Below are 113,924 nucleotides of genomic sequence, written 5' to 3'. Positions count from 1 at the left end.
TGGTGGGAGTGAGTGAGCGCTCTCATCGATGCGCTCTCGAGTCTGCCCGAGATTCTCGCTTCGCTCGGCGGCGGCGCGTTCGGAGCGGCGTTCGGGCCGCTGCCGGCATTCGTCTTCACGGGCTTCATGGTGATCGCCGGCGAAGCGTCCGTTCTCGCCGGCGGTGACGGCTTCATAACCAGCCAGGTCGCATTCGGACCGGCGTTCTCACCAGCGGTCAGTTTCGCCGGCGGTGTCGCTGCGACGGCCTACGCCGCGAAGAAGGGGTACATGGAGGGGTTCGAGTCCGATTATCATCAGGCGAAGAACATCGCGCAGGCGCTCGGAACGAAACCCGACGTGCTCGTGGTCGGTGCCGTCTTCGGTTTGATCGGCTGGTGGATGCAAGTCGCGTTCGATACACTCGCGTTGCCGTACGACCCTATCGCGATGGGTGTCGTGCTATCAGCGATCTTCCATCGCCTCATTTTGGGCTACAGCATCATCGGTAAAGTCCGCGGAAGCAACGTCCTCGACATGAGTCCGTTCGAGCGCGAGGAGCGCCGCACCTCGGCGGACGGCGGGGAGAAGATGGTCGATCCGGTGGCATCGGAGACGCCCGAAGGCGGCGACGCGATCACGTCCGAACAGGAGGCCGGCGCGGCCGCCACCGGTCGGTTGGCCGTCGAACCGTGGCTCCCCCACCAGTACGAGTGGGGCCACGTCGCCACGCTGGGTGCGTTCGCCGGGATCCTCGGTGGCTGGATCGCCATCGCGACCGGGAGTCCGTTCCTCGCGTTCGGGATCAGCGCGGCGTCGCTGCTGTTCCTCAACCTCGGCATCGAAAAGGTGCCGGTAACCCACCACATCACGCTGCCCGCCGGGACGGCCGCACTCGCCGTGATGGCCGGCGGAGACGCCGTCATCGCGGGGGTCGGCCAATCCGGCGCGCTGCTCGTCGCGATCGTCTTCGGCGTGATCTGTGCGCTGTTCGGCGAACTGTTCCAGCGCGTCTTCTACGCCCACGGCGACACCCACGTCGACCCGCCGGCGGCCGCGATCGTCTTCGGGACGTTCCTCGTCGCGCTCATGTACTTCGCGGGAATCTTCCCCGACGCGTCGTGGGTCCCGACGCTCTGAACAGCTAGTCGATCTCGATACGATTTTTTAGAGTCGCTCGCTGACTCGAGCGGCGACACCATCGGGCGGACTACCGTCCCGATTTTCCTGCGTAACCACGGGGGCCGTAGTTACGCAGCTACTGGCTTCCAGGAGACCGTGTCAGCCGCGGCTCGCTTTGTGTTGCTCAGTACGTCTCACCAATCGCCTATCGCCGATCCTCCATCGCGTCTCGAGCATCGCGCTTCGTTCGTCACCGCTATCCGTCCGCTTTAGGCGACGGCACCCCCATCTCCGGTCATGACCGACGATCCGCCGCTCGTGCTCGACATCGACGGCACGCTCACTCGCCCCGAGGGGTGGGGCATCGATCCGCGCGTCTTCGAGCCCATTCGCGACTGGGATGCCCCGGTCGTAATCGCCACCGGGAAGGCGTTCCCCTACCCCGTTGCCCTCTGTCACTTCATCGGGGTTCCGGAACTCGTCGTCGCCGAGAACGGCGGCGTCGTCTACACCGGCGACGACGTCTTCTTCACCGCCGATCGGGCGGCCGCACAGGCCGTCCTCGAGGAGTACCGCGCCGCCGGATACGACACCGGCTGGGGCCCGGAAAACACCGTCAACCGCTGGCGAGAGACCGAGATCGCGGTCAATTTAGAGCAGCCCGTCGGCCCGCTACGGGAGATCGCCGCGAAACACGGCCTCGAGGTGATCGACACCGGCTACGCCTACCACGTCAAGGACACCGATCCGAACAAGGGCGACGGGATCGAGACGATCGCGGCACGCGTCGGCGTCGACCTCGCCGATGCCGTCGCCGTCGGCGACTCGGTCAACGACGTCTCGACGTTCGAGGTCGCCGGGCGGAGTTTCGCCGTTCGGAACGCCGACGACGCCGCGAAGACGGCCGCCGACGAGGTGCTCGAGGACGCACACGCCGACGGGACGCTGGCGGTGCTCGAGCGGGTTCGCGGGTCGGTGTAGTCGCGACTCTCGAGGCGGACTCGAGGCGCGACGGGATGGTTTGTCCGGGGGAACGGTCTCGACTGCATCCGATACTCAGAACGCTTTTGTTTCGGCCGACGAACCGTAACGTATGGTCGTCGACATCCTCGTTGCCCTCTTCGGAGTGGTGGGCACGGCTGCGCTGTTCGCCGGCGCTCGCTGGGACGCGAGACGCAACGAGTTCTCGCGGCCGCTACTGTGGGCCGCGATCGTCGCGGTCCCCTTCGCGGTCGGGATCGGACTCTATCTGTTCGTGCCCACTGCGCCGATGACCGGCGTCATCATGACCGCTAACACCGGGCTGGTCCTGTACGGCTTCGAGCGCGAAGTGTCGACCGAGGACGACGAACCGGCCGAGCCGGGAACGCTTCCGGACCGGTGATCAGCCGGACTCCGTCCCGAAGAGGGCGCTCGCCGACGTTCTTTCGACGGACGTGACATCGGAACGACTATTCTTTCGGACTCGGTACGCAGTCTCGTATGCCCTCCATTCGTCGCCGAGCGTTCCTGAGCATCGCCGCGGTCAGCGGCGTCGCGGGCTGTACGGATCTGCTCCGTCGGAGTAGCACCGACGAGGACACGTCACCGGCGAACCGACGCGTCTCCGCCTCCTTCGGTCCGGAAAGTGGCGAGTGGATTCGTTCGACCCGGTCGTTCGACAACGACATCGTCTCACCGACGGCGCGGCCGCCGCAGGACGAACCGAACGAACGGTGGAGCGCCCGAGATCGAGGCTCCGTCAGTGACATCGCCGTCGCCGATGGCGTCGTCTTCGCCGGCGGTCACCGCGGGATCGAAGCCCGACGACTCGAGGACGGCGACCGTCGCTGGGACGACGACGACGAGAACGTCGTTTTCGTCGCCGCGATCGACGGTCGGTGTTACGTCGCCAACAGGGAGGCGCTCGTGGCCCGGGACGCCGAGACGGGTGACGTGGTGTGGCGACACGAGCTGGCCGACAACAGCCGGCTCCGGTCGTTTCTCGAGGTCGACGGAACCGTCTACTACACCGCGGACGGAGCCCTCCACGGCGTCCACGCCGATACCGGCGACCGCCGCTGGACCGTCGACGGTGAGGCTCGGGAGGGGACGCTCGCACTCGCCGACGGCACGCTCCACTGGACGACCGTGCAGACACACCGACTGTTCGAACCGAAGGGAGCCTCTCGGCCGGCGGAACGGTCTGCGATTCCTCTCGACGGATACGATTCGCGCATCCGTCCCTCGGAGCCGGCGGTCGTCGACGGAACGATCGCTCTGGGCGGATTCGACGAAGACTTCCGGCACGGGGCACCCGTCAGATGCCTCTCCTCGCGGGGAACGATCTGGAGCCGTCCGTTCGAACCGTACGTTCCGACTCCGGCGACGGTCGGGAATCGGCTGCTCGCCACCGGCTACGACAACCGTTCGGGCGGGCTCGACGAAAGCACCGTCGCGTCGTTCGATCTCGAGACCGGCGATCTCCACTGGGAGACGACCGTTCCCGAACCGGCCGGCCCGCCCGCGGTCGCCGACGGAGTGATCTACACGGGCGGCGGCCATCCCGGCGAATCGGCGAGCGAGGCTGGGAGCCTGTTCGCCCTCGAGGTCGAAACCGGCGACGTCCGCTGGGAACTGGAGACTGACGGCGCTCGCGCCGGCCACGCCCTCGCGCTCGTCGACGACGTCATCGTTCTCGGAACCAGAGGGGGCGTGGTCGTCCTCGAGTAGTCGGCGCGTCGCCGTCGAGACACACCACACGCCTTTTGTCCGCCCCTGCCTAATCGAGGGCAACATGAGCGACTCCGCCGATTCCGGCGTCGAACCCGGCACCGACGCCGGAACCGATGCCGACCGGGAGGGCGAGGATGGTGACGGCGGACCGATGCAGGTCTCGAGTCCGGACTACCACAGCGAGAACCACACGGCCGCCCAGACCTGTGGCTGGACGGCGAACGCGCTCCGCGGCGAGGGGAAATGCTACAAGAACATTTACTACGGGATCGAGTCCCATCGCTGTATCCAGATGACGCCCGTGGTCCGCTGCAACGAGCGCTGTGTCTTCTGCTGGCGCGACCATCAGGGCCACTCCTACGAGATGGACGACGTCGAGTGGGACGACCCCGAGGCCGTCGTCGACGCCTCGATCCGACTCCAGAAACGGCTCCTCTCTGGCTTCGGCGGCAACGACGAGGTTCCGCGCGAGGTGTTCGAGCAGTCGATGGAGCCCCGTCACGTCGCCATCTCGCTCGATGGCGAGCCGTCGCTGTACCCGTATCTGCCCGAACTCATCGACGCGTTCCACGACCGCGATATCACGACCTTCCTCGTCTCCAACGGCACCCGGCCCGAGATGCTCCGGGAGTGCGATCCGACGCAACTGTACGTCAGCGTCGACGCCCCCGAGCGTCACACCTTCGACGAGGTCGTCGGCGCGATGGAAGACGACGCCTGGGAGAAACTCCTCGAGACGATGGACGTCCTCGCGGAAAAGGACGAGACTCGTACCGTCCTGCGGACGACGCTCGTCAAGGGCGAAAACATGCACCACCCCGACTGGTACGCCGGCTTCTACCAGCAGGCCGACCCGGACTTCATCGAGATGAAGGCGTACATGCACGTCGGCCACTCGCAGGGACGGCTCGACCGCTCGGCGATGCCCGACCACGAGGAGGTCGTCGAGTTTACCGAACGGATCGGGGAATACATGCCCGAGTTTACGGAACTCAAGGAGGTTCCGGCCTCCCGGGTCGCGCTGCTCTCGAAGACCGAAGACACCTGGGTGCCGAAGCTGAAGAAAGACAGCGAGTTCTGGGCCCGCGATCCGATGACTGGGGACTGATACGGGCTGCCGTACCGAGGAACCGGTTGTGGCGAGAACGCTTAAGATCCGTTCTCCCGAATTTTCGCCCGTGACGCTCCGACCGTTCATCGACGAGACCGACACACCTGAGCGGTCGATCGCCGTCGTTGGCGACGCACCCGGTCCGCTCGAGACGATGCTCGAGGAGACGTTCGAAACGCAGTCGATCGACGTGCGGTCGGATGCGGACACGGCGATTGCCGCAGAGCTGACCGATACGCTCGAGAGCGACGACGATACGGCCGTGTTGCTCGAGGACGGTACACCCGTCGCTACTTCGCCGATGGCCGAACTGTACGAGACGATACTGGCGATCAACTCCGACCTGTTCGTGACGGGTGCCAGAGGGCTCGGTGAGATCGAGCTTCCGGACGTACTCGCAGGGCTCGAAGACTCGCGTCTACAGCTTCGCGGGTATCCCCTCGCTCACAAGGAGAAACTGCTGTTGATTCTGCTCTCTCGACGCATCGAGCAGTTGGCGTGGAACAACGGCGGCGGGACGTTGCGAAGTTCGTTTCAGCGCCTCTCGCGGATCGACGACGAAGTGGGAACTCGAGCGGTGTACGACGAACTCACGGCGACCGATGTCGACGTCCACGTCTACGGCGTCGACGACGGCGCGACCCCCATCGATCTCGACGTGACCGTCCACAGCGGGACGACTCCCACGTATCGAAACGCCTGGTTCGTCGTCCACCGACCCAAGGACCCCGACTCGACTCGCGGGTCCGCACTGGTCTGTCTCGAGACCGAACCGCGCGTCTGGGACGGCTTCTGGACGGACGACCTCGAGCGCGTGGCGGCCATCGACGACGCGATCGATCGCGACCTTTGAGAACCGGTTCTATCGCCGTGGCGGGGGACATCTACCTCGATTTGTCCCTTGCAAATCACGAGCGTTACGCCACGCGGAGACCTCCCGTGGTATTGGAACGACAGCAGAGCGATCACGGAGCGACTCGCACACGTGGTTTTATTTTGATAACTGTGGAGGAAACGCGTGCGGATACGAAATGGAACATCCGAGATTCACGCGACGACGCGCTCTCGCGGGAGCCGGGAGTCTGCTCACGGCAGGGGCGGCCGGCTGCGTCGGCGGCGAATCGGGCGACGAGATCGCGTTCGAGCACCCCCGAAAAGTCCGTCCCGACGAGCCGTTCGACCTGACAGTCGACGGGCTTCCCGCGGAGACGGAACTCGAGGTGACCCTCGAGTGGCCGGAGAACGGTTCCGGGGCGATTGCGACTCTCGAGACCGACGGCGACGGCCGGCTCGATCCGTCGAGCGCGAGTGTCGTCGGCGGCCACGTGCCGGCGGATCTCGACGTCCCGATAGGGGTCGCGCTGATCCAGTGCAGCTACGAGTCGTTCTGGGAGTATCGTCCCTCGGGCGAGGAACGACTGACTTACAGCGTCGGGACCGAGGACGAGCGGCTCGGCTCGACCGAACTGCGCCGACGGCATCCGGACCCCGAAGCGTCTGCGGAGCCCGACCGCGACGAGTTAGTCGGCGACGTGTTCGAGCCGCCCGACGGCGACGGTGGCCCTGGCGTCCTCGTGCTGCACGGCTCCGACGGTCGGCCGCTGGTCGATCACGCAGTACAGCTCGCTCAGCGAGGGTACACGGCGTTCGCACTGCAGTACTTCGGAAGCGGGGAGCTTTCGGACGATCTCGTCGAGGTTCCCCTCGAGTACGTCGAAACGGCGGCCGAGTGGCTCCTCGATCGCGAGGGGGTAACCGGCGATCAGGTCGGCGTGATCGGGCTGTCGAAGGGGGGCGAACTCGCGCTGCTCGCCGGCAGTCAGTTCGACGCGATCGGTCCGGTCGTCTCGATCGTCGGCAGCGGGCTGGTCTGGGAGGGTGGGGCCACCGTAACCGATCCGCCCGAAACGTCGTCGTGGTCGCTGGACGGGGAGCCGGTACCGTACGTTCCGTACGTCAATGGCACGACCGAGGAGGGGCTGTCGGGACGGGAGTTTTTCCTCGAATCGATCGAGTCCGTGAGCGCGGCGACGATCGACGACGCCACGATTCCCGTCGAACGGATCGACGGCGACGTCGTCCTGGTCTCGGGCGGCGACGACGAACTGTGGCCGACCGCACAACTTCACGAGTTCGCGACCGAGCGATTCGAATCCCATGACCATCGCTCGTTCGAGCATCTCGTCTACGAGACGGCCGGCCACGGGATCTATCCACCGTACAGGCCGGTCCGGGGAACAACGGGGGAAGGATACGGCGGATCGCTAGCCGGGAACGCCCAGGCGGCCCACGAACACTGGCCGCATGTGCTGGAGGCGTTTTCGACCCTCGGGTGATACTGTTGGACAGCAGTCAATACGAAGCCGATCGTGAATTCGGGGTCGTTTCCCACGGTGGCGACCCCAGCAAAACGATCGGCTTCACGTCGTTCTGTCCAACAGTATGAGTCCCACCCCGACGTTCGACTGACGATATTCCTCGGTGGGAGTCACCGATGGCTTTTTGCCCCGACTCCCCAACGGTCCGGTACCGCGGATAAACGCTCGACAACACCATCACAGTTTTGTTACGCATTCCACATTCGGTATGCTTTTACGGAGGTACCCCATAGCCTCGGGTATGTCAGTGTCAGCTGAGTCCGCCGTCGGGCACGACGAACTCGCCGTGCTCAAACTGCTCGCATTCGAGGGTGGACTCGAGGGCGACGTCAAGATCTCCTGTTCTCACCTCGCGGATCGTCTCAACGCGTCGAATCAGACCGCCTCGCGACGGCTGCAACGGCTCGAGAGCGCCGGCTTGCTCGAGCGCGATACGGTCAGTGACGGCCAGTGGGTGGCGATCACCGACGACGGCGAACACACGCTTCACGCCGAGTACGAGGATTACCGTCGCATCTTCGAGACGGCGTCCGAAATCGAACTCGACGGCACCGTCACCAGCGGCATGGGTGAAGGTCGCCACTACATTTCGCTGCCGGGTTACAAACGCCAGTTCGAGGACCGACTCGGCTACGAGCCCTTCCCCGGGACCCTGAACGTCGATCTCCGGGACGACAGCGTGCGCCGCCGAAGCGCCATCGGTTCGCTCGAGCCGGTGCCGATCGACGGCTGGGAGGACGAGGACCGTACCTACGGCCCGGCAGTCTGTCATCGGGCGGCGGTCGAAACCGCCGACGGCGACCGCTACGAGAACGCCCACATTATCGCGCCCGAACGAACGCACCACGACGAGGACCAGCTCGAGGTCATCGCGCCGGACAAACTCCGCGAGGAACTGGCCCTCGAGGACGACGATCACGTCACGGTCTACGTGGGTGATCGGCAATGACGGGCCATCACGCGGGCACGCGATCGAACGCGAGCGCGGACGCAGACGGCGAGCGGAACGCGCCGACAACGGCAAACACCGTCGACGACGCGCTCGAGGCGCTGCGAGCCGGCGATCCGGTGCTCGTCCACGACGCGGCCGACCGCGAGGGCGAGACCGATCTGATCTACCACGCCGATAGCGTGACGCCCGATGCCGTCTCCCGACTGCGAAACGACGCCGGCGGTCTCGTCTGCGTCGCGTTCGATCACGAGACCGCCGAGGCGTTCGACCTTCCCTTCTACACCGACGAGGTCGACCACCCCGCGACCGCCGATCACGAACTCGGGTACGACGAACGCTCTTCGTTCTCGTTGACGGTCAACCACCGGGATACCTACACCGGTATTACGGACAAGGACCGCTCGACGACGATTCAGGCGCTGGGCGCGGCCGCCGCCACACCGGATAACACGGCGTTCGCTGACGAGTTTCGCGTCCCCGGCCACGTTCACCTGTTGAAAGCCGCACCCGACCTTCTCGCACAGCGCGAGGGCCACACCGAACTCGGCGTCGCACTCGCCGAGGCGGCGGATCTCTCCCCCGCCATCGTCGTCTGTGAGATGCTGGATGACGAAACGGGCGAGGCCCTGTCGCCGGTCGACGCCCGTTCGTACGCCGATCGCCACGAGTTCTGCTACCTCGAGGGGAGCGACGTCCTCGAGCGATTAGCGTAGACGGTCAGCCGCCGTCGGTTCCCGGCGAGACGTGGTCCGAATCCGTGTCGGTTTTCGTGTCGGCTTTCGTTTCGGAGCCAGTCTCTGACTCGGGTTTCGTCACGGTTTCGCCCATCGGGCCGCTCCGATAGACCGCGTACAGAATCAAAACGGCGATGGTGAAGTCGACGCTGTGCTCGACGAGGTGATGGATCGTCATCGGCACGAGTCCGAAGACGGTACCGAGTCCGACGAGCGAACGCGACACGAGCAGTCCGAGGACGACCGTGATGAGCAGGTATCGACTCGACCGTCGCCGGGAGTACGCCACGAGTCCACAACAGAAGAGAATCGCCGTCCCGATGACGGCGAGGATGATCACGGCGAGGAGGACCGGGGCCAGTTGCGGGTCCAGCCAGGGGATATCCAAGGGGTTCGTGTGATCCATCGGCGCTATACTCTCCATCGGTCGGAGAGTCACGTATGTGCTTCGGTCACCGCTATCGTCGCTACTGACCGTCATCGCACAGCCGACCGCAGGACGGCGTTTCGCTCAGCGTATAAAAACGGTGCAAATGACCCGTTCTCACCGACCGGGAACGATCGGAAGCCGTTATCAGCCTACTAGCGCTAGGTTCACCTAACAGCTGATGCCCGGTCGACGGGATACAAACCACGAACGGCACCTAACTCGATTCCAATGAGCGACACTCGAAACCAGATCAGAGCGCACATCCACTCGAACGCCGGCATCCACTTCAACGAACTCGTCAGGCTGTCCGAGTTTGCGCCGGGACAGGTTCAGTACCACGTTCGTCGACTGATCGATACCGGCGACCTCGTCCGCGAGGAAATCCACGGACAGACACACTACTACCCGCCCCAGTACGACGACTGGGAGCGCGGCGCACTGGCGCTGTTCCGCCGCGAAACCAGCCGCGAGATCGTCGTGTTCCTGATCGAGCACGAACCCAGCCGTCCAGCGACGGTCGCGGATGAACTCGAGATCGCCCGGAGCACGCTCGAGTACCATCTCGACCACCTGACCGAACGCGACATCGTCGAAAAAACGTACGACGAACGAAACCACGTCTCGCTCTCGCTTGCGAATCCCGATCGCACTGCACCGCTGCTCTCGGAGATCGCGCCGACGGTTCCCGATCGGTTGGTCGACCGGTTCACTCGCCTCGTCGACGGCTTGCTCGAGGGGACCTCGACGTCGGGGTCGACGTAGCCGTAGCGGTAGTCGTAGTCGTCAGCGCCGACGATTCAGCCCGCTCGTTCCCGGTGGCCCCCCGTGTTCGAACGGCAATCCTCGAGTGAGGTGTGCGGAGCGCCGCCGTTTCAGTCGTTCTTGCTCCGCCGATGGAGCCCTTCGACGGCGACCGCAAGCGAACCGACAATCACGGTCGCGACGGCACCGAACTCGAGGAGCGTTTGAAACGGCGACGTCTCGTCGGCGGGTTCGTGGTCGCGGTCGTGATCGTGCTCTTCTTCGCCGTGATCGTGGTTCGGCCCGTCGTCGTGTTCGGCGTGTTCTGCTGCGGGAAGCGCAGTCGCGTCGATCCACTCGCTGACGTACGATCCGTCCGGTGCACCGGTGACGCGAAGCTCCCACTCGCCCGCGTCGGGAAGCGGCTGTACCGTCGCGTAGGTGCCGTCGTCGGTCTCCTCGAGTTCGACTTCGATCTCCGTGCCGTCCCCGCCGCTCGCCAGCAACCGGACTGGCTGTTCGGATTCGACCGTTGAGCCGTTCTCGAGGAAACCGACCTCGAAAACGATCGGCTCGTCCGTTCGGAGCTCGAAAGAGTCGTCGATCGACTCGTTGGCAGCCGGGAACGCCGTTACTTCGACGAGTACGTCGTCGTACTCGTACTCGATCGTCGCTTCGATCGGTGCGTCGCCGTCCGTGCCTGTACCCGCGACCGCGGCCGTCGGCGCGGAGGTGAGAACTCCCGAGAGTACCAGGACGACGACCAGAAGCGTGACCTCGAGTCGGACGGCTCGAGCGATCCGGGAGACCGTTAGCTGCCTGCTGGGCCCGTCGCTCCCGCCGTCCGTGCTCGCCGGGCGCGACCCGTCGAGCGTCTCCTTCGTCGCGTCCGACTCGAGTCGGCCCAGGAGGACGTATCGAGTGAGGCCGCCGAGCGCGAGCGCGGCGGCGACGAGGAGCAGTTTCGCGGCCAGGACGAGACCGTAGAAGGTGTCCGTGAGGCCGCTGGCGGTCGGGACGTGCCACGACGCCAGGACGAATCCCGTCGCGACGACGAACGTGACGCCGACGAGCGCGAGGATCGAGAACCGGCGGATCACGTTCGCGAGCAAGACGGGACGGTCGTCGGGATGTGCGTTTCGAACCGTCGGCACGACGACGAACGCGAGGACGGCCAGTCCGCCGACCCAGAGGCCGGCGCCGATGATATGGACGAAGTCGACGATTGTTCCGTTCAGTCGGTCGATCGCGGTCGCGGAGTGGCTCGTCCACGCGATCGTTCCCGCGACGGCCAGCGCGCCGAGGAACGTTCCGACGAGCGATCCGCGTCGCGGGAGGTGGCCCCGAACCAGTGCGGCGACGAGTCCGGTGACGCCGACGGCGAGGGCGACCTGTACGAGCCAGGCCTGTCCGAGCGGCGTCTCCGCGAACTGGACGATCGTTTCCGCCGAGAGTGGCCCGAGTGCCGTGGCCCGAGCGAGTCCGAGCGCGATCGCGCCCAGAGCCGCGAGTCCGGAAGCGCCGGCGAGGAGCGTCCCGATGCGTCCGCCGATCCGTTCTCGGTGTGACGCATCCGCTCGAGCGAACACCGGACCGACGGCGGCGGTCGCGACCGCCGGAATCCCGATCAGGCCGGCGACGCCGACGAGCAACAGCGCCTTCGCCGCCGCCTCGAACGGCGGGATCGACTCGTCTTCCTCGCCCTCGCCGCCGTCTTCGTAGGCCTCGAGAACGGCGGCGCGATCAAGCGGCTCGTCGCCGACGGCGAAGAAGAACGAGCCGGCAGTGGTATGGCCGTCCTCGGCGAGTACCTCCCAGTCGACGGTGTACATCCCCTCTTCGGCGTCGGCGTCGTCGATCGGGACGCGGACGATCTGGCTGTCTTCGTCGTCGATCTCGGGTTCGCTCGAGACCGGGTCACCGTCCGGGCCCTCGACGACGACGTCGGCGTTGACGACGCCGTCACCCGAAAAGTAGAGCGTGACCTCTTCGGGCACGTCGTCGACCTGCTCGCCGTTTCCGGGATCGGAGTCGCTCAGGTAGGCGTGGGCCGCGACCGGGGTCGCGACGAGTCCGATCGCGAGTGCCATCACGACGAGTGCGACGAGCAGTATCGGGAGTAGCGATTTTCGGGAGGGCGAGCCCGCGCTACTGGCCGACCGTTTCGATCCCATCGGTTAGCGGAGGGTACCGGAGTATCCGCCGCCGGAATCGCCGACGAACTGGACCGTGTCGACGCCCTCTTCGACCTCGACGTGGTCGACGACCTCCTGGGCTTCCATGTCGACGATAGCGACGATTCCGTCCGCGTCAGCGGGGGTGATGAAGTAGCCCCCGCCGGCCACGCCGCTGCGGTGGAGGTGGTGGGCGTCCTCGGGGCGCTCGATGTCGCCGATGTCGACCGTCTCGACGATTTCGAGGTCTTCGACGTCGATGATCGACGCCTGATCGGTCTGCGTGTGGGCGGTGAAGGCGTAGAGTGTCCCGTCTTCGGCCTCATGGTAGCGGAGCGCGTCCGGCCCCTCGTCGACGTCGACGACGCCGTGTTCCTCGCTCTCTTCGCTCGTCGCGTCGAGGAACCGGATGCTGTTTCCGTCGAGGACGCCGAGTACTGCCTCGTCGGGCGAGAGGTACATGCCGCCCGCGAAGTCGAGCCTATCCACTATCTCGTAGCTTTCGGAGTCGACGACGACGGTTTCGTCTCCGAACTCGAAGTACGCGAGTTCAGTTTCGGGGCTGTAGGCCTTGTAGTGGGTGCCTTGATCGTCGACGTCGGCAAATTCGATGAATTCGCTTCGCTCGTAGTTTTCGAGGTCGATCACCGGCACGCCGGGGTCGTTGACGTTCGTCGCGTACCCAGTCGAGCCGAGGTCTTCGTGGTACAGTAGTTTGCCGTGCCCCTCGTTCTCGAGGCCGGACTCCACGATTTCCGTGACGTCGTGGGAGTCGGTGTCGATGACGTAGAACGTCCCTTCGCCGTCACTGTGGGCCCACATCTCGTCGTCGTTCGGGTGGTACATGTGCGTCGGATCCGGCCCGATGTCGACTTCGTCGACGATCTCGCGGCGTTCGGTGTCGATGACGAGCACTTGCGAGGGCGACTCTCGGGTGACGTAGATCTCGCCGTAGTCGGCCGTGATCCGCGGGTCGCCCCATCCCTCGTCGTCGAGTCCGTCGGCGATCTCGTCGACGATTTCTCCGTCCGCCGGGTCGATGATCGCGATCGTATTCGGTGCGAACGCGTAGATGAATCCCTCGCTTCCCTCGCCGCTCGATTCGTCGCCGTTCGGGTCGTCCCCGTCGCCGTTCGGGTCGTCGCCGGTACCGTCGTCGGCATCGTCGTCTCCGCCGACGCATCCGGCGAGAGCGATCGTCGAACTTCCAGCGACTACCTGTACGAAGCGTCGTCGAGCGATCGAAGCGTCCATGTTCAACCGAAAAACACCCTCGATATAACCCGTTCTGGTACAACAACCGAAACCCGGAGACGGAGCCGCGTGATCGGTCGGTGCTCGCTCCGTTCCCATCGACGAGCGCATTCGACGACGGACACCGGCCACGATAACGGGTGGACCGATCAGTTCGATCCCGCCGATTAATTCGAGTCGCAAATCGCGAACACTTAGTACGGTGGCTCGTAACACTCTCGATCATGGGATTCGACGAGATGGATGTCGACACGATCTGGATGGACGGCGAGTTCGTCGACTGGGACGACGCACAAATTCACGTGCTCACGCACGGACTCCACTACGGTAGCGGCATCTTCGAGGGCGCACGCTGTTACGAGACCGAAGAAGGCCCCGCGATATTCCGCTGGGAGGAACACCTGGAGCGGCTGTTCCAGTCCGCGAAACCGTACGAGATGGATATCGGCTACACGAAGGAGGAACTCACCGACGCGACGGTCGAACTCATTCAGCGCCAGGACCTCCAGTCGTGTTACATCCGCCCGATCTCGTTCTACGGCTACAACTCACTCGGCGTCAGTCCGAAAGACTGTCCGACGAAGACGGCAATCGCCGCCTGGCCGTGGGGAACGTATCTCGGCGAAGAGGCACTCGAGGAAGGGATCGACGTGATGATCTCCACGTGGCGCAAGCACGCCTCGAGTCAGATACCGACGAACGCGAAGACGACCGGCCTGTACGTCAACAGCATGCTCGCGGGCGAGGAAGCCCGCCGGAACGGCTATGCCGAGGCGATCGTCCTGAACAAGGAAGGAAACGTCGCGGAAGGACCCGGCGAGAACATCTTCCTCGTGCGCGACGACGAGATTTACACGCCCGGGCTGTCGGAGTCGATCCTCGACGGCATCACGCGGGATACCGTGATCACGCTCGCCGAGGACCTCGGCTACACCGTCCACGACAACGTCTCGATCTCCCGCGGCGAGTTGAACACTGCGGACGAACTGTTCTTCACCGGCTCCGCGGCCGAAGTGACGCCCATCCGGAAGGTCGACAACGTCGTCATCGGCGACGGCTCCCGCGGTCCCGTCACGGAGGAGATTCAGTCGCGGTTCTTCGACGTCGTCGAGCGCAAGACCGACGAGTACGACGAGTGGTTCGACTACGTCTGAACTGACCGCCCGCTCGAGTTGCATCGACTGCGTTCGTTTCCGCTGCCGCGCCTCGACGTTGCGATCAAGAGCCGAACGCTCTTGTGATCGGCCCACCAGTGCCGGACCATGGGCTCGGAACTGGTCCGGTTCGAGTCGGTCTGTACCCGGGATATCGACACGCTCGTTCTCGAGGAGCTGTCGGTCTCGCCGGCGTTTCGGTCGTGGCTGCTCGAGCCGCTTTCGCTCTCGGTCGAATCGGCAACGATGAGCGGCGCGTGGTACTCGGCCGTCGACGGCGAACCGGCCAACCGCGAGCGCACGCGTCGACGAACCGACGTCGAACTCGGTCTCGAAATCGGGGGCGAGCAGGTCCTCGTCGTCCTCGCGAGTACGATCGGTAGCCCCGACTCGCCGTTCCTCTCGGACGGCTCGCTCGAGCGCTACCGAACCCGTCGCGAACGGGCGCTCGCGAACGAGTGGGACGACTGTCGAACGATTTTGATCGCGCCGGCGGAAACGATCGCTGCCGATACAGACGTCGAGACGCCCGCGTTCGACGCGACGGTCTCGCTCGAGTCGATCCGGGAGTGGTTCGACGGTCGGGAGACAGATCGCGGCGACTACCGCGCGACGCTGGTGGCGGCCGCGATCGACCATAGCGGACCGGAAACCGACTCCCGAGGTGCGGTCGGCGAACGAGTACCCACGATCGTTCGACAGTATCGGGCGGCCGTATCGGATCGCGATCCGACCCTCGAACTCACCGCCGATCCCGACCTCGCGGGCTCGAGCGACGAGACGGGAGCCGAGACCCGCTACGCGGTTGCCGTCGACGCACCGTCGCTCGCGTCCGACCATCGGCTCGTCCACGAGTTGAAACGCGGCGCCGTCGATCTCCGCATTCCGGGTGCAGCCGACCACCTCGAGTCCTTCGCGGCCCGGTACGCTGCGGTGCTTTCTCCGGCGACGAAACTGCTGACGGCCGGCGACGCGCTCGTGCTTCGCCGATCGGTTCCGGCGATCGAACCCGACTCCCCCGACGCGGGCGCCGGTGGAAGCGAGTCGGGAGCCGACGCGGCGACGAGCGCGGGTGAAACGGGATCGCGCTCCGAATCGACGAGCGCGGATGGCCGCGAGGCGGGGATCACGAACGGCGATTTTCGGGCCCAGAACGCCGAGACGGTCGAGGCCGCGCTCGAGGCGGTCCGGGATCTGCTCGAGATTTCCGAGCGTATTCAAGATTGATCAGCTTGACGGATGGTCCGACGGGTTCGACCACGGTCTCGAATCGCGAGCGACTGGTCAAACAGTCGGCGTTGACGGGGCCAAACGTGTCAGTTGCCCGGCCACGTGTTCGGGACCAGTCGTTTCGTAGCGTTTTTGCCGGTTGTCGGGAAAGGGTCGCGGTATGACTACCTGCCCCTGGGACGATTGGAACCACGTTCTCAAGATCGATCCCGACAAGGAGCTTCCCGAGGGCGTCACGTACGGCGATCTCTGCGCGACCGGCACCGACGCGATCGAGGTCGGCGGCACCATGGGCATCACCGAGGAGAACATGGAAGCGGTCGTCGACGCCTGTGCCGAACACGACGTCCCGCTCTATCAGGAACCCTCGAGTCCCGATGTCGTCATCGACAACCGAGCGCTCGAAGGCTATCTCATCCCGACCGTTTTCAACGCCGGCTCGCCGTTCTGGATCACGGGAGCCCACAAGGAGTGGGTGCGACTGGACGGCGACATGGACTGGGATCGGACGTGGACGGAAGCGTACATCGTGATGAACCCCGAGGCGGACGTTGCGACGTACACCGAAGCCGACTGTGACCTCGACGCTGAGGACGTCGCCGCCTACGCCGAAGTCGCCGAGCGGATGTTCGGCCAGGAGATCGTCTACGTCGAGTACTCCGGCACCTTCGGCGACGAAGAGATCGTCGCGGCTGCGGGCGACGCCACTGAGGAGACGACGCTGTTCTACGGCGGCGGCATCCACGACTACGATTCGGCCGCGACGATGGCCCAGCACGCGGACGTGATCGTCGTCGGCGACCTCGCTCACGACGAGGGCGTCGAAGCGGTTCGCGAGACCGTCGAGGCGGCGCGCGAGGCCTGATCGGCGGGACCGAGCCTCGAGTCTTGGGATCGTCTCCTCGAGCGTTCGACTGCGTGTCGCGAGCACTTTTGCGGCTCCAGCCGCCGAGGGAAAGCGGGCGAGAGCGTAACCGGGAATGGGAGAGTGCCGGGAAAAGAGCGTGAAAACGAGAAAACACACAGACGGTATCGGTACGTGACTGTTCAGCGATCTTGACGCTCCCACGGGGACTCATTCGTCGGGCGCTCGTAGTACGGGGCATGGACCTCGATCCGACCGACCGCGCCATCCTGTACTTGCTGCAAGAGGAGAATCAGACGCACCTCACCCACGACGAAATCGGCGACCGGATCGACGTGTCGTCGAGTACCGTGAGCAATCGGCTCCGAGAACTCAAAGACGAAGGGGTATTGCGGGACTATCGTCCGGAGATCGATTACGAGGCCGCGGAGATTCCACACCACCTCCTGTTCATCTGTACGACCCCGATCGCCGACCGAGAGACCATCTGTCAGCGGACGGTCGACGTCCCGGGCGTCGTCAACGTCCGCGAACTGCTGACCGGCTCCAGAAACCTCCACGTCGAGATCGTCGCGATGAACACGCCGGAGATCGAGGCCGTCACCGAGGAACTGGACGATCTGGGACTCGAGATCCACCAGTCGGAAATCGTGCGAGGGGATTACTACCAGCCCTTCGATCAGTTCGGAAAGGTCGAACTCGAGTCCGAGTCCGAGTCGGGGTCGGAAACGGAGTCGAACTAAGGTCGCCGAACCGATTTCGATGCATGGATACTGGCCAGAATATATCTTTTCTGCTGCTATCTCAAAACGATACTGTCCGTCATTCTTATACACTGCAGCGGCCTTACACTGATGATGGCAACACAGTCTCCCTCCCACCCCTCCAGTGGCGAATCGCTGTCGATCAGAGTCGTCCGCGAAGTCGCGGCTCACGACGGTGTCGATCCGGCGGAGCTCTCGCCGCCGCTGTTCCACAGTCTCGATCCGACTGCGTTAGACTCGCTCTTCGAATCGACCACCAACGGCGGTCCCCGAACCGGTCGCGTGACGTTTACGTACGACGAGAAACGGATCTCCGTCGATAGCGACGGCACGGTCGAAATCGAGTCGGATCAGCAACCGGATCACCAGCCGACACAATGAAGTACTGCCACAACTGCGACTGGTTCGTCGGTCGCGAGAACACGACCGAAGGGGAACGCTCGAAAGCGGCCCTCGAACACTTCGTCGAAACCGGCCACTCGATCGACTCGAGCGACTCCGTCGGCCGGCCGATGCCGCCCGCGATCTGCGAGGCGTTTCTCGCCCACGACCTCGTGGGTTCGATCGAACGACCGGTCTAAGGCGGCCGATTCGCGAACGCTCTGCATTTTCCTTCCCTCTTGCCGACACCCGAATCCGCTTTCCGGACCCCTTTGTGGTCTCGCCGCTATTTCGCCTCGACGAGTTCTCGAAGCCGCGGCAAGACCGTCGTCACGTCTTCGCGCCGGACTACATCGGCGACGCTATCGACCGGCGTCGACTCGAGGTTGACGATGCCGACGGTCGCGCCCGAAGACGCCGCGAGACGGGGAAGCGACGCGGCGGGTTCGACCACAAGCGAGGAGCCGATGGCCAGGAAGACGTCGCTCTCGCGGGCGAGGGACTTGGCGCGCTGGATGACCGCGCGGGGGAGTTGCTCGCCGAAGAGGACGACGTCGGGTTTGTAGACGCCGCCGCAGTCACAGGTCGGCGGGAGTTCGCCGTCCCCGGCGCGCTCGAAGATCGGGTCCCCCTCTCTCCGTTTCCCGCAGTCGGTACACCGCACCCGCTGGGAGTTGCCGTGGAGTTCGAGGATCGTCGTCTCCGCTGTGTCGTCACTGACTCCGGCGGTGGCCGCCTCGGCGGCCTTCCCGTGTAACCCGTCCGTATTCTGCGTGAGAACCGCCTCGAGGTGGTCGTCACGCCCCATCGTAGCCAGCGCCTTGTGGGCCGCGTTGGGTTCGTACTCCTCGTCGAACAGCTCCCGCTGGAGGTCGATGCGGTCCCCCCAGAACGCCGCCGGGTCGCTCCGGAATCGCCCGTACGTGAACTGTCCTTCGTCGAACCTCTCCCAGACGCCGTCGTCGCCGCGGAACGTCGGGACGCCCGAGGGTGCGGAGATTCCCGCACCGGTGAAGGCGACGGCCGTGTCTGCGCTCCGAAGTTCGTCGGCGAGTCGCTCGAGGTCGTCCATATCGGTTGGTCGGGGTCGAACGCTAAAAACGCTCATCCGGAACGCGCGCCGATTTCCTGGCGCGACCCGAGACGGCGACGGCGCACCGATACTGACTACAGCGGACCCTGTCAGTCCGCATCAGTCCGCCGCCTCGAGTTCGTCGACGAGGGTGCAGATGCTCGAGGCGGCCGCCTCGACCAGCAACTTGCCTTTCTCTGCGGTCGCAACGGTTGGGTCGCCGATGTTTCCGGTCGGCGTGAGCTCCGTCATATCCTCGGCGCTGAGTGCCCAGCCGACCTGATTCTCTCCGAGCGCGTCGTAGTCGGTCAGCGGGAGCGATTCTTCAGGGGGCTCGACAGCTTCGGCGCGATCCATGTGGACGAGTTCGGGGAACAGCTCGAGCATGATGCTCGTCTCGAACTCCGAGGCGTGGAAGGAGACGTCGGCGGTGCGAATCTCCTCGGCGACGTCGGCAAAGACGTTCACGAGCGGGACGTGGAAGGCGCCCATGCCGGTCTCCTCGCGGAGTTCGCGGACGACGATCTCGAGTTCGGGATCCTGCGCGAGGTAGTGGCCGTTGAGCAGGAGGACGTTCTCGATGCCCCACTCGCCGGCAGACGCGCAGACGTCGAAGACGTATCGCTGGAACGTCTCGGTCGAAATCGTGAACGTGCCGGGTTTGAACGTGTGGTGGGGGCTGACGCCGTACCAGATCGGCGGCGCGAGCAGCGCGGGACCGGACTCGGCGACGCGCTCGCCGATCGCCTCGGGCATGTAGACGTCGACGCCGAGTGGCATGTGATGGCCGTGTTGTTCGGTGCTTCCGACGGGGAGCAACAGCGTCTCGGTCCGCTCGAGGGCCGTTTCGATCTCCCGCCAGGTCATCTCCGCGACGCGGTATGGCGTGTCGCTGGTCTCGGTCTCAGTGTCAGTCTCAGTCACGGTCGCTGTTCGCCTCGCCGCAACAAAACGAACGCGGACGGACACGCCGGCGACTCGGAGACCCGCCCGGACGTCCGACGGACGCGAACGATTGCGCTTAAGTCCCGCCTGCGTGAATCGGGGTGTATGCAGGACAGAATCCATACTGCCGACGCCGAGCCGGGCGACGACGCGACCGTCGCCGGCTGGGTTCACGAAACGCGTGACCTCGGCGGCATCGCCTTCCTGATTCTCCGAGATAGCTCGGGCAAGATCCAGATCAAGTTCGAGAAAGACGAGATGGACGACGATCTGGTCGAAACCGGCCTCAACGTCGCTCGAGAGAGCGTCATCAAGGTTTCCGGTGCGGTCGAGGAGGAGCCGCGCGCGCCGACGGGCGTCGAGATCACGCCCGAGAGCGTCGAGGTCGTCGCACCCGCCGACCCTGAACTGCCGCTTGACCCCTCCGGAAAGGTCGATGCCGACCTCTCGACGCGCCTCGACAACCGTACGCTCGACCTCCGCAAGGACGAGGTTCAGGCCATCTTCGAGATCCGCGCGGAGATCCTGCGCGCCGTTCGCGAGCAGTTCCGAGCGTTCGACTGTACGGAGATCAACACGCCGAAGATCGTCGCGACGGGGACCGAAGGCGGTACCGAACTCTTCCCGATCACGTACTTCGGCGAGGAGGCCTTCATGAACCAGTCGCCCCAGCTGTTCAAGCAGCTCATCGCCGGCTCGAACGTCGAACGCGTCTTCGAGATCGGGCCGATCTTCCGCGCCGAAGAGCACAACACGCCGCGCCACCTGAACGAGGCCACCTCGATCGACTTCGAGGGCGCGTTCTGCGACCAGAACGACGCCATGGACGTCGTCGAAGGCGTCGTCACGGCCGCCTACGAAGCGGTACAGGAGAACTGTGAGGACGAACTCGAGACGCTCGGTCTCGAGGACGAGTTCGGACTCGAAGACGACTCCTTCCCGCGCATCAGCTACGAGGACGCCATCGAGCGCATCAACGCGACGGGCGAACTCGACGAGCAACTCGTCTGGGGCGACGACCTCTCGACGGAAGCGGAGAAGGCGCTCGGCGACGACGTCGGCGGCCACTACTTCATCACCGACTGGCCGAGCGAGATCAAGCCGTTCTACATCAAGGATCACGACGACGACGAACAGCTCTCGACCGGCTTCGACCTGATGCACCCGCGGATGGAACTGGTTTCGGGCGGCCAGCGCGAACACCGCCACGAGAAGCTCATCGAAGGCTTCGAACAGCAGGGGCTCGATCCCGACCAGTTCGAGTACTACACGAAGATGTTCAAGTACGGCATGCCGCCCCACGCCGGGTTCGGCCTCGGCGGCGAGCGCCTGGTCATGACGATTCTCGGCCTGGACAACATCCGAGAGGCTGTGTTGTTCCCGCGAGATCGGCAGCGTCTGTCGCCGTAGGGGACAAACCTGGGGCCAGCGCGGCGCGTCTTGGAGGCCAGCAGCGGAACTCTAGCAGGTGGCCGATCACAGCGGCACCGAATCTTCACTGTTATATCGCCCCAGTCGAAATACCGTCCAATGCGCGAGGAGGCGACGGCGTTCGTTCCGGGGCACATTACGGGTTTTTTCAGCGCTCACCCAGACGACGATCCGACCAAGGCGGGCTCCCGCGGTGCGGGACTGACGCTCACCGACGGCGTCGAGGTAACCGTCGAACCCGCAGCCGACGGCGAATCGACGGTCGTCCTCGACGGGGACGAACTCGAGATCGATCCCGTGGAGACGGTTCTCGAGACGCTCGAGGCACCGGCTCGAGTCGAGGCCGAGTCGGAACTCCCGCTCGGCTCCGGCTTCGGCGTCTCGGGGGCGATGGCGCTCGGAACCGCGCTCGCGGCGAATCACGTGTTCGAACGCAAGCTCTCGGCGAACGAACTCGTCACCATCGCCCACGGCGCGGAGGTACAGGCGGGGACGGGATTAGGCGACGTGGTTGCCCAGGCCCACGGCGGCGCTCCGATCCGTCTGGAACCGGGCGGACCCCTGGAGAACAAACTCGATGCGATTCCCCAGCGAGCGCGCGTGGAGTACGTGTCGTTCGGCGAACTGTCGACGGCCGACGTGCTCTCAGGGGAGACCGACCGGCTGTCGGCCGCCGGAAAGCAGGCGCTCTCTCGAGTCGTCGAGGAGCCGACGCTGCTCTCGTTTATGTACGCGTCTCGAATGTTCGCCCGCGAAGCGGAACTGGTGACCGAGCAGGTCGCGCGGACGATCGGCGACGTCACCGACGTCGAGGGACAGGCGTCGATGGCCATGCTCGGCGAGACCGTCTTCGCGCTCGGGACAGGACTTTCGGACGCCGGCTACGAGCCGACCGTCTGTGCGACACATCCGGCGGGCGCAATGCTGAAGTGAGGTTTTCCTCTCCTGTTCACACTCTCACGTCCGTACTCTCATACGGTTTACTGGAAGTCATTTCCGGCGCAACCGCGACCCGGACGGCGGTTGCACCGGTACATCGTTACAGCAATCCGTATCAGTCTCTCGCCCCTCGAGCTTTGTCACCCTGTTACTGTCACATAGCGAAAATATCGCCGCTGAAACGTCGGACTGCGACGGAGGAGAGTACGTCCACTCATCGACGTCACTCCGAATTTCCGCCGCGAACCCGATCGCTCCCTCGTGGGGAGTAGCTGAAAACCAGCCGTTCAACCGAAGTAGCGGGTAGTTCTGTTAAGATCGTTCGCCGATCAACTCGGTACTCGGCGCGCGTTTTCGTCTCGAAGTGGCCACTTTTGGCAAACCAAAAGAATGTCAAATAACAGAATGGTGGCCGGAGCTTTATTATGGTGGGTTCCAGTTATCCGGTCAAGTTTCCGAATGTCTTCGACAACTGAAATTCACCACAAACTGTTTCGGCTTTACGAACACTACGTCGGTGAACCCGACTCGAGCAAGGACGTGTACGGCTACTGGCTGTTCATCTTCGGTTATATCCTCGGCGCTGCCGGAGTGTTTACGTTCGTCGTCGGCTACGCCGGTAGCGGGGGGAGTACGGACTTTTACACCCTGACCAGAGTATCGGGGATCGCGGCGGCGACGGGACTCGCGTTCTGTCTGTTCGGCATCGTCCTCATGCTCCCGGTACGGAGAATCGGAATCTACGCGAGTGTACTCGGCCTTCTCGTCGCACTGGGCGGGGTCATGTTCTTCGGCTGGGCGTACCCCTACAACTGGCGAGAGCTCGGCACCGACTACAGCGTTCAGGTTATCACGGTGTACACCCTGGGCGTCGGGCTGATCGCCGGAGTTACGGCGCTCGTACCGGTCCTGACGGGCCAGAAAGGGATGTTCGTCGAGGAGGAGGGGGCGAGCGACGATCCGGCGATCCTGACCGGCGATACGATGGAAAGCGCACAGTTCGCCGTCTTCCGCGACGAGAACGGCGACTGGAACTGGAACGTCCTCCACCTCGAGGCGCTCGCGACGAGCAACGAGAGCGCCGTCACGCGGCCGGACGCCACGGAGAACATCGAGCGCGTTCAGTCACAGATCAGCTCCGCAGGGCTGATGGAGTTGACCACCTCGGCGTTCCGGCTCTACGAGGACCGCGACGGAACCTGGCAGTGGACGCTCGCACGCGACGACGGCAGCGTCGTCGGCTCCTCGACCGGAGATTTCGGCGAACGCGACGAGGCCGAGAACTCCGTGAGTTTCCTGAAAGACCGCGGCCCCGACGCGGACGTCATCGAAATCGAGGGTGCCGCGTTCACCTACGCCGAGAAACGCGATCAGTGGTACTGGCAACTGGTCGACGACGATCGAAATCCGCTGGCCTCGAGCGACGCGGGCTACCGATCGCAGGAGCGAGCCGAGGAGGCCGCCCAGACGTTCGCCGAACGGTTCGACCGCGCGCGCCTGCTCGATATCGAACACGTTGGCGTCGAACTCGTCGAACAGCCCGACGGCTGGACGTGGCGGATCGTCGACGACGGTGACGACGCCGTCGCGAACTGTTCGGACACGTTCGATACCCGGCGCGACGCCGAGGCGGCCGCCGAAGCGCTGCTTCCCGAACTCGAATCGGCGTCGGTGACCGTCGCCGGCGAGCCGACGTACGAACTGTACGAATCCGGCGAGCAGTGGCGCTGGCGGCTCGTCGACGAGACCGAGCACGTCGTCGCGCAGAGTCCGGACGCCTCGACGGACCACGACGCCATCGAAGACGGTGCCGAGCGGTTCGGCGACTACGCACTCGAGGCGGATGTCGTCGAAATCGACGAGGCCGAGTACGAGGTCTATCCGACCGACGAAATCGACGCGACGGCGGAGGCCGGGGGCGACGACCTCCCGGCGACGGTCGACGAGCCCGCGGTGAAACCGGACGGTGGCACCGCACTCGAGTATACCGATCAGACCGGCCCCGACTGGAACTGGCGGCTCGTGACCGACGATCGCGAGATCGTCGCCGCGAGCACCGAGCCCCACCCCGACGCGGAGACCGCGACGGAAGCGATCCAGCGGGTTCGCGACCAGGCCAGCGAGGCCGACCTCATCGAGTTCGAGCACGCGGCGTTCCAGGTCTATGAGGCCGACTCCGGCGAGTGGCGCTGGCGGCTCATCGACGAGGACGGAAACGTGCTCGCCGACAGCGGCGAAGAACACACCTCGCGCGGGGAAGCCGCCGAGGCGATGATGACGCTGAAAGAGCAGGCTCCCGAGGCCGAACTGCTGGAGATCGAGACCGCGGCGTTCGAACTGTTCGTCAACGAGGACGACGAGTGGGGCTGGCGACTCATCGACGAGGCCGGCAAACTCGTTGCCGAAGACCCCGCGACGCACCCGACCCGCGGCGCCGCGCGACAGGCGATGAACCGGCTGCTCGAGCATCTGGACTCCGACGTCCGAACGATGGAGCGGGCGGTGTTCCAGAGATACGCGGCCGAGGACTGGCACTGGCGGTTCGTCCTGCCGTCGGGTGAAACCGTCGCCGAAGACGGGAAAGCCCATACGACCCGGGACGAACTCGTCGATAGCCTCGACGACGTTCGCGAGGCGGCCGCGGCCGCTCGCCAACACACGATCGGCGACGTCGCCGTACAGCTGTACGACAGCGGCGGCTGGCACTGGCGACTGCTCGACCGCGACCGCGATGAGATCGCGGATTCGGTCGTCTCCTACGCCGACCGCGACGGGGCGATGGCCGGTGCGGACGACCTCAAGGCTCACGCGAGCGACGCGCCGATCTTCGCGATCGAAGACGCGGCGATCCGCCTCGACGGCGACGACGGCTGGACCTGGGAACTCGTCGACCGCGACCGCGAGGTGATCGCGGGTGCGGTCGGCGCGGTCTCGTCCAAGGCGGCCGTCATGGGCGACGTCGAGGACGTTCGCCAACTCGCACCGATGGCCGGCCGCGTCGACTTCGACGTCGCCTCCTTCGAACTGGTCGCTGACGAGGACGACCGCTGGCGCTGGCGGCTTATCGACGAGGACGGCCGCACCATCGCCAGCGGTGCCGAAACGCATCCCTCGACCGAGGCCGCACGCGAGGCCCTCGAGGACGTCCGCTCCCTGATCGAGGACGCGAGTATCCTCGAGATTGACAGCGTTTCCTTCGAACTCCACACCGCAGAGGATGGCTGGGTCTGGCGGCTGGTCGACGAGTACGGGTCGACGATGGCCGAGAGCACGCAGACCTACGAGAGCCGAACGGACGCCCGCCAGGCGATGAACGACGTGAAGGCCCACGCCCCGGAAGGCTGGATCACCTTCACGGAGTAAGCGTCGCCCGCCTGAACGAGCGTCGGCTATCGGCTGCCGCCTGTTTTCGCCGCGTTTCCCCGATTTGATACGAGAACGATACCGGGAGTCGGCGACCGCCGCCCCAGTCGCGAACGCGACCGCTGGTTGCGCCGAGGAGCGGCCCGCGGCGGGATCGACGGAGAGCGGAGTTTCGGACCGTGTCCTCGATTTCGCCGACGATGCCGTCGGACTGTTCCCGAATTCTATCGGGGTTTTATCCCTATCGAGCGACACCCTCGCGTCATGAAATCGATGCGTATCGAACTGCAGTACGACCGGGGTGCGGTTCCGCCGCTGCATCGGGGCATCTGCGAGTCGCCGGATCTCGACCGGGAGATCATCGTCGGCGGACAGGCAGTCGACGGCGTCGAGACGATTACGTCGTTCGTCTACGGCGACCCCGAGGCCTACGAGTCGTTCCTTGACGACCTCGAGACCGTCCTCGAGTACGATATCACGTCTTCCGAGGACGGCTTCTTCCTCTATCTTCGCCGAGACCTCGGGCCGGAAGGGATGTCCCTGGTGAACGCGCTCGCACAGGAGACCGTCGTGGTCGTCCCGCCTATCGAGATCCGATCGGACAGAACGGTTCGACTGACCGTCGTCGGCCATCCGTCGGCGCTGACCGCCGTCGTGGAAGACGTTCCTGACGGGATGAAACTGGACGTCCGCTGGGTCAGCCAGGAGATCGCGGTCGCCGACGCGTCGGTTTCCGATCGACAGGCGGCCGCACTGCGAGCCGCCCAGGAGGTCGGATTCTACGAAATCCCGCGCGAGGGCGGCATCGAGGCAGTTGCGGAGGAACTCGACTGTGCCGTCTCGACAGCGTCGGAACTCGTCCGTCGCGGCGAGGCGAACGCGGTCGGAGGGGTGCTCGATAGCGGCCCGTAGAGCGGTTCGGTAGTTCTGAAAAACCGGTTCCTCAGAAGTGTTTTAGCGTGACAAATGTGCTCACTACACGTGCTTGTTGAACAGCAGCATCGAAAGTAGATTGCTGAAACCAAAGTTACGTGTTTGCCAATCAGAATGTACTTACTTAGCCAGTCTTACTGGATCTATAATGGCTGGAGCAGCATTACAACGGTTTGGTATCCTCGCCGTGTTGTTCGGGGGCTTCTCCGCGTATATTAGTCCGTCTGGAATGGGGACAGCAGCGACGATCATGCTGATCGGATTCATTATTGGGATTTTTGGTTTCGGGATCGAGTTGCTGTCAGCCATGGATAAATAGACTTCCCAAATGGGTTCTGATACTGGCTACTGTATACCCTGTTCCTACCACAGCAGTAAGCAACAAATCGTACTCCGTGAATTATAATGGAGTCGGGACGGTCAGTCCGCGTCGCGTTTCTCGCAAACGACGGTGTACGTGGCGCCCTGCATGTAGGTGTCGGCGACCTCGCTCGCATCGAAGACGGTATCAAGCGACGCCACGACGTCCCCCTCCGGGTTCCAGTTCGCGTACCAGCGCAGGAAGCGCCAGACGAACGGGTTCAGGACCCGAGCGGGCCCGTCGGGAAAGGGCCTGACGTCGAAGACGACGAACGTCGAGTCGGGAACCAACGACCGGTAGGCGGTCTCGACCGCTCGGTGAATATCGGGCATCACGCTCAAGGATAGCGTCGCGAGCGCCGCGTCGAACGGCTCCTCGAACTCGACCGTCGTCGCGTCGGCGCGTCGAACGTGGACGTTCTCCCATCCGTGGGCGTCGATCCGCGCTCGCGCCTTCTCGATCATCGCCGGGCTGTAGTCGACGGCGACGAGTTCCCCGGACGTGCCGATGTCGTCGCGGATCCGCTCGAAGTTGACCCCCGGACCGCAGCCGATCTCCAGAACTCGGTCGCCCGACTCGAGTGCCAGGTGGTCGATTGCGGCCTCGCGCATCGGTTCGAAGTCGTTCTCGCTCATGCCGTACCAATCACTCCACCGGTCCCAGACGGTGCGACTGCGCTCGAGGTGTGCGGCGTGTCCGTTGCCCGTGCTCGAGCCGTCGTTCGTCGGCGTCGCGTCTCGATCCCGAGAGTCCGTGGCCATAGTCGGAGATGGGGCTAGCCGGAGGAGTAATTTAACCCGAAATCTATCGTGCCTTTATTAGAACCGCCCTCGATCCGCCGATTCACCCTCCTCCTGGCTCGTTCGAGTCGACGATTCCGCGACCGCATCCGTTCGACGGATCGGTCTGTTTTTTATCGGCCGAATCCAGTGATCGATCGTGACCGAGTACGACACCGTTTCCGCCGACGTCGAGCACGAAGAGGAGATCCCCGAGGATCACCCCAGATATCAGGACCTGCTCACGCGCCACCGGATCGAAAAAGGTGTCGAGAAGGGGATCACGCACCTCCAGGGGATGCACGCCGAAGGTCGCGGCAGCGCTTTCGATTACCTGCTCGGCGAAGCGACCATTCCGAGCGCAGCCGCGGCCGAACGCGCCGCCGCTGCGCACTTGCTTTGCGCCGACCACCCCGTCCTCTCGATCAACGGCAACGTCGCCGCGCTGGTCCCTGGCGAGATGACCGCACTCGCCGAGGCTACCGGTGCCGACCTCGAGGTCAACCTCTTCAACCGCACTCCGGAGCGGATCGAGGCCATCGCGGACCACCTTCGCGAGCACGGTGCCGAGGACGTCAAAGGGCTCGAGGCCGACGCCCGGATCCCGAATCTGGATCACCAGCGCGCGAAGGTCGACGCCGACGGGATCTACGAAGCCGACGTCGTGCTCGTGCCCCTCGAGGACGGCGACCGGGCGGAGGCGCTGAACGAGATGGGGAAGACCGAGATCGTGATCGACCTCAATCCGCTCTCGCGGTCGCCCCAGGTCGCGGAGATCCCGATCGTCGACAACATCATCCGCGCGGTGCCGAACATGACCGAGCACGCACAGGAGTTGGCCGACGCCGACGAGGAGCAACTGCGGGCGATCATCGACGACTTCGATCGGGACGCAGCGCTCGAGGATGCGGAAGACCGGATTCGAAGCGGAGTGTAACTGCGGTATAGTCGTCGCTGAAACGGATCTCACATTGCTCGCGGCGCTATCGTTTGATCAGGTGTCACGACTTTCAACAGCGACGATAGGGCCTGGGTGGCCGCGGCTCGTAGCGACTGTCACGGCGAGTCGACCCGTCGATACCGTCTGTACAGGTAGACACTCACGGCGATCCAGAGCGCGCCCGCGAAGCCGTACACCGCATCACCGGACGGGTTTTCGGAGTGAAACTGCACCGTCGCCGCGACGTAGGTGAGAGCGGCGATCCCCGCCGGACCGCCGAGGTAGGTGACCCAACTCGGTTGCCACGAGGTACTCGTCGTCGCGACGACTCTCATATCACGGACGAGCACGCCCGGCGTAAGGACTGAACTAAGGACGAGCGCCAGAACGAGCCCGAAGCCGACGAAAAACATGGGGCTATCTTCCGCACCGGGCTCGAGTATTAGCCAAGCCAGATACGTACCAGCCAGCGGCGTGACGACGAGATGGGCAGCCAGGAGCTTCCACCAGCCGACGTCACTGCGGACCCTCGAGGCGAGCCAGCCGACGACATCTGGAGCGAGCGGGTACCTCCACGCGGTCCCGAAGATCGCTTTCCCCATCGCAACCAGTCCGAAGACGACGTTTACCAGAACGACGAGCGTGGATCCAAAGAGCCCCATCGCGGCGACGAGCACAAACGCCATTCCGAGGTACCGGAGGAGCGAACTCTCGGAAGCCAGCGAATCGATGGCGAATCCGGCTGCGAGCAGCCCGAAGAGCGCGGCGAAGACGCCGGTAACGATCACCTGCCAGTTGAACGCGTTCCGGGCGTTTCGGCGCGTAAACTCGCGCTCGGCGACCAGATACACGAGCGCGGGGAGGATGAATCCGGTCCCCACTCCGAGGAGGTGAACGAAGATTCCCGAGAGCGTTCGCTCCTCGAGTACGTTCGGGCCTGGTTGCGTCGTCGATGCCGTCGTCGTGTTGTCGTGTTCAGTGGGCATGAGGTCTATATTGGTGATCGTGCGGGGTCAGTTCGTGACTCGTCTCTGTGGCGGCCCCAGCGACCGACTCAGTTCGATCGCGTCCGGCCGGGAAGCACCCCGGCGCTGGTTACGCCGTCATTTCGAAGCTTGCGGACGATCCGCTCGGCGAGCAACAGAACGAAACAGACGACGAAGAGATTGCCAGCCGCCTCCCAGTACGCGTTCGAACTCCGGACGATCGGATCGCTCGCGAGCAACGAGGCGACGATTCCGACCGCAAAGAGGACCAGACTCAACTGAAATCCGGCGAGGACCAGCGTCCTGAGCCCGGCCGGATTCCGGAGTCGGACGAAATCGCCGACCGAGAGGGTGTCGAGCGGGGTCTCGTACGAGAGCGCGTCTTTCCCTTCGGGAGTCAGCGGCCACTGCGATTCCGGGTGGTTGACGTAGTACAGGGTGATCGATTCCGGATACGTATCCGCGGCGATGACGTCGATCTCGAGGAGTTCGTTCAACCGGAGCCGGACGGTCTCTTTGCTCACGTCCGGGCGCACCCGAGCGCGGATCTGCTCGGCCGAAAAGTACGGCCGGTCGGCTGCGAGCATCGTTTCGACGACGTGTCGCTGGGTCAGCTTCCTGTTCAGGTCGTCGTCGATCCGGGTGTCGATCCAGGGCGGGAGGGAAGCCATCTCTCTCTGTTCCAACACATGCTGCTTAGGGGTGTTAAATCCACATTCGGATTTGGCGGCCGCCAAACGGCGATACACAGTTCATTGCGGTTCTCAACGGGGATTGCGGAACTCGTGTCGTCTCTCAGTTTCTTTTCCCTTCTCCCGCCCACTCACCGGTCGACGATCCGAGGCGACACGCCGTCCCGTTCGCCATCCCGGTCGATCTCGAGCGAGCCGTCGCCCTGAACGTACGGCAGTCGAGATCTGACGCTTGCGACTGCTTCTTCGACCTGATAGTACGACATCGAGAAGTACTCGCTCGCCGTCCGCGTTATCGAGTCGTCGATCTCGCAGTCGATACCGTCGGTGCCCTCGAGTTCGTCGCCCTCGTAGCTAGTGAGCCAGCGGCGGGCCAGTTCGACGCCTTTCTCGGCGTCGTAGCCGCGTGCGACGTAGTGTTTGTAGGGGTGACGAATCCAGGAACACTCCCAGTGGGCGTAGACGTCGATCCCCTCCTCGTTCTCGAGTTCGTGCAGGACGACGTGGAGTTGCATATCGGCCAGCGGCGACGGTCGCCAGACCCACGACCCTTCCGAGGTGTTGCCGTCGGTTCGAACCTTCAGCGACGCGATGGGGTTGCGGGAAAAGCCCAGTTGATCGAGGATTTCCTCGATCGTTGCCTCGTCGCAGTGGGCCGTAAGCGCGTACTCGTCGGCCGTCGTGTGGCTGATCGCGTAGCCGTCGAAGCTCCCCTGAAGCAGGTAGTGCATCTGGGGGATGAAGCTCCGACGCACGGCGTTGACGAAGTCTTCGGTGTAGCCCATACAGACGGATCCTTACGGGCACAGCGGAGTTGAGCGTTCGGCAGGCATACGCACGCCGAGGACCGAAACGATTGTGTCGGGTCTACGGTCGACTGCACCGCTGCCCGCATAGGCCGGTACAACGGTTACGGTCGTAGCAGTTCACTGATCTGTATCGATGGACGACCCGACGGATCCGTTCGATACGGACGATACCGGCGTTACTGGCGATACTGATACTACTGGCGACGCTAACGATGCTGGAACCGTCCTCACAAGACGGGAGTTAGATACCGGCCGAGACGTGCCCGAAACCCAGCTCGTCGAAGTCGTCGCCGAACTCGAGGAGAGCGGCATGACGGAGCTGTCGCCGATCTACGGCTGTATCGACGACATGATCGCCGATCTTTTCTCGTCGCCCCCGCCCGCGGAGGCCGAGGCGCAACTCGAGTTCACGTATCAGGGCTACCGGATCCACGTCCGGCAGAACGGCGTCGCGACGTTCAGGCGGGCATCGGAGTAGCCGGGACGACCGCTCGGACGGTCTGCTGTACCGACGTCGCGGTGTATCCCGGGCCGCGGGGACGACGAAACCGACTACAGCAGCCGAATCACACATTACGCGGATCGTCCTCGCCTCGCCAATCGGTGGCGAAAACTAACCGTTATCCGTCAGCGGATCGAACTATCGATCGATGTCACGACTCGAGCCACCGTGTCTGCGATCGGAACACGCCTCGAAGGGTGCGACCAAGGGAGCGAAAGCCGGCGGGAAGGTCGGCGGTCTCGCCGGACCGGCGGGCGGCGCGGTCGGTGCCGGTGTCGGCGCGGCGACCGGCTACCTCGCCGGGACGGCTCGAGACCGGCTGAGCCCGTTTTGAGGCCGCGGTCACCGTTCGCGGACTGACGGAGCGCACACCCGCCGTCGAAACGAGCATTCATCGGGTATAAATTCCTCCTCCGGTTTCAGTCCATACATGGACACCTACGACCTGATTATGCGAAACGCCGAGGAGGTCGTCACCGACGAGGAGGTTCGCGAACTCGCCGACGATCCGTCGGGTAAGCGCGCCTACGTCGGCTACGAACCCTCGGGCGTGCTTCACCTCGGCCACCTGCTCACCGCGAACAAACTCATCGACCTGCAGGAGGCCGGTATGGAGGTCGTCGTCCTGCTGGCCGACGTCCACGCCTACCTCAACGGCAAGGGCACCTTCGAGGAGATCCGCGACACCGCCGAGCAGATGAAAGCCCAGTTCATCGCCTACGGCCTCGAGGAGGACCGGACGGAGTTCGTCTACGGGTCGTCGTTCCAGCTCGACGAGGACTACACGCTCGACCTCCACGAACTCGAGCTCGCGACGACGCTCAACCGCGCCCAGCGCGCGATGGCCGAGATTCAGGGCGGCGAGACCGCGAAGGTAAGCCACGTCGTCTACCCGCTGATGCAGTGTCTGGACATCGAGTATCTCGACCTCGATCTGGCCGTCGGCGGCTTAGACCAGCGCAAGGTCCACATGCTCGCCCGCGAGGAGCTCCCAGAACTGGGCTACGACGTGCGGCCGGCCCTGCACACGCCGATCGTCGCCGACCTCACCAGCGGCGAGGGGAAGATGTCCTCGAGCGAGGGGGTCACTATCTCGATGGAGGACTCGACGGAGCAGCTCGAGGAGAAGGTCAACTCGGCCTTCTGTCCGCCGACGCGGGATCCCGAGGGCGACCTCGAGAACCCGGTCCTCGAACTGTTCGAGTACCACGTCTTCCCGCGGTTCGAGGAAATCGTCGTCGAGCGACCCGACAAGTACGGCGGCGATCTGACCTACGAGGACTACGAGACCCTGGCCACCGACCTCGAGTCCGGCGAACTCCATCCCGCCGACGCGAAGGGGACGCTCGCGAGCTACCTCGACGAACTGATCGCGCCGGGACGTGAGAAGTTGCGCGAGATTCGGGACTGACCGTCGGCCGAAAAAACGCCGTCAGAACTCGACCGCACCGATCGCCGTCTCCTCCCCGCAGTCACGACACTCGAAGGTCGTCCGGTATTCGGTACACGGTTCGTGGACGTCGCGACCGCACGTCTCGCAGCGCTCGATTTCCCGCTCGTCGATTCGCCGTTTACAGGTCGTACAGCGTCGTCCGAGTTCCATGGTTATTGTTACCGTACCACACCCACATTCGAACCACCGGGAACGACTCGTAAAAGCCTATGGATCGATCACGGGACCGAACGATCGGACCGTAAGGTGGGCGATGGCCAGGGGATCTCTTCCCGTCCTCGAGTACCGGAGGTATGCGGAGATTCCGGTCGCAGAGCGGCATCCGAGGTGATCGACCGCGATACCCGCCAAGGCCCGGTGTCGAACCCGCCGATTCAAGTGCGAGCGCCCCCCTCTCGGCTGCATGAACGAGACGCGACGATCGATCCTCGAGTCGCTGTCGGACGGTGCGGTATCGGGGCCGAAACTGGCCGAGTCGCTGGACGTTTCGCGGGCGGCCGTCTGGAAGCACATCGACGCGCTTCGCGATGCCGGCTTCGAGATCGAAAGCGGCCCGAACGGGTACGAACTGGCCGCGGTCACGGCGTACACCGGCCCCGCCGTCGAGTACGAACTCGAGGCTCCGTTTTCGGTCGAGTACCACGACTCGGTGGGAAGTACGAACGACCGAGCGCGCGAACTGGCGACGGAAGGGGCCGCGGACGCGGCCGTCCTCGCGGACGAACAGGTCGGCGGACGTGGCCGTCTCGAGCGCGAGTGGGCGGCCCCCTCGGGCGGGGTCTGGCTGAGCGTCGTCTCTCGACCCGCGATCGCGCCCGCGAAGGCGCCGCTATACACGCTCGCGGCGTCCGTCGCCACGGCGCGAGCGGCCCGCGAAGCCGGGGTCGACGCCCGGATCAAGTGGCCGAACGACGTGGTCGTCCCGGTCGGCGACGACGGCGACTACCGGAAACTGGCGGGTATCCTGACCGAGATGGAAGGCGAGACGGACCGCGTCGAATGGCTCGTCGTCGGGATCGGCGTCAACGCGAACATCGAGGCCGACGCCCTCCCGGACGGCGCAACGAGCGTTCGAGAGCAAGCAGGTGACGTCGACCGGCGTCGGTTCGTCCAGCGGTTACTGGAGGAGTTCGATCGCTATCGGTCCGATCTCGAGGGCGTCGTGCCGGCATGGCGAGAGCTGGCGCTGACGCTGGGTCAGCAAGTCAGGGTCGATCGCCGAGCGGGCGAAATCGTCGGCGAGGCGGTCGACGTCACCGAGTCGGGCGCGCTCGTGGTCGAAACTGATGACGGACGAGTAACGGTGGCTGCGGGCGACTGTGAGCACTTGCGGCCCGTCTGATCTCCCGATCGTCTTATTTGTCCGAGCGAAAACGCCGCTCACTCGACGGCCATCTGTTTCTCTCGTTGGTCCTCCGTCTCCGTCTGGTCGACCTGTACCGTCAGCACCGGGACCGGCGCGCGGCGGACGACGCGTTCCGTCACGCTCCCGAGCAGGAGTCGGTCGATCCCGCCGCGGCCGTGTGTGCCCATCACGACGAGTTCACACCGGTCGGGCTGGGCGTGCTCGACGATGACGCGACTGGGCTCGCCCTCGAGAACCGCCGTTTCGACCGCGATATCGTCCGGCGCGAGTTCTTCGACCCGGCGGACGGCCGCCTCCCCTTCCTCGCGGAGCGCGCCGCTGATCCCCTCCCAGGCCGTTTCCATCGGCAACCCACCGTAACTGGCGGCGTTGACGACGTAAATCGCCCGAACCCGCGCATCGTGGGCGCGGGCCAGATCGAACGCGTACTCGAGGGCGCGTTCGACCTCCGGCGATCCGTCGGTCGGGACGAGGATGCATTCGTACATGCTATGTGGTAACATACAATCTTCTCCTATAATAGTGTTGCCGGAGCGCGGGCAGATCATCGCGAAGATAATGGACACGTGTCCGAAACCAGGCGTTACGGCGAGTGAAGATCAGAATCAGTATCAGTGCCGTAGATCACCTCACGGACGTCGTCGACGCCGGCCCGACGAACCACGGCCCGGACGGGATCTCGAGCGCCGACGAGGTTGTTCGACGCTCCGTCGAGTACCAGCAAGCGAGCTTCCCGTCCCGGTTCGACGAGTCCGTACTCGAGGCCGGCGATATCGGCGCCGTTGCAGGTCGCCATCCGGAGGATTTCGTCGGCGGGCAGTTCGGAGAGTTTGGCGAGGAACTCCATCTCCCGGAACATCGACGGCGAGTTGAGCATCACGTTGTCCGTTCCGAGCGCGAGCGCCGTTCGCTCGCTCAGTTCGGTGTACGGCGAGAGGCCGACGTCCGTCACGAGATTCGACCGCGGGCAGACGACGACCGGCACGTCCTGGTCGGCGACGCGCTCGAGATGGTCGGGTTCGGAATGGACCATGTGGACCAGAAAATCGGGCTCGAGGTCCAGGGCGGGATGAATGTCGCTCGAGTCGACTTCGCCGGCGTGGATGCCGAAGGGTTTGTCCGCCTCGCGGGTTGCGTCCCGCTCGCGGTCGAACGTGGAGTCGTTGGCCCCGCTCGCACCGAACCCGTCGCCGGCGCGCATCGCGTCGATCGAACCGCGGGCGAACGAGAGCGCATCGATGTCGCGGCCGCCGCCGGCCGCCTCGAGCATCTCGACGCCGTCGACGCCGCCTTCGCGGAAATCGAGGCAGGCCGCGGTGCCGGCCCGTTCCATAAACCGTAGCGACTGGCCCATCGCAGCGACGAGTTCGTCGCGCGAGGCAGCACGGAGCAGACGATGTTTCAGCCCGTCCGGCGGTGCGACCAGTTCCTCGAGCGAGCGGTCGTCACCACCTGCTTCCTTCGCGATCGAGTCGCCGATGTGGGTGTGGGCGTTGACGAACGCCGGGAGGATGATGTCGTCGCTCTCGACCGATTCCGCCTCGATCGACTCGATCCGCCCGTCGTCGCCGATTACGACTCGCCCCTCGATGGGTTCAAACTCGCGGCCCCGAAGAATCGTCCCGGTTCGTTCCATACTCCTGTGTTCGTGGTGTGTCCCTTCAACGGTTCGGGGTCGAGCGACTATCTCCGTCCACAATCGCTACGCTTTGCCTTCCACACGCAGCCACCGTCGATCGCAACGTTCGGATCGCTGTCCCGCGGCCTCCGCTCTCGACGTCCCGAAAGCGACGGCAACGCATTGGCACTGGCTCGAGCAAGCGGTTCAGTAATAAAGGCTACTGTCGAGGAGCGCGCCGAGGGTCGAGTCGACGCGACGGGTAACCCTCAGAGCAGTCCGGAAATCGATTCGAGCGACTCGATCTCGTAGGTCGGCTCCCGCGGGAGCCCCACGCCTTCGACGTGATCGCGGCGGAGGAACGCCGCGTCGATCCCGGCGGTGTCGGCCGCTTCGATATCCACCCAGCTATCGCCGACGAACAATGCGTCCTCGGTGTCCAGTGCCTCGAGCGCCAACTCGAGATAGTACGGCGTCGGCTTCTTCCGATCGATCCCCTTGAGGGTCGGTTCGCGGCCGTACCAGGCGTCGATCCAGTCGAGTTCGTACTGCTCGAGGATGTTGCCGATCGTCTCGTGTTGGTTGTTGCTGACGATCGCCGTCGCCGTCTTGAGGGTCGCGACCGAGGCCACGTCGTCGTACAGTCGCTTGCGACCGGCCTCGATCTCCTCGAGTTGCGCCTCGATGGCGGCGTGTTCGCGGGCCGTCCAGAGCTCCTGCGGATCGACGTCGTACGTCTCCGCGAGGATGCACAGCGAGTCGACGCTCGGTCCCATCAATGTCCGGACGTGATCGTCCGACGGATTGGTCACGCCGACCGTCTCGAAAGCGGTGTGTATCGCCTCGACCAGTACCTCCCGATCTGTCGGTGTCGTCAGTACGCCGTCGTTGTCGAAGACGACCGCGTCGTATTCGGCGTCCATTCGGGTTCGGGCCCGTCTACGAGACGCAGGAATTTCGGCGTTATGCTGGCTGTTACCCGGCCGATTTGAAATCGCCCGAGGGCCGTAGACCCGTGGCATATGCATGCCCGCTGCTAATCGGCAGCGGTTCCCGAAAACGACGTATGGGACTTCTCGACCGACTCAAGGAGACGTTGCCGATCGATGCCGAAGGCATCGAATACCAGTGCCCGACGTGTGGGACCGTCCTCGAGACGGCACACGAACGCTGTCCGGAGTGTGGCGAGATCGACATTCGCGAACGAGGAAGTTTCGAGTTCAGGCCCGAGTGACGTCCAGCGACGGGGATCTTCGACGGTTCTGTTTCGTTTGAGGAGGAAGGGTAACGATCCGGAGGTTCAAGTACGGACGGGCGACCAGCACCGTCGATGGAGTCTCGGATTCGTCTCCCGCGTCGAACGCAGATCGCACACAGTTACGAACCGTCCTCGTGCCGGAGGGACGATGGGGCATAGAGCGCTCGTCGCCTACCGTCGCCCGGATCGACTCTACGACCTGCGGTACAGCCACTGGGGCGGCGAAGAGATCAATCTCGGCGACCGGATCAGCGCCGAGACGCCGCTGGCCGACGGCGAAATCGACGCCGACCTGCTCGCGGACTCGATCGCTCGCGAGCGTATCCTCACGAACTACCTCGACCCCTGCGTCCACGAGGCGCTGTATCTCGTCACCCCCGGCGACGACTACGACGTCGCTCCCTTCCGCGTTTGCTGGCTCGAGTGGGGCGACGGTCGGAACGGCGGACGCGGCGCGATCGTCGGCATCGACGGCGACGTCGCCGACCGCCGAGTCCGGACGTGGTTTCGAGCGATCAAGACCACGCTCGTGGATATCATCGAAATGGGCGCGCTCTCGCGGCGGGCGGCCCAGGCGTACCTCGAGGCGCGAGTCTGCGAAGACGAGAACGGAACCGTCTACACCTACGGCGACGACGAGGACGAACCGGCTCGAGACGACGGCTCGTATACGCCGACGCCGGACAGGTGGCGCGAAGACGGCGTCGGACGGGGACGGGGACGAGACGGAGGCGAACTGGGAGACGAAGAGGACGGCGACCCGCGGTGATCAGTCGCCCTCGCCCTCGCTCCAGCGGGCGTCGGCCAGCGTCCGCTGGACGATGTCGTTGCCGACCGCCTCTGCGAGCGTCTCGAACCCCGCGCGTTCGCCCCGCCCGTCGGCGTTCGCGACGAGTCGCGAGACGATGAATTCCGGCGTCGATCGGCCGACGGTGTCGAAGCGGGGCTGGTAGTCGACCAGTAACTCGAGGTCGGGGTTTAGCCCCTCCGCGAAGATGCCATCGACGCGCGCTTCCGGTGGCAGCGGCTCGAGATCGTCCGCGAGGTGCGTGACGAACACCCCCAGTGCATCCCGCTGGACCGAGAGCGTCACGAGCCCGTGAAGCAGATCCGCCGCACTCCCGGGTTCGGTGATCGCCTCGAACTCGTCGACGAGCATCAGGGTCCGCCCCTCGTCCGACAGCGGCGGCACGACCGAGCGCAGCGTCGACTCGAGGACCCCGGCGTTGAAACTCGCGTGCCGCCGGTGGAAGACCAGCGAATCGACGGGCGTCACTTCGGCCCGGTCGGCGGGGACGGGCAGCCCCATCATCGCCAGCAGGACGATCTGACACAGCGTCTCGAGCAGCGTCGTCTTCCCGCCGCTGTTGGCCCCGGTAAGCACGGAGATCCGCTCCTCGCCGGGAACGGCGTTGACGCTCGCCGGAACGTCGTCGACCCCGTGGTCGCCGAGCGCGTAGGTCACGTCCTGTACGGCCTCGTCGTCGCGAGCCGCGAGCGTGAGATTGCGCGCGTTGACGACCGAGACGGCGGCGTCCTGTCCAGCGGTGAACGCCGGACGCGTACAGTCATAAGCCAGCGCAAAGCGGGCGAGCGAGAGATGCAGTGCAATGTCGTCGACGGCCCCGACCGCCCGATCGACGGCGTCGCGATTCTCCGCGAGCGTCCCCTTGAGATCGCTCGCGACCAGCACCTCGCGTTCGTCGATCGCGCCGGTGAGGTCGCTCCGAAGGGTCCGCAACGTCGCGCCGACGAAGTCCGTCGCATCGGTCGCGTCGGCCGGCATCGCGCTCCGAACCTGGTCGATCGTCACGTCGGTCTCGGCGAGCAGCCGATCCTCGAAGGCGTCCCGGAACTGGGCGACGTCGCGGACGCCGTCGTCCCGCAACTCCTCGATCAACTCGAGGGCGTTCGCGTCCATGTCTTCGACCGTGCCCAGCGCCGACCGCAGACGATCGAGTTCCTCGTCCGCACCCTCGAGCACGCGGCCTCCGTCGAGTGCTGCAAGCGCTTCGGCCGCCTCCTCGAGTCGCTCGGGTTCGAGGTCGGCGATCGCCGCGAACGGCCCCGAATCGACGCCGGCCTCGAGCAAGGCGAGCGCGGCCTCGACGGCCGCGTGTTCGCTTCCGTCGCGCTCGTCGTATCGTTCGTAGGCGTCGAGGACCGCGTTCCGATCACTCTCCTCGAGCGTCGCCCACGCGTCGCGGGCCGCGATCACGTCGACCAGTCGATCCGTCATGGCTTCGCGGGTCGTCAACGGCGTCAACACTCGGATCCGGTCGGCCGCGCGCTGGGTAACGGCGTGTTCGACCGCCAGATCGAGCAGTTCCTTGTACGCCGACCGCGCGTCGCCCGTCGCCAGGACGTCCATTCCGGCTCCACCCGTCGCTCGCCGCAGGATACGCGTCGCTCGGCCGCGAGCGAGTCCGGCGTCCGAGAGCGTCCGTACGTCGCCCGATTCGATCGCCCGGATCGCCCGTTCGTTCCCCAACTCCTCGACCAGCGTTTCCCGCGTCTTCGGGCCGACTCCCCAGTACTCCTCGAGTCGCATACTCATGGGGTTCGAGGGAACCGTCTTGAACACTGTGCATCGGAGGGGGGCCGGTGTCGGTCGGTCTCTCGACGGCGCTCCGCGTGTCGTTCCGGTCGCCGTTCTGGGTTGTCTCGTGAGGACCGGCGATCTTCGGTAGTTCTAGATCATATTCAAGAACGTGTATAACACTAAGTCACGACGGCCAGCGGGGAAGCACAAACACGAGGATTTTTATCGACTCGGCCGCCTACTCTCGTCCATGACTGATGGGCGGGGCGAAACTCCCCGGCGAACAGGAATGACCGAAAAGTGCGGCGTCGTCGGCGTCTCACTGGACGGTCGAGACGCGGCACGACCGTTGTATTACGCGCTCTATGCACTCCAGCATCGCGGCCAGGAATCGGCCGGGATCGTCACGCACGACGGTTTCCAACAGCACAGCCACGTCGAGATGGGACTCGTCGGCGACGCCTTCGGAGAGGGCGACCTCGACGCGCTCAACGGGCCGGCAGGGATCGGTCACGTGCGGTATCCGACGGCCGGCTCCGTCGACACATCCTGTGCACAGCCGTTCTCCGTCTCCTTTAAGAGCGGCTCGCTTGGCTTAAGCCACAACGGCAACCTCGTCAACGCCGACGAGATCCGCGACGAACTCGCGGCCGTGGGCCACGCCTTCACCAGCGACGGCGACACCGAGGTCATCGCCCACGACCTCGCTCGCAACCTGCTCGAGGAGGATCTCGTGCGCGCGGTCAAGCGGACGATGGGGCGAATCCACGGCTCCTATGCGCTGGCGATCAGCCACGACGATACGATCCTCGGCGTTCGCGACCCGCAGGGCAATCGGCCGCTCTGTATCGGGGAACTCGAGGACGGCTACATGCTGGCCTCCGAATCCGCGGCGATCGACACCTTAGACGGCGAACTCGTCCGCGACGTTCGGCCCGGCGAGCTCGTCGTCCTTCAGGAGGATGGACAGGGTTTTGACTCCTACCAGCTCGTCGAGAACGAGAATACGGCCCACTGCTTCTTCGAGCACGTCTACTTCGCCCGACCGGACAGCGTTATCGACGGGACGCTGGTCTACGAGGCCCGTCGCAACCTCGGTCGCGAACTCTGGGCCGAAAGCGGCGTCGAGACCGACGTCGTGATGCCGGTCCCCGACTCCGGACGTGCGTTCGCCTCGGGCTACGCCGACGCGGCCAGCGAGACGACGGCCGACGGCGAGCCCCGCGACGAAGACGACGACGGCGTCGAATTCGCCGAGGGCCTGATGAAAAACCGGTACGTCGGCCGGACGTTCATCATGCCGACCCAGGACGAACGCGAGCGCGCCGTTCGCCTGAAACTGAACCCGATCAAGTCCACCATCGAGGGCAAGACCGTCACGGTCATCGACGACAGTATCGTCCGCGGCACGACCTCCACGCAATTGGTCCAGCTCTTGAAAGACTGCGGTGCCGAGGAAGTCCACGTCCGCATCGGCGCGCCGGAGATCGTCGCCCCGTGTTACATGGGGATCAACATGGCGACCCGCGAGGAGCTCATCGCCTCGGACAAGACGACCGACGAGATCCGCGACACCATCGACGCCGACAGTCTCGCGTATCTCTCCACCGACGCCGTCGCCGAGGTCCTCGGGAACGACCGGCTCGATCTCTGTCTCGGCTGCGTGACCGGCGAGTACCCCTACGATATCGAGGGCGAGGAGACCGACCGCGACGTCACCCGCCCCGACGTTGGCGGACAGCCCCTGCACGCCGACGACTGATACTGTCTGCTCTCAGCCATTTCCGACGGGGCCGCAAGACGGCTTGCGGTCCCACCGGTAAACGTTACAGCAAACCGTATGAGTTCGTCCCGTTCGCCGCGTTCGAGGATTCCTTTTCCTGTGGTTTCGACTGGCTTGCTCGCCGTTCACGACGCCGACGGTAACCACGGCGCTCGAGGACGGTAGGCGAGTTCAAATACCGGAGTGGACACGGTACCGGTTCTGGGGGCCTCGAGAGCGGACAACGATCCGCCCGCCGGTATCCCCTGACGGGGGCGGCCGAAGCGCCGGCGTTGCTCGAACCGCGCCGACCGGAGAAGGGTGTCCTCGCCCCGTCGGTGGACTGATCGTCCTATCGTTCGAGTCGGTCAATATCGGTCAGTACGTGACGTGCAACAGGACGTAAACGACGATCCCCAGCGAGAACGAGATCAACCAGAGGCTTGCGGCGATCCGACCGAAGCGAGCGTGGTTAGTCTGGTACAGTTCCTCGACTGGATAGGCGAACGCGAGCAGCAGGGCGTAGTAGACCAGCGGCACGCAGACGACCGCGAGGAAGATGTGGATCGCGAGGACCGGGAGGTAGACGAACTGGTAGATCGCGTCGGGCCCGGGAAACGGCTGCGGGCCGCCGGTCGCGACCAGCCGGTAAAGATAGAGCGTGAGGAAGGCCGCGAACAGCCCGAAGGAGGCAAGCATCGCGACGCGGTGTCTGTCGACCTGTCCGCGGCGGATCGCTCGCCAGCCCAGCGTAATCGTCCCGATCGCCGTCGCGCTGATGAGGACGTTGACGTGTGGGATCAGACCGAGAAACCACTCCGGGGCTGCCGGGACCGTCGAGGGCGGAATCCGGCCGCCCGCAGCCGCGAAGACGACCGCCAGCGAGACGACGCTCAATACCGCGGTGAGATGAGGAACGCGCTCTCGAGGGACGTACTCCATATGACCGGGTTTGACCGTGAGGGGAAATCGGTTACTGTCCGCGACTGTCGACCCTCGGCCGCGTATCGATAGACGCAAACGACGGGAGCAGGCGCGAAATCTCGAGTCCTGCAGAAGGCGCGAACGCTTTTCCGGATCGATGATATTCACGGGATCGTGAACAGACGACAGGTAGTACTGGGAACCGCTGGAAGCGTCGCAACGCTCGTCGCCGGCTGTGCCGACGAGACCGCCAAAACCGGGGAACAGCCAGCCGAAACGGACGGCGACGCCGAGGACAGCGAGGAGACGGACGACGGGACGTCCCCCGACGAACCCGCGGTCGAGCAGCCGGAAATCCAGATCTTGAGCGGTTCCGGCAATTCCCTCGAGAGCGTCGACCTCGAGGGCGGCGTCGCCGTCGTCGAGGGCGCCCACGGCGGCGACTCGTCGTTTCGGGTCACACTCCGAGGTGAGGACGAAGCAGTCGTTTTCGACACGGACGGCGAGTACGAGGGAAAAGCCGCCCGCTCGCTCGCCTCGGGACCGTACACCGTCGAATTCGAGGCCGACGGCCCGTGGCGTCTCGAAGTGAACCAGCCCCGAGCGACCGAGGGCTACGCTCTCCCGCGGGAGTTTGCAGCCGACGTCCCGTCCGTCGTCGGCCCAGTCGATTTCGACGGTGGGGACCGACATACCGCAGTGGTCTCCCACGACGGCGACGACGCGTTCCGAGCCCGCGTGTACTCGATGGCGGTCGCGTCCGACGAACGGATCGTCGAAACGACCGACGACGAGGCCGAATCGACGTTCAACTACGACGGGTTCGGCTGGATCGACGTCGACGCAGACGGCTCGTGGACGCTCGCACTCGAGTGACACGGCAGCTCGGCCAGATCGACACCCCAGCGGCGTTCAGTCGCGCGAACTCGAGTGCTCATCGGCGGACCCCTACGGGACAGCGTCGGAAATATCGTGCCGTAGATACCTATCGCTCGTCAGTATTACTTGCCTCAGAAGTTATGCGTGGGTGATGTCCTCGGAGGAGATCACCTGCATCGTTAGTGGCGGGAAACCCGCCCATGCGATGCGTGGGACCGGATTCGAACCGGCGGACCCCTACGGGACAGCGCCCTCAACGCTGCGCCGTTGGCCTGGCTTGGCTACCCACGCTCGCTGTCTTTGTCTTACTGCACTCAATCGTATCCAGTGTGATTATAAAAGCCCTTTCCTTTGCCCCGGCGTCTGCGGCGAGGTCACACGCAACTGACCGGCGTTGAGGCGGTGATTTGAAATGCGACAGTTGCCAAAGGATACCATGGCTAAGTATTCGACTGGTTCGTCGTCCGGTGGCGGCGGAACCAACTGCGAACTCTGCGGTGCCGAGAGCGACAAGCTCCGGCTCGCGTCCGTCGCCGGCGCCGAACTCGAGGTCTGTCCCGACTGTGCGCCCCACGACGACAACCAGAAGCAGTCCCGAACCCAGCGACGCAGTTCACAGGACGACAGGGGCGACTCGAGCGACGAGCCGAGCCGCAAGCAGAAGGCGGCCCAGAACGTCGCCAAGGCGAACCCGGTCTGGGACGGCGACTCCGAGCACTGGGAGAAAGAGGGCACGAACTACAACGACGATCCGTTGCCGTACCTCGTCTCCGACTACGGCGAGGCGCTGGTCGAAGCCCGACAGGAAGCGGGCCTGCAACGCGATGAACTCGCCGACGAGCTCGGAGCACGCGAAAAAGACGTGCTCGCGGTCGAACAGGGCCGTGCGACCCAGGCCGGCGTCGGCGGCGGGTTGATCGAAGCGCTCGAGGAGCGATTGGACGTAACTCTGGCCGAGTAGCCGGATTCGGCAACTGCAGACCGATTCCCGAGATCGACCGCGGCGATTGCGAGCGATGCTCGGCGAGCAGACTTTTGGTGGCGGACGATAGAGTCCAACCGATGACCGGGCAACGGGCGGCAGCGGAGCCGTACACCACGCGGTTCGAATCCGAGGTGACGTCTATCGACGGCCGAGAGGTCTGGCTCGAGCGGAGCTACTTCTACGGCGAAAGCGGCGGTCAGCCGGCTGATCGCGGAACCATCGGCGGCGTCGAAGTTGCCGACGTCCAGTACGTCGACGGCGAACACGTCCACGTTCTCGCCGAGGAGCCGTCGTTCCGGGTGGGCAAACGCGTGCTGTGTTCGATCGACTGGTCGTTTCGCATGTACTGTATGCGGGCCCATACCGCCAGTCACCTGCTCTACGGCGCGGGCAGACGACTTCTCGAGGATCTGGGGTACGGCGGGTTCGATATCAGCGAGGAAAGGGTCCGGGTTGATCTCAAGACGAGTACGGAGATCGACGACGAACTGCTGCTCGAACTCGACACGCTGGTCAATCGGGCGGTCTGGGAGTCCCGGCCCGTAACCTGGGAGGACGAACCGGTCGCGGACGCACGCGAACGCGACGACATCGCGTTCAACGAGGCGACCGAAGAGGGAGCCTTCCGGAAGGGACGAGTTCGAGTCGTTACGATCGGGAGCGAGGACGACAACGGAAATACCACGGGACTCGTGCGCAGGGACGGTGGCGCTCGAGACCTGTGGGACGTCGCGGCCTGTGGCGGCACCCACGTTCGAAACACGCGGGAAGTCGGCCCGGTAACCGTTCTCGGACGGTCGAATCCCGGCGAGGGACTGACGCGGATCGAACTGGCGGTCGGCCCGCGCGCGATCGACCGCCGCGAAGCGGAGAAACGCGTCGCGTTCGCGTCGCGACGAACGCTCGACGCGCCCCTCGAGTCGGTCGAGGACGAACTCGCGCGGGTGGACGCCGAACGCGAGGAACTGACCGAGCAGGTTCGAACGCTCAGACGGCAACTCGTCGAGACGCGACTCGAGGAGGCCGAGCCGTTCGAGCGGGACGGACTCGAGTGGGTGGCGACGACGGTCGAGGACGTCGATTCGAACGAGGCGGGCGAGATCACGAGCGATGCCGCGGGCGACGTCGCCGACGTCGTCGTGCTCGCCGGCGACGCCGGCTCTCAGTACGCGGTCGTGGCCACGAACGGGTCCGTCTCGGCCGAGGCCGTGGTCGCCGACCTGACGGACGAGTTCGGCGGCGGTGGCGGCGGATCGACGTCCCTCGCGCAGGCGGGTGGATTCGATGCGACGCCCGAGGACATCGTCACGGCCCTGAAGGCGTAGTGGAGTATCCGCTGAAAGTCACTGCACAGCTGTCGTGCGATCGGTGTGGAAATGGCCTCGGTTGTTACTATCGATAATCGTCCTCGGACCGCTTTCACTCGAGTTCTCGAGGCCGATAGTGCGGCGGCGGACGGTCTAATCGGGTACTCGGCCGGTTTTCGCGGTCCGGTTTTCGAACGGTCGCGAACCGTATCCTGATACTGTCGGACAGAAGTCACTGAAGAACATTCGCCGAACGGGAGCGGCGAGTGCTCACAATAGTTCTGTCCGACAGTATGACAACGCTGCCCCGTGTTATTACTGGCCCGCGAGCGACCGTTCCCTATGGGAATCGATTACTCACAGTTGCGCGACCCGAACGCCGAGTACACGATGCGGGACCTCTCGGCCGAGACGATGGGCGTCACGCGCGAGCGCGGGCAGGGCCGCGACGTGGAGATCACGGACATCCAGACGACGATGGTCGACGGCAACTTCCCGTGGACGCTGGTGCGGATCTACACGGACGCGGGCATCGTCGGTACCGGCGAGGCCTACTGGGGTGCCGGCGCGCCCGAACTGATCGAACGAATGAAACCGTTCCTCCGGGGCGAGAACCCCCTCGACATCGACCGACTGACGGAACACCTCTTTCAGAAGATGTCCGGCGAGGGATCGGTCGGCGGCGTCACTGTCACCGCCATCGCGGGCGTTGAGGTCGCGTTGCACGATCTGGCGGGGAAAATCCTCGAAACGCCGGCCTACCAGCTGATGGGCGGGAAGTACCGCGACGAGGTACGGGTGTACTGCGACTGTCACACCGAGGAGGAGGCGGATCCGATCGCCTGCGCCGAGGAAGCCGAGCGGGTCGTCGAGGAGTTAGGGTACGACGCACTGAAGTTCGATCTGGACGTCCCCTCGGGTCACGAGAAGGATCGCGCGAACCGCCACCTTCGCGAGCCCGAAATCGCTCACAAGGTAAGCATCGTCGAGGCCGTTACCGAGGCCGTCGGTCATCGCGCCGACGTCGCCTTCGACTGCCACTGGACGTTCTCGGGCGGGAGCGCTAAACGGCTCGCGAGCGCGCTCGAGCCCTACGACGTCTGGTGGCTCGAGGACCCAGTGCCGCCGGAGAACCACGACGTCCAGCGGGAGATCACGCAGTCGACGACGACACCGATCGCGGCCGGGGAGAACGTGTACCGCAAGCACGGCCAGCGGCGTCTGATCGAAGAACAGGCGGTGGATATCATCGCGCCCGACATGCCCAAGGTCGGCGGGATGCGCGAGACGGCGAAGATCGCGGACAAGGCGGACATGTACTACATGCCGGTGGCGATGCACAACGTTTCCTCGCCGGTCGCGACGATGGCCAGCGCCCACGTCGGCGCGGCGATTTCGAACTCGCTGGCCGTCGAGTACCACTCCTACGAACTCGGCTGGTGGGAGGATCTGGTCGAGGAGGACGTCATCGAGGACGGCTACATCCAGATTCCGGAGCAACCCGGACTCGGCCTGACGCTGGATATGGACGCCGTCGCCGAGCACATGGTCGACGGCGAGGAACTCTTCGACGAAGCCTGACCGGGACCACAGTGAGCCCGACCGCGGGTGCGAGCGACAAGATCAGTTCGGCGTCGTCCCGCCCGACCCGATAGATCGGCGCAGCCCTTCGAGTGATGTATTATTACACCACATATTTACTACGCTACCGTCGATAGTCGATCCGTGAACCGGAGCAACGAATTCGACCCGACCAGCGGACGAACGGCCACCGACGGCGGCACCCCCGAAGCCGATCGCGGGTTCGAGAGCGGCGATGGCTCGCACCATCCCGGCCCGCCGCGGTTCGTCACCGTCGACGACGGAATCGTCAACCCGAACGGGCGAGAGATGGAGACGCGAGACGATCTCGCGCCGCGGAATCCGGAGGCTGGCGCAGCGTACGACTGGCGAATCCTCGAGTCGCCGGCCGGATCGACCGCGGAACCGACCGACGACCCCGTCGCGGAATTCGAACCGGACGTGCCCGGCGTCTACACGCTCGCGCTCGAGGCACCCGACGGAATCCATCAACTGACGGTGCGCGCGTTTCCGGCCGAAGACGAGAGCGATCCTCGGCCACGGGTCTCGCTGGATGCGGCGATCGGCGACGATCGAATCGAACTTTCGGTGACCGCGACGGTCGCGGGGTCAGATCGGGCGGACGACGACCTCGAAATCGAGTACTACGTCGACGATCGCGACGACGCCGAGATCGGTCCCGACGGAACGATTCCGATCGAGAACGTGACCGATCGGGTCCGCGTCTACGCGGTCGCCGTCGGCGATCGTCACTCGGTGCCGGACGCGATCGAACTGGTGCCGGCGAGCGGTGCGGAGGGTGTGGATGACACCGACACGGGGACCACCGAACCGGTACGCATCGAACGTCCCTTCGAACCGCCGGACTGGGTCACGGACGCGCCCGTCTACGAGATTTTCACGCGGCGGTTTCCCGACCAGGACGAGCCCACGTTCGAGTCCATCGCGGACCGACTCGACCACCTCGAGACGCTCGGGATCGACGTCCTCTGGCTGACGCCGTTTCTCGAGGCCGAGAGCGGGTTCGGGACGCCGATGGACCACGGCGGGCCCCACGGTTACAACACGCGGGACTACTTCGCGGTGGATCCGGACCTCGGGACGATGGCCGATTTCGAGGCGCTGGTCGACGCCTGCCATGACCGCGATATTCGGGTCGTCTTCGATCTCGTAATCAACCACACGGCGGATACACACCCGTTCTACGAGGCTGCCGTCGACGAGTCGCACCCGGATCACGAACGCTACCGAGACTGGTACCGCTGGGAGGAGTTCGAGGCGCGCGATCCGGACACGTACTTCGGCTGGGACGGCATTCCGAACCTCGATCACGGCAATCCCGCCGTCAGAGCGTACCTGCTCTCCGTCGTCGACTTCTGGGCCGAGACGGTCGACGGCATCCGAGCCGACGTCGCGTGGGGCGTCCCGCTGAGTTTCTGGACGGAAATCCACGACCGCGTGACGAGCGCGGACAGCGAGTTCTTCCTGTTAGACGAGACGCTTCCCTCCGACGTCGAGATGGGCGGCGGCCGGTTCCACATGCACCACGACGACGTTCTTCGCGACACGCTCGAGTCGATCGGCGCGTCGGTTGGGACGACGGACGAAACGGGACGCGATAGCGCAAACGCCGACGACCGCGAGAGCGAAGGTTCCGACGACTCCGAAGCGGACGCCGTGGCGGACGAGTTCACCGATTCCGGCGTCGACGCCGATGGCGCGACGGCGATTCTCGAGGCCATCGCGGAGCGCGACCGCCGCGGTGCCCACCCCGATTCGGAGTGGCTGCTCTACGTCGAGAACCACGATACGGATCGATACCTGACCCAGTACGGTCGGGACGCCCAGCGGGCCGCCGGCGCCGCCACGTTCACGCTTCCCGGATCGCCGATGCTCTACTACGGGCAAGAAACCGGGGCGACCGGCCGACGGGAGCCGATGAACTGGGACGCGTTCGACGACGACCTGCTCGCGTTCTACCGGCGGCTGATCGACCTCCGGCGCTCCCACCCCGCATTGGCGAGTGACGCGCGACTCGAGCGACTCGAGTTCGAGGCCGACACCGACGCGGCGGTCGCGTTCGCGCGGGCGGATCCGGCGAGCGGACGACAGGTCGTCGTCCTGTTACACTTCGGCGAAGGAACGGCGACGGTCGAAATCGACGACCCGATCGAGACAACCGATCTTTGCAGCGGCGATCCGGTTTCCGAGGGTGACTCTACGGAGGGGTGGAATCACGCGATTGCCGTCGATAGCGTCGTCGTGCTCGAGTCTGTTGCTTGACGAGATCAGTCCGACGAGTTACGGCGAGACCTGTACCGTCCTGATTCCTAACGATTTGCAGGCTTCGTGTACGAGCGGATCGATATCGGCACCGATCAGTATCCGTTCGTCGACCTCCCAGTTCCAGTCGTCGGTAAGGAGCGCTTCGTAGGCCACGAGTTGACCGACCCCTTTCAAGGAAAGGGGCCCGGTTTTGCACTCGACGAGCGCCACCGACTCCTCCTGAAAGTGGTGACTGCTGTTCATGCGCCGAAACAGCTCCGTCTTGCTCACGCTTGAGCCGTGACCGTCCGGATTCACGTACTCGACCATCCCCGTTCGCTCCGGGTACACTTCCGGGAGATCGAACTCTTGAGAGGTGAGACAGACGGCATCGATATGCTTCACGGCAGTTGTTCCGTCTACGCTTAGTCCAACGGGAACCTCGACCCACCACTTTCCCGTCGGGGAGAGATCTGATTTGATGAAACTTTCGACTAGGTTATCGTGACCAGCACCCATGGAAACCGATCGAATCGCCGTAGAAATAAACCATCTGATCGATCAGCCCACATTCAAAAGAGGCGATACCAACTAATAGAAGAGGTGGTGAAAATCGGCGTTTGAGGGCCTCAGCCTTCCATCCCGCCGAAGGAGAGGCCGCTCTCGACGTAGCTCTGGGCGAAGAAGTAGATGAGCGCGACCGGCGTCGCGAAGAGGATCGCGAACGCGGCGAACTCGGTCCACGGCGTCGAGTACCGACCGGACGTCGCGAGGGAGTAGAGTTCCACCGAGAGCGTGTAGTTTTCGGACTGGAGCAGCGTCTGGGCGATGATGAACTCGTTCCAGCCGGCGAGGAAGGTGAAGACGAGGACGACGGCGATTCCCGGCTTCGAGAGCGGCAGGATGACCTCACGGATGACCTGCCACTGGCTGGCGCCGTCGACCATCGCGGCCTCCTCGTAGGAGACCGGGATGTTGTCCATGAACGTCTTCAGCAGCCACGTGTTGAACGGGATGGCCGTGCCCGCGTAGAACAGTCCCAACACGAGCAGGCTGTTGTCGAGCCCGAAGTTGACGAACAGCGCGTACAAGGCGATGAGCGTCGCGATCGATAGCCCCGCACCGACCTGCGTGAACAACACGTAGCCGTAGAGGATCTTCGTCCGCCCGGCGAACCTGCGCCGCGAAAGGGCGTAGGCACCGGGGATGATGACGGACAGCGAGACGCTGACCGTCACGAAGACGACCACGAGGCTGTTGAGCAGCGCCTCTCTGAAGGTCGAGTCTTCGATGAGGACGTACCGGTAGGCGTCGAGATTGTACGTGCTCGGATCGGCGAAGATCCCGTCGGAGCTCATCAGCCCGACCCCCTGTGAGAGCGAGGCCGTGAGCATCCAGTAGACGGGGAACAACAGGACGACGAGCAACCCGACCGCGCTGCCGGTCGCGATCAGGCTCTTTGCGAGTTCCTGCGGCCGTTTGTGACCGGACCGTACCGCCCGAATATCGTCGATGAGTTTCATTCCGATCCCACCCCCTCGGCGAGACCGCCTTTCTTGACGGCCAGCCACATGAACACGCCGATGAAGGCGATTGCGGTGACCATGATCGCGGAGGCGAACGCGTACTCGTGGTTGACGATGGCTTCACGGTAGCCGTAGACGAGAATCAGTTCGTTCTGTCTCGCCGGCCCGCCGCGGTTGAAGATCCACGGAATGAGGAACTGCTGGAACGACGTCGCGGCGGTGAGAATCGACGCAAACATGACCGGGCCCTTGATCGCGGGCAACGTAACGTGGATGAAACGGTACAGATAGCCCGCGCCGTCGACCTTGGCCGCGTCGTGAAGTTCCGCGGGCACGTCCTGAAGCGCGCTCACGATGATGATCACCATAAACGGGTACGCGAGCCAGACTTCGGTCGTTACGTACGCGAAGAACGTGCTCCAGCGACCGCTGAGCCAGGCGACTGGCATATCTACGAGCAGGAACTCGGGCGCACTGACCGCCATGAAAAAGACGGCGCTATCGACGACGCCGGCGATCCAGGTAACGGCACCGTTGTACATGGCTAACATCTCATTTAACGGCCCGAAACGGGCGCTACTGAACATTCCTCGCCAGATCGTAATCGTGAAAATCGGCGGGAATCCCATCGGGATGATGATCATCGCTCGCATGTACCGCTTCCCGATCACGTGAGAGTGCGTGAACAGCATCGCGATCCCGATCCCGACGATGACCTTGATGACGAGGCTCACTGCGAGGAACAGCCAGGTGATTCCGATCGAGTTCCAGAACAGTCGATCGGTAAACAGCTCGACGTAGTTTTGTAGTCCGACCAGCGATGCATCTCCGCCGATGACGGTTCCCGCGTGTGTCGCGTCTGTCAGCGACAGGTAGATCAGGAACGCGATCGGGTAGAGCATGAACGCCGAGAACAGGATCAGCCCCGGCAACACGAGAAACAGCCCGATGTCTCGTGAGCCGAAGGGAAGATCACGCAGCCGCTCGGCGGACAGCGGTAATCGGTTGCGGGGTAGCGAAACCATAGATCAATCGTAGTAGCCGTCGGTTAGTCCCAGGCGTCGCGAACCTGCTCTGCAGCCTCTTCGAACGCTTCACGCGGCTCTTCGTCGCCGATGAACACGCGCTCGAGCGCGTCTTCGACGGGATCCCAAACCTGATTCATTCGCGGATCGGTCGGCAGCGGGATCCCCGAGTCGATCGTCTGGGCGAACATCTCGACGTCCTCGCCGAGTTCGTCGCTTTCGACGTAGTCCTGATGAACCGGGACCATCCCGTAGTCCTGTGCGTTGGTGAGGATGGCGTCCTCGTTGGTCGTGTGGTACTCCGTCCAGTCGACGACCGCGTCGGAGACGTCGTCCTCCGCCTCCCCGAGTCTCGACGTGAAGTACCACATCTGCACGCCCGTGTACGGACGCGGCTCGCCGCCGTCGACGGTCGGGAGCGGTGCCAGCGTCACGTCGAAGTCGCCGTCGCGGAAGCCGCCGACCTGCCACGGGCCGTTGATCGCAAACGGCGCGTTGCCGTCGTTGAACACGGCCACCTGGGATTCGTAATCCGGGTCCTCCGGAACGTACGGGTAGAACGAATCCGCGAGCAGTTCGACCCCTTCGATCGTCTCGTCGTTCTCGAGACCGAGTTCGCCCGACTCCTCGTCGTAGTAGTAGCCGCCGTAGGCGTGTACCCAGGCGCTGACGAAGTACGGGTCGACCGACGGGTACGAGAGACCGTACTGGCCGTTTTCCGGATCGTGGTGGTCTTCCATGATCGACTCCATCTCGGAGACCGTCTCCGGCGGGGAGTCGACCAGATCCTCGTTGTACATCAACGTTACCGTCTCCGCACCGTACGGCAGGCCGTACACCGCGCCCTCGTACTGCACGGCTTCCGCGGCGACCTCGGTGTACGTCGACTCGAGGTCGACCTCGAGGTCGTCGCCGGCGTCGGTAACGAACTCCTGGTCGTGGTAGCGACCGATCCAGTCGTGGGCCCACGCGAACGACTGGGGACCGCGGTCGGCAGCGAGCGCGGTCTCGAGCTGTTCTTCCAGTTCGGAGACGCCGTCCGCCGTCAGCGCCTGGTCGCGATCCTCGTTGAACGCCTCGAGGTGCGATTCGAAGGTGTCGGTTTCCGCGTCTTCGAAGTCGTGCCAGAGGTTTGCACCGTCGTCATCGTCGCCGAGACAGCCGGCGATTGCCAGTGCTGCGCTCATTCCCCCTACTGCCTTGAGAACTGATCTGCGGTTGGTTGCCATAGGTCAAACAGTGATGAATCATATCTTCACATATTTAGTACTTTGGAAACGCGGAGTCGATGTACCCGAGTGACCAGTGATGACCGCGTTCACGAGGGGTTATCGGTGTTGTGGCCATCTGTTCGCGAACGAACAGAGGCGAGCCGTCGCGAGGATGAAACCGTCCCCCGAACTGAAAACGCACTGAACCGATCGCTCTCAATTATGGATGTAATATTACTTCTTAGATCGTGGGTTTTGAGAAAGGATTTTACGTCCCCTCGCCAAACGGGGTGTACAATGGCACGTGTCACGATCGAATCGCTTCGAAAGGAGTACGATACCGGCTCAGTCGTCGCGGTTGACGATCTCTCCCTCGAGATCGACGACGGAGAGTTCATCACGGTCGTCGGTCCCTCCGGCTGTGGAAAGACGACCACGCTCCGGATGCTCGCCGGACTCGAGCGACCGACCGCGGGAACGATCCAAATCGGTGACGATGACGTCACCAACGTTCACGCGAAAAACCGAGACGTGGCGATGGTGTTCCAGAACTACGCGCTCTACCCGCACAAGACCGTCTTCGAGAACATGGAGTTCGGGCTCCGAATGAGCACCGAGATGGTGGAGGACGAGCGCGAACAGCGCGTGGTCGAGGCCGCCGAGATGATGGGGATCGGCGACCTGCTCGAGGACAAACCCGACGAACTCTCGGGCGGGCAGAAACAGCGCGTCGCGCTCGGGCGCGCGATCGTTCGCGAACCGGATCTGTTCCTCTTCGACGAACCGCTGTCCAATCTCGACGCCAGTCTTCGTACGGAGATGCGCGCCGAGATTCAGCGAATCCAGAACGAACTCGGGATCACGGCCGTCTACGTCACGCACGATCAAGAAGAGGCGATGACGATGGGCGACCGGATGGTTATCCTCAACCACGGGGTCCTCCAACAGACCGGGCCGCCGACCGAGGTCTACGAGAATCCGGTCAACCAGTTCGTCGCCGGCTTCGTCGGATCGCCCTCGATGAACTTCGTGGACGTCGACGTACGGCGCGACGGCGACCGGATTCAGTTGCTCGGTCCCGACGGCCGATTCCAGTTCGACCTCTCGGCAACGTACGCCGACCAGCACGCGGCCAGCCTCACCGCGGATCGCTACACGCTCGGCATTCGCCCCGAAAACGTCTCCGTTGCGAGCGGGGCGGCCGACAATACGATCGAGGGCACCGTCGAAGTCGTCGAGCCGGTCGGCTCCGACAACTACCTCCACATCGATATCGCGCCGGAGTTTATCGCCCGCGTCGAATCGACGGTCAGCCCCGAGCCCGGCGAACAGGTGAGGCTGACGTTCTCGGAATCCGATCTCCACCTCTTCGATTCCGAAACCGGGGCCGACGTCTTCGGCTCCGAGAACGAACCGCCGGAAATGACCGCACGGTAGTTCGACCGTCGTTTCGGACCGCCGAGGCCCCGAGCGTACGTGACGTCGTGCCGACCGCCGATCTCGAACGCTGTTTTTGCGGGCTGATACGCGGTTTGCCACTCGAACTAGCGCGTTTCACGGCGAAAAAGAGGAGCGTATACTGTTCTCGGAGACGCTGTTTCGGCGCGACCACCGACTCGTGAGCGCGCGTAACCACCGCTACTCGTGACCGGTCGCCCGTCCGCCGGTTTCGACGCCCGACTCGACGGGTTCAGCGGTCTCGAGCGCGCTCGCAGTCGCGAGTCTGATCGCGTGTGGCCACCCGAGCGGGGTCGCACTGTCGGGCGTGCCGTCGTCGAACAGTTGCTCGGGGAGATATCCGCCGGGTCGACGGAGCAGGCCGCCGGGCGCGACCAGCGCCAGCAGCTCGCGTCCGCGGTCGTCGAACTCCGCGGCCCGCGGGTGGTCGTTCGCGGCAAACAGGTCGCGGAGTTCGACGGCCGCGTTGGCACCCCACGCCGTCGTCACCGTCCAGATTTTCGGCTCCGTCTGGTCCCGGAGCCGCCACGGGTCGCCCTCGAAGCGCGCCAGTCCCTCGATCGGGCCTTCGGGGTCCCGATAGAGTCCCTCGAGCGTCGTCTCGAGGTGGCTGCCGAGACGGTCGAGTCGTTCGTCGTCGACCGTCGCGATGGCATCGTACTCTCGGTGGGCCGACGCGAGCGCGAGCGTGCTTCCGTCGAGTCGCTCGTCGAGTTCGCCGTCCTCGAGTCGCATCGCGTAGCAGTCGCGTTCCGAGAGCCAGAGATCGTCCAGCGCCGCGTAGACGCGTTCCGCCTGTGCGCTCGCGTGAGCCGCGACGTCCTCGTCGACCGGAGCCCGCGCGATCGCGGCGTACGCCTCGAGAAACGTCGCCGCCGTGTGCGTGAACCGACCGGTCATGTTCTCCCACGCGTTCTGGACGTCGCCGGGGAGGCCGTCCGCTTCGAGGGTGGCGTCGATCCCCTCGAGCGCGGCGGTCAGCGTCTTGTTGACTCGCTCGTCGCTCGGATCGACCCGTCGGAGGTAGGTCGCGAGAAACGCCGCGACGCTCGCGGTCTGGTCGGCCTGGTAGTCCGCGGAGTCACCCTCCTCGAGCCGCCCGTTCGCCCATCCGGGGGCGAGTTGACCGTTGTGCGGCCAGACGCGGTGGGGCCACGTCCCGTCTTCGAGTTGGGTGTCGGCGTAGAAGCGAGCGCTGGCGGCGTGCCACTCCTCGAGGTCGGTCTCCGTGCGCAGATCGGTCTCGAGCAGGAATCGGGCGATCTCGGCGTCGTCGCGGAACCAGGTGTAGCCGTAGCCGCCGGAGTAACGGTAGAAGGGGTCGAACTCGGGGCCGGCGATTCGCGCGCCAGTCGCGGACCGGAGGAGACAGAGCGCCCGTAAGTCCACGAATTCGTCGCCGAGACCGGCGCCCGCGTCGGGGAGTCGATCCCGAGCCTGACTCCGTCCCGCCTCGAGGATCGACTCCCGGTCGTCGTGAGCGAGCGCGTCGTCTCGGACGCGTTTTAACGCGTCGGTCCGATCCGCGCCTTTCGTTAGCAGCGTCGCGACGGTTCCGGCGGGCGTCGATCCCGTCAGGTCGAACTCGACTCTCGTGATCGGGCTGAGTCGAGCCTCCTCGTACCGGTCGTCGTCTCTGTGCCGCGGGAACGTCGCGGGTTCCGCGGCGAGCAACTCCTCGAACCGTTCCGGGACCTGCCCCGAGACGGAGAGGTCGGTCGAGGCGGCGACGAAGTCCCGTTCGCTGTCGTGGTGGACCTCGACGGCGTCGTCGTGCCAGAGTTGGCCGACTCGATTCGCCCGTCCTTCGGGTGCGAATCCGAAACAGGCCTCGATCGACGCGTCCGCGTCCGGCCCGTCCTCGAGGACGAAGTGGGTCAGGTGGCGGTGATCGATCGTGAGGTCGTACTGCCGACAGGTGTAGCTGCCCGCGTCATGGACGGTTTCGACGACGGCGGTTCCGTCGACGTACTGCTGTTCGCCCTCGTCGAACCAGTGTCGTTCGTCGTCGACGACGAGCGCGAACCGTGAGCGTTCGATGCCGGAAACGCCGGAGAGCGGATAGGAGTAGTCAGTGGTCGAACCGTCGGGCGCGACGTGGACGAGTCGGTCGTCGAGACCGGAAAACAATCCTGTCGTGGACCGGCGCTCCCCGGGGAACCGATGCGAGTCGCCCCGTGAGCGCTTGAAATCGTTGAGGGCGCCGTGTAATTCCATCGTATACTCAGTTCGCCCGCCCCCCATTAAACTTTGTTGAAAAATGTATTCCTACTTTCTGCAAGCGGCGAAGTCCGTTCGTTGCCGTGAACGCAGTCACCGTCGGCTCCGGTACGTCGAACGGCGTGACAGTCTCATCGGGAATCTTTTACACTAACCGACCGATCTGTGAGGTACTGAGTAACCATGGATACTGACGATCTTGCCGATCTGCTCGAACGCTTCGGCCTCTCGGAGAAGGAGGTTGACACCTATCTCGCGATACTCGATCAGGGCGAGTCGAAAGCCAGCACCATCGCGGACGCTGCGGACGTCTCCAAGCGGTACGTCTACAGCATCAGCGAGGAACTCGAGACGCGTGGCTTCGTCGAGGTCGACGACCACTCCGTGCCGACGGTGATTCGCCCCGTCGACCCCGAGACGGTCGTCGGCCGACTCACGGAAAGCGTCGAAGCGATCGAGCCGGAGCTCCAATCGCGGTACACGACGACCGAGCGCACGGGCGAAGAGTTCGAGGTAATCAAGGCCCGCCAGACGGTCCTCAAGCGGATCGAGGGGCTGCTCGCCGGCGCCGAGACGGAAGTCACGCTCTCGCTGCCCGCCGAGGTGCTCCCGCAGATCCGGTCGACGCTCGAGGACACCGTCGATCGGGGCGTCCTCGTCTTGCTCCTGTTGGGCGGGACCGACGACGAGCAGGATATCGCGTCGCTGGCGGGGACGGCGAGCACCGTTCGCACGTGGGATGCACTCGTTCCCACGATGCTCACGGTCGACAGCCAGCACGGACTGCTCGCACCCAGCCAGATGCTGACGAGTTCGACGAGCGATACGAGAGCCATTTCGATCTCCCAGCCGCAGCTCGCACCGGTCTTCGTCGGGTCGTTCCTCGCGAACTACTGGCCGACCGCCGAGGAGCGGTACGTCACTGCAGCCGGCGACCTCCCGCGGACGTTCGAAGGGTTTCGCAACGCCGTCTTCCAGATCGCCCTTCACCGCGCCACCGACAGCCGGATCGAAGCGACCGTTACCGGGTCGCCGGTCGGCGAACGCGACCTTCCGTCGACGCTCTCCGGCGAGGTCGTCGCCGTTCGACAGAGTCTCGTCCGCCCGGTCTCGTCGACGGTGCCGATCGAGAACGCGATCGAACTCGCTGTCGACGGCGAGCGCTACACTATCGGTGGCACCGGCGCGTTCCTCGAGGACTTCGAGGCGGAGTCGGTGACCGTCAGTCCGCTCGAAGAGTAGAACGACGCGACTGTTTTTCGTGCGTGAGTAAATCTCTTGAGGTGTGGGAGCAAACGTCCCGATGTGATGGACTGGGCTCGCCCCCCGACCGGAGGTATCGCCGATGACTGACAGCCGCGCGATCAGGGATCGGATCGTCGAGAGCGGCGTCGTAGCGGTTCTCCGCGGGATCGACGAGGACCGAATCGTCCCCGTCGCTCGAGCGATCTACGACGCGGGCGTCGACGCGCTCGAGATTACGGCGGACGGGACCCGCGCGAGCGAACAGATCGCCGCCGTCGACCGCGAACTGCCGGACGCGGTCGTCGGCGCGGGGACCGTCCTCGACGCGCCGACGGCACAGTCGGTGATCGACGCAGGGGCAGAGTTCGTCGTTTCGCCGAGCACCGACGTCGAGACGATCACACTTTGTAATCGACAGGGCGTGCTCTCGGCTCCGGGCATCATGACGCCGACGGAAGCCGTCACCGCGATGGAGAACGGTGCGGACGTGCTCAAACTGTTTCCCGCCTCGACCGTCGGACCGGGCCACATCGGCGCGATTCGAGGGCCGCTCGGCGAGGTCGACGTGATCCCGACCGGCGGGGTCTCGGCCGACAACGCCGCCGAATTCTTCGACGCCGGTGCCGTCGCCGTCGGCGCTGGCAGCGCGCTCATCGATTACGACGCGATCGCTGACGACGATATGACGCAGGTCGAGGAGTCCGCCGCAGCGTTCGTCGAGGCCGTCGAGTCCGCACGTACCGACTGAAACGATCTGTTGTAACTGTCTGCCGGAGACCGCAAGACCGTTCGCGGCCGCTCCGGCGCTGACGTACAGCAGTCCGTATGAATCGGTCACTTTCGGTTCGTTCGTCTCTTTGAACAGCGGTGTGCTGGATCGCTTCTCCCAGGAGCGATAGCGCCGCCGACCCCGACGATGTCTTTCGAATCCAACAGTTACTGGCGCTGACCAGCCGCCGTTCAAAATGATTTACTACGAATGAGGTAAACTTTTATTGGCTGGCGCCCATAGGTTGAACTATGAAAGCGATCGCTGTCGAACCCGGGGCCGGGGAACCCGTCCTCGTCGAAACGCCCCGTCCCGATCCAGCGCCCGGCGAAGCGCTCGTCCGCACGCTTCGCGTCGGCGTTGACGGGACCGATCACGAAGTCATCGCGGGCCACCACGGGAACCTGCCCGACGGCGCGGACCGACTCGTCCTCGGCCACGAGGCCGTCGGCGTCGTCGAAGACGCGAACGGGACCGACCTCGAGGAGGGCCAGTACGTCGTGCCGACAGTCCGGCGCGCGCCCAACGGCGGCAACGAGTACTTCGAGCGCGGCGAGCCCGACATGGCTCCGGAAGGGAAGTACGTCGAACGCGGTATCGTCGGCGCGCACGGCTTCATGGCGGAGTACTTCACGAGCCCGGCGGAGTATCTCGTGCCGATTCCCGAGCGACTCGCACCGCTCGGCTTCCTCGTCGAGCCGATCAGCATCACCGAAAAGGCACTCGAGCACGCCGTCGCCTCCCGCTCTGCGTTCGACTGGGAACCCGAATCGGCCGTCGTGCTCGGAAACGGCTCGCTCGGACTGATCACGCTCGCGATGTTCGAGACGGTCCTGGACATCGACCGGACCTACTGCCTCGGTCGACGCGACCGCCCGCACCCGACGATCGACCTCATCGAAGCGCTCGGTTCGACGTACATCGACTCGCGCGAGACGCCCGTTCCCGAGATTCCCGACGTCCACGAACCCGCCGATCTCGTCTACGAGGCGACCGGCCACGCGAAACACGCCTTCGAAACGGTCGACGCGCTCGCACCCAACGGCGTCGGCGTCCTCCTCGGCGTGCCCGAGCCCTGGGAGTTCGAAGTCGACGGCGGTCGCCTCCACCGTGAACTCGTCCTTCACAACAAGGCCCTCGTGGGAACCGTCAACTCCCATCGCGGCCACTTCGAATCCGCGATCGACAGCCTCTCGCAGCTTCCGACGTGGTTTACCGACGACCTCGTGACCGGCGTCTACGGCCTCGAGGAGTACCAGTCCGCCTTCGATTCCGATGACGACGTCGTAAAGACGGCCGTCGAATTCGGCGGCGTCTGATCGCGGTTCGGCCCAGTTACCGCCGAACTCGACCGCCGGTTGCTTTTTTCGCCGAGCCGTCCGCGGCCGCGGCGACGACCAGAAGATAGAAACTATTACTATTTTCGAAGTAAGAATTTGGGCCATGGGAGTTGATTACACGCGCTTGCACGATCCGAACGCCGAGTACACGATGCGGGACCTCTCGGCGGAAACGATGAACGTCACGCGCGAGCGCGGGGGCGGTCGCGACGTCGAGATCACCGACATTCAGACGACGATGATCGACGGGAACTTCCCGTGGACGCTGGTGCGGATCTACACGGACGCGGGCATCGTCGGTACCGGAGAGGCCTACTGGGGGGCAGGTGCGCCCGAACTGATCGAGCGCATGAAGCCGTTTCTCCGGGGGGAGAACCCGCTCGACATCGACCGGCTCACGGAGCATCTCGTCCAGAAGATGTCCGGTGAGGGCTCGATCGGCGGCGTCACCGTCACCGCCATCGCGGGCATCGAAGTCGCCCTCCACGATCTGGCAGGAAAGATTCTCGAGGTCCCGGCCTACCAGTTGCTGGGCGGGAAGTACCGCGACGAGGTACGGGTCTACTGTGACTGTCACACCGAGGAAGAGGCCGATCCGATCGCCTGCGCTGACGAGGCCGAGCGCGTCGTCGAGGAGTTAGGGTACGACGCGCTGAAGTTCGATCTGGACGTGCCCTCGGGCCACGAGAAAGACCGCGCGAACCGCCACCTGCGCGGCCCAGAGATCGAGCACAAGGCGTCGATCGTCGAGGCGATCACCGAACGCGTCGGGTCGCGAGCCGACGTCGCCTTCGACTGCCACTGGACGTTCTCGGGCGGCAGCGCGAAGCGACTCGCCAAGCGGCTCGAGGAGTACGACGTCTGGTGGCTCGAGGACCCAGTGCCGCCGGAGAACCACGACGTCCAGCGGGAGGTGACCCAGTCGACGACGACGGCGATCACCGCCGGCGAGAACGTCTATCGCACGCACGGCCAGCGGCGATTGCTCGAGGAGCAGGCCGTCGACATCATCGCGCCCGACATGCCGAAGGTCGGCGGGATGCGCGAGACCCGGCGGATCGCGGATCTGGCGGATCTCTACTACGTCCCCGTCGCGATGCACAACGTTTCCTCGCCGGTCGCGACGATGGCCAGCGCCCACGTCGGCGCGGCGATCTCGAACTCGCTGGCCGTCGAGTACCACTCCTACGAACTCGACTGGTGGGCCGATCTGGTCGAGGAAGACGTCATCGAGGACGGCTACATCCAGATCCCGGAGGAACCCGGACTGGGCGTCACGCTGGATATGGACGTCGTCGAGGAACAGATGGTCGAGGGCGAGGAACTCTTCGATTAAGTACGGCGAAATCGATATCAATCGACTCAGCGCCCCTCAGAACCTCTTAACGTCGGAACAGCGTTTCGATGTTTTCCGGATCGAAGTCATCCGGTTCGACGTCGCCCTCTGTCTCGATCGCCCGCGCGAGATACGTGACGCTGTTGATCAGACCGAGATGCGAGAACGCCTGCGGAAAATTCCCCAGAAGCGTGCCATCCTCGGGATCGACCTTCTCGGAGTATAGCCCCAGCGGACTCGCGTAGTCGAGCACGTTCTCGAAGTACTCCCGTGCACGCTCGAGGCGATTCGAGAGGATGAGGGCGTCGATCAGCCAGAACGAACAGAGTAGGAACGCCTTCTCCTCGTCGCGGCGGATGTCGGTGTCGACGAACCGGACGACGAGCCCGTCCTCCGTGGTCAGCCGATCGAGCACGGCGTCGATCGTCGACTGTACGCGCTCGTCTTCGGGCGGCAGGAACTCGTAAATCGGGATCAGGAGGGCCGTCGCGTCGAGGGCCTCGTCGGTCTCGAAGTGCTGTACGAAGCTCCCAGCCTCCTCGCTGTAGCCGCGTTCCTCGATTTCCTCGCGGAGGGCCTCGCGATTGTCGCGCCATTTTTCGATGGGTGCCTCGAATTCGTTTTCGGTCGCGAGCGCGATTCCGCGGTCGAGGGCGACCCAGCACAGCAGTTTCGAGTGCAGGAAGTGTCGCCGTTCGTCTCGGAACTCCCAGATCCCGGCGTCGCGCTCCTCCCAGTGAGCACAGACGTAGTCGACGATGTCACAGATCGCAGCCCAGTCGTCGTCGTCGATCGGCGTTCCGGCGTCGAACCGGATCGTCTCGTAGATCGCCTGGACGATCGTCCCGTACGCGTCGAGTTGCTTCTGTGGCGCGGCCGCGTTGCCGATGCGGACCGGATCGGTATCGCGATACCCCGAAAGATGCTCGAGGGTGTGTTCGTCGATGTCCTCCTCGCCGTGGAGCCCGTACAACGGCTGGATTTCCGCGGGATCGGTGTGGGCGATGTCGGCGAACCAGTCGAAGTACTCCCTGGCCTCCTGTCGGTGGCCCGTATCGTGGAGCGCCTGAACGGTGAACTTCGCGTCGCGAATCCAGTTGTACCGGTAGTCCCAGGTCCGCGGCTCGCCGATCGCCTCGGGGATCGAGGTCGTCGGCGCGGCCGGAATCGCCCCCGTCTCGTGGTGGATCAACAGCTTCAACAGGAGTTCCGAGCGGACCACCATTTCGTGCCAGCGCTCGGGCATCGACTCGGGAATATCGTCCCGAGAACCGAGCCACTCCCGCCAGTAGTGTTTCGTCTCGTCGAGGGTCTCCTGAGGATCGATCGACGCCATCGGCTCCCGGCCGCCGTACTGGACGCCGACCCAGCAGTCGTCGTCGGCCGTGAGCGAGACCGTTCCTGTCGCCGCCCCCGCCGTGTCGTCGATGCCGAACTCGAGGTCGCCGAACAGGTGGAGTCGCTCGCCGCCGGCGGCGGCTTCGTTGTACGTGGCCTGTGCCCCGGTCTCGTGGCTCCCGTCGCCGCTCGTGGCGACGACGCCGTCAGCAGTCGACTCGAGCGTCGCTTCCTTGCGGGCGTAGTCGAATCCCGGTTCGAACTCGACCGTCATGTCCATCGAGCCCCGATCGCACTCGAGACGGCGATAGATCGCCTGCTGGAACCGCTCGTCGTCCGGCATTCCGTCGTTCCGGATCGGCATGAAGTCGGTTACCGTGGCCTGTCCGTCGTCAGTCTCAAATGTCGTCTCGAGGACGTTCGTTCGGTCGGCGTAGCAGTGACTCGACTCGTGTGGTTCGGCCGGCCGCACGGAGAAGTGACCGCCCCGGTCGGCGTCGAGGATTCGGGCGAAAACGCTCGGCGACTCGAGGTGGGGGAAACAACACCAGTCGATCGATCCGTATCGGCTGACGAGCGCACAGCGGTCGTCGTTGCCGATGATACCGTAGTCGCGCAGGGGTGGATACTCCATACGAACGTGGGTGGGGTCTGTAGAGACGGTCGGCGGAGCGATTCAACGATCGGTACATTGCGCGGAATCGTCAATAAGCGTCGGCCGGCAGTGGCCGGGGCCTCGTCTCGCCGTCTCGAGCAGACACCCCTTATCGGACGGAATGGCGGTGCTGGTGTGTGTTTTATTGTACTCGTCGCGGTGTCAATGTGCATGACGCCAGACCAGACGTCGTTCAGTCGCCGGAAACTCCTGCGCGCAAGCGCCGGAACGGTCGCGGCACTCGGGATCGGCGGCTCCGCGGCCGTGGGTACTGCGCGAGCCGATACCTCCGGCTCACGGGGGGCGATACAAGAGGAGACGCCGATCGAACCGGACAGTCCGTATGCGGACGTCTACGAGGGTACGATCGACGACGTCGTCCTCGTTAACGTGTTCGGCACCGACGAGGGCAGCCCCGGTGGACTCGGATCGGGATTCGTCGTCGACGAGGAGTACGTCGTGACCAACCACCACGTGGTCAGGGACTCACCCGAGGCCGAACTCCAGTTTCGCGACGAGCAGTGGCGGACGGCGACCGTCGACGGCACGGACAGCCACAGCGACCTCGCCGTGCTGTCGGTCGACGACATGCCCGACGGTCCCGACGGACTCTCCTTCGCCGACGACGAGCCGGTGATCGGACAGGAGGTCCTCGCACTGGGCAACCCGCTGGGGCTCGACGCCTCGATCTCACAGGGCATTATCAGCGGCGTCGACCGGTCGCTCCCGAGTCCGACCGGGTTCTCGATCCCCGCGGCGATCCAGACCGACGCCCCGGTCAACCCCGGCAACAGCGGCGGCCCGCTCGTCAACCTCGAGGGCGACGTGGTCGGCGTCGTCTTCGCCGGCGCGGGCCAGACCATCGGCTTTGCGATCTCGGCCGCGCTCGCCGACCGCGTCGTTCCCGCACTCGTCGAGGACGGGGCGTACGAGCATCCGTACATGGGCGTCACCGTCCAGCCAGTCGGGCCGCTGATCGCCGAGGCCAACGACCTCGAGGACCCGCGCGGCGTGCTGGTGACCGACATCGTCCCGGACTCGCCGGCCGAGGGGGTCCTCCAGCCGGTTGACGGCGGCACCACCGTCGACGGCGACATCGTTCCCGTCGGCGGCGACGTCATCGTCGCGATCGGCGACCGGGAGATTCCCAATCAGGAACGGCTCTCGTCCACGCTCGCACTCGAGACGTCTCCCGGCGAAACGGTTCCTATCGAAGTCATTCGAGACGGCGAGCGCCAGACGGTCGAGTTAACGCTCGAACCGCGACCGGACGTCGATATGCCGTGACGGCTGTGGGGGTTGCAACGGTCGATCGAGACTGATCCGAACGATCCCATCGAAACCGAGAGTGTGTACACACCGGATTCGACTGCGTGCCGCCCTCTCAGATACGTTCGAACCGCTGGCTAGATCGGATCGTCGAGCGCGACAAAAGGGAGTCGGCGCGGGTGGACCCCGGCCCGTCGGCGTCGGGTTTCTGGCTTCTGCGTTCAGGCTTCAGGCTTCTTCCGCCTCCTCTAGATCATCGAGCTCTTCTTCGTCCTCGCGAGGCGCGTTCTGGGTCCCGAGGTCGCCGTCACCGTCGTCGACCTGATCTGGATCCTGATCGACCCGCTCGAGTTCGTCCTCGATTTCGGCCTCCCGTTCCGCCTCGTGCTCGTTTGCTCTGTCAGAATCGTCTTCGGCCATGATACGTGCGATTCGTCCTCGAGCGGTTTGACCGCCGGGCCGTCGAGTGCAACGTCGGGTTCCTCTCGAATCGGTCGTCCAGTGGTGCCCCCGCCACGCCTCGGCGGACACGAAAGACAGATAAAAGACGCTGCGTTCTGAACAAACAGATATGGACGTTCCGTACGACCTGACCTCGTACGTTCGGGTGTTAAAGATGGCAACGACACCCACGACCGAGGAGTTCCTTCAGGTGTCGAAGATCGCTGGTGCAGGAGTGTTACTGATCGGGCTGATGGGCTTCCTCATCGGCGGCATCATGCTCCTCCTGACCGGTGGTTTCTAATGGGTATTTACGCCGTCAAGACCACCGCGAGTCAGGAGCGAACCGTCGCGGATATGATCATCAACCGCGAGGAGTCGGAGATTCACGCCGCGCTCGCCCCCGACTCGCTGACCTCCTACGTGATGGTCGAAGCGGAGGACAACGCGATTCTCGAGCGCGTGCTCGAGGATATTCCCCACGCCCGGAGTATCGTACCCGGCAACTCCGACATTTCGGAGGTCGAGCACTTCCTCTCGCCCAAGCCGGACGTCGAGGGGATCGCCGAGGGCGACATCGTCGAACTCATCGCCGGTCCGTTCAAGGGCGAGAAGGCTCAGGTCCAGCGTATCGACGAAGGCAAAGATCAGGTAACCGTCGAACTGTACGAGGCGACGGTTCCGATTCCGGTGACGGTCCGGGGCGACCAGATTCGCGTGCTCGACAGCGACGAACGGTAGTTCGTCGACCACCCGACGCGGAGTCAGCGGCGGAGCGGCGAGCCTTTTATGTTACATTTTGTGAGCTGGCTGGTCGGCGCTCGGCGAGGCTACCCGACGGGTAACAGCTCGGTGCGCGACGGTTCCGATTTAAGTGACGGTTCAGCGTTACAATGTGGCTCCCCCCTGTCCAGAATTGGCCCACGCCTGGTTCTGGACGGACAATCAGTTTTCTGCTCTGATACGGTTTACTGTAGTCAATTACCGCCGATCACCAGAACGGGGTCGGCGATCGGCGATACATAGTTACAGCAATCCGTATGAAGCCAGAACCGATGAACGCGAACGGCGCGTTCTCCGTGATGCTGCCCGCACCACGAGACGGTGAGTGAGGGGGTAACGGACTCGAGTCCGAGATCGGAACCGGAGCCGAAGTCCAAGTCCACGTTGAAGTCGAATCGGAATCGGAACCGGATCGGAGTCGGAGATTTTTCCCGCCCGGCCCACTCACTGACGGGTATGATCGACGACGAGACGCCGGTTCTCGACAATCACCTCCACCTCGACCCGGACAACCACCGCGGCATCGACGCGGTTCGTGACTTCGCTCGGCTGGGCGGCACCCACCTGCTCGTCATAAACAAACCCTCCTGGCACCTAGACGTCGAAGCCGAGTCCGGCGAGGACTTCCGGCCCGTCTTCGAGCGCACCATCGAAATCGTCGCGGACGCCTCGAGCGAACTCGAGGGACGGGCCTGGCCCGTACTCGGCGTCCACCCCGGCCTCGTTTCGCGACTGGTCGACGACAGGGGCTTCACCCCCGACGAGGCGCGCGAGCTAATGCAGGCAGGGATCGACGTCGCGGCCGAGTACGTCGAGGCCGGCGACGCGCTGGCGCTGAAATCCGGTCGGCCACACTACGACGTCGACGACGCCGTCTGGGACGCTTCGAACGCCGTCATGCGACGCGCTTTCGAACGCGCGAGCGACCTCGACTGTGCCGTCCAACTGCACGCCGAGGCCAGCGAGGACCTGTCCGAGGTAACGGAGTGGGCCGAAGCCGTCGGGCTGCCGTCCCACAAGGTCGTCAAACACTACGCGGGCGGCCGCCTCAAGGGCCCGATACCGAGCGTGATGAGCGAGAAGGATCGCCTCGAGACGGCCGCCGAACGGGGCGAGCCGTTTCTGATGGAGACCGACTACATCGACGATCCCGACCGGCCGGGGGCCGTCCTGGGACCCAAGACGGTTCCCCGGCGGGTCGACTGGTTGCTCGAGAACGGATACGAGGCGGCGGTCCGCACTGCCCACGTTGAAACCCCGGAGTTCGTGTACGGGATCGACACGGAAGACACCCTTGAGCGGGCCTAAAACGGGCGATACGCATTCGGTAGGATCGGCGTACAGGTAGAGAAAGGCATTTCAAGCGGCCGGTGTAGGTGTCTGTATGAGCAATCCCCCGACCGAGTTTTACTCGGAGGAACGCTGGCAGAACTGGATCGGCCGCATCAAAGACGAAGAGATCGATCCGGAAGACGAAGATTCGGCCCGGCTCCTGCTCAATCTGCAGGACGACACGGCGATCGCGATCGCGAAGATCGTGGCTGCCTACGACGACGGGGAACTAGAGCAAGAGGAAGCCTTGGAGAAGATCAACGACGTTCGCGAAATCGTTCTCGGGGAAGTCGATATCGAAGACGAAGAGAAACTGATTCTCGTCGACGGCGTCCAGACGAGTCTCGTCTGCGTCTTCTTTGCCGCCGAGGAGTACATCGCTGGCGGCCCCGCAGAGGAAGGGAGCGTCGGAGATTATCTCGGCGCGGCGGCCGACGCCGAAGCCGAGGAGGATCTCGACGCCGCACTCGGCTACGCCGCCCAGGCGGGGACGCTGATCATCGACGGCGAGGAACTCGATATGGCCGTGGCCGAGGACCTCGAGTACGGCCTCGTCACGGAGTGGATCAACGGACTCGACAGTCTCCAGAGCGCGATGAGCGATCCCGAAGTCGTCGAAGAAGACGAGTAGCAGTACCGGTAGCAAAAGCGAGGAGTCGCTTTTGGACCGCTGACGCCGACACCGACGCCGACGCGGTTAGGGAACTTTCGTTCGAACGGACCACACCCCTACTCGAGGAACGGGAATCTCGAACTGGGACGGGACCGGTGAGTGTCCGTCTGTCCGGTCCGATTCGTCGAACGTATTGTCGCAAGCGGCGATCCTTTGTTTTGTCTGCGGCAATATTGTCCACATCTCGTCGCCTGACGACTCGCTGAATCCTGTCTCGGTACCGGCCGTAGTGTGATCGTTTCGCATGGTCGAGACCGCTCCGTTTTTGCCTGTGCTGTCAGCCTCAGTCGACACGTCGCCGACAACGGCCGTTTCGGCGTCTATCGAGTACTTCTTCGCCTCGGTCCGTTATCCCCGAGCCCGACCACTAGCGTCGGTGCTCCGTCCCAGCTTCCGACAGACGTTTCCGCTCCCCCAAACGGTTTAAATGAGGTAATTATATCTAATTACACCACATGACGGAGAACTTCCCCGACTACGTCGACGTCGATTACGACGATGGTGACGGCGAGGAGCCAGAGGACTACCCCCACATTCAGGACAGAATCGAGAAGGCGATCGAGGTCACTCGCGAGGGCCTCGAGGAGTACGAAAATCCGGCCGTAATGTGGACCGGCGGCAAGGATTCGACGCTCACGCTGTACTTCATCAAGGAGGTCGCCGAGCGCTTCGACCTCGAGGTTCCGCCGGCGGTCTTCATCGATCACTACCAGCACTTCGACGAAATCCACGACTTCGTCGACCACTGGGCCGACGAGTGGGATCTCGAGGTCTACTACGCGCGCAACGAGGACGTCGGCGAAATCGTCGACGAGCAGGGACTGACCCCCGGCGACGAGATCGCAATCGAGGACCTCTCCGAGCACAACCAGCACCACGTCCGCGAAATCCTCGAGTACGAGGAAGACGAGTTTCCATTCCTGCTCGACACCTACGTCGGGAACCACCTGCTCAAGACGGTCGCGCTCAACGACGCGCTCGAGGAGTACGACATCGACGGCGTCATCAGCGGCGTCCGCTGGGACGAACAGGAGGCCCGCGCCGACGAGACGTTCTTCTCGCCGCGTCACGACCCCGATATCTACCCGCCCCACGACCGCATCCAGCCCATCCTGCAGTTCGACGAGGCCGCCGTCTGGGAGGCCTTCTGGAACTTCGTGGTGCCGGACACCGTCGCCGAGTTCCCCGACGACGGCTACGTCCCGCAGTCCGACGACGACCTCCCGGAGGGCGTCGACCAGGAGGACATCCCGATCTCGCCGAAGTACTTCGCCGGCTTCCGCTCGCTGGGCAGCGAGATCAGCACCGAAAAGAGCGAAGAGGAACCCGCATGGCTACAGGATCTCGAGGGAACGACCGAGCGCGCGGGCCGCGCCCAGGACAAGGAGGACCTGATGGAGCGCCTGCGCGACCTCGGTTACATGTAACGCCGGGATAACGGTACGAACTCGGCCCGTCGCGGTTACGCAACCGTCGGGCGATTCGATCGCCCGTTTCGTTCTGCGATTCGGTTTCGACGGCGAGCATCGAGCCTCCCGAACCGCTATGTGGTCATGCGTGGAGTCGCCACGTAACAGTGACCATCTATCGGACGCGAGCGGCCCTTCGCCACCAGTTCAGGGACGTGCTGAACTTCTACTACCCTGCTTGTATCGACACGTCCGTCGGCGGCTACGTCGCACAGCTCGACGAGCGCGACGGCCACGTCTACGACGCCCGGACCAAACATCTCGTCGCGACGGCGAGAGGCGTTCACAACTTCAGTCTGGGCGTGATCGCGGACGGCCCACACTGGTGTGCGTACGCGGCTGAACACGGGCTGCGATTCCTCTCGACCGTCCACTGGGACGACGAACGCGAGGGGTACGACTGGCTGCTCGAGGGGCGGACGACCACCGACTGGACGCGCTACTGCTACGGCCACGCGTTCGTCCTGCTGGCCGCTGCTCGAGCGCTGCAAGCGGGGATTTCGGGCGCACGCGACGAACTCGATCGAGCGTTTCGGGTCCTCGAGGAGCGATTCTGGGAGCCCGGCAGCGGACTCTACGCCGACCAGGCGACGGCTGACTGGGAGCTATCGTCCTACCGCGGCCAGAACGCCAATATGCACGCCTGCGAGGCGCTGATCGCGACGTACGAAGCCACGGGCGAACGGCGGTATCTCGAGCGAGCGTACACGGTCGCGGATCGGTTTACTCGCGGGGTGACGAGCGCGACGGACGGCCTCCTTTGGGAGCACTACACCGAGTCCTGGGAGCCGGAGCTGTCGTACAACAAGGACAGTCCGCGCCACCAGTTCCGGCCGCCGGGTTACCAGCCCGGACACCACGCCGAGTGGGCGAAGCTCCTGGCGTTGCTCGCCGACCATCGATCCGAACAGTGGTTGCTCGAGCGCGCGTACGACCTGTTCGACGCCGCCGTCGACCTCGGCTGGGACGACGAGTACGGCGGCTGTTACTACACAGTCAAAGGCGACGGCGAGCCGATCGTTCCCGACAAGTACGGCTGGGTCCACACCGAAGGGATCGGTGCGAGCGCGTTGTTGGGCCGGACGGATCCTGACTACCTCGAGTGGTACGACCGGCTCTGGACGTACGCTCACGAGCACCTGATCAATCCGCGATACGGCAACTGGTACGCACGCCTCGCGCGCGATCACGAGCGGGACGGACCGAACCACGGGCCCGCGGTCGAGCCCGGCTACCACCCGCTGACCAACTGCTGGCTGGCGATACGAGCGCTCGAGGATACGCCGGTTGCGTTCAGCGGCCGCTCGTCGTGAGTGCAGCGTCCGAAACGGATCGATCGAGGAATCCGATCAGTTGGTCGCGCGATGCTCGCCGTATTGGACGCCGATCGCGAGCATGATCGCGCCGAACAGCACCATCGACGGCGCGACCATCATCAGAATCGTGTCCGTTGCCATCATGTCCGACGCGATCATGCCGCCGACGCCGAGGGCGATCACGACGAGAAACGCGGCTACCGTCTTTGGAAGGTCGAACTCCATGCGTGGCTGTTGGGAATCGGACACCTAATGCGCTCGGAAATCGGCAGTCGGTTCAGAAACGTTCAGCAACGGCTTACTGCGACGGTCGAACGAGATTCGCCAGCGCGATCACGATCCCGAGGAACCAACCGACCGGGAACGAGATGCCGACCCACATCGCCGCGTAGGCCGCGCCCTCGAGTTGGTAGTTCGTCCGCAGGAACTCGTTGATACCGCCGACGTGGAGCACGTTGTCCAGCACCCAGACCGCGAAGTCGTAGCTGGGCTCGAGAATGACGGCCTCGAGCGACGGCGTGACGAGTGCGGCCACGACGGGGGGCAAGAAGAGTGCCGTCATCGCGAACGGGTAGGCAAACAGGACCGAGGTCAACCGACCGCCGAACTTCGAGAAGACGGCGGCGAGGGCGGTCGAAATCGTTGCGACGCCGCTGGCCGCGGCGATGGCGATGACGGCCTCGGTGGGCAGTCGGAGGTGAGCGATGACCGTTAGCGTGCCCCAGACGACGACCGCAATAGCGGTGACGCCGACGATGCCGAGTCGGGTTCGCGTCGAGTCGAGTTTCGCCGCGTAGTAGCGGGTACCAAAACCGATGACAGTAAGCGGATAGAGGAGTAGCAAGCCGAATAGACCGAGAATACTCCAGCTGTGATAGCCGATCTTCTGGGGGAGGCTCTCGGGCTTCCACTTCCCCATGACGGAGTGGCCGCGGCCACGTTGACGTGGAAAGACGAGCTCCATCCAGGCACCGTGTAACCGCTGTACGTCGGCCCTGATCGCGCCGACGACGCCACCACCGCCACCGTGTCGTGTGCGGGTGGACATACGCGAGCCAAAAAGCCGGTGTACCGTAAACTTTCCTGCTTTTTCCCGAGCGTCGACATGTATCCGGTCGCCGGCGACGGTCGGCGTTAGCCGTCGGCTACCGCGGAGCAGGCGTCAGTTCCAGGGCGCAAAGTCCGGGTCAACCTCGCGACTCGCGCTGTCGATACTATCGATCGCGTTGATATCTTCCCGGTCTAACTCGAGCGTCAGCGACGCGAAATTGTCGCCGAGGTGGTCCTCGCCGGTCGCCTTCGGAATCGCGGTGACCCCCTTCTCGCGCAGCCAGGCGAGACTGACCCGGGCCTCGCTGACGTCGTGTTTTGCCGCGACGTCCCGGAGTTCGGGCTGGTCGAATACCTCGCCGCGGGCGATCGGCGAGTACGCGACGACTTCGACGTCGTAGTTCTCGCAGGCCGCTCGGAGGTCGGGCTGTTGTAACATCGGATGGAGTTCGACCTGATTCGCCAGAATCGGCGCGTCACAGATATCGATCGCCTCCTCGATCTGTTCGGGCAGGAAATTACTGACGCCGACGTTGTCGATCAGGCCCTCGTCGTACAGTTCCGAAAAGGCCGAAAGGGTCTCCTCAGGGTCGTACGCGCGGGCCGGCCAGTGGACGTACAGCAGGTCGACCGAGTCGACGCCGAGCCGATCGAGACTCTCGCGGGCCGTCTCGAGGACGTCATCGTGGCCCAGATTCGCGGGTTTGATCTTGGTCGCGAGGAAGACGTCCTCGCGGTCGACGTCGGCCCGTTCGATGCCCTCGCCGACGGCCGCCTCGTTGTCGTACATCTGGGCTGTGTCGATGTGTCGGTAGCCCATCTCGAGGGCCGTCCGAACGGTCTCGGCACACTGGTCCGGATCGTCGTTCTGCCAGGTGCCGAGTCCCAGCATCGGCATGCTGTTGGCGGTCGGACACGTTCCCGGTGCGACGGCGTCGGCGTCTTCGGTTCCCATGTGGAGACCAAGTGCCAGAACGCGAAAATGGGTTGCGATTGCGGTGAGCGATTCGGGGTATCCGACGGTCTCGAGTTGCGAACTCGGCCGTCGCTTCGTAGCGCTCAAGGGTACCCCCGCCGTCGGGATACCCAGTGGCTCAGGAGCTCGATACGCTGTTGTTCGCCGTCGGTGATCCGTTCGTTGCGATGAACGCGATCGGCCTCGTCGCGTTCGCGCTCGTCGGCGCGAGCAAGGCCATCCGAGAGGAGTTCGACCTGTTCGGCATCGCTGTCGTCGGCCTCGCGACGGCGTTCGCCGGCGGGGTGACCCGCGACCTTCTCGTTAACCGCATTCCGCTGGCACTCAGCGATATCAGCGAAATCGCGCTCGGACTGCTCGGCGTTGGGCTGGCGATCGGACTCCACCTCGTCCTCGAATCGCCGGATGACCATCCGATCACGCTCGTCTCGGACGCCATCGGGCTCGCCGCGTTCGCGACGACCGGCGCCATCGTGGCAACCGAGACCGGCCTCTCGAGTTTCGGCGTCGTCGCCATCGCGACGATCAACGCCGTCGGCGGCGGCGCGGTCGCCGATATCCTGCTCGATCGGTCGCCGTTCATCCTCTTCGAGGATTTCTACGCGAGTTGTGCCGTGCTGGGCGGGGGGTCCTACTGGCTCGTGGTGACCGTCGGTGCTTCCGGTAGCGTCGCCGCAGTCGCGTGTGCGGCCGTCACGGTCGGAACGCGGCTGGCCGCGGTCGCCCGCGGTTGGACGCTCCCGACGGCACAGACGCTTCGACTCGCGTACGGACCGTTCCGCAGGGATCAGTGACCGAGCGCCTCGCCCCGTTGCACACCTCTACAGGCGGGCTCGAGGAGTGAATCGCCTCGAAAACGGCGTACGTATACAGCGTATCGCCTCCGAAAGTGAAATTGAACTAATACTTCGGATCCGCACCGGTGATGTCGTAGACCCGGTCCATCACGCCGTCGCGCTCGGACTGCCAGGCCGCGAAGTGGTCGGGGTCGTCGGGATAGCTGTCGTAGACGTCTTTGAGCGAGGTCGCCGCGTTCTGGATTTTGTAGAGTTCGTAGAGAGTATCCCAGTGACCGAACGTCTCGACGAGCGTCTTGAGTTTGAGCCCCAGGCTCATGTTCGCGGTCCCGGTCTTTCCGATGGCGTCGACGAGTTGCTGACCGGGGATGGACGTGATGATCGAGACGAGTTCGTCCAGTTCGTGGGCCGTACCGAAGATGTTGTAGAGATCCATCGCGGCGAAGCGCTTGCCGAAGTCGGTCTGGACGCGGCGGTTGTACTCCCAGAGCGTTGCTTCGCCGACGTCGCCGTCCGAAATCGCTTCGGCCGCGATTTCCGCCGCCCAGTGGCCTGCCTTCGCGGCCCCGGGAATCCCGCCGCCGGTACAGGGATTAACGTGGGCGGCAGCGTCGCCGACAGCCATGTAGCCCGGATGGACCGCCGAATCGTAGGGGCGCCGCGTCGGGAGGGCCGCGCCGAGTTTGTTCTTGACCGTCGCACCGGCGAACTCCGCCCGGTTCGCGATATCGTCTTTGAGCACGTCGACGAGCTCGACCGGTTCCTGGGTCATCTGAAATCCCAGGCCGGCGTTGATCTCCGTGGAAGACCGCGGAAAGTACCAGAGATAGCCCAGCTCCTCGGTCGGTTTGAACACGAGCGCATCGTCCCAGTCGACCGGTTCGGGAACCTCGAGCACCTCCCGGTACGCCGAGCAGAATTGCGAGTAGTTGACGTTCGTGTCGAACGTGGACGTCGAGAGGTCCGTCTTGTCCTGTAGTACCGACAGCGCGCCCGCGGCGTCGATGACGAGTTCGGATTCGTACTCGAGCGGGTCGCCGTCCCTGACGGCGGTCACGCCCTCGACGGTCCCGTTCGGCTGGACGACATCGTTCACGACGGTGTCGTAGTGGATGTCGACGCCAGCCCGACCGGTCTCGTCGAGCAGTATCTGGCCGTACTCGTAGCGGTCGACGACCGCGCCGGTCTGATTGAACGGGATATCGATCGATTCCCCGGTCTGTGGGTTCTCGAAGACGCCGCGCGTGATCCCTTCGTTGGTAAACGCCTCGTCTCTGAGCCGATCGCGATCGATGACGTCGGGGAACGTGCTCTTCCCCTTGATCCCGTCGCCACAGGCGATGTATCCCCCCTCGTCCTCGCTCTTGCGCTCGAGAAGGACGACGTCGAGTCCCTCTCGGGCGGCGGTCGCCGCGGCGAAACAGCCACCCGTGCCGCCGCCGACGACGACCATGTCGTACGATTCCGTAGCGGTAGTCATCTCTGTACCTCCTGAACAGTTGGAGAATAAAAAATACGTGGAAAATGTTTTGTCGCCGAAACGACAACGTAATTCGGCCGGCGTGTAGATTATCAGTGCCGAATACGCGAGATGGTCTCTTTCGGGATCGGTGGCAGACACACGATTACTGATACATCCGGAGCGGCTGTGCCTGCGAACTCTCCTCCTGACCCATCTGTTGCATCTGTTGGGCGAACTGCTCTCGCTTCTCTTTGATCTCCGCCGCGTGGTCGATCAGGTCCTGTACGTCGACCTCGAGGTCCGCGATCGGCGCGATCCCCTGCTCGAGGAGCACGCTCGCGGCCTCGGGGTCGGGAAACTTCGGGCTCGATTCGACGACGAGTCCGATGCTATCGTAGTCGCGGTGGGCCGCGCGGTTGAGAAGTGCACCCGTCGGGCCGGTAACGACGCCGTCTTCGGGTGGGCCGGCGATGTCGTGGGACGCGAGTACCTCACCGGTGTCACCGGTCCCGACGCCGTAGAGTGCCGGGGTTCCGTCACGTTCTGCGGGGAGACCGCTGAGATAGATCGGCGTCGCGTCCCGAGAGGTGATCCAACTCGTCAGACAGTTGGCGACCGAGTCGATGGCCTCGGCGGAGATCGGGGCGTCGCTCTGGAGTGCGAGCAGGTCGTGCGCTTCGCTGGCGTAGATCCGTACCGGCGGTCGGGCCGTCGGATCGTCGCCGCGGTAGACGCTGATCCGAGGGAGTCCCTCGCAGTCGACGCTGGCGTAGTAGCGCATATCGAGTTCGTTGACGAGATGATCGGTCGCGATCTTGCCGACGAGACCGAGTCCGGGAAACCCCTCGACGAGCGTGGGGTCGTCGAACGCCGCTTCCGGCCCCTGGAGCTGGATACCTGTCATGTCCGTATCGACGGGCGAGAATAGCATAAAGGCCGTGGCAGCGCGTTCGAGCGATCCGGCGGTAGTCTCACTCGAGGATTCCCACAGTCGCCGTCGAGGCTCGACTGGCCGTCGCCGCCGTCGCTTCGAAACCCACAAACGCCGGGCACGCGAACTCGCGGCCAATGGAGCCACTCGAGCGGTATCGACCCATCGTCGACGATTTCGAGGCGTTTCTGGCCGCCTGCGAGCGGCCGCTCGGCAACGCCGTCCGCGTGAACACGATCAAGGCGTCGGTCGAGCGAACGCTCGCGGCCCTCGCCGACGACGGCGTCGCCTACGAACAGGCCGACTGGAACCCGCGAGTACTCCGCCTCGAGACCGATTCGCCGGGCTCGACGTGGACGTCGTTTCACGGCTTCACCCATGGGCAGGAGGAAGTCTCAGCGGTGCCGCCGGTTGTCCTCGACCCCCAGCCCGGCGAGCGAGTCTGGGACTGTTGTGCCGCACCGGGAGGGAAAGCGACCCAGATCGCGGCGCTGATGAACGACCGCGGGACCGTCGTCGCGAACGACAACAATCTCGGGCGTATCTCGGCGCTACGATTCAACGCGGAGCGACTCGGCGCAACGAGTCTGGCGGTAACAAACGACGACGCGCGCAACTACTCGCTGAAGCGGTTTTCGTTCGACGCGTTCGATCGAACGTTGGTCGACGCTCCCTGTTCCTGCGAGGGGACGATTCGGAAGAACCCCGACGCGCTCGACAACTGGACGGAAGACCACATCAGCTCCGTCGCAGGAATCCAGAAGGGGATTCTGCGACGAGCGATCCAGGCCACCCGCGAGGACGGCACCGTCGTCTACTCGACGTGTACCTTCGCCCCCGAGGAGAACGAGGCCGTGGTCCAGCACGCCCTCGAGAACGAACCCTGTCGCGTCGTCGACTTCGATCTCGGTCTCGACTACTCGCCGGGACTCGCCGAGTGGGACGACGAGACGTTCGACTCGAGCCTCGAGCGGGCGGCCAGAATCTATCCCCACCAGAACGACACCGGCGGTTTCTTCGTCGCGAAACTGGAGGTGACCGCCTGATGAGCGACGAAAACGACGGCCAGCGCTTCGACCGGCTCCCCGCGACGGACGCGGAGCGAACCGTCGAAGGCCGAGCCACCCGCGAGGCGGTCGTCGATTACTTCGACGAGCGGTTCGGTATTCCACCGGAAACGTTCGACGACTACACCTTCTGGGAGAAGGGCGCGGGAAAGATCTGGATCTACGCCGGCGAGGCGCCGACGCCCCTCGAGATCGAAGCCATCGGCATGACCTGTCTCCGAACTCGACAGGAACACTGGAAGCCGACGACGGACTTCGCCCAGCGCTTTGGCCGGCACGCGAGTGATTGCGTGATCGAACTCGACCGCGAGCAGGCCCGCCGGTTCGCGGCGGGCGAGGACCAGGAACTCGACTGGTGGGACGGCGACTGGGGGTATCTCATCGGCGCCCACGAAATCGGGGGCGAACTCGAGCCGCTGGGGATCGGACTCTACGTCCACGGCGAACTGCGCTCGGTGGTGCCGAAGGGACGTCAGCGCGAGTTGTAGCGGGTCGCCGCAGCCCCTCGGTTCTCGCACTGCAACGATTTCGGCGTTCGAACGACGGCTGTGCGATCGGGCGTGCAGTGACGAGCAGTAGCTGTGGCAGTGACGGTCGGCGATTTGCAGGGCTGACTCCAGTTGCCGGCAGGAGTGTTTTGCCGATAGGGTTCCACTAGGAACACGACGTGAGTCGCATCGCGAGTGATCACGGTGGACGTTGAAGAGGAGGAGCCACCGAGCGCGTCGCTGGACGATACGTCCGTCTTCGAACGGCTCAACGCCGAGGAGTTCGTCCGCTGGACGTTCCTGTACGGCGACCGTCGAGTGCTCTCCGGACTTCTCCTCGTCGCCGTCTTCGCCGCGTCGCTGCTGCTCATCCGCGGCGGGCTGATCACGCCCGCCGAAGAGGCCGATATCACGGCCACCAGTGCGGCGCTCGTCGGCGGCATGCTCCCCTTTATCACCGTCGTCCTCGCGATCAACCAGCTTATTCTCTCGGAAGAGTTCGGCTCGACGGGCGCGTTCTTCGAGCGACTCGAGGAGACCCGCGAGTATCGACAGCGGATCGAAAACCACACCGGCTATCGACCGACTCCCGCGGAACCGTCGGCGTTTCTCCGCGTGCTGATCGAGTCGAAACGCCGGACTGCACAGGGGTTACAGACCGTCTGCCGCGACGGCCCCGAGGATCTGCAGTCGCGAGTCGATTCGTTCGTTTCCCGGACCGAGCCGCGGGATCGGGACGCGATCCGGACGCTCGAGGGGACCACGTTCGGCTCGTTTACCGTCATCTCCGTGATCCTCCACTACAACGACCCGTGGCAGTTACAGATCGTCCGGCAACTCCGGGAAGGCCATCGCGACGACCTCTCGGACGCCGCGGACGGGCAACTCGAACGGCTCGAGGAACTGCTCGGCGACATCCACATCGCCCGGCAGTACTTCAAGACGGTGTACATGCAACAGGAGCTCGCCGACCTGTCGAAGATTCTGCTGTACGTCGGGTTTCCGACCCTGCTGGGCGGCGCGTTCATCATCGTCGCGTACGGGAATTTGCTGGCGATGGGGCTGCATGCGTCCGTCTACGCGCTGGTCGTGAGCGCGACCATTACAGCCCTGTTCAGTCCGTTCGCGGTTCTGCTCGTCTACGTCCTCCGAATCGCGACTATCGCCCGACGTACGGCCGCGGATTTCGGGCCGTTCGTCCTCCAACAGGAGCTGCCACAGGAAGAGACCGAGATCATGGAGTCGTCCTGAGTGGGACCGACGAGAGACGGAGACGAGGGGTCAGGACATCAGGGAGACAGCTCCGGCAGCCCGGCTTCGATCTCCTCGCGACGGTCCTCGAACCACTCGGGGAGGACGAGCCGTTCGCCCAGCGAATCGAGGTCCTCGTCGACGGTGTAGCCCGGTTCAGCGGTCGCGTACTCGAAGAGGACGGTACCGTGTTCGCGGGCGTAAACCGATTTGAACCACTTTCGGTCGATCACCTCCGTCGGTCTGAGATCGCGGTCGATCAACAGGTCGCGCCACGCAGGCTGCTCGTCCTCGGTCACCCGAAACGCGACGTGGTGGACGGTTCCGGCGCCCGGGATTCCGCGCCGGGCCTGCGGATCCTCGAGAACGTCGACGACGTAGCCCAGTTCGCCGTCGGCCTCGTAGCGCTTTCGCGTTCCGTCGCGGTCGGTCTGGCGATACCCCATCGCTTTGAGCAGGTCGCCGGTCCGGTCGCTGCTGGTCAGCGAGAGCGTCACGCCGAAGAAGCCGCGAATCGCGTGGGCGTGGGGAACCTGGCTCTCCGGGAGGTTCGCGGGCGGAGCGTCCGTTCGAGCGACTAACTCCAGCGGCAGCCCGTCAGGGTCGGTAAACGGGAGGACGGTGTCACCGAACCGGTCCCGCGGCTCGTCGGGCTCGGCACCCGCGTCCTCGAGTCGGCCACGCCAGTAGTCGATCGAGCCGTCCGGGACGAGAAACGACACTGCGTTCGCCTGGCCCGCGCCGACCTGACCGCGTCGGGCGTCGGTGTAGGGGAAGAAGGTCATGCTCGTACCCGGCGTCCCCTCGTGGTCCGCGTAAAACAGGTGATAGACCGAGACGTCGTCCTGATTGATGCTTTGTTTGACGAGTCGCAGGCCGAGCGTCTCCGTGTAGAACTCGAAGTTGCGCTGCGGATCGCTCGCGATGGCCGTGACGTGGTGGATTCCGGGGATGTCCTCGGGCATGCACGATCGTACGTCATCGGCCGGAATAACGCTGGGGGCGTCCGGTCTCCCGTCCGAGCCGCCACAGACGATCAACTCGACGCCGGCGGTAGCGTCGCCTCGTTGAACCAGAAGGCTTCGACCGCTCGCCCCAGTTCGGCGAACTCGTCGGGATCGCTCGGCTTGGTGAGATACGCGTTGGCGCTCAGATCGTAGCTTCTGGCGATGTCGTCCCTCGACCGGGAACTCGTGAGGACGAGCACGGGCGGCGCGGTGAGATCGGGATCGCTCTCGATCGTCTCGAGCACCTCGAAGCCGCCCGTTCGCGGGAGGTTGAGATCGAGGAGCATCAGATCCAGCGTCGAGGCTCGTTCGGACTGCTGCTCACGCAGAAACTCGAGGGCGGCATCGCCGTCGCGTACCGTATGAAACGTCGCCTCGACGGTCGCGTCTCTGAACGCTTCCTGAATCAGGCGAACGTCGCCGGGGTTGTCCTCGACGAGCAGGATCTGTACCGGTTCGGTAGTGCAGGAGTCGATCACGTCTGGTGTACGTATCGTCCCTGCAACCTCAGGGGGTTAAGGCTATTCACTAATAACATTGGTTTGAGAGTGTTTTTCAGGATCGATTATCGACCGGCACGGGCTACGGAACCGGCGAACTAATCACAAACTCTCTACGACGAGACCGATCGAAGAACGATTGTTTGCATTCGGTCTATTTCGTCCGGTTCGGCGACCGACGTCGTCGCCCACCGCGGACTGCCAGCGCAGGGCGTGTGGGGACACCGAGCCCACACCACCGACGAGTGAATCCTCCGGACGACTGTGGCGTCTCACCGCGGCGTTACGCGGGACCGCTACTCGCCGCACTCGCGTTCGACGAGCGTCCCCCCGGCAAGCCCCTCCCACTCGACGCGGTAGCCGAGTTCGGAGAGGATCGCACTCGAGTCGGTGATGCTCGACGCCTCGAGGACGGCTTCGGCGGCCTCGAGGTCCGTCCCGGGCTCGAGGTCGTCGGCGACCGACTCGAGGACCGCCGGCCGGACCAGCGTCCGGCCCACCCGCTCGTGCTCCGGAAACACCACGTCCGCTAGCGCATCCTCGCTCACGCCGCGACGGTCGGCGAGGGTCTCGAGCGAGACGACGTCGTCGTCCGGCCGCAGTTCGTCGGGAAGTGCGGCGGCGCTGTCGGCGACCAGTTGGCGTTCGTACTCCCGGAGGACGTCGACGACGGCTTTGACGCGGACGGAGCCGGTGTAAGGGACCGCTCGAGCGTCGCGCGCGGCGATTTCCTTGCCGACGCCCAGCGACTCGTCGACGGCGACGACCAGTTCGACGTCCTCGAGGGCCTCGAGCTGGGCGAGTTTCTTCTCGACGTACTCGGGCGTCCAGAACCCCATGATCTCGAAGTAGACGCGGAAATCCGCGTGGTGGTAGTCGAACGCGAAGTCCGGGATCATCACCCGCGTCCCCGTCGCGAGCGGTTCGGGTTCGCGCACGAGGTCCCACTCGAGGTTCAGCGCGGAAAAGCGGGCGGCAAAGTCCGCCTCGACGGTGCTGTCGAAGCTCACGTCGGCGATCGGTTCGGCGTCGGGGACCCGAACGGGATCCTCGTGGGTGAGGGCGAGCGTGTGCTCGGTCCCGCGGTCGTCGATCGTCGCCTCGAGGGACCACGTCTCGCTCTTCGCGACGGTTCGCAGGAGCCGTGCGAATCGGGTGCCGTACCGCCGCGTGGCTCGGAAGAGGTGGGTGGGGCCGGTGACGACGACCTCGCGTTCGGCGATTCCACCGTCGCCGTCGGATCCGGTCGAATCGTCGTCCAGACGCCGTATCTCGTACATCAGTCGGAGTCGCTTGATCGCCGAGATCAGCGCTTTCGGATCGCTCGAGCGGATCCGCAGCTCGGTCGCGTCGAACAGCGCCGTCTGGGTCAGCGAAAGGTTGTACCGGCCGAGTAGCTCCTCGGGATCCCACCGCGGTTCCACGGCGGCGAGGACCTCCCGTTCCTCGAGGTCGGCGTATAGCGCCGACTCGAGGTCGTCCGCCGAAACGCCGAGGGACTCGCCGGCGCGAACGAGCGCCATCGTCCGCTCGTCGTCGGTGACGACGCCGACCGCCTCGGCAGCTTCGAACGCCGCTCGTCGAGCGCGTTCGGGGTCGACCGTGGCGTCGGTCTCGAACGTTGCATCACGCTCGAGCAAGGCGGCAAAGCCCCGGACGAGTTTGAAGTCCTCCGCGTCGGCCTCGAGTTCGGTCAGGGAGTCCTCGAGCGTCGATCGTGATTCGCCGACGTGGCCCTGATACGTGCCGATGACGCGGGCGGCGAGCGGGCGGTGCTCGCGGCCGGCGAACCGGGGACGGTAGCCGCCACCGGCTCGCGAGACGCGAAGCAGGTCCTTCGTCAGCATTCGGCTACGAATCGGCGCGGGACGCCCAAAAGTAACGCGTTACCGCCCGGGGACCCACCGGCTTCGCGATGTCCTACAGGCACCGAGATTACGGCGGGTCGGGCCGAATGCCAGTTATGGACGATGCCGACCTCCGGATCGCGTACGAAACCCACGACGGGGTCCAGGAGCTGATCGACTGTCTCACCCACTCCCTCGAGTCGATCAGTCTGAACTTCGATCGCTGGAACGAACAGTACGTTGCGGGACCGGGAATGTACGTCGCCGTCGTCACCGGGCCCTCGATCGCCGACTTCGCGGATCCGATGGGGAACAACACGTGGCCGACCGACGAGTGTCGCGACGTCTGTCTGGACCTCGAGACCTTCTTCGAAACGGCGCGGGAGGTCGCGATGACGCGGGACGGTGCACTCGTCGTCAGCGTCGACGGCGTCGTCCAGGAGCAGATGGTCCGCTTTACCGATCTCATGCCCGGCGAACTCGAGGGCGTCACCGAAAGGGAGTCGGAGTACGAGGGCTGGATGGGGTCGCGACACATGAGCGCGCTGGATACGTCCCGCCGACCGAACGTCGTATCGACGCTGACGCTGAGCGAGGAAACCGGCCGCGTCACGATTTTCGAGGGCGGCTCGTTCGACACCAACAGACGATCGGAGCTCGGGGGCGAGTGGAACCCCCACGCCTACTCGTGACGGCTCGCGCGAAGCGAACTCGAGGCGACGGTCCTGTGGCCCTGTTCCATCCACATTTGCCAGCCGAACGCAATTAAGTCTCTCTCTCGTGTTCTTGGATAGGTTCGCTTTCAGAACCGGCCATTCGGAGGATTCTACGAGATTCATGAGCGTACGAGAATGTCCCTAGGTGGGATCGCTCTCGCGACGGACTTCGCGTTGCTAATCGTCGCCGCAGCCGTGCTGAGCTACGCGGCCAGACTGACGAAACAGCCGACGATCGTCGCGTACGTTCTGACGGGTGTCGTCGTCGGCCCGATCGGACTCGGCATCGTCGCCGAAGACCAGCTCATCGAGATCGTCGCCGAACTCGGGCTTGGGTTTTTGCTGTTCCTGCTCGGCATCGAGATGCGATTCGACGATATCAAGGAGATCATGCGTCCCGTCGGCGCGATCGCCGTCGGACAGGCGATCCTGCAGGCAGTCGCCTCGACGGCCGTCGCCCTGTTGCTCGGGTTCACGGTCTTTCAGTCGCTGATGATCGCACTGGCGACGACGTTCGGCGCGACGCCGATCATCGTCAAGGTCCTCGGGGACAAGGACGATCTGAAGTCGTTGTACGGCAAGGTCGACGTCGGCATCCTGATATTTCAGGACATCTACCTCGTGATGGCGCTCGCGATTCTGGCGGTCGGTACTGTCGACAACGTCGGCGAAATCGCGTTCAGCATCGGTCGCGTGTTCCTTCTGATGGGCGCGATCGGCGTCGTCGCCTATCTCGCGAGCAAATACTTCCTCCCGGCGCTGTTGCGGGCCAGCGCCGCCAACAAGAGCACGCTCTTTACCGTCGGCATCGCCTGGGCGTTTCTGTTCATCTTCGCGGCCGAAGCCCTCGATCTCTCCATCGAGATCGGGGCGTTTCTCGCGGGGCTCGCGCTCGCACAACTGCCCTACAGTACGGAGCTCAAAGAACGGATGCGCCCCGCGACGAACTTCTTCATCGCCATCTTCTTCGCGAGCATCGCGCTCCAGATGGAGATGGACCAGCTACTGGCCTACTGGCAGGAGGCGCTCATCGCGGCCACCCTGTTGATCGTCATCAACTTCTTCATCGTCTTCGGGCTCTTTTACAGCCAGAACTTCGACGTCGAAACGTCGTTCCTCGGGACGATCTCGATGCTACAGGTCAGCGAGTTCTCCCTGGTTCTGGGCGCGCTCGCGGTCGATCAGGGATTCATCGAGGAAGGCATCCTCGGCTTCCTCAGTCTGATGGCGCTGATTACGATGCCGATTTCGACGTACTACGTCATCTACAACCGTCAGATCTACGCGTACGTGAAACCCATCCTCGAGCGACTCGAACGCGAGGACACCGTCGAGGCCCAGCCGGTCGAGTACGACGACCACGCCGTGATCGTCGGCTACAGTCGACTCTCGGGCGAACTGGCCGAAATCGTCGAGGACGACGTCGACGAGGTCGTCTTCGTCGAGGATCGAGCCGAGTACGTCACGGAGCTTCAGGACGTCGAGCACGGCTTTATTTTCGGGAACGCCAGACACGGCGACATCCGCCAGGAGGCGAACCTCTCCGGCGCCGAGATCATCGTCAGCGTCGCCCAGCGGGCCGACGTCAACCTCCGACTGGTCGAGGATGCTCCGGACACGCTTTCGATCGTGACGGCGACGACCGAGGACGAGGCCACGGTTCTCCTCGAGAGCGGTGCCGACTACGTCGTTCTGGAGCGCGGTATCGTTGGCGACGAACTCGGCAATCTGCTCGAACTACTCGACGACCGCGAGGCGTTCGAGCGACGGCTCGCGCAACTGAACGAACGCGCCAGGAGTCCGCGAACAGACGAAACGACGGAATCGAATCGCTCGCATCCCGCGAGCGATACCGGCGGAGACGCCAGCACGACTGGCGGTGATACCGATGTATGAAATCCTCTTCGCACTGACGCTCATCTTCGGCCTCGCAGCCGCACTGTTGCTCGTCGCCGCCCAGAAGGGGCTGTCGGTGATCCCGTTTTACCTGCTCGCCGGCGTTCTCGCCGGGGTGGTGTTCGAGGGGATCGGATTCGACGAGACGCAACTGCTCGACCTGGCGCAGTGGGGTGTCGCCTTCCTCGTATTCCTCTTCGGGATCCACGTCGATGTCGAGGCGTTCCGGTCGACCGGACGGATCAGCGTTACAGTCGGTTTCGTACAGGCCGCACTCATCGGTACGCTGACCGTCGGCGTCGGCCTCCTGTTCGGTCTCGAGCCGCTGAACGCCGCCTATCTGGCCATCGCCGCCGCACTGAGTTCCTCGCTCGTCGCGACCAGCTACCTCGGCGACGAGAACGGGGCCCGGCCGACGTACGAACGACTCGCAGAATCGATTCACTTTACTGAGGATCTCTTCGGCGTACTCATCGTCCTCGGGCTGAGCGCGTTCGTCTACGCGGCGACGCCCGCCTGGGAACAGCTCGCAGTCGCCGGCGGTATCTTCGCGCTCGCACTCGGCATTCGGTACGTCGCTTTCCACCGGCTGACCGCTCGGCTCCGCGGCGACTCGGAAGTCATGATGCTGCTCGGCGTTTCGTTCGTGGTCGGCTTTATCGCCCTCGCCGAGGCCGCGAACCTCTCGATCGTCGTCGGCGCATTCGCCGCCGGGATCGCCATCGCCGACGATTACCCCCACTCGCTCGAGTTGGTCGACACGGTCGACGATTTAGAGGACTTCTTCACGCCGATTTTCTTCGTCACCGTCGGCGCGTTGCTCACGATACCGGGTCTCGAGACACTCGGATACACGCTTGCGCTGGTCGTAGCTGTCCTGATCCTGAACCCGCTGCTCGTCGCGTTCATCCTGCTCCGGACCGGGTTCGACGGTCGGACGGCGATCCTGACCGGCCTCACCCTCGATCAGGTGAGCGTCTTTAGCCTCTTTATCGCGCTCGAGGCGCTCGCCGCCGGCCAGATCGCCCGTCCCGTGTTCGACGCGATCGTCCTCGCCACGGCCATCACGATGATCGTCGCGACGTACACGGGTCGTCACGCCGGCACGATCAACCGCTGGCTGCGCGATCGCGGCGTCGTTCGTTTCCTCGGAGAACCGGTTGGCGATCGAACGATCGTCGCCGATGACCTCGAGGATCACGTCATCATCGTCGACTTCGAGCACGGCGGCAGGCAGGTTCTCGAGGCCTGTTCGTCCCTCGATCGACCGACGGTGGTCATCGAAGACAACCCCGTTCTCTTCGAGGAAGTCCGCGAAGAGTGTGAGAACTACGTCTACGGCGACGTACTGAACGAGACGGTATGGGAACTGGCCCAACTCGAGGACGCCGCGGCCGTCATCTCGTTGACGCCGGAACACGACCGCGCCGAAACGGTCGTCGACCTCGAGGCGGACGTTCCGCGGGTCGTCCGCGTCACCGAGACCGAGACGGCGGACGAGTTCCTCGAGCGCGGTGCGACGGGCGTCATCTATCCAGATACGATCGCCGCCGAACGCGTCGGTGACGACCTCGAGGCGCTGCTCGCCGAGGAGATTTCACGCGAAGCGTTCGCTGAACGGGGACGCGAACACTACGAGATTCCGTGACGGCCGGTTTCCGTGGGTATACCGCTTCGATTAGGATCTTCCTCAGTGAGCGACGGTACCGGCTGCTCCGCAACGCTACTCCTCGAACGCGCCCTCGAGCGGCGGCACGACCTGCTTTTTCCGAGACATGACGCCGGGCAGGAACGCTTCCTGACCGTCGAACGTGACGTCGAGCCCCGCTTCGACGGTCTCCGTCCGATCACCGGCGACCAGGGCGGTGGACTCCTCCTCGAGGAGGTCCGTGACGAGCAACAGGAGCACAGCGTACTCCCGTTCGTCGACGATGGCGTCCATCGCGTCGAGCACGGCCTCTCGCTGGGTCAACACGGCGTCCGGCTCGACCGTTTCGATCTGACCGATACCGACGTGGTGTGGCCCGAACTCGAACTCTTTGAAATCACCGAGAACCATCTCTCGAGGCGCTTTCTCCCCGAGTTTGCTCTTCTGTTGGAGCAGTTCCTTGCCGTAGGCTTCGTACTCGACGCCGGCGCTGTCCGCCAGCCGCTCGGCCGCGGTCCGGTCCGCCTCGGTGGTCGTCGGCGACCGGAGCACGACGGTGTCGCTCAGGAGTCCGCTCAATAACAGCCCCGCAGTCTGCGAGTCGATTTCGACGTCGGCATCGTCGTACAGCCCCGTGAGGATGGTCGCGGTGGAGCCGACCGGTTCGTTCCGGAAGAAGATGGGCGCGCTGGTCTCCACGTCGCCGATCCGGTGGTGATCGACGACCTCGATGATCTCCGCCTCCCGTGCGCCGGGAACGGTCTGACTGTACTCGTTGTGATCCACGAGAATCAGTCGGTCATCCGTCGCATCCTCGAGAAGCGCCGGCGCTTCGACGTCCCAGCGGTCCAGTACGAACTTCGTCTCCGGGTTGAGGGCACCGGCTCGAGCCGGGACGGCATCCGTTTCCTGGGCTTGCTTCAGCCGCGCGTACGCGATTGCAGAACAGACGGTGTCCGTGTCCGGTTGCTGGTGACCGATGACGTGAATGGCGTTCGACATGGTCGAACATCCTCTCTCCCACGGTAAGTAGATTGACTATCCGCCGCTGGGGTGGCAGTGTTGCGGTACGTTCTCGGCAGTCGGTCTCGATACGTACCGTTACCCGTTCGACGGCAATACGCAGTCGTCGATCGACTCGTACGGACCACTGGAACGAGGATGTCCCGAACTGGCTCGGGGACCCCCGAATCATGCATACGCATACTGTAGAACTAAGTGATGTTTTGTAGTGTATGAGGCCGTGTTACCGTCGTATTCTCGAGTAACGACTCCGCTCACCGAGAGTCAAGTCGATGCGCGATCGGCCACGAGTACGGAGACGGGTACGATCACGACCACAACGCCACCGGAGCTGAGCTACTCATGACTGCCATCGGCTATCACGCCTCACACGAGCAGTTCGCGCCGAGCGACCTCCTCGAGTGGATCCAACTCGCGGACGACCGTGGGTTCGACTACGCGCTCGCCTCGGATCACTTCCATCCCTGGAGCGAGCAACAGGGCGAATCGGGTCTCGTCTGGTCCTGGCTCGGCTCGGCCCTGGAAGCGACCGAGATGACGTTCGGGACGGTCAACGCCCCGGGCTATCGCTATCATCCCGCCATCATCGCACAGGGAGCCGCGACGTTGCGGGAGATGTATCCTGACCGGTTCTGGCTCGCCGTCGGCAGCGGTCAGATCCTCAACGAGGGGATCACGGGGACCGACTGGCCGGTCAAACGCGAACGAAACGCCCGCCTCGAGGAGTGTGCCGACATCATGCGACGGCTGTGGGAGGGCGAACAGGTGACCCACCACGGACGCGTCGACGTCGAGAAGGCGCAACTGTACTCACGGCCGGAAACGGCGCCACCGCTGATCGGCGCTGCGCTCTCGGAAGCGACCGCCGAGTGGCTCGCCGAGTGGGCCGACGGCATGATCACGATCGCGACGCCGGACCACGAGGACGACGCCAGCCGCGTCGAGGCGTTCAAAGAGCAGGCACCGGACAAGCCGGTCTATCTGAAGGCCCAGCACTCCTACGACGAAAGCGACGAGGCCGCCCTCGAGGGCGCCTACGAGCAGTGGGCCACCAACTGCGTCCCGGGGACGGTGACCCAGGAACTTCGGACGCCCGAACAGTACGACGAGCTGAAAGCGACGGTCGACGAGGAACAGGTCGCGGAGAACGTCCGCGTCTCCGCGGATCTCGAGGAGCATATCGAGTGGCTCGAGGCGGATCTCCAACTCGACGTCGATCGGGTGTTCCTCCACAACGTCAACACGAATCAGGAGGAGTTCATCGAGACCTTCGGGGAGCACGTGCGGCCGGAACTCGAGTGAGGAGGGATGCACTCGTTTCGGTACCGGCACGGAACGGACACGGACACCGACATCGACACTGACAGCGACATCAGCCCTGACAGACGACCGGTCTCGAGAGTCAGGGCTAACGGCGGACTCTCGTCCCGATACTCGCCTGAGGGTACAAGCCCGTGTGTTATCCGCGTTTCCGTCGTCTCTTCGTTGAGAAGCGATGACCGGAAAACACACCTGGGCGATTCCGGAGGGCTACATTCCCGCGGAGAGTACCGGCCCCGAACCCGAGATGGAGAGCCACGAGACCGTCTGTATTCTGAATACGAATGACGAGGAGGCTACCGTCGAAATTACGGTTTATTTCGCCGATCGCGGGCCGATCGGCCCCTTCGAGAAGACGGTTCCCGCGGAGCGAACCAGACACTTCCGATTCAACGAGTTCGAAGACCCCGAAAAGATCCCGAAGGGTGAGGACTTCGCGAGCGTGATCGAGTCCGACCTGCCGGTCGTCTGCCAGCGCACCCGTCTGGATTCCCGGCAGGCCGAGAACGCGCTGCTCACCACCATCGCGCATCCGGGTGAGTGATCGTGGTCTGATAGACGAGGCGTCGGGAAAGGAATGGGCGAACTGCCACCGTGAGCGCTCCGTTCGCAACTCTCTCGACGCGAGTCTATCGCGAATCGTCCCGCCGACGGCTCGAGACGCGTTCTTCGCCGGTATCCTTCGAGAGCACTTCGTAGAGGACGGCTCGGCTCCGGTCTGTCTTCGGGCGAAGGATCCGTCCGAGTCGCTGGGTAAACTCGCGTTCGCTGCCGCTGCCCGAGAGGACGACCGCGACGGATGCGTCGGGGACGTCGACGCCCTCGTCTAAGACGTTCGACGTCGCGATCCGGGTGTAGGTCCCCTCGCGGAACCGCTCGAGGATCTCCCGACGCTCCGCGGCTCCCGTCTGGTGGGTGATCGTCGGAATCAGGAACCGCTCGCTGACGTCGTACGCGAGGTCGTTGTGGGCCGTGAAGACGATCGTCCGCTCGCCGCGATGGTCGTCGAGAATCTCCTCGAGGGCCTCGAGTTTGGCGTCGCTGCCGAGCATGATCTCGCGGGCGCGCTGGCGGGCGAGCAGCGCCTTGCGGGCCTCGGGGTCGTTGCCGGAGCGTTTGACGAGTTCCTGGTAGTCCGATCCGCTTTGCATCCGGATGTTCGATCGCGCGAGGTAGTCCGTGAACGTCTCCTGATTGCGCTCGTAGGCCTCGCGCTCGGCGGGCGTAAGCGCCACCTCGAGTCGCTTTAGATCGTACGTCGCGAGGTGATCGCCCGCTAACTCGTCGACGGCGACCCGGTAGACCAGCGGGCCGGCGATTTCCTCGATGATCTCGTGAGCGTCGTCCGGACGCTCGAACGTTGCGGTGAGTCCGAGTCGGGCCGGAGCGGCGAGCAGGCGGGCGATCTCTCGGTATCCCTCGCCGCCGAGGTGGTGGACCTCGTCGAAGACGACGAACCCGAAGCGGTCGCCAACCGAATCGGCTTTCAGGTAGGCCGAATCGTAGGTCGAGACGGTGATCGGGCCGAAGCGCTGTTCGCCGCCGCCGAAGCGTCCGATCTCGCAATCGAACTCGTCCTCGAGTTCACGTTGCCACTGCTCGAGGAGGTCGATCGTCGGCACGACGACGAGCGTCGGCACCCCGAGCCGTTCGATGGCTTTCAGGGCGATGACCGTCTTCCCGCTGCCGGTTGGGAGTTCGAGCACGCCAGCGGGCGCTCGCGCGAGCGACTCGAGGGCGTGGGACGGGTTGCCGTCGCGCCAGCGATCGGTCTCGAGCCACGCCTCCAGGGCCGTCCGCTGGTACTCGCGGAGTTCGTACGCGGAGCGGAGCGTCGGCAGCGACTCGAGGCTGAGCACGCGGTCGTCGATTCGGTCGGCGTCGATATCGGCGTCCCACAGCGCGGCACGGACGTCGGCGTAGCGAAACGCGGGGCTCCGCCAGCCGTCGGTTCGGCGGTCGGCCTCGAGAGCGGGAACCGACTCGCGGACGGCGGTCAGCGTCGCTCCTTCGAGGCCGTCGATCCGGACGGTGCCGTCCTCGTACCGGAGCGTGATCGGTGTCGACGCCGACGCCGCGCGTTCGTCCTGGGGCCGCGTCACGGTCCGTTTTCGGGACGGCACGAACAAATATTGTCGGACTCGCGGCGATCGACTCGAGGTCGGCGGAGCTGAGACCACCGTACCTCAACCCTTTTATTACCGCTGTTCGTTGACTGGCATATGAACGAAGACGAGGGCACGGACGCTTCCGCCCAGGGTGTCCCGTCCGAGGAGCAATCCGACGACGGCGATACGGCCGACGTCGAATCTGCGGCGACGGAAACGGAGGAATCGAACGGCGAATCCGACGCCACCAATGCGGATTCGACGAACGCAGACGACTCGACCGAGGACGCGACTGCGACCTCCCAGCAGGGGTCGGGAACGGGATCCGGAGCGGGTTCGGACTCGGGGACCGAGTCGGAATCGAAGATTACCACCGAGGCAACGAACGCGCCCCAGACGAGCGAGGACATCCAGCAACTCCTCGACCGCGTCACCGAGTTCGACGACGAACTCGCCCACAAGGTCAACGCCATCGTCGAGGAGGCTCGCGAGCTAAACGGCACCGTCAAACACCAGCGCCAGGAACTCGAGGATCTCAGCGAACGCGTCGAGGAACAGGCCGAGACCATCGGCGACCTACAGGACGAACTCGACGCGCGCGACGCGCAACTCGAGGAGTCCGAGGCGGAGATCGACGACCTGAAGAGTCGACTCAAGCGCAAGCAGGCCGACTTCCAGAACTACAAGAAGCGGGCGAAAAAGCGCCAGGACCAGATCAAAGACCGCGCGACCGAGGACCTCGTCGAACGACTGCTCGGCGTCCGCGACAACCTGAAACGCGCACTCGAGGAAGATAGCGGCGACGCCGAGAGCCTGCGCGACGGCGTCGAGATGACGCTGCGGGAGTTCGACCGCATCCTCGAGGACGAGAACGTCTCGGAGATCGATCCCGAGCCCGGAACCGAGACCGACCCGCAACGGCACGAGGTCATGATGCAGGTCGACAGCGCCCAGCCCGAAGGGACCATCGCCGACGTCTTTACACCCGGCTACGAGATGGGCGACAAGGTCATCCAGAACGCGCAGGTGACGGTCTCGAACGGCGAACTCGAGGGTGAGGAAGCCGACGAGGGAGACGACGGCTCCGAAAGTGAGAGTGGAGATGAGGGGACGAGCGACGAGGCGGACGATTCGACGGTCGACGGCGCTACGGACGGTGCGGACGATGACGACGATACCGAGGGCGCGATCGAACTCGGCGGCGAGATCGCGAGCGACGAGACGGACGCCGACGAGGATGCGTCCGAAGACGATGCGACCGCGGACGAATCAGATGTGAACGCAGCCGACGAGACAGATAACTAACTGATAATACTGCCGGCCAACTGCGCTGTTCCGGCGAAGATCGAAATTCTATTTGGAGCGTTTCAGACGGTGAGAGTACCGTCTATGGCCGTCTCGAGATATTTTATTCTGACCCCGATACTCCCTAGTAACCTTTAAAACAAAGTGCGCACAATAGCCTCCACGATGGCGAGCAACAAAATTCTTGGAATCGACCTGGGGACGACGAACAGCGCGTTCGCGGTGATGGAAGGTGGCGATCCGGAGATCATCGTTAACGCCGAAGGTGAGCGGACGACGCCCTCCGTCGTCGCGTTTACCGACGACGACGAGCGCCTCGTCGGCAAACCGGCGAAGAACCAGGCGATCCAGAACCCCGAAAAGACGATCGCGTCGATCAAGCGCCACATCGGCGAAGAAGACTACACTGTCGAGATCGAAGACGAGGAGTACACGCCCGAGCAGATCTCGGCGATGATCCTCCAGAAGATCAAACACGACGCCGAGGAGTATCTGGGTGACGAGGTCGAGAAGGCCGTCATTACGGTCCCCGCGTACTTCTCCGACCGACAGCGCCAGGCGACCAAAGACGCCGGCGAGATCGCCGGCTTCGAGGTCGAGCGCATCATCAACGAGCCGACGGCCGCGTCGATGGCCTACGGCCTCGACGACGACTCCGACCAGACCGTGCTCGTCTACGACCTCGGTGGCGGTACCTTCGACGTTTCTATTCTCGATCTCGGCGGCGGCGTCTACGAAGTCGTCGCAACCAACGGTGACAACGACCTCGGTGGCGACGACTGGGACGGCGCGATCATCGACTGGCTCGCCGAGGAGTTCGAAGCGGAACACGGCATCGACCTCCGCGACGACCGACAGGCGCTCCAGCGGCTCAAGGACGCCGCAGAGGAGGCCAAGATCGAACTCTCGAGCCGAAAGGAGACCGAGATCAACCTTCCCTTCATCACCGCGACGGACGACGGTCCGATCCACCTCGAAGAGTCGCTGACCCGTGCCAAGTTCGAATCGCTTACCAGCGACCTGATCGATCGCACCGTCGAGCCGACCGAGCAGGCACTCGAGGACGCCGGCTACGAGAAAGACGATATCGACGAAGTCCTCCTGGTCGGTGGCTCCACGCGAATGCCACAGGTCGCGGAGAAAGTCGAAGAGCTGACCGGCAAGGAGCCCCAGAAGAACGTCAACCCCGACGAAGCCGTCGCGCTCGGCGCGGCGATTCAGGGTGGCGTTCTCGGCGGCGAGGTCGACGACATCGTCCTGCTCGACGTGACGCCGCTCTCGCTCGGTATCGAGGTCAAGGGTGGCCTCTTCGAGCGACTCATCGAGAAGAACACGACGATTCCGACGGAGGAGTCGAAAATCTTCACCACGGCAGCTGACAACCAGACCTCCGTGCAGGTCCGCGTTTTCCAGGGTGAGCGCGAACTGGCCGAGAAAAACGAGATGCTCGGCGAGTTCCACCTGACCGACATCCCGCCGGCGCCCGCGGGGACGCCACAGATCGAGGTCACGTTCTCGATCGACGAGAACGGCATCGTCAACGTAAGCGCCGAGGACAAGGGTACCGGCACCAGCGAGGAGATCACCATCGAAGGCGGCGCTGGCCTTTCGGACTCCGAGATCGAGAAGATGCAGGAAGAGGCCGAGAAACACGCCGAAGAGGACAAACAGAAGCGCGAGCGCATCGAGGCTCGCAACACGGCCGAAGCGACGATCCAGCGCGCCGAAACGCTGCTCGAGGAAAACGAGGAGGTCGACGACGACCTGCGCGGTGACATCGAAGCGGCCGTCGAGGACCTCGAGGAAACCATCGACGACAGCGATTCCGACGCCGAGGACATCGAAGCCGCGACCGAAGATCTGAGCAAGGAACTGCAGGAGATCGGCAAGCAGATCTACCAGGAAGCCGGCGCGGCGGGCGCTGGCGGTGCCGCGGGCGGCGCAGCTGGCGGTGCTGCAGGTGCAGGTCCAGGCGGCATGGGCGGCGGTCCGAACCCAGGCCCCGAAGGCGCTGCCGGCGGCGAGGGCGAGGAGTACGTCGACGCGGACTTCGAGGATATCGCCGACGAAGTCGAGGACGAGGACGACGAGTAAGTCGTCGTACTCAGCCCGCAGCGGTAGTCTGACGCAAGCACTGCACCCGCGAGCGACCAACGGGAGCGAGCGGCCTTTTTCATCGAAGTTTTTGCGCGAGGGTGAGCGAAGCGAACCTGAAGCGTAAAAAGTTCGGTCTTGGAACGTTCGTTTCAAGTGGCTCAACCGAGTATCGGTTTGACAACGAATGAGCGAGGACTTCTACGACGTGCTCGGCGTAAGCCCCGACGCGTCAACCGAGGAGATCAAACAGGCCTACCGGACGAAGGCGACGGAGTATCATCCGGACGTCAGCGACGACCCTGACGCCGAAGAGAAGTTCAAAAAGATCCAGAAAGCGAAGCAGGTACTGACCGACGAAGAGAAACGCAGCGCCTACGACCGGATGGGCCACGACCGCTACGAGCAGGCCGAAAAGCACGGCTTCGACGCCAGCGAAGGCGGCGCTGGCGGCGGGATGGGCGGCGGCCCGTTTGGCGGGATGGGCGGCGGTGGCGGCATGGGTGGCGGCGGACTCGGCGACATCTTCGAGCAGGTCTTCGGCGGCGGTGGCGGCGGCCGCGGCCGACGCCGTCCGCGCAAGGGCCGCGACCTGCGAACCGAACTCGAGATCGATCTCGAGGAGGCCTACGACGGCGCACAGAAGCAGTTTACCGTCGAGCGTCCCGAGGAGTGTGACGTCTGCGAGGGCGAAGGTCATCCGCCGGATGCGGACGCCCAGACCTGCCCGGAGTGTCAGGGCCGAGGGCAGGTCACCCAGGTTCAGCAGACGCCGCTGGGTCGCGTCCAGCAGACGACGTCCTGTCCGCGCTGTGAGGGCGACGGGACGCTGTACTCCGAGACCTGCGGCGAGTGCCGCGGCGAGGGGTACGTCCGCAACGAGGCCACGCTGACCGTCGAAGTGCCCGCGGGGATTCAGGAGGGCCAGACCCTCCGAATGGAACGCGAGGGCGCACCCAGTCCCGAAGGCGGGCGTCGCGGCGACCTGCTGATCGACGTCTCGATCCGCGACCACGAGGAGTTCGAACGCCAGGGCGACGATCTGCAGTACCGACTGCCGATCTCGTTCCCGCAGGCCACCTTCGGCGACACCGTCGAGGTGCCGACGCTCGACGGCAGCGTCGAACTCGAGATTCCCAAGAGCACCCAGAGCGGCGAGACGTTCCGGCTCGAGGGCAAGGGGATGCCACGACTTCGGGGCCGCGGCCAGGGTGACCTCTTCGTGCAGGTCCAGATCGTCACCCCCGAGAACCTGAACGAGGACCAGCGCGAGGCCCTCGAGGCGTTCGCGGAGGCCGGCGGCGACGAAATCGAGGTCAAGGAAGGGTTCTTCGAGAAGATCAAGCGGGCGTTCTAATCGGACAGTAGGCAGGAGGTTCCTCGCTCCGTTTTGTTTCCGGTGACGAGCGGATAGCGATTAGTGCTGATCGGTACTTCGAGCCCAGGGGTCTCTCGAGTGAGTCGAAAACGGATCTCACTCGTCGCAGAGATCCTCCGACGCCGTGTAGTCCAGTACTTCGTCGAGAAACCGGTGGCCGTAGTACCGAACCGTTTCCGAACGGGGGTCGTAGTCGAGGAGTTCCGTCTCGGCCATCTTGGGGAGGTGCTTCTGGTGAAGCGCGATGGAGATTTGGGGCGGATCGGCTTCGATATGGGCACTCATTTCGTCGACGAGTTCATCGATAGTCGTCGGCTCGTCCGTCTCTAAGTGCTGTAACAGCACCCTTCGCTGCCGATCCGAGAGGATATCGAAGACCGTATCCAGATCGGACGGCGACTGTGCCCCTTCCTTTTCTTCTTGAGACGAACTATTGCACTTAACGTCTGACATATTCCAGTTGAGCTATTATTCTGGGGAGTAAAGGATTTGTGGAGTTTTACCACGGGTGAGAATGACACTCTCCAGGGGATTATTGCTCAAACTATAGCAATATTGACAGCACGTCAGATCTTGTTTCTCGTCGGCGATTACCTCGCAGACTACGAAGTGATGGATATCTCCGGACGTCCGACGGTGTCCTCGAGGGATAAACAGGGCAGTTCCTCTGAGACGGTCTGCTGTAACTGTGTACCGAAAGAAACCACGAGCATGGGTTGTAGAGACGACGTACAGCAACCGTACGAGGCCGAGCCATCCTTCGGGAAGCTCAAACGCCGTCGTATGACGGCCCCTGAAGCCAATCTCGTCGGCTCGAGTCGGCGCGCTTTTTTCGGCCGGGCGCCGAGTGGGACGTATGACCGCCGCGACAGTCGACGAGCTACTCACGCGCGAACTGCGGGACGATCGCACGGCACTCGTCGATGCGACGGGCCGGGAGTTCGATCACCACTGGTTGTGTACGACGTCCTGGAAGGCCGGTAACTTCCTCCGACACTCCGGCGTTCGGAACGGCGTCACCGTCGGTATCGTCGGGTCGAACCCGCTGGCTTTGCTCGCGTTCTTCGGGACGACACTGCTCGAGGGTACCACGCGCTTCGACCCGCCGACGGACCTCACGGAGGTGGAGGCGTTCCGTGCGCTCGTGGCACCCGTCAGGGATCTCGAGTCCGGCAGCTACGACCTCCCGCGCGGTGCCCAACGGGTCGGCTACGGAACGAATCCCGAGGAACCCGACATCCACCACTTCGACGCCGGCGTCTGGAGCGAGAATCCCGCTTTTCCGCCGCTCGATATCGACTCGGACACCGCGATGTTGACCGACGGAGCGGAAACGTACACCCACGAGGACGTTCTCGAGGCGGCTCGTGCGGTCGTCGAGGAGTTCAGCCTCGAGACCGGCGACCGCGTCGTCGTGCGCGACTCCCTGTCGGACCCTCGGACCGTGGTCGCAGGCGTCATCGCGCCGTTGCTCGCCGAGAGCGTGATCGTCCTTTCGGGGAACGACGAGAGCACGGCAGCCGAACGTGGCGAGTACGCGGTCTCGGGGGAATCCGTTCCCGAACCGACTCGCATCGATCTCGACGGCGTCTCTCTAGACGAGAACTGACTACCGGACCGCTATACGGTCCCCTCGCTGGAGAGCCGGGCGCGATGATTACCATGCTCCGGTTTTTTCGCCGATGGGAGAGTGAGCGGAGCCGATGGGATACCACGAATTCGTCGGCGAAGTACAGCACCGACTTGAGCTTTCGGGAATGGGTGAAGCGGTTCGGGCGACCCGCGCCGTACTACTGACGCTTGACGAACGGATTCAGGGGGCGAAGCCTCCAACCTGGCGAGGCCGCTCCCGATGGAGATCGATCGGTTCCTGCTCGAGGCGGAGTCGGGTCAGCAGTTCGGCTTCGACGAGTTCGTCTCCCGCGTGGTCGATCGAGCGGCGCTTTCGGACGGCGAAGACGGTCGACCGGAGGCCGTTTACTACGTCCAGGCCGTCTTCGCGCTCCTCGCGGAGGTCGTGCCCGGGAGCGAGTTCGACGAGATGCGAGAACACTTCCCGGAAGACGATGACTTCGACCAGTTCTTCGAACTCGTCGGAGTCGAAGCAGCGTTCGAAAAGGGAGCGAATCGAGGGACCTAACGACAGCGATCGGGAGAGGCTCTGAACCGTCGTCGTGGGTTTTGGAGACATCGCGTGAGCGGCGTGTGCCCCACCCTCGTTCACGCTCTCACCCGAACTCGAGCGCCCGACGAATACCCGACTCGATACGATCAGCGTCGGGCACATAGTCGTCCTCGCGGGCGAACATCGGCACGGGAACGTCGTAGCCGGTCACCCGTTCGACGGGTGCCTCGAGGTAGAGGAACGCCTCTTCGTTGATTCGGGAAGTGATCTCGCCGGCCATTCCGGCCGTCTTTGGTGCCTCGTGGACGACGACGCAGCGGCCGGTCTTCTTCACGGAGTCGACGATGGTCTCGGTGTCCAGCGGGTAGAGCGTGCGGGGGTCGATCACCTCGACGTTCGCGTCGACGTCCTCGATCGCGTCGAGCGTCTCGCGCAGCATCGATCCCCACGCGACGACCGTGACATCGTCACCGGATTCGGCCACGCGAGCCTCGCCGAGGGGAATCTCGTGGTCGTCGGGCACCTCCTCGCGGAACGAACGGTACAGCCGCGTCGGTTCCATGAAGACGACCGGGTCCGGATCGCGGATGGCCGACGTGAGCAGACCCTTTGTCTCGGCGGGTGAGGCGGGGAAGACGACCTGTAGCCCGGGAATGTGTGAGAATCCAGCTTCGAAGCTCTCGGAGTGGAGTTCCAGCGCGTGGATGCCGCCGCCGTAGGGCATCCGAATCGTCATGGGGCAGGTGACCGTCCCTCGAGTCCGGCTTCGCATCCGTGCGACGTGCTGGGCGAGCTGGTGAAACCCCTGGTAGAGGAAGCTCTGAAACTGGATCTCGGCGACGGGGCGCATGCCGGTTGCCGCGAGTCCGACGCCCGTTCCCACGATCCCGGCTTCCGCGACCGGCGTGTTGAACACCCTGTCGGGATGGTCGTCGACAAGACCCTGGGTCGCCCGGAACACGCCGCCGGCCTCGCCGACGTCTTCGCCGTAGACGACGACGCTGTCGTCGCGCTCGAGTTCGTCGCGTAGCGTCTCGCGAACGGCCCCGACCATCCGGAGGCGCTCACTCATTTCCCACCACCTCCGTCGCCCTCGAAGGCCTCGTACTGGCGCTCGAGTTCGGACGGCATCTCGGCGTAGACGTGCCTGAACATGTCCGCCGGGTCGAGCGCCTCGCGGTCCGCTCTCGCCCGCTCGATCGCCTCGGCGAGTTCGGACTCGATCCGGTCGTCGATCGCGTCTTCGGTCTCGTCGTCGAGGATTCCGCGGTCCTCGAGGTAGACCTGAAACCGGAGGATCGGATCGCGGGCCTCCCACTCGGCTTCTTCGTCACCCTCGCGATAGGCGGAGGGGTCGTCGGAGGTCGTGTGCATCGAGCGCCGGTAGGTAAGCGCCTCGATCAGGACCGGCTCGCCGTTCCGGGCCTTTTCCATGGCTTCCCTCGCGACGCGGTAGACGCCAAGAACGTCGTTGCCGTCGACCTGAATTCCGTCGATCCCCGCGGCGATGGCTTTCTGGGCGAGCGTCTCCGCTTCGGTCTGGTTCTCGATTCCCGTCGAGATGGCATACCGGTTATTCTGACAGACGAAGACCGTCTGGGCGTCGTAGACGCCCGCGAAGTTCATCGCCTCGTAGACGTCTCCCTGGCTGGTCGCCCCGTCGCCGAAGTAGGTGACCGCGACGTTCGGACGATCCTGCAGCGCCTCCCCCCAGCCCACGCCGGTGGCGTGTAGCGGCTGGCTGCCTACGGGGATCGCCGGTGGCAATCCGCCCTCTCCGTCCGGGATTTCGGCCCCTTCCTCCATCCCCAGCGCGTACTCGAGGATGCTGTGGAGCTCGGTTCCGCGTGTCAAAAGGGCGGGCTGTTCGCGGAACGAGGGGACGAGCCAGTCGTCCTCGGCCATCGCAAACGCGCTGCCGACCTGTGCAGCCTCCTGGCCGATCGCGGGCGCGTACGTCCCGAGTTCGCCGCGGCGCTGGAGCGCAATGGCGCGTTCGTCGAGCCTGCGCGAGCGTTTCATCTGTTCGTACAACTCGAGTAACTCGTCGTCGTCGAGGTCGGGAACCAGTTCCTCGTCGACCGTTTCGTCCTCGGCGAGCACCTGTACGGATCGGATCGTAAACTGGGCGACATTCTCGTCGGGCATAGTACTACGACGGACTCCAGGGTGTTAATGCGCGGCCCCGTGTACGACGGCATGGACGCCAGACGCGGGCGATAGTTCGGATCGGTTGTACGGCGCGCTCGTCCCGACATCGGTATTCGGCGTCGTTCCGCTCGCCGACCGTTCGCGACCGGTTCCAGACGATCCGAGCGGCCTTCTCGATGTGATATCGACGGAGAGGTCCTGCAGACGGGAGTGCGGCGTTTCGAATTTCGACCGGCGGAGCAACCCGAGGCGGTTCACTCGGCGATCAGTAGCTCCTGGTGTCGTTCCATCTCGTCTACGCGTTCCGAAAGCGTGACGATATCCGCTTCTTGATCGTACCGAACGAAATCCGCCTCCTCCAACATCGGAACGTGCGTATGGTAGAGAGACAGATAGACGCGCTGTACCGTTTTGGCCGAAATTTCGGTAATTGGAGACTTGTGTTCGCGAATCGCGACTTCGTCAGCCAGGTCGGCGAGCGTCATCGATTCCCCGTACATCCGCGCCCCCGACAGTCTGGCTCGAGTCGGCGTGATCGGCGTCGAGACAACTCCCGAGGGCCTCGACCCGCTGTTCCCGGAGCCTGCGTGTTCGGGGCTTGCGACTATGCAACTGTCCGATGCCGGAAGATGTATGGAAACCAGCGTCGACCGAATCGACGGACTCGAGGAGCTGTTCCACCACAAGCTCGCTCAGTTGTACTACACGGAGCACGAACTCGTCGAGGCCTTAGACGAGATGGCGATCAACACGACCAACGACCGGATGGCCGAGGGCTTCGCCGACCACCGCGACGAGACGCGGACGCAGGTCCAGCGACTCGAGGACGTCTTCGCGGCCCTCGACCGGCCCGCCGAGCGCCGCGAGGATCCCGTCCTCGACGCGCTCGAGGCGGAACGGGCCACGCTCGAGGACGCTATCGAGGACGACGACGTTCTGGACATGGCCTACCTGAACGCGGGGATGATGACCGAACGCATCGAGATGACGGCCTACGAGGGGCTGACGACGATGGCGAACCACCTCGAGTACACGGACGAGATTCGGAAACCCCTCGAGTCGAACTACGAAGAGGAACAGTCGGCCTACCGCGAGCTTTCGGCGATGGAGACAGCCGCCGATATGAAGTCGCTGTGGGATCGGCTCACGCCGTCGTAACTCGAGCGGGCCAGCACGCCCGTGCTCGAGGGTTCCACTGTTCAACCAAACGGTGGAGTTGTCGTACGCGCTCGTCGGGACTGACAGTCGATACTGAACCGATCCGGTACGATGTGCCAACCGCGAGACGAATCGACGGCCGCCATTGCTTCGTCACCGACGCTGCGTTCGGTTCGCTTCGATCCGCAGGCGTAGCCGTACCCTGCAAGAGAAGCCAGTATCGTTACTGAGCATCCCGACGACGTTTCGATAGTGAACGAGTTCGGCGAGAACGCATATCGGGAGGTACCCATCTCAGATAGCCTACACGCAACTGCAGTCCGCTTCACGGGCGATATCGATCCGGTCTCCGACGCGACGATTCCAACTACTCATGCCAATTAGCACGACTACCGATTTCGACGGCGGCGGCGGTGCGGTCAAGTGCCAACCGGCGGACACCCACGTCGAAATCGAGATGGTAGACGCAAAGGACTACGACTACCTCGGCTACTTTCACTTCAAACTCGAGGGTGCCGCCGGCGAAACGGTCTCGTTCGAGATCACGAATCGGGAAGAAACGGGCGACCGAATGTCGGAGGAGTATCAGCTCGTTTACAGCGAAACTCCTGGTCCAGGCGAGTGGTCGCAGTTCGACGACGCGGTCGAAGGCGGTTTCGAACGCGAGTTCGACGACGATACGGTCTCCATCGCAAGTTGGCCTGCCTACCCCTACGAGAGCACAGTCGAGCGGGTAGACCAACTGGCCGCGGAGTATCCCGCTCTCGTCGAAACCGACGTGATCGGCGAGAGTTACGAAGGTCGAGAGATGCACTCGATCCGGATCACTGATCCGGCAGTCGCCAACGCGGAGAAAACGGATATCGTGTGTACGACTCGACAACATCCCGGGGAAACCCACGGTTCCTACCAGATGGACGCGATTATCGATCGGGCAATCAACCGTCTCAACGGTTCGTCGGGCGGGTTCGTCGACGACTACGTCTTCCACTTTCTGCCGAATCTCAATCCGGACGGGATGTATCACGGCTACCACTACGACGACGCGCGAGGCAACAACCACAATCGGGAGTGGGATACGCCCGGTCCCGTCGAAATCGACAACGCTCGGAACTACCTCTTAGACGAGGTTTCGGACCTCCATTGGGCGTTCGACCTCCACGCGTCCACCGATGGAACTCACGACGCAGTGCGTCACTGGGAGTCGAACATGTCCGACGCGCACCTCGGCATGATCGACGACATCGAGGCTGCATCGCTTTCGTTATCGGGAACCTCCGTTGAGGACGATCCGGAACTCGCCCGCGGCTGGCTTCACAGCGAACTCCCCGGCGACGGGAGCGGAGTCACGACTGAAGCGTGGACGTACTACGGATACCGTCCGGCCGAGCTGGAACGGGAAGGTTCGGATTTCCTCGCTGCTGTGACGACCCCCCTCGAGGAGGCCTGAGACCGAACTCGTTCGACACTTCGCCGGCGTTCGCCCCGCCCTATCGGCGACCTGTCGGTAGAACTCGAACGGTTCCACTGCGTGATCGAAACGACGGACTCGACGGTCGTGAGCGGTCTCCCTGCACTGTACGCGCCGGTATCGGCACTCGGATCGAACCGGAACTGGCCCCAGAGGATCGGTCGTACCGAGTACGTTCCCGAAACCGTTCCTCCCGACTCACGGCACCATGCATGAGTATGCCAGCCACACATCTTATATCGCTGGGCGTTCCAGTCACTGGTACCGTTGGGCGATAGCAAGTCCGACGATTGGGAGGAGGCGTATCGTGGTCAAACACGATAGACGGATCACGCACCCTCGCGACGTATTGCAACGGGCGTCCACCGACGATCAGGACCCGTTTCGCGTGATCCGCTTTTCCAGTCGAATCGAACGCATCGCCGGTCACGATCAATCCGGAGGTATCGTCACGCCGATCGAAAACAGCCAGTAGGCGGACACCCCCTCAGTCCGCCGTCTCGGTGCCGACGCGACGATCGAGGAAATCCGTTAGCAGTCGAAACAGCCGAAGCTTCTGTTCCTGGTCGGACGACGCGTGACCCTCTTCGCCCAGTTCGTGGTACTCGAACGCGCCGTCGGGGCCGGCCTCGAGGCCGCGCTCCTCGAGCGCCTCGCGGAAAATCCGCGCCTGCGAAACGGGGACGCGACGATCGTTGACGCCGTGGACGAGGTAGATCGGCGCGTCGAGGTTGTCCGCGTGAGTGACCGGGGAGCGCTCCTCGTAGAGGTCAGGGTTCTCGTCGGGCGTACCGAGGTACTTCTCCATGAGTTCGGTCCGGAAGTGGGGCATCGTGTTCTCGAACATGTCCTCGAGATCGGTCAGTCCGATCCAGGCGATGCCCGCCTCGTAGAGCTCCGGGTACTGCACCAGTTGCCAGTAGGCCGAGTAGCCGCCGTAGGAGCCGCCGAAGACGACCACGCGGTCCTCGTCGATCCAGTCGTGGCGCTCGAGGACGTGTTCGGCGGCCCCGGCGACGTCGCCCTGTTCGGCACCCGCCCAGTCGTCGATCAGCGCCTCGACGAACTCGCGGCCGCGACCGGACGAGCCCCGGTAGTTAACCTGTAGCACCGAGAATCCCTGGGATACCAGCACCTGCGTGTAGAGGTCGAAGGACTTCGTGTCACGGGCCCGCGGGCCGCCGTGAGGGTTCACGATCAGCGGCGACGGTCGCTCGCCGGAATCGTACAGGAGCGCGCCGATCTCGAGTTCCTCGTATGGGTCGTGATCGACGGCCTCTGCGGACGTCTCGGGAACGCCGTCGGAATCGAACGTGAAGTACTCCGCGTCCGCGAAGTCGTCGGCGTCGAACGGGCCGTACTCGGCCTCGAGCAACGGCTCGTACTCGTCGCTTTCAAGGTCGTACGCGAGCAGTTCCGGGCGACGGGTCGGCGTGGTGTGCTGGAGGATAATCCGATCGTCGCCGACGCTGACGCCGCCGGTGTGCATACGGCCGAACGACGAGACTCCTTCGGGTACGTCGAGTTCGCGTCCCTCGCCGGTCTCGAGATCGTAGACGACGGGGAGCTGGAGCGCGTCGCGAGATCTGGTCGCGAGGACGCGCTCGCCGTCGGGGAGGAACGCGACCGGACTCTCTTCGTGGTCGCCGTCGCCGTACCAGGTGACCTCGTCGTCTTCGACCGCGTAGACGCCGATACGGCCGAGATCTTCGGTGTTGTCTCCGACGAGCAGCCGTCGTCCCTCCGGCCCCCAGTCGGCGGGCGTCGCTTCCGCGCCGACCTCGCCGATCTCGAGGTTTCGAGGCTCCGACCCGTCCGCGTTCGCGACGTAGACGTCCTTGTTATCGTAGTCGTCGGTCTCGTTGGTCGAGTAGGCGATTCGGTCGCCGTCCGGCGAGAGGAGCGACCCCCAGACCGCCCGGTCGTAGTCGGTGATCTTGGTCGTCTCGTCGCTCGCGAGATCGTGGCGGTAAACGTTCATCTGCCCGTCTCGTGTCGATCCGACCAGGAGCGTGTCGCCGTCGTCGCCGACGTCGTGGACGACGACCTGGCCGTCCATTTCGACGACCGGTTCGACCGACCCGTCTCGGGAGAGTGCGTAGATGTCGTTCTGTTCGTCGCCGTTGTCGTCGAGGTGGAAGAAGACGCGCTCGCCGTCGGCGTCCCACGCGACGAACCAGCGGGCGTTCCGCGGCACCTCCCCGTCCGACCACCGGGAGAGTTCCCCGGAGTCGGTGTCGACGACGTGCAGTTCGTTGCGGCCGGTCACGTCGTAGTAGAGTGCGACTTCGTCGCCCGACGGCGCGGCCGTCGGATGTGCCATCGTCGGGAGACTCGCCAGTTCCTCGAGGACGCCGTCGTCTGAATCGTTCATAGCGACGCATCTCAGCGGACGAACTTAGTTTTTCGAGAACATGAAAACTGGGTAACTGATCCGCCGAGCCCGGCGCCGGATCGATCATCCCTGGATCGTCCGAAACGCCGTCGATCGCGTCGTGACGCGTGCCGATCTCTCATACGGGTTGCTGTACGATGTACCGTCGCGACCGCAGGACGGTCGCGGTCCCACAGACACCGACGGGCAGCGATCCGTCTCAGTAGGTATCTTTTTCTTTCCCGGCGAGTACCGACTCAGCAATGCAGTACGACGCGGTCCTGTTCGATTTCGATGGCGTCGTGGTCGAAACACCGTCGTCGCGGCGACTGTCCGACGCGCTCGAGCGAACGTACGCAAAATTCGGCCGGTCCGGGCCGACGGCGAAGACGCTCCGAGAGCTCATGTCCGGCGACTTCGAGTCGATCGCCGACCGCTGTCGACACCTCGAGATCGATGCCGATGTCTTCTGTACGCAGGCGACACGCGACCTGATTCGCACGCAACTCGGAGCGGTCGAGCGCGGGCTGCGCTCGGTCTACGACGACGTGGCCGCCGTCCGATCGCTCGAGCAGCCACTCGGAGTCGTCAGCGACAACCACCCGACCGTGGTCACGAAACTGCTCGACCGGGTTCGCCTCCGGTCGCTGTTCGAAACCGTCCACGGCTGTCCGCTGACTCCGGACGGGTTCGCCCGACGCAAGCCCGATCCGACGAATATCGAGAACGCGATGGATTCCCTCGAGGCCGAATCGGCGTTGTACGTGGGCGATCGGTCGGTCGACGTGCGGGCGGCCCACAACGCGGGTATCGATTCGGCGTTGCTCACGCGCTCGAGTGCGGACTGTAAAACCGACACCGACACCGGCACCGAAATCGAAACCGCAGACACCCGCGACGTCACGCCGACGTATCGACTTCATCGCTCACGCAACTGCCGGCGGTGCTCGAGTGAGTCCCCTCTCATACGGTTTACTGTAGTCAATTACCGCCGATCGCCGATCGCCGATCCCGCTCTGGTGACCGGCGGTAACTAGTTACAGCAATCCGTATCAGTGCTGGCGATCGTCGAAATGGTCCGCACACAGAACATGATACACGTGATCGTCGGGGACGACGTCCCCGGCAGGCGTCTCCTTCAGGAGGGTAATCCCGTACTCGGCGTCGTTGTCGCAGTCGATGCACGAGCCGCGTTCCTGCTGGTTGCCCGCGCCGTGGTATTTGGTTCCCTCCGTTCGGATTTCGGCGCAGTCGCGGCAGAGCCGCCACCGAGCGTCGATATCGGTGAGTTCGAAGAGGTGATGCGCCATCTCGTGTTGGGTGAACGGAACCGCGTCGTTGCAGAACCGACAGTTCATAGACGCCACTGCATCGAGCAGCGGCCTAACGGTTTGCCACAAACTGTCATGGCCGTCGGACCGGCGCGCCTCTCGAGACACCGTCCAGTTCGACCGGACCGATCCTCACCTTTCGCTCCGGAATGAGCCGCGACGGCCGCAGATTCCGGCCGCTGCTTTTTGTCCGCCAGCGTCCGAGACCACGCTATGAACGACGACGACTGGGCCGACCTCCGATCCCAGTGTGCCGACATCGAACCCGGAGCCGAACTGGTGACGCCGCTGTCCGAGCGGCCGTTCAGAATCGAGACGACCGCGGCGGACCGACTCGTCGTCCGCTTTGCGGACAGCGCCGAGGAACGGCCACTCTGGCGCGAGCAGTTCGGCGTCTTCGACGAGCAACTCGAGGGCCAGGCGATGTCGATCGACGACCTCCAGCCGGGCGTCGAGCCGTACGCGACGGTGCTCACGCTCTCCGACGCGTACACCGTCGAGGACGACACGATCGTCAAATCCCCCGCGGACGCGGCCGGCGGCGAGAGCCCGTTTCTCGTCTCGGCGGCCGAGGCCCGGACCCCGCCCGAGCGCGTCCGCGACGACGCGCTGTTGCTCGCCCACCAGATCGAACGCCTCGAGGCGGAGGGGCCGTTCAGCGTCGACTCGCTGGACACCGATCTTCTGACGGACTACTACGTCCTCGCCTCGGACGTCCAGCGCGGTGCCGACGGCGTGCGAAAGACGGCTCGAGACGAACTGCTCGAGCGGCTGGGCCCCGAACAGGAGCTTCACGGGCGCTTCGGGACGGTTCGACGGACCACCCGCGAACGCCGTCGGCCGGCGGACGACGAAACCGTTCTCGCCGCGCTCGACGATCACGGCATCCCTCGCGAGTGGGTTCTGGGGGTCGATCCGGACAAACTCGACGTCGTGCTCTCCGTGACCGATCTCTCGGAAGACGCGGTCTACGACACGATCGAAACCGTCTACGTCCAGAAGACCGGCGTCGACGAGGACGAAAAATACTCACGACTACAGGGGATCGCCGACCGCATCGACGACCTCGAGGACGCCGCGGGCGAAGCGCTTCGCGAGGACCTCGAGGACATCGAGGACCGACTCGAAGAGGCGCTGACGGCGGGGTAGGGGAGCCGTCGCGAACGGCTGTTCTATTCATCGACCGTTCATCAATGATCGAAAGAAATACCGGTTGGTATATTGAACTGCTTCTCGATGTGGTTCGATCCCGCTGTCGTCGAAGCCGTCCGCGACGCCGTCCCCTCCTGGCTGGGCGTCATCATGGTCGTCCTCTCGTACCTCGGGAGCGTCTACCTGATCGCACCGACGCTGATCGCCGCCTACTGGGCGAACCGCGACCTCGTCGCGCCGTGGCTCGGCGGCGTGATCGGCTGTTACGGACTGATGTCGCTCACCAAGTCGTATCACACGGCGAGCCGGCCGATCGTCGGCCCGCCCGTCGGTGCCGAAGATTTCCCCGGATGGTTCGTCCCCTGGTACGAACACGCCGCACACATCTCGACGACGAGCTTTCCCAGCGGCCACGCGATGGCGGCGACGATCATCATCGGCCTGATCGTCGTCGACCTGCCGGTAAGCACCCTCCGGCGACGCGCTGTCGCCGGTATCGCTGCCATCGGGTGGGTTGGCTTCACTCGAGTCGGACTCGCCGTTCACTTTCCGGGCGACGTCGCCGGCGGCATCGCCTACGGCCTCGCCTTTCTCACGCTGCTGTATCTGGCGAGAAGAACTGTTTCCCGGCGAACGACGGTCGACGAGGCGACGGCTGCGTTCGCGGTCGGCTTCGCCGTCGCGCTGATCGCCGTCGCCGCCGTCGGCAGCCGCAACGCACATATCGTCTTCGGCGGGAGCGTCGGCGGACTGCTCGCCTGGTATTACGCGCCGACGATCGCAGCCGCGATGCGAGCGTCAATTTGGGAGTATCTCGTTCCGCTCCTCGGCGTCGCCGTCGTCGTCGGTACGTGGGTCGTGACCGACCTGGGAATCGGCAACCGCGCGTTCATCGTCTGCTGGTCCGCGCTGTTTCTCGCGGCCATCGTTCTCGTCCCGTGGGTCGCACCGACGGACGAGTGCTGGACGACCGCGAAACGGCGCAGCCGACAGATCGCCGGCTAACCCCCTCGAGGCCGAGCGCCGTCGGGACCTCGATTCGCCGGTCAAAACCCGCGATCCGACACCCGTTTGTCACGGCCGGCCGTCGGAACGGACAGCAATGCGCACCGTTCGACGGGAACGCGGCTCCTGATGATCGTCGTCGGCTGTCTGGTTCTCCTGTGTTATCTGGGGCTTGCTCTCGTCGGCTATCTCGGGCTTTCGCACCTCTGGCGCTCCGCTCCGGATCCCGCGACGAGCCTGGGGATCGTCGTCGGAATCGGACTGCTCCCCGGTCTCCTGAGCTACCGGTCCGGAACGTCGGCCTATCTAGACCACATCGAGGGCGTCGAAGTGCCGCGCTCGAGAACGCCGATCGTGTACGCCCGACTCGACCGACTCGGTGGCGACGGAGCGGCGCGAACACGTCCCAGGACCGCAACCGAACGTCCGCGACAGCGGTTGCTGACCCGCAAATACTTTTGGCCGTACGCGCCGTACCTCGAATCATGTACGTGCGGGACGCGAAAAACAGGGAGGAGGTCTGGTTACTCGATCACCTCGAGGCGATGGGCCTCGACGAGACGGCGTTCCGCTCGCGCGATTACGTCGTCGCCATCGACGAACAGTCCGGCGAGAAAGCCGGGTTCGGTCGCATTCGCATCCACAAAACCGACGACGCTGGATCGGCTGACGCCGACTCCGATCGCGCCGGCGGGCGCGCAAGCGACGTCTGCGAACTGACCAGCATCGGCGTACTCGAGGGCTGGCGCGAACAGGGCGTCGGTGCCCACGTCGTCGAACGACTCGTCGAGTACGCCGGTGACGAAGGGTTCGAGACCGTTTACGTACTGACGAGCGAGGGGAGCTATCTCGCCCAGTTCGGCTTCCGCAGAATCGACGACTCACAGCTGCCGGAGGTTCTACGGGAACGCCTCGAGGACAAACGCGACGGGGTCGATCCGGACGCCGTCCCGCTCGAGATCGATATCGACCGCTTCCGGATGCCCGAACGGCTCCGAGAAGCGTTCAAGCGCGCCCCCGAGGGTCGCGACGAGGTGTCGGACGACGAATCCGCCGAGGACTTCGGGATCGACGCCGAGTCGGCGACGTACAAGTACGATACGGGTCGATAGCTGGCCGTTACTCGTTGGGGCCGCCCGGCTGGTGCGGCCGCCGATCGAACCCGTGACAGAACGCGACCCAGGCGACGACCGTGACGGCCAGAATCGGCGGCAGGATTGCAAAGGCCCAGAGCGGATCCAGCCCCCACCGAAGCAGCGTCGCGAGGTTCACCAGCCCGAGCGCGAGAAACGGGACGACGTACAGCGTCGCGCGGCGACGATCACGGCTCTCGTTGGTCGGCAACGACGGCTCCATATCGGCTCTCCCACGCCCCGAGTGAAAAACGGTCGTACCGGCTCGGGTGACAGTCGTATTTGCAAACCGGTTGCGTCCGTCAGCCGACACCGGACACCCGACCGATCGGCGGCGTTCGGGGTCGCTTCGTGGATCAACGGCCGCCGCTCGAGCGATTCTGGCCGCGTTCACCAACCTTCAAGCCCCGTCCCATCCACGGTACTCATAATGTTCGATTCCGAGGATCTCGACGAGATCCGTGCCGACCGGGAGGAGTGGCACGAGGCGGAGGTCGAACCGGTACTGGATCGGTTCGGCGAGCGGAAGGAGACGTTCACGACGGATACGGGGGGCCAGAAAGTCGACCGACTCTACACGCCCGAGGACGTCGCCGACCTCGATTATCAGGAGGATCTGGGGTATCCGGGCGAGCCGCCGTACACGCGCGGGGTCTACTCCACGGGGTATCGCGGTCGCCTGTGGACGATGCGCCAGTACGCCGGGTTCTCGACGCCGGAAGACACCAACGAACGCTATCACTACCTGCTCGATCAGGGCCAGACCGGGCTCTCGATGGCGTTCGATCTGCCGACGCAGATGGGACACGACTCCGACGCCAGTATGGCCGCCGGCGAGATCGGAAAGGCGGGCGTCGCGATCGACTCGTTAGACGACATGGAAACCGTCTTCGACGGCATCCCGTTGGACGAAGTTTCGACGTCGATGACGATCAACGCGCCCGCCTCGGTGTTGCTCGCGATGTACATCGCCGTCGGCGACCAGCAGGGCGTCGACCGCGAGGAACTTCGCGGGACGATCCAGAACGATATTCTCAAGGAGTACATCGCCCGCAACACCTACATCTACCCGCCCGAGCAGTCGATGCGGATCATCACGGACATCTTCGAATTTTGCGCCTCCGAGACGCCGAAGTTCAACACCATCTCGATCTCGGGCTACCACATCCGTGAGGCCGGCGCGACGGCCGCCCAGGAACTCGCCTTCACGCTCGGCGACGGCATCGAGTACGTCGAGACGGCGATCGAGGCCGGCCTCGACGTCGACGAGTTCGCGCCCCAACTGTCCTTTTTCTTCAACGGCCACAACAACATCTTCGAGGAAGTCGCCAAGTTCCGCGCCGCACGCCGGATGTGGCACGACATCATCGACGAACGCTTCGACGCGGACGATCCGAAATCGAAACAGCTCAAGTTCCACACCCAGACCGCGGGCTCGATGCTCACCGCCCAGCAGATCGAGAACAACGTCGTCCGCGTCGCCTACCAGGCGCTCGCGGCCGTCCTGGGCGGCACGCAGAGTCTCCACACCAACGGCAAGGACGAAGCCCTCGCCCTGCCGACCGAGGAGTCCGTTCGGACCGCCCTGCGGACCCAGCAAATTTTAGCTCACGAATCGGGAGCAGCCGACACCATCGACCCCCTCGCGGGCAGCTACTACGTCGAATCGCTGACCGACGAGGTCGAGGAAGAGGCCTACGAAATCCTCGAGGCGGTGGACGAGCGCGGCGGGATGCGCGAAGCGATCGAACAACAGTGGGTCCAGCGCCAGATCCAGGACACGGCTTTCGACCGCCAGAAGGAGATCGAAGACCAGGAACGCATCATCGTCGGCGTCAACGAGTTCGAGGTCGACGAGGACCCCGAGATGGACGTTGAGGAGGTCACCGCCGAAGACCAGCAGCGACAGATCGATAGCCTCGAGTCGACCCGCGAGAGCCGCGACGACGAGGCCGTCGACGCGAAACTCGAGGCCCTGCGTGAGGCCGCCCAGAGCGAGGAAAACCTCATGCCGTACATCATCGACGCCGTGAAGGCCTACGCGACGGTCGGCGAGATCTGTAACGTGCTTCGCGACGAGTTCGGCGAGTACCAGCCCGGCAGCGCGGTCTGAGCCGGACTTCCGACAGTAGCGGAGCGATACACTGCGGTCGCGTTTGACGCTGTCAGAGTGTCGATATCGAATCGGGGTCGGTTCCTGCAGCGGTGTTATCGCGCTCGAGAGTCGTCATGGTTCCTCGTCGAACTTCGAACCGGTCGGCCTGAGGTCGAGTCTGACTAACTGTCGATTTCACGAGGGAGCATGACCCAACCACTCAGACTGACGTAGCGTGTGTCCACGATAGTCGGTGTAGTAACACTGTACCAGACTCGGTGGACAGTCATCTCTACCGAGGATTCGGGAGTTGGGCCACCGAACTCCAGCCCGATACTGAAGTGTGTGTGGTGGTAACGATTACATCATGAACGGTTCGGCCGCAACCACTGTCGAGGCTGGCGATGTCGAGATTCCCGCCCTCGGCTTCGGCACCGCACGGATGACCGGCGCGGACTGCCGCCGCGCCGTCGAGACCGCACTGTCGGTCGGCTATCGCCACATCGATACCGCCCAGATGTACGACAACGAACGTGCCGTCGGCGAGGCCATCGCCGCAAGTGACGTCCCCCGCGAGGACGTCTTCGTCGTGACCAAAGTTCACCGCGAGAACGCCGCCCACGACGACGTCCTCGAATCCACTCGCGAGAGCCTCGAGCGACTCGGGTTGTCGACCGTCGACCTCCTGTTGCTCCACGCACCCAGCGATCGCGCGCCACTGGAGGAGACGCTCGGCGCGATGAACGAGCTCCAGGACGAGGGCGCAGTCGATCACATCGGCGTCAGCAATTTCTCCGTCGAGCAACTCGAGTCGGCTCGAGACCTGTCCGAGACGCCGATCGTCGCGAATCAGGTGAAGTACCATCCCTACCACCATCGGGACGAGTTGCTCGAGTACTGCGTCGAACACGACGTCTGTCTGACCGCCTACAGTCCGCTGGCGGAGGGTGCCGTGCCGGGCGACGACCGCCTCGCCGACGTCGGCGCGCCCCACGACAAATCGGCCGCCCAGGTCGCCCTGCGCTGGTTGCTCCAGCAGCCGAACGTGGCAGCGATTCCGAAGGCTGCGAGCCGCGAACACATCGAAGCAAACGCCGATATCTTCGATTTCGAACTCACGACCGAGGAGATGGCGGCAGTCGGCGATGTCGGCGACGGCGTCTGGGAGCGGTTAGCCGTCAAACTGGGGTTGCGGTGACGCAATTCTCCGTGTCGAACGACACTGCCGAAACAGGCGAATCCCGCTGAGGCGGTCATGTGCCGTAGACGCATGCAGGAAGGACGGTAAACGGACCACGCCGCTCGCGGTAAACGGGGGCTCTATCTCTCCGTCCAGGTCCAGAATTCCGATATCGTGGTATAGTCTTCGCCAAATCCGTGTTTCCATCGGTGAAGCGTGCCGTGACAGGTGTCACAGAGTGTTGCTCCGTTTTGCATCTCGTTATCACCGCCTGCGTCGACGGGGATAATATGATGAACCTGAAGTTTCGAGTCTGATTCGCAGTTAACACACTGGTGGTTGTCACGCCGATGGATGTTGGCTTTCTGGGACGCTGAAAACCGATTCATCCGCCGCCGTTCGACATCCGCTCGAAGAACCACCGTCCCGGTTTCTTTTTGCCAACGGAATTTGCCGGGATAACCGCTCGAACAGCCGACGACATCCGCTATCAGATCACCTCGAAGGTCGGACTCCAGCGTTTCTTTGAGCGATATTATTTGTGCCTTTTTCGTATCCTCCTCCGTGGACAGATGGGTCAGAAGTCCGCGTGCGTCCTCAACGAGGCGACGCCGGAGTCGATCTCGCTTTTGTTTGATTTCCGGCTTCGCATCGGCCAGTTCTGCTCGAATCTGGGTCCGCTGTGCTTGCACTTCGTCAAGACCGTCAGGCGAGGGAACATCGGCTCCATTGAATCGCCATACGGCGTCGGATTTCACTGTTGAACGGCACGCTTGATATTGTAAACGAGACACATCAGCACG

At 64.2% G+C, this 113,924-nt stretch carries 108 protein-coding genes, 1 tRNA gene and 2 pseudogenes (1 of these 111 running past the window's edge); 70 read left to right on the top strand and 41 right to left on the bottom strand.

The annotated features are described in order from the left end of the window. The 10 genes from glpK to ribB all read left to right on the top strand — a co-directional run. Window positions 1-16 carry the 3' portion of a glycerol kinase GlpK gene (gene glpK / locus GS429_RS03870; protein ID WP_328821231.1) on the top strand. The gene continues 1,532 nt to the left of window position 1, outside the view, so 16 of the gene's 1,548 nt are visible here — the last part of the coding sequence; its start codon lies beyond the left edge, outside the window; it ends in the stop codon at window positions 14-16. Then, entirely contained in the window at window positions 13-1,119 is a 1,107-nt protein-coding gene (locus GS429_RS03865; protein ID WP_328821230.1) for a DUF7973 family transport facilitator, read from the top strand. Before glpK ends, GS429_RS03865 begins: the two co-directional genes overlap by 4 nt. Window positions 1,120-1,398: 279 nt before the next feature. Then, on the top strand, window positions 1,399-2,082 hold the full coding sequence (locus tag GS429_RS03860; RefSeq protein ID WP_160062890.1) for an HAD-IIB family hydrolase: 684 nt from the start codon (window positions 1,399-1,401) through the stop codon (window positions 2,080-2,082). A gap of 112 nt (window positions 2,083-2,194) precedes the next feature. After that, window positions 2,195-2,485, top strand: a complete 291-nt coding sequence (locus GS429_RS03855; RefSeq protein WP_160062888.1) for a hypothetical protein — start codon at window positions 2,195-2,197, stop codon at window positions 2,483-2,485. A 98-nt stretch (window positions 2,486-2,583) separates the two neighbouring features. After that, window positions 2,584-3,813, top strand: a complete 1,230-nt coding sequence (locus GS429_RS03850; protein ID WP_160062886.1) for an outer membrane protein assembly factor BamB family protein — start codon at window positions 2,584-2,586, stop codon at window positions 3,811-3,813. A 64-nt stretch (window positions 3,814-3,877) separates the two neighbouring features. Beyond that, a complete protein-coding gene (gene twy1 / locus GS429_RS03845) occupies window positions 3,878-4,924 on the top strand; it encodes a 4-demethylwyosine synthase TYW1 (RefSeq protein WP_160062884.1) in 1,047 nt (348 codons plus the stop codon). A gap of 70 nt (window positions 4,925-4,994) precedes the next feature. Further along, window positions 4,995-5,780 (top strand): histidine kinase, encoded by a 786-nt coding sequence (locus GS429_RS03840; RefSeq protein WP_328821229.1) that lies wholly within the window; start codon window positions 4,995-4,997, stop codon window positions 5,778-5,780. Window positions 5,781-5,958: 178 nt separating this feature from the next. Then, window positions 5,959-7,263, top strand: coding sequence for an acyl-CoA thioester hydrolase/BAAT C-terminal domain-containing protein (locus tag GS429_RS03835; RefSeq protein ID WP_160062882.1), 1,305 nt, complete (start codon window positions 5,959-5,961; stop codon window positions 7,261-7,263). A gap of 283 nt (window positions 7,264-7,546) precedes the next feature. After that, entirely contained in the window at window positions 7,547-8,254 is a 708-nt protein-coding gene (locus tag GS429_RS03830; RefSeq protein WP_160062880.1) for a DUF120 domain-containing protein, read from the top strand. After that, the gene (gene ribB, locus GS429_RS03825) at window positions 8,251-8,970 is read left to right on the top strand and encodes a 3,4-dihydroxy-2-butanone-4-phosphate synthase (RefSeq protein WP_160062878.1); all 720 of its coding nucleotides are present in this window, start codon (window positions 8,251-8,253) and stop codon (window positions 8,968-8,970) included. The genes GS429_RS03830 and ribB overlap by 4 nt, the downstream gene beginning before the upstream one ends. Before the next feature lie 4 nt (window positions 8,971-8,974). Here ribB and GS429_RS03820 read toward each other — a convergent pair whose 3' ends face one another. Further along, entirely contained in the window at window positions 8,975-9,397 is a 423-nt protein-coding gene (locus tag GS429_RS03820) for a DUF7471 family protein (protein ID WP_160062876.1), read from the bottom strand. Window positions 9,398-9,649: 252 nt separating this feature from the next. On the opposite strand from GS429_RS03820, the gene GS429_RS03815 reads away from it, so the two are divergent. After that, window positions 9,650-10,183, top strand: coding sequence for a winged helix-turn-helix transcriptional regulator (locus GS429_RS03815; protein ID WP_160062874.1), 534 nt, complete (start codon window positions 9,650-9,652; stop codon window positions 10,181-10,183). A 110-nt stretch (window positions 10,184-10,293) separates the two neighbouring features. Here GS429_RS03815 and GS429_RS03810 read toward each other — a convergent pair whose 3' ends face one another. Next, window positions 10,294-12,336: a copper resistance CopC/CopD family protein gene (locus GS429_RS03810; protein WP_160062872.1), complete on the bottom strand. Its 2,043-nt coding sequence runs from the start codon at window positions 12,334-12,336 to the stop codon at window positions 10,294-10,296. Window positions 12,337-12,339: 3 nt separating this feature from the next. After that, a complete protein-coding gene (locus GS429_RS03805; protein WP_160062870.1) occupies window positions 12,340-13,590 on the bottom strand; it encodes a YncE family protein in 1,251 nt (416 codons plus the stop codon). Window positions 13,591-13,814: 224 nt separating this feature from the next. Between GS429_RS03805 and GS429_RS03800 the strand changes: the two genes are divergently transcribed. From GS429_RS03800 to GS429_RS03775, 6 genes are all read left to right on the top strand, one after another. Next, window positions 13,815-14,744, top strand: coding sequence for a branched-chain amino acid transaminase (locus GS429_RS03800; protein WP_160062868.1), 930 nt, complete (start codon window positions 13,815-13,817; stop codon window positions 14,742-14,744). Between the two features lie 108 nt (window positions 14,745-14,852). After that, window positions 14,853-15,971 (top strand): hypothetical protein, encoded by a 1,119-nt coding sequence (locus tag GS429_RS03795; RefSeq protein ID WP_160062866.1) that lies wholly within the window; start codon window positions 14,853-14,855, stop codon window positions 15,969-15,971. A 163-nt stretch (window positions 15,972-16,134) separates the two neighbouring features. Beyond that, the gene (locus GS429_RS03790; RefSeq protein ID WP_160062864.1) at window positions 16,135-16,839 is read left to right on the top strand and encodes a phosphoglycerol geranylgeranyltransferase; all 705 of its coding nucleotides are present in this window, start codon (window positions 16,135-16,137) and stop codon (window positions 16,837-16,839) included. A gap of 239 nt (window positions 16,840-17,078) precedes the next feature. Next, entirely contained in the window at window positions 17,079-17,582 is a 504-nt protein-coding gene (locus GS429_RS03785; protein WP_160062862.1) for an Lrp/AsnC family transcriptional regulator, read from the top strand. A gap of 114 nt (window positions 17,583-17,696) precedes the next feature. Continuing rightward, window positions 17,697-17,984, top strand: a complete 288-nt coding sequence (locus GS429_RS03780; RefSeq protein ID WP_328821228.1) for a HalOD1 output domain-containing protein — start codon at window positions 17,697-17,699, stop codon at window positions 17,982-17,984. Continuing rightward, complete coding sequence (locus GS429_RS03775) at window positions 17,981-18,184, top strand: hypothetical protein (RefSeq protein ID WP_160062858.1); 204 nt, start codon at window positions 17,981-17,983, stop codon at window positions 18,182-18,184. The genes GS429_RS03780 and GS429_RS03775 overlap by 4 nt, the downstream gene beginning before the upstream one ends. A gap of 86 nt (window positions 18,185-18,270) precedes the next feature. Here GS429_RS03775 and GS429_RS03770 read toward each other — a convergent pair whose 3' ends face one another. Together GS429_RS03770 and GS429_RS03765 are read right to left on the bottom strand one after the other, a co-directional pair. After that, entirely contained in the window at window positions 18,271-19,056 is a 786-nt protein-coding gene (locus tag GS429_RS03770) for an SIR2 family NAD-dependent protein deacylase (RefSeq protein ID WP_160062856.1), read from the bottom strand. A 120-nt stretch (window positions 19,057-19,176) separates the two neighbouring features. Further along, a complete protein-coding gene (locus tag GS429_RS03765) occupies window positions 19,177-19,980 on the bottom strand; it encodes a creatininase family protein (protein ID WP_328821227.1) in 804 nt (267 codons plus the stop codon). Between the two features lie 126 nt (window positions 19,981-20,106). On the opposite strand from GS429_RS03765, the gene aspS reads away from it, so the two are divergent. From aspS to GS429_RS03740, 5 genes are all read left to right on the top strand, one after another. Next, window positions 20,107-21,411, top strand: a complete 1,305-nt coding sequence (gene aspS, locus GS429_RS03760) for an aspartate--tRNA(Asn) ligase (protein ID WP_160062854.1) — start codon at window positions 20,107-20,109, stop codon at window positions 21,409-21,411. Between the two features lie 120 nt (window positions 21,412-21,531). Beyond that, window positions 21,532-22,365 (top strand): pantoate kinase, encoded by an 834-nt coding sequence (locus GS429_RS03755; protein WP_160062852.1) that lies wholly within the window; start codon window positions 21,532-21,534, stop codon window positions 22,363-22,365. A gap of 465 nt (window positions 22,366-22,830) precedes the next feature. Next, on the top strand, window positions 22,831-25,734 hold the full coding sequence (locus tag GS429_RS03750; RefSeq protein WP_160062850.1) for a DUF1508 domain-containing protein: 2,904 nt from the start codon (window positions 22,831-22,833) through the stop codon (window positions 25,732-25,734). A gap of 264 nt (window positions 25,735-25,998) precedes the next feature. Next, the gene (locus GS429_RS03745; RefSeq protein WP_160062848.1) at window positions 25,999-26,646 is read left to right on the top strand and encodes a helix-turn-helix domain-containing protein; all 648 of its coding nucleotides are present in this window, start codon (window positions 25,999-26,001) and stop codon (window positions 26,644-26,646) included. A gap of 169 nt (window positions 26,647-26,815) precedes the next feature. Beyond that, entirely contained in the window at window positions 26,816-26,986 is a 171-nt protein-coding gene (locus GS429_RS03740; RefSeq protein WP_160062846.1) for a hypothetical protein, read from the top strand. A 101-nt stretch (window positions 26,987-27,087) separates the two neighbouring features. On the opposite strand, the gene GS429_RS03735 is transcribed toward GS429_RS03740, so the two are convergent. Continuing rightward, a complete protein-coding gene (locus GS429_RS03735; protein ID WP_160062844.1) occupies window positions 27,088-27,789 on the bottom strand; it encodes a class I SAM-dependent methyltransferase in 702 nt (233 codons plus the stop codon). A gap of 178 nt (window positions 27,790-27,967) precedes the next feature. Here GS429_RS03735 and GS429_RS03730 point away from each other — a divergent pair, with 178 nt between their 5' ends. Next, the gene (locus tag GS429_RS03730) at window positions 27,968-28,744 is read left to right on the top strand and encodes a 4-phosphopantoate--beta-alanine ligase (protein WP_328821226.1); all 777 of its coding nucleotides are present in this window, start codon (window positions 27,968-27,970) and stop codon (window positions 28,742-28,744) included. Window positions 28,745-28,863: 119 nt separating this feature from the next. Here GS429_RS03730 and GS429_RS03725 read toward each other — a convergent pair whose 3' ends face one another. The 3 genes from GS429_RS03725 to GS429_RS03715 all read right to left on the bottom strand — a co-directional run bounded on the left by GS429_RS03725 (window position 28,864) and on the right by GS429_RS03715 (window position 31,210). Further along, entirely contained in the window at window positions 28,864-29,733 is an 870-nt protein-coding gene (locus GS429_RS03725; RefSeq protein WP_160062842.1) for a DUF4870 domain-containing protein, read from the bottom strand. A 68-nt stretch (window positions 29,734-29,801) separates the two neighbouring features. Next, window positions 29,802-30,404: a hypothetical protein gene (locus GS429_RS03720; RefSeq protein ID WP_160062840.1), complete on the bottom strand. Its 603-nt coding sequence runs from the start codon at window positions 30,402-30,404 to the stop codon at window positions 29,802-29,804. A 152-nt stretch (window positions 30,405-30,556) separates the two neighbouring features. Beyond that, window positions 30,557-31,210 carry a hypothetical protein gene (locus tag GS429_RS03715; RefSeq protein ID WP_160062838.1) on the bottom strand — a complete coding sequence of 218 codons (654 nt, stop codon included), beginning with the start codon at window positions 31,208-31,210 and terminating at the stop codon, window positions 30,557-30,559. A gap of 157 nt (window positions 31,211-31,367) precedes the next feature. Here GS429_RS03715 and GS429_RS03710 point away from each other — a divergent pair, with 157 nt between their 5' ends. The 3 genes from GS429_RS03710 (at window position 31,368) to GS429_RS03700 (ending at window position 33,147) form a co-directional block, all read left to right on the top strand. Then, window positions 31,368-31,712: a HalOD1 output domain-containing protein gene (locus GS429_RS03710; protein ID WP_160062836.1), complete on the top strand. Its 345-nt coding sequence runs from the start codon at window positions 31,368-31,370 to the stop codon at window positions 31,710-31,712. A 172-nt stretch (window positions 31,713-31,884) separates the two neighbouring features. After that, on the top strand, window positions 31,885-32,070 hold the full coding sequence (locus tag GS429_RS03705) for a hypothetical protein (protein WP_160062834.1): 186 nt from the start codon (window positions 31,885-31,887) through the stop codon (window positions 32,068-32,070). Between the two features lie 96 nt (window positions 32,071-32,166). Further along, entirely contained in the window at window positions 32,167-33,147 is a 981-nt protein-coding gene (locus GS429_RS03700) for a tyrosine--tRNA ligase (protein ID WP_160062832.1), read from the top strand. Window positions 33,148-33,168: 21 nt separating this feature from the next. Here GS429_RS03700 and GS429_RS21720 read toward each other — a convergent pair whose 3' ends face one another. Beyond that, a complete protein-coding gene (locus GS429_RS21720) occupies window positions 33,169-33,339 on the bottom strand; it encodes a hypothetical protein (RefSeq protein WP_201293952.1) in 171 nt (56 codons plus the stop codon). Between the two features lie 253 nt (window positions 33,340-33,592). Between GS429_RS21720 and GS429_RS03695 the strand changes: the two genes are divergently transcribed. Further along, entirely contained in the window at window positions 33,593-34,531 is a 939-nt protein-coding gene (locus GS429_RS03695) for a biotin--[acetyl-CoA-carboxylase] ligase (RefSeq protein WP_160062830.1), read from the top strand. A 38-nt stretch (window positions 34,532-34,569) separates the two neighbouring features. On the opposite strand, the gene GS429_RS03690 is transcribed toward GS429_RS03695, so the two are convergent. From GS429_RS03690 to GS429_RS03680, 3 genes are all read right to left on the bottom strand, one after another. Continuing rightward, window positions 34,570-35,043: a universal stress protein gene (locus tag GS429_RS03690; RefSeq protein ID WP_160062828.1), complete on the bottom strand. Its 474-nt coding sequence runs from the start codon at window positions 35,041-35,043 to the stop codon at window positions 34,570-34,572. A gap of 95 nt (window positions 35,044-35,138) precedes the next feature. Beyond that, the gene (locus tag GS429_RS03685; protein ID WP_160062826.1) at window positions 35,139-36,191 is read right to left on the bottom strand and encodes an amidohydrolase family protein; all 1,053 of its coding nucleotides are present in this window, start codon (window positions 36,189-36,191) and stop codon (window positions 35,139-35,141) included. Window positions 36,192-36,442: 251 nt separating this feature from the next. Further along, the gene (locus tag GS429_RS03680) at window positions 36,443-37,096 is read right to left on the bottom strand and encodes an HAD family hydrolase (RefSeq protein ID WP_160062824.1); all 654 of its coding nucleotides are present in this window, start codon (window positions 37,094-37,096) and stop codon (window positions 36,443-36,445) included. Between the two features lie 143 nt (window positions 37,097-37,239). Here GS429_RS03680 and GS429_RS21715 point away from each other — a divergent pair, with 143 nt between their 5' ends. Beyond that, window positions 37,240-37,407 (top strand): hypothetical protein, encoded by a 168-nt coding sequence (locus GS429_RS21715; RefSeq protein WP_201293951.1) that lies wholly within the window; start codon window positions 37,240-37,242, stop codon window positions 37,405-37,407. Window positions 37,408-37,579: 172 nt separating this feature from the next. Next, the gene (locus GS429_RS03675) at window positions 37,580-38,200 is read left to right on the top strand and encodes a DUF6735 family protein (RefSeq protein WP_160062822.1); all 621 of its coding nucleotides are present in this window, start codon (window positions 37,580-37,582) and stop codon (window positions 38,198-38,200) included. Here GS429_RS03675 and GS429_RS03670 read toward each other — a convergent pair whose 3' ends face one another. Then, window positions 38,201-39,982, bottom strand: a complete 1,782-nt coding sequence (locus tag GS429_RS03670) for a MutS-related protein (protein ID WP_160062820.1) — start codon at window positions 39,980-39,982, stop codon at window positions 38,201-38,203. It abuts the gene before it with no gap. A 280-nt stretch (window positions 39,983-40,262) separates the two neighbouring features. Here GS429_RS03670 and purF point away from each other — a divergent pair, with 280 nt between their 5' ends. Beyond that, on the top strand, window positions 40,263-41,735 hold the full coding sequence (purF, locus tag GS429_RS03665; RefSeq protein ID WP_160063036.1) for an amidophosphoribosyltransferase: 1,473 nt from the start codon (window positions 40,263-40,265) through the stop codon (window positions 41,733-41,735). Between the two features lie 378 nt (window positions 41,736-42,113). Here purF and GS429_RS03660 read toward each other — a convergent pair whose 3' ends face one another. Beyond that, entirely contained in the window at window positions 42,114-42,677 is a 564-nt protein-coding gene (locus GS429_RS03660; protein WP_160062818.1) for a DUF420 domain-containing protein, read from the bottom strand. Window positions 42,678-42,833: 156 nt separating this feature from the next. Between GS429_RS03660 and GS429_RS03655 the strand changes: the two genes are divergently transcribed. Further along, window positions 42,834-43,535 (top strand): hypothetical protein, encoded by a 702-nt coding sequence (locus GS429_RS03655; RefSeq protein WP_160062816.1) that lies wholly within the window; start codon window positions 42,834-42,836, stop codon window positions 43,533-43,535. Window positions 43,536-43,744: 209 nt separating this feature from the next. Here GS429_RS03655 and GS429_RS03650 read toward each other — a convergent pair. Further along, window positions 43,745-43,829 (bottom strand) — tRNA-Leu (locus GS429_RS03650). Between the two features lie 145 nt (window positions 43,830-43,974). On the opposite strand from GS429_RS03650, the gene GS429_RS03645 reads away from it, so the two are divergent. The 4 genes from GS429_RS03645 (at window position 43,975) to GS429_RS03630 (ending at window position 49,694) form a co-directional block, all read left to right on the top strand. Then, entirely contained in the window at window positions 43,975-44,499 is a 525-nt protein-coding gene (locus GS429_RS03645; protein ID WP_425438177.1) for a helix-turn-helix domain-containing protein, read from the top strand. Between the two features lie 101 nt (window positions 44,500-44,600). After that, window positions 44,601-45,848, top strand: a complete 1,248-nt coding sequence (locus GS429_RS03640; protein ID WP_160062812.1) for an alanine--tRNA ligase-related protein — start codon at window positions 44,601-44,603, stop codon at window positions 45,846-45,848. Between the two features lie 324 nt (window positions 45,849-46,172). Next, window positions 46,173-47,411 (top strand): mandelate racemase/muconate lactonizing enzyme family protein, encoded by a 1,239-nt coding sequence (locus tag GS429_RS03635; RefSeq protein WP_160062810.1) that lies wholly within the window; start codon window positions 46,173-46,175, stop codon window positions 47,409-47,411. Window positions 47,412-47,555: 144 nt separating this feature from the next. After that, window positions 47,556-49,694, top strand: a complete 2,139-nt coding sequence (locus tag GS429_RS03630) for an alpha-amylase family glycosyl hydrolase (protein WP_328821225.1) — start codon at window positions 47,556-47,558, stop codon at window positions 49,692-49,694. 18 nt (window positions 49,695-49,712) lie between these two features. Here GS429_RS03630 and GS429_RS03625 read toward each other — a convergent pair whose 3' ends face one another. The 4 genes from GS429_RS03625 to GS429_RS03610 all read right to left on the bottom strand — a co-directional run bounded on the left by GS429_RS03625 (window position 49,713) and on the right by GS429_RS03610 (window position 53,414). Further along, complete coding sequence (locus GS429_RS03625; protein WP_160062808.1) at window positions 49,713-50,195, bottom strand: hypothetical protein; 483 nt, start codon at window positions 50,193-50,195, stop codon at window positions 49,713-49,715. Window positions 50,196-50,305: 110 nt separating this feature from the next. Beyond that, window positions 50,306-51,199 (bottom strand): sugar ABC transporter permease, encoded by an 894-nt coding sequence (locus GS429_RS03620; RefSeq protein ID WP_160062806.1) that lies wholly within the window; start codon window positions 51,197-51,199, stop codon window positions 50,306-50,308. Further along, complete coding sequence (locus GS429_RS03615; protein ID WP_160062804.1) at window positions 51,196-52,227, bottom strand: carbohydrate ABC transporter permease; 1,032 nt, start codon at window positions 52,225-52,227, stop codon at window positions 51,196-51,198. Before GS429_RS03615 ends, GS429_RS03620 begins: the two co-directional genes overlap by 4 nt. Before the next feature lie 23 nt (window positions 52,228-52,250). Then, entirely contained in the window at window positions 52,251-53,414 is a 1,164-nt protein-coding gene (locus GS429_RS03610) for an extracellular solute-binding protein (RefSeq protein WP_235920726.1), read from the bottom strand. A 321-nt stretch (window positions 53,415-53,735) separates the two neighbouring features. On the opposite strand from GS429_RS03610, the gene GS429_RS03605 reads away from it, so the two are divergent. Then, a complete protein-coding gene (locus tag GS429_RS03605; RefSeq protein WP_160062800.1) occupies window positions 53,736-54,875 on the top strand; it encodes an ABC transporter ATP-binding protein in 1,140 nt (379 codons plus the stop codon). 201 nt (window positions 54,876-55,076) lie between these two features. On the opposite strand, the gene GS429_RS03600 is transcribed toward GS429_RS03605, so the two are convergent. After that, window positions 55,077-57,113, bottom strand: a complete 2,037-nt coding sequence (locus tag GS429_RS03600; RefSeq protein ID WP_160062798.1) for a DUF7997 domain-containing protein — start codon at window positions 57,111-57,113, stop codon at window positions 55,077-55,079. 186 nt (window positions 57,114-57,299) lie between these two features. Between GS429_RS03600 and GS429_RS03595 the strand changes: the two genes are divergently transcribed. The 4 genes from GS429_RS03595 to GS429_RS03580 all read left to right on the top strand — a co-directional run bounded on the left by GS429_RS03595 (window position 57,300) and on the right by GS429_RS03580 (window position 61,806). Then, on the top strand, window positions 57,300-58,358 hold the full coding sequence (locus tag GS429_RS03595) for a TrmB family transcriptional regulator (RefSeq protein ID WP_160062796.1): 1,059 nt from the start codon (window positions 57,300-57,302) through the stop codon (window positions 58,356-58,358). Window positions 58,359-58,461: 103 nt separating this feature from the next. Then, a complete protein-coding gene (locus GS429_RS03590; protein ID WP_160062794.1) occupies window positions 58,462-59,109 on the top strand; it encodes a bifunctional 4-hydroxy-2-oxoglutarate aldolase/2-dehydro-3-deoxy-phosphogluconate aldolase in 648 nt (215 codons plus the stop codon). A 272-nt stretch (window positions 59,110-59,381) separates the two neighbouring features. Continuing rightward, complete coding sequence (locus tag GS429_RS03585; protein ID WP_160062792.1) at window positions 59,382-60,449, top strand: glucose 1-dehydrogenase; 1,068 nt, start codon at window positions 59,382-59,384, stop codon at window positions 60,447-60,449. Window positions 60,450-60,573: 124 nt separating this feature from the next. Continuing rightward, entirely contained in the window at window positions 60,574-61,806 is a 1,233-nt protein-coding gene (locus GS429_RS03580; protein ID WP_160062790.1) for a mandelate racemase/muconate lactonizing enzyme family protein, read from the top strand. Window positions 61,807-61,852: 46 nt separating this feature from the next. On the opposite strand, the gene GS429_RS03575 is transcribed toward GS429_RS03580, so the two are convergent. After that, window positions 61,853-63,778 (bottom strand): glycoside hydrolase family 15 protein, encoded by a 1,926-nt coding sequence (locus tag GS429_RS03575; protein WP_160062788.1) that lies wholly within the window; start codon window positions 63,776-63,778, stop codon window positions 61,853-61,855. A gap of 192 nt (window positions 63,779-63,970) precedes the next feature. On the opposite strand from GS429_RS03575, the gene GS429_RS03570 reads away from it, so the two are divergent. Further along, the gene (locus GS429_RS03570; protein WP_160062786.1) at window positions 63,971-65,086 is read left to right on the top strand and encodes a S1C family serine protease; all 1,116 of its coding nucleotides are present in this window, start codon (window positions 63,971-63,973) and stop codon (window positions 65,084-65,086) included. A 210-nt stretch (window positions 65,087-65,296) separates the two neighbouring features. Here the strand turns inward: GS429_RS03570 and GS429_RS03565 are convergent, their stop codons facing one another. Then, window positions 65,297-65,488 carry a hypothetical protein gene (locus GS429_RS03565; protein ID WP_160062784.1) on the bottom strand — a complete coding sequence of 64 codons (192 nt, stop codon included), beginning with the start codon at window positions 65,486-65,488 and terminating at the stop codon, window positions 65,297-65,299. Window positions 65,489-65,639: 151 nt separating this feature from the next. Between GS429_RS03565 and GS429_RS03560 the strand changes: the two genes are divergently transcribed. From GS429_RS03560 to GS429_RS03535, 6 genes are all read left to right on the top strand, one after another. Then, on the top strand, window positions 65,640-65,813 hold the full coding sequence (locus GS429_RS03560) for a protein translocase SEC61 complex subunit gamma (protein WP_160062782.1): 174 nt from the start codon (window positions 65,640-65,642) through the stop codon (window positions 65,811-65,813). Next, entirely contained in the window at window positions 65,813-66,250 is a 438-nt protein-coding gene (locus GS429_RS03555; RefSeq protein ID WP_160062780.1) for a transcription elongation factor Spt5, read from the top strand. The genes GS429_RS03560 and GS429_RS03555 overlap by 1 nt, the downstream gene beginning before the upstream one ends. 498 nt (window positions 66,251-66,748) lie before the next feature. Beyond that, window positions 66,749-67,600, top strand: a complete 852-nt coding sequence (locus GS429_RS03550; RefSeq protein ID WP_160062778.1) for a TatD family hydrolase — start codon at window positions 66,749-66,751, stop codon at window positions 67,598-67,600. A 76-nt stretch (window positions 67,601-67,676) separates the two neighbouring features. Continuing rightward, a complete protein-coding gene (locus GS429_RS03545) occupies window positions 67,677-68,255 on the top strand; it encodes a DUF2150 family protein (RefSeq protein ID WP_160062776.1) in 579 nt (192 codons plus the stop codon). Window positions 68,256-68,752: 497 nt separating this feature from the next. Beyond that, window positions 68,753-69,724 (top strand): phosphoadenosine phosphosulfate reductase family protein, encoded by a 972-nt coding sequence (locus tag GS429_RS03540; RefSeq protein WP_160062774.1) that lies wholly within the window; start codon window positions 68,753-68,755, stop codon window positions 69,722-69,724. 149 nt (window positions 69,725-69,873) lie between these two features. Then, the gene (locus tag GS429_RS03535; protein ID WP_328821224.1) at window positions 69,874-71,079 is read left to right on the top strand and encodes an AGE family epimerase/isomerase; all 1,206 of its coding nucleotides are present in this window, start codon (window positions 69,874-69,876) and stop codon (window positions 71,077-71,079) included. Window positions 71,080-71,115: 36 nt separating this feature from the next. Here the strand turns inward: GS429_RS03535 and GS429_RS03530 are convergent, their stop codons facing one another. The 3 genes from GS429_RS03530 to GS429_RS03520 all read right to left on the bottom strand — a co-directional run bounded on the left by GS429_RS03530 (window position 71,116) and on the right by GS429_RS03520 (window position 73,087). After that, complete coding sequence (locus GS429_RS03530; RefSeq protein ID WP_160062772.1) at window positions 71,116-71,307, bottom strand: DUF7333 family protein; 192 nt, start codon at window positions 71,305-71,307, stop codon at window positions 71,116-71,118. Between the two features lie 73 nt (window positions 71,308-71,380). Then, a complete protein-coding gene (locus tag GS429_RS03525) occupies window positions 71,381-72,130 on the bottom strand; it encodes a hypothetical protein (protein ID WP_160062770.1) in 750 nt (249 codons plus the stop codon). A gap of 114 nt (window positions 72,131-72,244) precedes the next feature. Continuing rightward, the gene (locus tag GS429_RS03520) at window positions 72,245-73,087 is read right to left on the bottom strand and encodes an aldo/keto reductase (protein ID WP_160062768.1); all 843 of its coding nucleotides are present in this window, start codon (window positions 73,085-73,087) and stop codon (window positions 72,245-72,247) included. A gap of 188 nt (window positions 73,088-73,275) precedes the next feature. On the opposite strand from GS429_RS03520, the gene GS429_RS03515 reads away from it, so the two are divergent. Continuing rightward, window positions 73,276-73,902: a trimeric intracellular cation channel family protein gene (locus GS429_RS03515; protein WP_160063032.1), complete on the top strand. Its 627-nt coding sequence runs from the start codon at window positions 73,276-73,278 to the stop codon at window positions 73,900-73,902. A 106-nt stretch (window positions 73,903-74,008) separates the two neighbouring features. Here GS429_RS03515 and GS429_RS03510 read toward each other — a convergent pair whose 3' ends face one another. Continuing rightward, entirely contained in the window at window positions 74,009-75,385 is a 1,377-nt protein-coding gene (locus GS429_RS03510; RefSeq protein ID WP_160062766.1) for a geranylgeranyl reductase family protein, read from the bottom strand. A gap of 145 nt (window positions 75,386-75,530) precedes the next feature. After that, window positions 75,531-76,271 carry a proteasome assembly chaperone family protein gene (locus GS429_RS03505; protein WP_160062764.1) on the bottom strand — a complete coding sequence of 247 codons (741 nt, stop codon included), beginning with the start codon at window positions 76,269-76,271 and terminating at the stop codon, window positions 75,531-75,533. 164 nt (window positions 76,272-76,435) lie between these two features. On the opposite strand from GS429_RS03505, the gene GS429_RS03500 reads away from it, so the two are divergent. The 3 genes from GS429_RS03500 to GS429_RS03490 all read left to right on the top strand — a co-directional run bounded on the left by GS429_RS03500 (window position 76,436) and on the right by GS429_RS03490 (window position 79,104). Then, window positions 76,436-77,344 carry an RsmB/NOP family class I SAM-dependent RNA methyltransferase gene (locus GS429_RS03500; protein WP_160062762.1) on the top strand — a complete coding sequence of 303 codons (909 nt, stop codon included), beginning with the start codon at window positions 76,436-76,438 and terminating at the stop codon, window positions 77,342-77,344. After that, complete coding sequence (locus tag GS429_RS03495; RefSeq protein WP_160062760.1) at window positions 77,344-77,853, top strand: DUF7122 family protein; 510 nt, start codon at window positions 77,344-77,346, stop codon at window positions 77,851-77,853. Before GS429_RS03500 ends, GS429_RS03495 begins: the two co-directional genes overlap by 1 nt. Before the next feature lie 204 nt (window positions 77,854-78,057). Beyond that, window positions 78,058-79,104 (top strand): DUF7972 family membrane protein, encoded by a 1,047-nt coding sequence (locus GS429_RS03490; protein WP_328821222.1) that lies wholly within the window; start codon window positions 78,058-78,060, stop codon window positions 79,102-79,104. Window positions 79,105-79,142: 38 nt separating this feature from the next. On the opposite strand, the gene GS429_RS03485 is transcribed toward GS429_RS03490, so the two are convergent. The 3 genes from GS429_RS03485 to GS429_RS03475 form a co-directional block, all read right to left on the bottom strand. Then, window positions 79,143-80,069: a VOC family protein gene (locus GS429_RS03485; RefSeq protein ID WP_160062758.1), complete on the bottom strand. Its 927-nt coding sequence runs from the start codon at window positions 80,067-80,069 to the stop codon at window positions 79,143-79,145. A 71-nt stretch (window positions 80,070-80,140) separates the two neighbouring features. Further along, window positions 80,141-80,590, bottom strand: coding sequence for a response regulator (locus GS429_RS03480; RefSeq protein ID WP_328821221.1), 450 nt, complete (start codon window positions 80,588-80,590; stop codon window positions 80,141-80,143). 317 nt (window positions 80,591-80,907) lie between these two features. Further along, window positions 80,908-82,458 carry a DUF790 family protein gene (locus tag GS429_RS03475; RefSeq protein ID WP_160062756.1) on the bottom strand — a complete coding sequence of 517 codons (1,551 nt, stop codon included), beginning with the start codon at window positions 82,456-82,458 and terminating at the stop codon, window positions 80,908-80,910. Window positions 82,459-82,574: 116 nt separating this feature from the next. Here GS429_RS03475 and GS429_RS03470 point away from each other — a divergent pair, with 116 nt between their 5' ends. The 3 genes from GS429_RS03470 (at window position 82,575) to GS429_RS03460 (ending at window position 86,718) form a co-directional block, all read left to right on the top strand. Continuing rightward, a complete protein-coding gene (locus GS429_RS03470; protein WP_160062754.1) occupies window positions 82,575-83,150 on the top strand; it encodes a diadenylate cyclase in 576 nt (191 codons plus the stop codon). A gap of 159 nt (window positions 83,151-83,309) precedes the next feature. Beyond that, window positions 83,310-85,070: a cation:proton antiporter gene (locus GS429_RS03465; protein ID WP_160062752.1), complete on the top strand. Its 1,761-nt coding sequence runs from the start codon at window positions 83,310-83,312 to the stop codon at window positions 85,068-85,070. Then, complete coding sequence (locus GS429_RS03460) at window positions 85,063-86,718, top strand: cation:proton antiporter domain-containing protein (RefSeq protein WP_160062750.1); 1,656 nt, start codon at window positions 85,063-85,065, stop codon at window positions 86,716-86,718. The genes GS429_RS03465 and GS429_RS03460 overlap by 8 nt, the downstream gene beginning before the upstream one ends. Window positions 86,719-86,793: 75 nt before the next feature. Here the strand turns inward: GS429_RS03460 and GS429_RS03455 are convergent, their stop codons facing one another. After that, entirely contained in the window at window positions 86,794-87,720 is a 927-nt protein-coding gene (locus GS429_RS03455) for a manganese-dependent inorganic pyrophosphatase (RefSeq protein WP_160062748.1), read from the bottom strand. A gap of 363 nt (window positions 87,721-88,083) precedes the next feature. Here GS429_RS03455 and GS429_RS03450 point away from each other — a divergent pair, with 363 nt between their 5' ends. After that, a complete protein-coding gene (locus tag GS429_RS03450; protein ID WP_160062746.1) occupies window positions 88,084-89,043 on the top strand; it encodes a TIGR03885 family FMN-dependent LLM class oxidoreductase in 960 nt (319 codons plus the stop codon). Window positions 89,044-89,236: 193 nt separating this feature from the next. Then, the gene (locus tag GS429_RS03445) at window positions 89,237-89,605 is read left to right on the top strand and encodes a sensory rhodopsin transducer (RefSeq protein ID WP_160062744.1); all 369 of its coding nucleotides are present in this window, start codon (window positions 89,237-89,239) and stop codon (window positions 89,603-89,605) included. A gap of 85 nt (window positions 89,606-89,690) precedes the next feature. On the opposite strand, the gene GS429_RS03440 is transcribed toward GS429_RS03445, so the two are convergent. Then, window positions 89,691-91,163, bottom strand: coding sequence for a DEAD/DEAH box helicase family protein (locus GS429_RS03440; protein WP_328821220.1), 1,473 nt, complete (start codon window positions 91,161-91,163; stop codon window positions 89,691-89,693). Window positions 91,164-91,283: 120 nt separating this feature from the next. On the opposite strand from GS429_RS03440, the gene grpE reads away from it, so the two are divergent. From grpE to dnaJ, 3 genes are all read left to right on the top strand, one after another. Further along, window positions 91,284-92,474: a nucleotide exchange factor GrpE gene (gene grpE / locus GS429_RS03435; protein WP_160062740.1), complete on the top strand. Its 1,191-nt coding sequence runs from the start codon at window positions 91,284-91,286 to the stop codon at window positions 92,472-92,474. Window positions 92,475-92,639: 165 nt separating this feature from the next. After that, on the top strand, window positions 92,640-94,568 hold the full coding sequence (gene dnaK / locus GS429_RS03430) for a molecular chaperone DnaK (protein WP_160062738.1): 1,929 nt from the start codon (window positions 92,640-92,642) through the stop codon (window positions 94,566-94,568). A gap of 187 nt (window positions 94,569-94,755) precedes the next feature. Further along, window positions 94,756-95,925 (top strand): molecular chaperone DnaJ, encoded by a 1,170-nt coding sequence (gene dnaJ / locus GS429_RS03425; RefSeq protein WP_160062736.1) that lies wholly within the window; start codon window positions 94,756-94,758, stop codon window positions 95,923-95,925. Between the two features lie 117 nt (window positions 95,926-96,042). Here dnaJ and GS429_RS03420 read toward each other — a convergent pair whose 3' ends face one another. Continuing rightward, a complete protein-coding gene (locus tag GS429_RS03420) occupies window positions 96,043-96,399 on the bottom strand; it encodes a DUF7344 domain-containing protein (protein WP_160062734.1) in 357 nt (118 codons plus the stop codon). Window positions 96,400-96,802: 403 nt separating this feature from the next. On the opposite strand from GS429_RS03420, the gene GS429_RS03415 reads away from it, so the two are divergent. Further along, window positions 96,803-97,555 (top strand): hypothetical protein, encoded by a 753-nt coding sequence (locus GS429_RS03415; protein ID WP_160062732.1) that lies wholly within the window; start codon window positions 96,803-96,805, stop codon window positions 97,553-97,555. A gap of 94 nt (window positions 97,556-97,649) precedes the next feature. Beyond that, window positions 97,650-98,086: pseudogene (locus GS429_RS03410) on the top strand (DUF2267 domain-containing protein). An 88-nt stretch (window positions 98,087-98,174) separates the two neighbouring features. Here GS429_RS03410 and GS429_RS03405 read toward each other — a convergent pair. The 3 genes from GS429_RS03405 to GS429_RS03395 all read right to left on the bottom strand — a co-directional run bounded on the left by GS429_RS03405 (window position 98,175) and on the right by GS429_RS03395 (window position 100,707). Next, window positions 98,175-99,143, bottom strand: a complete 969-nt coding sequence (locus GS429_RS03405; protein ID WP_160062730.1) for an alpha-ketoacid dehydrogenase subunit beta — start codon at window positions 99,141-99,143, stop codon at window positions 98,175-98,177. After that, complete coding sequence (gene pdhA, locus GS429_RS03400; RefSeq protein ID WP_160062728.1) at window positions 99,140-100,219, bottom strand: pyruvate dehydrogenase (acetyl-transferring) E1 component subunit alpha; 1,080 nt, start codon at window positions 100,217-100,219, stop codon at window positions 99,140-99,142. Before pdhA ends, GS429_RS03405 begins: the two co-directional genes overlap by 4 nt. 257 nt (window positions 100,220-100,476) lie before the next feature. Next, window positions 100,477-100,707: a DUF7344 domain-containing protein gene (locus tag GS429_RS03395; protein ID WP_160062726.1), complete on the bottom strand. Its 231-nt coding sequence runs from the start codon at window positions 100,705-100,707 to the stop codon at window positions 100,477-100,479. A gap of 148 nt (window positions 100,708-100,855) precedes the next feature. On the opposite strand from GS429_RS03395, the gene GS429_RS03390 reads away from it, so the two are divergent. The 3 genes from GS429_RS03390 (at window position 100,856) to GS429_RS03380 (ending at window position 103,326) form a co-directional block, all read left to right on the top strand. Beyond that, complete coding sequence (locus tag GS429_RS03390; RefSeq protein ID WP_160062724.1) at window positions 100,856-101,380, top strand: YciE/YciF ferroxidase family protein; 525 nt, start codon at window positions 100,856-100,858, stop codon at window positions 101,378-101,380. Between the two features lie 373 nt (window positions 101,381-101,753). Beyond that, window positions 101,754-102,830 (top strand): M14-type cytosolic carboxypeptidase, encoded by a 1,077-nt coding sequence (locus GS429_RS03385; RefSeq protein WP_160062722.1) that lies wholly within the window; start codon window positions 101,754-101,756, stop codon window positions 102,828-102,830. 328 nt (window positions 102,831-103,158) lie between these two features. Then, complete coding sequence (locus GS429_RS03380) at window positions 103,159-103,326, top strand: hypothetical protein (protein ID WP_160062720.1); 168 nt, start codon at window positions 103,159-103,161, stop codon at window positions 103,324-103,326. 12 nt (window positions 103,327-103,338) lie between these two features. On the opposite strand, the gene GS429_RS03375 is transcribed toward GS429_RS03380, so the two are convergent. Then, window positions 103,339-105,225 carry a S9 family peptidase gene (locus GS429_RS03375; RefSeq protein WP_160062718.1) on the bottom strand — a complete coding sequence of 629 codons (1,887 nt, stop codon included), beginning with the start codon at window positions 105,223-105,225 and terminating at the stop codon, window positions 103,339-103,341. Between the two features lie 263 nt (window positions 105,226-105,488). Between GS429_RS03375 and GS429_RS03370 the strand changes: the two are divergent. Next, window positions 105,489-106,180 (top strand): annotated as a pseudogene (locus GS429_RS03370) (HAD family hydrolase). A gap of 97 nt (window positions 106,181-106,277) precedes the next feature. On the opposite strand, the gene GS429_RS03365 reads toward GS429_RS03370, so the two are convergent. Next, window positions 106,278-106,583 (bottom strand): hypothetical protein, encoded by a 306-nt coding sequence (locus GS429_RS03365; protein WP_160062716.1) that lies wholly within the window; start codon window positions 106,581-106,583, stop codon window positions 106,278-106,280. A 186-nt stretch (window positions 106,584-106,769) separates the two neighbouring features. Here GS429_RS03365 and GS429_RS03360 point away from each other — a divergent pair, with 186 nt between their 5' ends. The 3 genes from GS429_RS03360 (at window position 106,770) to GS429_RS03350 (ending at window position 109,825) form a co-directional block, all read left to right on the top strand. Continuing rightward, window positions 106,770-107,705, top strand: coding sequence for a DUF7983 family protein (locus tag GS429_RS03360; protein WP_160062714.1), 936 nt, complete (start codon window positions 106,770-106,772; stop codon window positions 107,703-107,705). Between the two features lie 87 nt (window positions 107,706-107,792). Further along, window positions 107,793-108,713, top strand: coding sequence for a phosphatase PAP2 family protein (locus GS429_RS03355; RefSeq protein WP_160062712.1), 921 nt, complete (start codon window positions 107,793-107,795; stop codon window positions 108,711-108,713). 485 nt (window positions 108,714-109,198) lie between these two features. Further along, window positions 109,199-109,825 (top strand): GNAT family N-acetyltransferase, encoded by a 627-nt coding sequence (locus GS429_RS03350; RefSeq protein WP_160062710.1) that lies wholly within the window; start codon window positions 109,199-109,201, stop codon window positions 109,823-109,825. Window positions 109,826-109,832: 7 nt separating this feature from the next. Here the strand turns inward: GS429_RS03350 and GS429_RS03345 are convergent, their stop codons facing one another. Further along, window positions 109,833-110,069 (bottom strand): DUF8142 family protein, encoded by a 237-nt coding sequence (locus GS429_RS03345; RefSeq protein ID WP_160062708.1) that lies wholly within the window; start codon window positions 110,067-110,069, stop codon window positions 109,833-109,835. Window positions 110,070-110,276: 207 nt separating this feature from the next. Here GS429_RS03345 and GS429_RS03340 point away from each other — a divergent pair, with 207 nt between their 5' ends. Together GS429_RS03340 and GS429_RS03335 are read left to right on the top strand one after the other, a co-directional pair. Further along, window positions 110,277-111,959, top strand: a complete 1,683-nt coding sequence (locus GS429_RS03340; RefSeq protein ID WP_160062706.1) for an acyl-CoA mutase large subunit family protein — start codon at window positions 110,277-110,279, stop codon at window positions 111,957-111,959. A gap of 349 nt (window positions 111,960-112,308) precedes the next feature. After that, a complete protein-coding gene (locus GS429_RS03335; RefSeq protein WP_160062704.1) occupies window positions 112,309-113,139 on the top strand; it encodes an aldo/keto reductase in 831 nt (276 codons plus the stop codon). A 122-nt stretch (window positions 113,140-113,261) separates the two neighbouring features. On the opposite strand, the gene GS429_RS03330 is transcribed toward GS429_RS03335, so the two are convergent. Next, window positions 113,262-113,924 (bottom strand): HNH endonuclease (locus tag GS429_RS03330; protein WP_207709076.1); only part of this gene is annotated, 663 nt, incomplete at its 5' end.

The organism is Natronorubrum halalkaliphilum (genome assembly GCF_009834785.1).
In the GTDB taxonomy this organism is placed as follows: Archaea; Halobacteriota; Halobacteria; order Halobacteriales; family Natrialbaceae; genus Natronorubrum; species Natronorubrum halalkaliphilum.
The sequence above is the reverse complement of the archived record's forward strand: the minus strand, read 5'-3'. Positions and strand labels throughout refer to the sequence as shown.

Excerpts from the sequence above, each read along its gene's own strand:
- GS429_RS03860 (WP_160062890.1), top strand. The coding sequence starts at position 1,399 with ATGACCGACGATCCGCCGCTCGTGCTCGACATCGACGGCACGCTCACT.
- GS429_RS03855 (WP_160062888.1), top strand. The coding sequence starts at position 2,195 with ATGGTCGTCGACATCCTCGTTGCCCTCTTCGGAGTGGTGGGCACGGCT.
- GS429_RS03850 (WP_160062886.1), top strand. The coding sequence starts at position 2,584 with ATGCCCTCCATTCGTCGCCGAGCGTTCCTGAGCATCGCCGCGGTCAGC.
- twy1 (WP_160062884.1), top strand. The coding sequence starts at position 3,878 with ATGAGCGACTCCGCCGATTCCGGCGTCGAACCCGGCACCGACGCCGGA.
- GS429_RS03835 (WP_160062882.1), top strand. The coding sequence starts at position 5,959 with ATGGAACATCCGAGATTCACGCGACGACGCGCTCTCGCGGGAGCCGGG.
- GS429_RS03830 (WP_160062880.1), top strand. The coding sequence starts at position 7,547 with ATGTCAGTGTCAGCTGAGTCCGCCGTCGGGCACGACGAACTCGCCGTG.
- ribB (WP_160062878.1), top strand. The coding sequence starts at position 8,251 with ATGACGGGCCATCACGCGGGCACGCGATCGAACGCGAGCGCGGACGCA.
- GS429_RS03820 (WP_160062876.1), bottom strand. The coding sequence starts at position 9,397 with ATGGATCACACGAACCCCTTGGATATCCCCTGGCTGGACCCGCAACTG.
- GS429_RS03815 (WP_160062874.1), top strand. The coding sequence starts at position 9,650 with ATGAGCGACACTCGAAACCAGATCAGAGCGCACATCCACTCGAACGCC.
- GS429_RS03810 (WP_160062872.1), bottom strand. The coding sequence starts at position 12,336 with ATGGGATCGAAACGGTCGGCCAGTAGCGCGGGCTCGCCCTCCCGAAAA.
- GS429_RS03805 (WP_160062870.1), bottom strand. The coding sequence starts at position 13,590 with ATGGACGCTTCGATCGCTCGACGACGCTTCGTACAGGTAGTCGCTGGA.
- GS429_RS03800 (WP_160062868.1), top strand. The coding sequence starts at position 13,815 with ATGGGATTCGACGAGATGGATGTCGACACGATCTGGATGGACGGCGAG.
- GS429_RS03795 (WP_160062866.1), top strand. The coding sequence starts at position 14,853 with ATGGGCTCGGAACTGGTCCGGTTCGAGTCGGTCTGTACCCGGGATATC.
- GS429_RS03790 (WP_160062864.1), top strand. The coding sequence starts at position 16,135 with ATGACTACCTGCCCCTGGGACGATTGGAACCACGTTCTCAAGATCGAT.
- GS429_RS03785 (WP_160062862.1), top strand. The coding sequence starts at position 17,079 with ATGGACCTCGATCCGACCGACCGCGCCATCCTGTACTTGCTGCAAGAG.
- GS429_RS03780 (WP_328821228.1), top strand. The coding sequence starts at position 17,697 with ATGGCAACACAGTCTCCCTCCCACCCCTCCAGTGGCGAATCGCTGTCG.
- GS429_RS03775 (WP_160062858.1), top strand. The coding sequence starts at position 17,981 with ATGAAGTACTGCCACAACTGCGACTGGTTCGTCGGTCGCGAGAACACG.
- GS429_RS03770 (WP_160062856.1), bottom strand. The coding sequence starts at position 19,056 with ATGGACGACCTCGAGCGACTCGCCGACGAACTTCGGAGCGCAGACACG.
- aspS (WP_160062854.1), top strand. The coding sequence starts at position 20,107 with ATGCAGGACAGAATCCATACTGCCGACGCCGAGCCGGGCGACGACGCG.
- GS429_RS03755 (WP_160062852.1), top strand. The coding sequence starts at position 21,532 with ATGCGCGAGGAGGCGACGGCGTTCGTTCCGGGGCACATTACGGGTTTT.
- GS429_RS03750 (WP_160062850.1), top strand. The coding sequence starts at position 22,831 with ATGTCTTCGACAACTGAAATTCACCACAAACTGTTTCGGCTTTACGAA.
- GS429_RS03745 (WP_160062848.1), top strand. The coding sequence starts at position 25,999 with ATGAAATCGATGCGTATCGAACTGCAGTACGACCGGGGTGCGGTTCCG.
- GS429_RS03740 (WP_160062846.1), top strand. The coding sequence starts at position 26,816 with ATGGCTGGAGCAGCATTACAACGGTTTGGTATCCTCGCCGTGTTGTTC.
- GS429_RS03735 (WP_160062844.1), bottom strand. The coding sequence starts at position 27,789 with ATGGCCACGGACTCTCGGGATCGAGACGCGACGCCGACGAACGACGGC.
- GS429_RS03725 (WP_160062842.1), bottom strand. The coding sequence starts at position 29,733 with ATGCCCACTGAACACGACAACACGACGACGGCATCGACGACGCAACCA.
- GS429_RS03720 (WP_160062840.1), bottom strand. The coding sequence starts at position 30,404 with ATGGCTTCCCTCCCGCCCTGGATCGACACCCGGATCGACGACGACCTG.
- GS429_RS03715 (WP_160062838.1), bottom strand. The coding sequence starts at position 31,210 with ATGGGCTACACCGAAGACTTCGTCAACGCCGTGCGTCGGAGCTTCATC.
- GS429_RS03710 (WP_160062836.1), top strand. The coding sequence starts at position 31,368 with ATGGACGACCCGACGGATCCGTTCGATACGGACGATACCGGCGTTACT.
- GS429_RS03705 (WP_160062834.1), top strand. The coding sequence starts at position 31,885 with ATGTCACGACTCGAGCCACCGTGTCTGCGATCGGAACACGCCTCGAAG.
- GS429_RS03700 (WP_160062832.1), top strand. The coding sequence starts at position 32,167 with ATGGACACCTACGACCTGATTATGCGAAACGCCGAGGAGGTCGTCACC.
- GS429_RS21720 (WP_201293952.1), bottom strand. The coding sequence starts at position 33,339 with ATGGAACTCGGACGACGCTGTACGACCTGTAAACGGCGAATCGACGAG.
- GS429_RS03695 (WP_160062830.1), top strand. The coding sequence starts at position 33,593 with ATGAACGAGACGCGACGATCGATCCTCGAGTCGCTGTCGGACGGTGCG.
- GS429_RS03690 (WP_160062828.1), bottom strand. The coding sequence starts at position 35,043 with ATGTACGAATGCATCCTCGTCCCGACCGACGGATCGCCGGAGGTCGAA.
- GS429_RS03685 (WP_160062826.1), bottom strand. The coding sequence starts at position 36,191 with ATGGAACGAACCGGGACGATTCTTCGGGGCCGCGAGTTTGAACCCATC.
- GS429_RS03680 (WP_160062824.1), bottom strand. The coding sequence starts at position 37,096 with ATGGACGCCGAATACGACGCGGTCGTCTTCGACAACGACGGCGTACTG.
- GS429_RS21715 (WP_201293951.1), top strand. The coding sequence starts at position 37,240 with ATGGGACTTCTCGACCGACTCAAGGAGACGTTGCCGATCGATGCCGAA.
- GS429_RS03675 (WP_160062822.1), top strand. The coding sequence starts at position 37,580 with ATGGGGCATAGAGCGCTCGTCGCCTACCGTCGCCCGGATCGACTCTAC.
- GS429_RS03670 (WP_160062820.1), bottom strand. The coding sequence starts at position 39,982 with ATGCGACTCGAGGAGTACTGGGGAGTCGGCCCGAAGACGCGGGAAACG.
- purF (WP_160063036.1), top strand. The coding sequence starts at position 40,263 with ATGACCGAAAAGTGCGGCGTCGTCGGCGTCTCACTGGACGGTCGAGAC.
- GS429_RS03660 (WP_160062818.1), bottom strand. The coding sequence starts at position 42,677 with ATGGAGTACGTCCCTCGAGAGCGCGTTCCTCATCTCACCGCGGTATTG.
- GS429_RS03645 (WP_425438177.1), top strand. The coding sequence starts at position 43,975 with ATGGCTAAGTATTCGACTGGTTCGTCGTCCGGTGGCGGCGGAACCAAC.
- GS429_RS03640 (WP_160062812.1), top strand. The coding sequence starts at position 44,601 with ATGACCGGGCAACGGGCGGCAGCGGAGCCGTACACCACGCGGTTCGAA.
- GS429_RS03635 (WP_160062810.1), top strand. The coding sequence starts at position 46,173 with ATGGGAATCGATTACTCACAGTTGCGCGACCCGAACGCCGAGTACACG.
- GS429_RS03625 (WP_160062808.1), bottom strand. The coding sequence starts at position 50,195 with ATGGGTGCTGGTCACGATAACCTAGTCGAAAGTTTCATCAAATCAGAT.
- GS429_RS03620 (WP_160062806.1), bottom strand. The coding sequence starts at position 51,199 with ATGAAACTCATCGACGATATTCGGGCGGTACGGTCCGGTCACAAACGG.
- GS429_RS03615 (WP_160062804.1), bottom strand. The coding sequence starts at position 52,227 with ATGGTTTCGCTACCCCGCAACCGATTACCGCTGTCCGCCGAGCGGCTG.
- GS429_RS03610 (WP_235920726.1), bottom strand. The coding sequence starts at position 53,414 with ATGAGCGCAGCACTGGCAATCGCCGGCTGTCTCGGCGACGATGACGAC.
- GS429_RS03605 (WP_160062800.1), top strand. The coding sequence starts at position 53,736 with ATGGCACGTGTCACGATCGAATCGCTTCGAAAGGAGTACGATACCGGC.
- GS429_RS03600 (WP_160062798.1), bottom strand. The coding sequence starts at position 57,113 with ATGGAATTACACGGCGCCCTCAACGATTTCAAGCGCTCACGGGGCGAC.
- GS429_RS03595 (WP_160062796.1), top strand. The coding sequence starts at position 57,300 with ATGGATACTGACGATCTTGCCGATCTGCTCGAACGCTTCGGCCTCTCG.
- GS429_RS03590 (WP_160062794.1), top strand. The coding sequence starts at position 58,462 with ATGACTGACAGCCGCGCGATCAGGGATCGGATCGTCGAGAGCGGCGTC.
- GS429_RS03585 (WP_160062792.1), top strand. The coding sequence starts at position 59,382 with ATGAAAGCGATCGCTGTCGAACCCGGGGCCGGGGAACCCGTCCTCGTC.
- GS429_RS03580 (WP_160062790.1), top strand. The coding sequence starts at position 60,574 with ATGGGAGTTGATTACACGCGCTTGCACGATCCGAACGCCGAGTACACG.
- GS429_RS03575 (WP_160062788.1), bottom strand. The coding sequence starts at position 63,778 with ATGGAGTATCCACCCCTGCGCGACTACGGTATCATCGGCAACGACGAC.
- GS429_RS03570 (WP_160062786.1), top strand. The coding sequence starts at position 63,971 with ATGACGCCAGACCAGACGTCGTTCAGTCGCCGGAAACTCCTGCGCGCA.
- GS429_RS03565 (WP_160062784.1), bottom strand. The coding sequence starts at position 65,488 with ATGGCCGAAGACGATTCTGACAGAGCAAACGAGCACGAGGCGGAACGG.
- GS429_RS03560 (WP_160062782.1), top strand. The coding sequence starts at position 65,640 with ATGGACGTTCCGTACGACCTGACCTCGTACGTTCGGGTGTTAAAGATG.
- GS429_RS03555 (WP_160062780.1), top strand. The coding sequence starts at position 65,813 with ATGGGTATTTACGCCGTCAAGACCACCGCGAGTCAGGAGCGAACCGTC.
- GS429_RS03550 (WP_160062778.1), top strand. The coding sequence starts at position 66,749 with ATGATCGACGACGAGACGCCGGTTCTCGACAATCACCTCCACCTCGAC.
- GS429_RS03545 (WP_160062776.1), top strand. The coding sequence starts at position 67,677 with ATGAGCAATCCCCCGACCGAGTTTTACTCGGAGGAACGCTGGCAGAAC.
- GS429_RS03540 (WP_160062774.1), top strand. The coding sequence starts at position 68,753 with ATGACGGAGAACTTCCCCGACTACGTCGACGTCGATTACGACGATGGT.
- GS429_RS03530 (WP_160062772.1), bottom strand. The coding sequence starts at position 71,307 with ATGGAGTTCGACCTTCCAAAGACGGTAGCCGCGTTTCTCGTCGTGATC.
- GS429_RS03525 (WP_160062770.1), bottom strand. The coding sequence starts at position 72,130 with ATGTCCACCCGCACACGACACGGTGGCGGTGGTGGCGTCGTCGGCGCG.
- GS429_RS03520 (WP_160062768.1), bottom strand. The coding sequence starts at position 73,087 with ATGGGAACCGAAGACGCCGACGCCGTCGCACCGGGAACGTGTCCGACC.
- GS429_RS03515 (WP_160063032.1), top strand. The coding sequence starts at position 73,276 with ATGAACGCGATCGGCCTCGTCGCGTTCGCGCTCGTCGGCGCGAGCAAG.
- GS429_RS03510 (WP_160062766.1), bottom strand. The coding sequence starts at position 75,385 with ATGACTACCGCTACGGAATCGTACGACATGGTCGTCGTCGGCGGCGGC.
- GS429_RS03505 (WP_160062764.1), bottom strand. The coding sequence starts at position 76,271 with ATGACAGGTATCCAGCTCCAGGGGCCGGAAGCGGCGTTCGACGACCCC.
- GS429_RS03500 (WP_160062762.1), top strand. The coding sequence starts at position 76,436 with ATGGAGCCACTCGAGCGGTATCGACCCATCGTCGACGATTTCGAGGCG.
- GS429_RS03495 (WP_160062760.1), top strand. The coding sequence starts at position 77,344 with ATGAGCGACGAAAACGACGGCCAGCGCTTCGACCGGCTCCCCGCGACG.
- GS429_RS03485 (WP_160062758.1), bottom strand. The coding sequence starts at position 80,069 with ATGCCCGAGGACATCCCCGGAATCCACCACGTCACGGCCATCGCGAGC.
- GS429_RS03475 (WP_160062756.1), bottom strand. The coding sequence starts at position 82,458 with ATGCTGACGAAGGACCTGCTTCGCGTCTCGCGAGCCGGTGGCGGCTAC.
- GS429_RS03470 (WP_160062754.1), top strand. The coding sequence starts at position 82,575 with ATGGACGATGCCGACCTCCGGATCGCGTACGAAACCCACGACGGGGTC.
- GS429_RS03465 (WP_160062752.1), top strand. The coding sequence starts at position 83,310 with ATGTCCCTAGGTGGGATCGCTCTCGCGACGGACTTCGCGTTGCTAATC.
- GS429_RS03460 (WP_160062750.1), top strand. The coding sequence starts at position 85,063 with ATGTATGAAATCCTCTTCGCACTGACGCTCATCTTCGGCCTCGCAGCC.
- GS429_RS03455 (WP_160062748.1), bottom strand. The coding sequence starts at position 87,720 with ATGTCGAACGCCATTCACGTCATCGGTCACCAGCAACCGGACACGGAC.
- GS429_RS03450 (WP_160062746.1), top strand. The coding sequence starts at position 88,084 with ATGACTGCCATCGGCTATCACGCCTCACACGAGCAGTTCGCGCCGAGC.
- GS429_RS03445 (WP_160062744.1), top strand. The coding sequence starts at position 89,237 with ATGACCGGAAAACACACCTGGGCGATTCCGGAGGGCTACATTCCCGCG.
- grpE (WP_160062740.1), top strand. The coding sequence starts at position 91,284 with ATGAACGAAGACGAGGGCACGGACGCTTCCGCCCAGGGTGTCCCGTCC.
- dnaK (WP_160062738.1), top strand. The coding sequence starts at position 92,640 with ATGGCGAGCAACAAAATTCTTGGAATCGACCTGGGGACGACGAACAGC.
- dnaJ (WP_160062736.1), top strand. The coding sequence starts at position 94,756 with ATGAGCGAGGACTTCTACGACGTGCTCGGCGTAAGCCCCGACGCGTCA.
- GS429_RS03420 (WP_160062734.1), bottom strand. The coding sequence starts at position 96,399 with ATGTCAGACGTTAAGTGCAATAGTTCGTCTCAAGAAGAAAAGGAAGGG.
- GS429_RS03415 (WP_160062732.1), top strand. The coding sequence starts at position 96,803 with ATGACCGCCGCGACAGTCGACGAGCTACTCACGCGCGAACTGCGGGAC.
- GS429_RS03405 (WP_160062730.1), bottom strand. The coding sequence starts at position 99,143 with ATGAGTGAGCGCCTCCGGATGGTCGGGGCCGTTCGCGAGACGCTACGC.
- pdhA (WP_160062728.1), bottom strand. The coding sequence starts at position 100,219 with ATGCCCGACGAGAATGTCGCCCAGTTTACGATCCGATCCGTACAGGTG.
- GS429_RS03395 (WP_160062726.1), bottom strand. The coding sequence starts at position 100,707 with ATGACGCTCGCCGACCTGGCTGACGAAGTCGCGATTCGCGAACACAAG.
- GS429_RS03390 (WP_160062724.1), top strand. The coding sequence starts at position 100,856 with ATGGAAACCAGCGTCGACCGAATCGACGGACTCGAGGAGCTGTTCCAC.
- GS429_RS03385 (WP_160062722.1), top strand. The coding sequence starts at position 101,754 with ATGCCAATTAGCACGACTACCGATTTCGACGGCGGCGGCGGTGCGGTC.
- GS429_RS03375 (WP_160062718.1), bottom strand. The coding sequence starts at position 105,225 with ATGAACGATTCAGACGACGGCGTCCTCGAGGAACTGGCGAGTCTCCCG.
- GS429_RS03365 (WP_160062716.1), bottom strand. The coding sequence starts at position 106,583 with ATGAACTGTCGGTTCTGCAACGACGCGGTTCCGTTCACCCAACACGAG.
- GS429_RS03360 (WP_160062714.1), top strand. The coding sequence starts at position 106,770 with ATGAACGACGACGACTGGGCCGACCTCCGATCCCAGTGTGCCGACATC.
- GS429_RS03355 (WP_160062712.1), top strand. The coding sequence starts at position 107,793 with ATGTGGTTCGATCCCGCTGTCGTCGAAGCCGTCCGCGACGCCGTCCCC.
- GS429_RS03350 (WP_160062710.1), top strand. The coding sequence starts at position 109,199 with ATGTACGTGCGGGACGCGAAAAACAGGGAGGAGGTCTGGTTACTCGAT.
- GS429_RS03345 (WP_160062708.1), bottom strand. The coding sequence starts at position 110,069 with ATGGAGCCGTCGTTGCCGACCAACGAGAGCCGTGATCGTCGCCGCGCG.
- GS429_RS03340 (WP_160062706.1), top strand. The coding sequence starts at position 110,277 with ATGTTCGATTCCGAGGATCTCGACGAGATCCGTGCCGACCGGGAGGAG.
- GS429_RS03335 (WP_160062704.1), top strand. The coding sequence starts at position 112,309 with ATGAACGGTTCGGCCGCAACCACTGTCGAGGCTGGCGATGTCGAGATT.